The organism is Delftia sp. PX-1 (assembly GCF_055797465.1).
On sequence record NZ_CP184763.1, the window covers coordinates 3323070 to 3435964 of the forward strand.

Sequence of the window (112895 nt, forward strand, 5' to 3'; positions counted from 1 at the left end):
AGCTCACCGTGGGCGGCGGCCTGCAATGGCAAAGCCGCACCCGCGCCAGCGTCTTCGTGGCGGGCAATGACCTGGTCTTCGAGCAGAAATCCTTCGCCACCGCCAGCCTCATGGCGCGCTATGCCTTCAGCCCCAGGCTTTCGCTGCAGCTGAACCTGAACAACCTCTTCAACAAGAAGTACTACGTCAACATCGACGGCCAGGGCCAGTTCGGCACGCCGCGCCAGGCCATGGCGGTGCTGAATTACAAGTGGTGAAGCTTTCCCTGTGAGGATGGGGTGGAGTTGGCGCGGCAGCAGCCGAGGACGGCGGTGCAGGCCGCTGGCGCCCATTGCGGAGCCAGCAGCCCTTGCAGAGCCATTGCGGGGTAGGCGGCGGATGGGGGCTACACCACGCGCCGGGCCTCCACCTTCACATGGCCGGCCAGCAGGTCGGCGCTGTCGCGGATGGCGCGCAGCGCATGGGCCAGGGCCTGCTGGCTGTGGTGCTCCTGCGGTGCATGCACTGCCGCCAGGGCCAGTTGCGCCAGGGCCGAGATCTCGGTGCAGTTTTCCTGCACGCTGCTGTGGATCTCGGTGATGGCGCTGGTCAACTGGTGCAGGCTGGGGGGTTGTGTCCTGGGGGTGTCCTTGTCCATGGCCATGCCTCAGCCCTGCGGGCGCACCGGCTCATGGGTGCGGCATTCGAGCAGTTGCGCCATGGCTTTGGCGGCTGCCTCGGCCGCTTCGGCGCGGCGCATCTCGGCAGCGTCTTCGAACCCGCAGCCCATGGCCTGGGCCTCGGTGCCGGCGTAGTCGGCCAGTGTCTCGGCGCTGTCGCGGATGCTTTGCAGGGCGCGAGCCACCACGTCCATGTGGCGATGGCCCTTGGGCGTCTCCAGCCATGCCAGGGCGAGTTGGGCGATGGAGGAGATTTCTGCACAGCCTTGCTGCACGAGATGGTCCACCTGGGTGAGGGCATTGGACAGCTGCCGGGTGCTGTGGCTGTCCGTGGCGGATTTGGGCTGGGCGGGGTTCATGCCTGGGCCCTCCGTGTGGAAAGGGCGGCGCCAAAAGAGGGCGCGCAGGCGAGTGCCAGAGAAACGGCAGTCATGTTTCCGTGCTCCTTACTGAGACTGAAACCACCGACTCCGCGTTTTGAAGCACGAAACAGGTGGACGGGATGTTCAAAACACACAGCAAGATGTGCGGACGCCCTTACGGGTAGCCCCATCCCGCCCGAAATCGCAGGGGCGTGGACGAGCGTCCACAGCCCGGAATCCAGACGTGACAAGGCCTCGCTTTCGGGGAGGCAGCACCGCTTACTAAATGGGTGTTTTGAAGCACCGGCCCCGGAACAGGGGGCTGGTGCGGATGATAGCGCGTGCGGCGTGCGCAAAGTCGCTTGGCGGCCCGTTGCACCTTGCGATCGCGGCCTTTCAGGGATGGCCCAGGAACCGCTGAAAGAGCCCGGCATGCATTGCTTTTATTGAGAATGATTCTTCTTTGCGCGGTTATGATCCAGCCCCATGGATTTGTCCGCCTCCTTCACCGCACTCCGCGTGCAGGGTGAGCGCCAGCCCCATGCCGGCCTGCGGGCGGGCACAGCAACACCGGGCGTAGGCCGGCAACCACCCAGGCCGCTGTCCATTGCGGCTGGCCTTTTTTTCAATCTCGTTTGTCATGTATCAGGAGGGCCGTCACGGCCATTGCTTTCGGCATTTGCATTGCCGCTTTTCTGAACAACCCACTACATGTCCCTCTCCCATTCCGGCCAATCCTGCCAATCCGGCCATTCCGCCAAACCCACCCATCCGGGCCTGCTTGTCCTGTCCCGCCTGCTGGCCGCCGTCTTCGGCGGCTATGCGCTGGCCAGTGCGCTGGCGGCCTTCCTGGCCGCTGCGCTGCCCGGCGCGCGTGTCGATGCCGTGATCGCCGGCATGCAGTGGAGCTTTGCGCTGCACGCGCTGGCGGTGATCTGGGCGTTCTCGCCGGTTTCGGCGGGCCGGGTCTGGCTGGGGTTGCTGGTGCCTGCGGCGCTGATGGGCGGCGCCGCGCTGCTGTTGGCGCACAATGGCGCGGGAGGCTGAGATGGCAAAGGCGCAGATCAGCAAGGTCCCCGGCAGCGGCGCTGCCACGGGCGGTTTCCGTCAGGCCCAGGCCTGGCTGCATACCTGGTGCGGGCTGTGGTTTTCGTGGCTGCTGTTCGCGGTGTTCCTCACCGGTTCGCTGGCCGTGTTCCAGGAAGCCATCACGCACTGGATGACGCCCGAGCACCATGCCGAGGAGGCGGCCGAGGCGGCCGAGGCGGCAGCGCGCGCCGCCGCGCCGGCCGGGCAGGGTGCGGACCTGGGCCAGCGCCTGGCCTGGGGCGCGGCCTACATGCAAAAGCACCACCAGGGCGCGCAGATGTGGGAGATCTGGCCGTCCGACGACAAGGGCGGCGGCGACCTGCGTGTCTACTGGTTCGACGCCAACCGCCAGTACGCCGATGCCGAGCTGGACACGGCCACGGGCGAGGAAATGGGGGCCGGCCACGGCCACGGCGCCGCGCGCGCCACCATGGGCGGCAACCATTTCGTGGACTTCCACTATGAACTGCATGCCGGGCAGGTGGGGCTGTGGGTGATCGGCATTGCCGCCATGGCCATGCTGGTGGCCCTGGTCAGCGGCGTGGTCACGCACAAGCGCATCTTCAAGGACTTCTTCACCTTTCGCGCACGCAAGGGCCAGCGCAGCTGGCTGGACGCGCACAACGCCGTGGCGGTGCTCACGCTGCCCTTCCAGTTCATGATTGCCTATACCGGCATCGCCATCTCCAGCCTGAGCTTCATGCCCGTTGGCGTCTGGACGGTCTATGGCACTGACCAGGCCGCCCGCACGGCCTTCATCGCCGACATGAACGAGGCCGGGCCGCCCGCGCTGTCCGGCAAGCCCCTGGCGGTGCCCGATCTGGAGCCGTTTGCACGGCGCGGCCAGGAGCTGATGGGCCAGGCGGTGCGCGCGGTGGTCATCGACCATCCCGGCGATGCATCGGCACGCATCGGCGTCTACGGCTGGAACAGCGATGACCGTGCGCATCAGCGCCTGAGCCCCAATTCGGGCATGGCCATGTTCTCGGCCGCCACGGGCGAGGTGCTGCAGGTGCGCCTGCCCGGCGGCGCCGACGGCGGCACCCCCTCGCTGGCCCAGGCGGTCATGGGCGGGCTGCACATGGTCAAGTTCGGCGGGCTGGCCATGAAGTGGCTGTACTTCCTGTGCGGCCTGGCGGGCGCGGCCATGATGGCCACGGGCGCCATCCTCTTCATGGTCAAGCGCCGCAGCCGCCACCAGGGCGAGTTCGGCAGCGCCACGGCGCGCGTGTACCGGCTGATCGAGGGCCTGAACGTGGCGGCCATCGCCGGGCTGGGCCTGGGCTGCATCGGCTACCTGTGGGCCAACCGCCTGGTGCCCGTGGGCCTGGCGCACCGCGATGACTGGGAGCTGGCCGTGTTCTTCGGGCTGTGGGGCCTGGCGCTGGTGCATGCGCTGGCCTGCGCGCCGGCCACGGCCTGGCGCCAGCAGATGGGCCTGCTGGCCATGCTGTGCCTGCTGCTGCCTCTGCTCAACTGGATCACCGTGGGCGAGCCGCTGTCGGCCCACATGCTGGAGGGCGACTGGGAAAGCGCCGGGGTGGAGCTGTTCTGCCTGGCCACGGGGCTGGCGGCCGCCTGGGCCTGGCGCTGGCTGGCGCGGCGCGGCGCGGGTGCCGCCGCCAAGGCAAGGACGGCCAAGGGGCAGGCCGCCGTGGCCGGCCCCTCGGAGGTGCAGGCATGAGCACGTTGCACGCATCCCTGGCCGCACTGGCCCTGGCCTTTGCAGGCATGGCGGCCCTGGCCTTTGCCATGGACCGCCACTACGAACAATTGACCGGCGCGCGCGAGCTGCCGGCCCGCCGTGGCCCGCAGTTGCGCGGCCTGGGCACGGCGCTGCTGGCGCTGGCCCTTGTGCCCGTTGTCTCGGGCTGGGGCGGCACGGTGGGCACGGTGGCCTGGCTGGGCTTTGTGTCCGCCGGCGCGCTGATGGCCGTGGCCCTGATCAGCGCCCATGCGCGCTGGGCGGCGCGGCTGGCCTGGTTGGCTGGCGTGCTTGCCGTGGCGGATTTGGCGTGGATTGTTTTCAGTTTCGGCATTACGGGGTTTTTCAGATGAGTTTCCTGCTTTCGTTCCAGTTCGGGGTGTGTGTGGTCGGGAGGCAAGCATGACGCGCACGCAGCAACGCTGGAAAGCCATCGCCGTGGCGGTGGTCCTGTTGGCGGCGGCCGGGGGCGCGGCCGCCTGGTGGTCCAGCCGGCCTGCCGTGGCCTACCAGACCGAGACCGTGGCGCGCACCGATATCGAGTCCACCGTCACGGCCATCGGCACGCTGCAGCCGCGCCGCTATGTGGACGTGGGCGCCCAGGTGTCGGGCCAGGTCACCCGGCTGCGCGTGGAGCCCGGCGCCCAGGTGGAGAAGGGCGCGCTGCTGGTGGAGATCGACCCCAGCGTGCAGCGCGCCACGGTGGATGCGGGGCGTGCCTCGCTGGCGGGCCTGCGCGCACAGCTGGCCGAGCAGCAGGCGCTGCGCAAGCTGGCCGAGCAGCAGCTCACGCGCCAGCGCCAGCTGGCCCGCGACGGGGCCACGCGCGAGGAAGACCTGCAGACCGCAGAAGCCAACCTGGCCGCCGCCGGTGCCCGCATGGAGCATCTGAAGGCCCAGATCGACCAGACCCAGGCCACGCTCAAGGCCGACGAGGCGCGCCTGGGCTATACGCGCATCTACGCGCCCATGGCGGGCACCGTGGTGTCGGTGGAGGCGCGCGAGGGCCAGACGCTGAACGCCACCTACCAGACGCCCAACATCCTGCGCATTGCCGACCTGTCGGCCATGACGGTGTGGACCGAAGTGTCCGAGGCCGACGTGCGCCGCGTGCGCGACGACATGCCGGTGTACTTCACCACGCTGGGCGGCGCCGACCAGGCCAGGCCCCGGCGCTGGTCCAGCAAGGTGCGCCAGGTGCTGCCCTCGCCCTCTACCAGCCAGACGCCGGCCGGCGGCAATGCGGGCCAGGCGCCTGCGCCCGCCACCAAGGCCGTGGCCTATACCGTGCTGTTCGATGTGGACAACGAGGACGCCGAGCTGATGCCCCAGATGACGGCCCAGGTGGTCTTCGTCACCGGCCAGGCCGCGCAGGCACTCACCGTGCCGCTGATGGCCGTGGCCGACAAGGCGGGAACGACTGGCAAGGCGGAAAAGGCAGAGAAGGCAGAGACGGCCGAGAAGGCAGGCAGCACGCAGACCGTGCGCGTGCTGGACGCCAAGGGTCAGCCCGAGCAGCGCACCGTGCGCCTGGGCGTGCGCAGCCGCCACCAGGCCGAGGTGCTGGAGGGCCTGCAGGAAGGCGAGCGCGTCATCGTCGGCGAGACGCCTCTGGACCGTGGCCCGCGGTGGCTGCAATGGTGATGGCGCAGGGCATGCAGGCCGGCGCGCCGCTGGCCGCACCGCTGATCCAGCTGCGCGGCATCACCAAGCACTACGGCGGCGGCGACAGCGGCCAGCCCGCCGTCACCGTGCTGCACGGCATCGACCTGGAGATACGCGCGGGCGAGTTCGTGGCCGTGGTGGGCAGCTCGGGCTCGGGCAAGTCCACGCTGATGAACATCCTGGGCTGCCTGGACCGGCCCAGCGAGGGCAGCTACCACTTCCAGGGCCAGGACGTGGCCACGCTGGACTCGGATGCGCTGGCCTGGCTGCGGCGCGAGGCCTTCGGCTTCGTCTTCCAGGGCTACCACCTGATAGCCAGCGAAAGCGCCAGCGAGAACGTGGAAATGCCCGCCATCTACGCCGGCCTGCCCAAGGAAGAGCGCGTGCGGCGCGCCCGTGCGCTGCTGGAGCGCCTGGGCCTGGGCTCGCGCCTGGGCAACCGGCCCAACCAGCTGTCGGGCGGGCAGCAGCAGCGCGTGTCGATTGCGCGCGCGCTGATGAACGGCGGCCAGATCATCCTGGCCGACGAACCCACGGGCGCGCTGGACTCGCACAGCGGCGCCGAGGTCATGGTCCTGCTGCGCGAGCTGGCCGATGCGGGCCACACCATCATCCTCATCACCCACGACCGCGCGGTGGCCGCCCAGGCGCGCCGCGTGATCGAGATCAGCGACGGCCGCATCACCAGCGACAGCCGGCGCGACGATGCAGCCAACGCGGTGAATGCGGCAAATGCGGCGAATGCGGGCGCCGCTGCCCTGCCGCTCACGCCGCAGCGCGGCAGCGCCGGTGCGCCCTGGCTGGCCGAACTGTTCGAGGCCGCGCGCAGCGCCTGGCGCGGCATGCGAATGAACCGCGTGCGCACCAGCCTGACCTTGCTGGGCATCGTCATCGGCGTGGCCTCGGTGATTGTGATGCTGGCCATTGGCGAGGGCGCGCGGCGCAAGGTGGTCGAGCAGATGGGGACCATGGGCACGGCCATCCTCTACATGGGCAGCAAGCCGCCGGCCACGGGCGGGCCGGCCGGGCAGATGACCGAGGAAGACCTGGCCGCCGTGCGCGAACTGCCCGAGATACGGCGCGTCATGCCCGTGATCGGCGACCCCATCACCGTGCGCTACGGCAAGGCCGACAAGCAGATCTACGTGTTCGCGGCCAGCGAGGAGATGCCCCTGGTGCACCACTGGAAGGTGGCCCAGGGCCGCTACTACACCGAGGCCGAGGACCGCGACCTGGCGCCCCTGGTGGTCCTGGGCCACAAGGCGCACCAGCATTTCTTCCCCGACACGCCCAACCCGCTGGGGCGCCAGCTGATCATCGGAACATCGGCCTTCGAGGTCATCGGCGTGATGAGCGAGCGCGGCGCGGACTCGGGCGCGCAGAACTATGACGACATGGTCTTCATTCCCTACCGCTCGGGCCGGGCGCGCGTCTACCAGTCGCAGACCCAGCCCGACTATGTGGTGATCGAGGCCATGTCCTCCGACGTGGTGCACGAGGCGGAGGAGGCCATGCGCAAGCTGCTGCTGGCGCGCCACGGCGGGCGCGAGGACTTCGGCATCGGCAACGCGGCCGCGCGCATCCAGGCCGAGGCGGCCACGCGCCAGAGCATGGCGGTGATGCTGGGCCTGATTGCCGCCGTCTCCCTGGTGGTGGGCGGCATCGGCGTGATGAACGTGATGCTGATGACGGTGCGCGAGCGCACGCGCGAGATCGGCATCCGCATGGCCACGGGCGCGCGCCAGCGCGACATCCTGCGCCAGTTCCTGACCGAGGCCAGCCTGGTCACCTTCGTGGGCGGCACGGTGGGCCTGCTGGCCGGCCTGGCCGTGGGCGTGGTGCTCATCGTGGCGGGCGTGCCCGTGGTGTTTTCGGTGCGCGCCATGCTGGGCGCCTTTGCCTGCGCCGTGGTGACGGGCCTGGTGTTCGGCTACATGCCTGCCAAGACGGCGGCGCGGCTGGACCCGGTGCGTGCGCTGGCGGGAGAGTGAGATGAAAGACATGAACGACAAGACGCTGGGAAATGCGAGCCTGGGCTGCATCGCTCTCGCGCTGCTTGCCCTGGGCGGCTGCGCCGTGCAGCAGACGGTGCCGGACAGGACAGCGCCTGCGCTGGCCGCTTCGTGGAAGCAGCAGGGCGAAGCCGTCCCTGCCTCCGTCTCACCCCAGTGGTGGCAGGCCTTTGGCAGCGCGGAGCTGGGCGGCGTGGTGCAGGCTGCCCAGGACCAGAGCCTGGACATGGCTGCCGCCATGGCCCGCGTGCGCCAGGCCGAGGCGGCCACGCGCCAGGCAGGCGCGGCGCTGCTGCCGTCGCTCAGCGGCGAGCTGCGCGCCCAGCGCATGAACCATGCACAGGTGGCGGGCGGGCAGGCCAGCGTCTACGGCGCTGCGCTGACGGCCTCGTATGAGGTGGACTTCTGGGGCCGCAACCGCGCCACGCGCGATGCGGCGGCGGCGGCCTGGCAGGCCAGCCGGTTTGACCAGGACACGGTGCGCCTCACGGTCACCGCCCAGGTGGCCCATGGCTGGCTGCAGGCCGTGGCGCTGCGCGAGCGCCAGGCCATTGCGGCGCGCAACGTGGCCAATGCCGAGCGGCTGCTGGGCCTGGTGGAGTCCCGCGCGCGCGCAGGCGCCGCCACCCAGCTGGAGTTGGCCCAGCAGCGCGGCCTGGTGGCCAGCCAGCGCCAGGCCCTGGCCACGCTGCGCCGCCAGGGCGAGGATGCCAATGCCACGCTGGCCGTGCTGCTGGGCCAGGCCCGCCGCCCCGCGCTGGCCACGGATTCGCTGCAGGCCCTGCAGCTGCCCGAGATCGGCGCAGGCCTGCCCACGCAGCTGCTGCAGCGCCGGCCTGACATTGCCAGTGCTGAGGCGCAACTGACCGCCGCCAGCGCCAACCTGCAGGCCGCCCGCGCAGCGCTGTGGCCCCGGCTGACCCTTACGGGCAGTGCAGGCACCAGCGCTGGGCGCGCCAGCGACTGGCTGCGCGAGCCCGTGTATTCGCTGCTGGCCGGACTGGCCGGTCCCATCTTCGACGGCGGCCGGCTGGCGGCCGAGCGCGATGGCGCCCAGGCCCGGCGCGAAGAACTGCTGGCCGGCTATTACAAGTCCATCGTCGCGGCCTATGGCGATGTGGACCTGGCGCTCAACGCCGTCCACGGCCTGAAGGCCCAGGCCGAGGCCCAGGCCGAGGTGCTGGCCCAGGCCCGCCAGGCCGTGTCGCTGGCCGAGCTGCGCTACAAGGCCGGGGCGGAAAGCCTGCTGTCCCTGCTGCAGGCCCAGACCACGCTGTACGCGGCCCAGGACGATGCCGTGCTGCAGCGCCTGCTGCAGCTGCAGGCGCGCGTGGCGCTGTACCGCGCGCTGGGCGGGGGGTGGGAGGCGCCTGCCATGGGCGCTGAAATGCCGGAAAGGCAGGCACAAAAAAGCCAGGGGGCATTGCCACCTGGCTGAGAGGGAAGGGCCAGGGCTGCCACCCGGTCCTGCCGGGTGTGCGGCCTGAGACCTCAGGCTTGAAGCCTGCTCAGCTGCCGCGCGTGATTGGCACGCCGGCATCCTTGCCGTAGGCGCCGTACTTGCCCAGCTCCCACTTGGCGATGGCGTTGCGGTGCACTTCGTCCGGGCCGTCGGCAAAGCGCAGCGTGCGCGCGTGGGCGTAGGCGCTGGCCAGCGGGAAGTCGTCGCTCATGCCGCCGCCGCCGTGCACCTGCATGGCCCAGTCGATGACCTGGCAGGCCATGCTGGGGGCCACGACCTTGATCATGGCGATCTCGCTGCGTGCTACCTTGTTGCCGGCGATGTCCATCAGCCAGGCGGCCTTGAGCGTGAGCAGGCGCGCCATGTCGATGCGGCAGCGTGCCTCGGCGATGCGTTCCTGCGTCACGGTCTGCTGGGCCACGCTCTTGCCGAAGGCGATGCGCGAGCTGGCGCGCTTGCACATCAGCTCCAGCGCGCGCTCGGCCAGGCCGATCAGGCGCATGCAGTGGTGGATGCGGCCGGGGCCAAGGCGGCCCTGGGCGATCTCGAAGCCACGGCCCTCGCCCAGCAGGATGTTGCCCACGGGCACGCGCACGTTCTCGAAGTACATCTCCATGTGGCCGTGCGGCGCGTCGTCATAGCCCATGACGTTGAGCGGGCGCACGATGCGGATGCCGGGCGCGTCGCCGGGCACGATGATCATGCTTTGCTGCGAGTGCTTGGGCGCATCAGGGTCGGTCTTGCCCATGGTGATGAAGACCTGGCAGCGCGGATCGCCGGCACCCGAGATCCACCACTTGTGGCCGTTGATCACGTACTCGTCGCCCTGGCGCTCGATGCGGGTGCAGATGTTGGTGGCGTCGGAGGAGGCCACCTCGGGCTCGGTCATGGCGAAGGCCGAGCGGATCTTGCCGTCCAGCAGCGGCTTGAGCCAGCGCTCCTTGAGTTCGGTGCTGCCGTAGCGCGCAATGGTCTCCATGTTGCCGGTGTCGGGCGCAGAGCAGTTGAACACCTCGCTGGACCATGGCACGCGGCCCATGATCTCGGCCAGCGGCGCGTATTCCTGGTTGGTCAGGCCGCCGCCCTTGTAGCCAGCGGCCTCGGCGCTGTCCACGGGCAGGAACAGGTTCCACAGGCCTTGCTCCCGGGCCTTGACCTTGAGCTTCTCGATGGTCTGCAGCGGCGTCCAGCGCTTGCCTGCGGCGGTGTTGGCTTCCATCTCGGCGGCATAGTCCTTTTCGCCGGGATAGATGTGCTCGTCCATGAACTTCAGCAGGCGTTCCTGCAGGTCCTTGGTCTTGGGCGAATATTCAAAGTCCATGGATGCGCTCCTTCTCTTGGCTTGTCGCTTGTGGTGGAAACGGGGTGATCGGTGAGTGTTGGGGGCTGGTCTGGATGGCTCAGCTGCGCTGGGCGAAGGACCAGGCCAGCTCGGCCATGGGCCGGGCCGTGTCGCCGGAGGCCTTGGCCTGGGCGCTGGAGGCCGTGCCGGCCTCCACGCGCTTGGCAATGCCCTGCAGGATGGCCGCGATGCGGAACATGTTGTAGGCCATGTAGAAGTTCCAGTCGGCGCGCAGCGTGTCCACGTCCTTGAGGCCCGTGCGCTCGCAGTAGCGGCGGATGTATTCCTCTTCGCCCGGAATGCCCAGGGCCGCCAGGTCCTTGCCTGCGATGCCCCGGCCCAGCGTGGCGGGGATGTGCCAGCTCATGCAGTGGTAGCTGAAGTCGGCCAGCGGGTGGCCCAAGGTGGACAGCTCCCAGTCCAGCACGGCGATGACGCGCGGCTCGGTGGGGTGGAACATCAGGTTGTCCAGGCGGAAGTCGCCGTGCACGATGGACACGCGCGAGGCATCCAGCGCGCTGGCCGGCATGTGGGCGGGCAGCCACTGCATGAGCTGGTCCATCTCGGGGATGGGCTGGGTGACCGAGGCCACGTACTGCTTGCTCCAGCGGCCGATCTGGCGCTCGAAGTAGTTGCCGCTCTTGCCGTAGTCGGCCAGGCCCTGGGCAGCGAAGTCCACGGTGTGCAGGGCCGAGATCACGCGGTTCATCTCGTCGTAGATGGCGGCGCGCTGGGCCGGCTCCATGCCGGGCAGGGACTGGTCCCAGAGCACGCGGCCTTCCATGCACTCCATGATGTAGAAGGCACGGCCGATGATGGACTCGTCCTCGCACAGCGCATACATGTGGGGCACGGGCACGTCGGTGCCGGCCAGGCCCTTCATCACGCGGAACTCGCGCTCGATGGCATGGGCCGAGGGCAGCAGCTTGGCCACGGGGCCGGGCTTGGAGCGCATCACGTAGCTGCGTCCCGGGGTGATCAGCTTGTAGGTGGGGTTGGACTGGCCGCCCTTGAACATCTCCACCTGCAGCGGGCCGGCAAAGCCCTGCACATGGCCCTGCATCCAGGCGGTGAGCGCGGGCACGTCGAATGCGTGCTGGTCGGAGACGGCGCGTGTGCCTACGAAATGGTCGAAAGTGCTCATGGGGCAGTCAGTCCTGTGATCGGTTCGAGAATCGGTTCAACAAACGGGAACAGCCGCGCAGCACGGGCGCGGCAAGGCACCGGCCGGCGCGAACGTCCGGTCGGTGCAAGAAAAGGGGAGGGGGCGCGGCGCGGGCCGCGCAGGTTCAGGCGTCGGGCGCGGCGATGCGCAGCAGTGTGTCGCGGTCGCAGACCACCAGGCCGCCCGGCTCGATGCGGATGGCGTTCTCGCGTTCCATGGCCTTGAGTTCCTGGTTCACGCGCTGGCGCGAGGCGCCCAGCAACTGGGCCAGTTCCTCCTGCGCCAGGTGCAGGCCGATGCGGATCTCGCTGCCATCCGACAGGCTGGTCACGCCATAGCTGCGCACCAGGTGCAGCAGCTGCTTGGCCAGGCGCGCGCGCAGCGGCAGGGTGTTGAGGTCCTCGACCAGGCCGTAGAGCTGGCGGATGCGCCGTGCATGCAGGCGCAGCATGGCTTCCGAGAACTCCACATGCATGGACAGGATTTTCTTGAAGTCGGTCTTGGACACGCACAGCAGCGTGGTCTCGCCATGCGCATAGGCATCGTGCGTGCGCTTGTCCCCGTCCAGGATGGCCACGTCGCCGAACCAGATGCCCGGCTCCACGTAGTCCAGCGTGATCTGCTTGCCCGTGATCGAGGTCGAGCTTACGCGCACCGCACCCCGGGCGCAGGCGATCCATTCCTCGGGCGGTTCTCCGCGTGCGCAGATGAGCGTGCCATCTTTGAACCGTTTGACGTAAGCGCATCGAAGAATGTCGTGCCGAAGCGATGGAGAAAGTGATGAAAACCAGCGACCGGAATTGATCGCTTCACGTTCTTCGATGGTAAGAATCGGGTCGTCCATGGCCTGTCTTTTGCGTGACTGATGACGGTCACATTGTCGCGTGTGGGACCGCCGCGGCGCAGCATGCCGCCGGCGGGCCTGTCACTTCGGTGTCTGGGCCTGCCGAAAACGGGGCAGGGCGGCGAAAAAAAAGGCGACCCGTCGTGCATCGGGTCGCCGGCTTTGCAGGGCTTATGGCTCCTCGTGCGTGAGGCTCAGCCCCAGCGCGCCACGGCGGCGCAGCCAGGGGCTGGGGCGGTAGCGCGGATCGCCGTAGACGGTCTGCAGGTTGAACAGGATCTCCAGCATGTTGGTGGGCCCCCAGCGGTCGCCCATGGCCAGCGGGCCCATGGGATAGCCCAGGCCCAGGGTCACGGCCTTTTCCAGGTCGGCCGGGCTGCCGATGCCCTGCTGGCAGATGTCGCTGGCGATGTTGACGATGGAGCCCACCACGCGCTGCGTGACGAAGCCGCCGCTGTCGCGGATCACGCTCACGGCCTTGCCGTCGCTCGCAAAAAGCGCATGGGCGGCGTCGCACATGTCGGTGCGCGTGGCCGGCGTGGTGGCCAGCACGCGGCGGCGCGTGTCGGCGTCGGCGATCAGCATGTCGATGCCCATGGTGCGCGTGCAGTCCAGCCGCTCCACGGCAGCCACCGTGGTCACGTCCAGGCCCAGCGGCGCCACCAGGATCAAGGCCTGCTCGGTCGGTGCCTGCGCGGTTTCAATGCGCGCGCCCAGGCTCTTGAGCAACTGGTAGATCTCGTTGCGCCGGGCCGCGCGTGCCGACACCCAGACCGGTGGCAGCGTCTGCACCTGCGGCACGGCAGGCTCGGCAGGCTGCTCGGCGCGGCCTTCGGCATAGCGGTAAAAGCCCTGGCCGGTCTTGCGCCCCAGCAGGCCGGCCGCCACGCGCTGCGCGGCAATGGGGCTGGGGCGGTAGCGCGGCTCCTGGTAGTACTGGTGGTAGATGTGCTCCATCACGGCATGGGTGACATCCAGGCCGGTGAGATCCATCAGCTCGAACGGGCCGAGCTTGAATCCCACCTGCTCGCGCAGGATGCGGTCGATGGTGGCGAAGTCGGCAATGCCTTCCTGCACGATGCGCAGCGCCTCGGTCACATAGCCGCGGCCCAGGTGGTTGACCAGGAAGCCCGGCGTGTCCTGCGCACGCACGGGCGTGTGGCCGAAGCTGCGCGCGAACTGCGCCAGCGTGGCGCAGGTGGCCTCGTCCGTGGCCAGGCCGCGCACGATCTCCACCACCTTCATCAGCGGCGCCGGGTTGAAGAAGTGAAAGCCGGCAAAGCGCTGCGGGTGCTCGAGCGCCGTGGCCAGCGTGGTGATGGACAGGGCCGAGGTATTGCTGGCGATGAGGGTCCCGGGCGCAACGATGGCCTCCAGCTCGCGCAGCAGCGCCTGCTTGGCATCCATGCGCTCGACGATGGCCTCGATCACCAGGTCGCAGTTCCTGAACGCATCGAGACCGTCCGCCACCGTCACCCGGGCCTTGCAATCTGCGGCCTGCTCACTTGTTATTTTTTGTTTCTTCTCAAGCAGGTCCCACAGCGCAAACAGCTGTTGCTGCGCTTGCGCGGCAGCGCCCGGGCGAGCGTCCTGCAGCAGCACGCCGGCGCCTGCCTGGGCGGCCAGCTGGGCAATGCCTTGCCCCATGATGCCTGCGCCTATCAATCCGACGTTCCTGATAGGAGAAATGTTGTTTTGGATCATGTACATAGAGGAGGTGTCCTACAGGTGTCTATGCAAAAATGCAAGCGTTCAAAGAAAGGCTGATGTGAGAATTTGTAGCACCATTCTCGGCGTCGCCCTGTCCTCCATGGCCTGGAACGCGTCCGCATTGTCGTTGGGCAGTCCCCGGGGCAACGTGGTGCTGGGCGCTCCGTTCGACCTGGTGGTGGGCTTGCAGCCCGATAGCGGAAATGACGCCGGCAGCTCCTGCGTGCGCGCCGAGCTGCTGGCCGGTGACAGGCCCATCGAATCCTCGCGTGTGCGCGTCAGCCCGACCACATCGGGCAAGGCCGTTCGTGTGCAGGCCAGCTACACGGTGGACGAGCCCGTGGTGACGCTCAAGCTCTGGGCCGGCTGCGAAGGCGGCGGCATCAGCCGCAGCTACACGCTGCTGGCGCAGCTGCCCGAGTCGGTGGATGCCACGGGCAATCAGCCCATCAATGTGCGAGAGCTGGCGGCAGCCCAGCCGGCGCTGGCGGCCGCGGGCTCCGGTGCTGCAGGTGCAGCGGGGGCAGCGGGTGCCGGCTCCGACCCATCTTCGACTTCCTCCCGCCCGGCCGCTGGCCGCAGCGCCCGGGCCGATTCCAGGCCCGCAGCGGTGCCCGTTGCCAAGGAACCGAAACCCCAGTCCAAGCCAAAGACACAGCCAAGGCCCCAGGCCAAACCCAAGGCGGCGGCCGAGAAATCCAGGCCGCCCGTGGGCGTGACCGCCCAGGCCCAGGCCGGGCAGTTGCAGGCGGGCCTGCGCATAGAACCGCGCCTGCGCATGGAGCCGGTGGAGGAATGGCTGGGCACGGGCGGCACCCCGGGCGCCGCTGGCGCAGCCGGAACACCCGGGACACCCGAGGGCGGCGCCGCATCTGCGGCTCCCATGTTCGATGCGGGCAGCGAGCAGCTGGCCGAGGCCAACAAGCGCGTGCAGGCGCTGGAGGCCGAAATGGCGGCCTTCAAGAAGCGCGACACCGCCGACCGTGGGCAACTGGCCCAGCTACGGGCCGAACTGGAGGCCATGCGCCAGGAGTCGGGCGGCTCGTCGTGGCTGTTCAATGCGCTGCTGCTGGCGCTGATCGCCGCCGTGGCCGTGATCGCATGGATGGCCTGGAAAATGCGCTCGGGCGCCTCGCTGTTCTCGCGCGAGCCGGATGCCTGGCGGGAATCGGTGGAGCGTTCGTCGCAGGACCCCGTGCCGTCGAGCCCGCCGCATTCGCACGATGACGGGATCAACACCCTGCCGCATTCCCTGGACCCCCATCGGCCCACGCGGCCCATGGCACCCAGCCTGCGTGAACACCGGCCTGCGCCGTCGCCGGATGATCGCCGAGGCCCGGATACCCTGGCCTCGCCCTATGTGCAGCGCGGCGCGCAGATGCGCCCTGGCGTGACCTACGAGCTGCATGAGGACGTGGACCCCGGCGACTTCGGCCCGGCCACCATTCCCGTGCCTGTGTCCGTGCAGGCCGAGCTGCCCGAGCCGGAGGGCGAGAAGACCGCAGCGCGCTCGCCTGCGCCCGAGGCCATCAAGGCCCGGCGCATGGTGCAGCCCGGCGAAATGTTCGACGTGCAGCAGCAGGCGGAATTCTTCATCTCGGTGGGCGAGCACCAGCAGGCCATCGAGCTGCTGCGCTCGCACATCGCCACGCATGAGGATTCCTCGCCGCTGGCCTATCTGGAGCTGCTGCACCTGTACTACACGCTGAGCCGCCGAGACGACTTCGACCAGCTGCGCGCCCGCTTTGCCAAGCATTTCAACGCCCGCGTGCCGGCCATGCCGGGCTTCACCGACAAGGGCAGCAGCCTGCTGCAGGGCTATCCCGAGCAACTGGCACGCATCGAGGCGCTGTGGCCTGTGGACGAGGTCGAGGACTGCCTGGCGCACTACCTGTTCAAGCAGGACGGTGCACCCGACCCCGATGCGCCAGCCCCCTTCGACCTGGCCGCTTTCGATGACCTGCTGCTGCTGCTGTCCATCGCGCGCACCTCGCCCGCCGGAACGCGCGGCGAGCCCGGCCCGCGCGAGCGCACCACGCCGCGCATGGTGGCGGGCACGGCCGCAGCCGGCGCAGCCACGGCCGGCGCAGCCGTCCTCGCATCGGCCGCGGAACCCGCTCCCGCACCGGCCGCCGCTGCCGCCTTCATGGATGTGGATTGGATGGCCGAGCTGCAACCGCCTCCGGTAGAGGCCGCACCGCAGCAGGCTGCCTCTTCCCTGTCGCCGCAGGATCCGGGCCTGGAGTTCACGCCCATGGACACGCAGGCGCTGTCCGTGGTCTCCGGTACAGCCGGTGAGAAGGCTGCAGACAGCCGCGCGCCGGACTCCCTGTCCGCGCCGCTGCAGTTTGAAATGCAGCCGCTGGACTTCGACCTGGATCAGGCAGGCCAGCTGCCTGCCGGCCAGGTGCGTGCCGTTCCGCTGAGCGAGACGCCGTCCTTCATCCACGATGCGGCGGCACCGCTGCTGGACATAGACCTCACCGCGCTGGGCGAGGATGAACTGCCCACGGTGGACGTGCCTTCGCGCTTTCCGCCCGTGGTGCTGTCGGCGCCCGGCTCAGGCCCCGTGGGCTTCAGCGAGCACAATCTCAAGGCGCCGCTGAGCATGGATCTGGCGCTGGAGAACTGGGAACTGCAACCGCCCGAAACCCTTCGCGATCACCGCGGCCTGGACGAGCCCTTGAGCCGCTCGGTGGACATGCTGCTGTCGCGCGAGACCGACCCGGCCTTTCGGACCACGCCACAGGCTCCGTCGCCGCAGGGGGACGGCAAGGAGCCGTCCAAGGACTGAGCGGTGTGCATCGAAAAGAGAGCACGTCAGGCTGTGTAAATAGTCTGCCTGCTCGGGCTAGAAAGTGAATCGCCCCGGCATTCGTGGAGGTTAGTTGGTGTGATTCAGGCAGGTATGGCCTGACTGGCGCGCCACCGCAACGCGTTTGCCGTCAGACCTTGCGAGATAGCCGTAGACGTGAAAATTGCTGGTTCAGACGCGCCCGATCTGCGGTGCCAGGCTGGCATAGCGCTGCGTTCTGGTTGGCAAGAGTGCCGGATTGCGCAGACGCGCCGCACGGCGGCAGTAGCCCGAGGGGGCAATCTGCGAGGCCTTGCAGATCGGCTTGAACCCGAAGCGCTTGCACTGCTCGTCGATGAAGGTCCTCACTTTCAAGGACCATGCGCACGGGGCGCTCAACAACCTCGGTGGAGCATTTGAAGGAGCCTCCTCGATTCCTGGGGCGATTCAAGCCGGTTCACTTGCGAATGCTCCTATGCGTAGCGCTGGAAGATACCTTTTTGCGCCGCCATTGCGTAAGCGCTATCCCATCGCGCATGCTCAGGCCCAGCAAGGTGATATTCAACGCGCCAGCCGCCAGTTCTAGTGCCTGCACCGCATAGAACGCAATATCGAACTCGCCAGCCTTTGCCTTGGACGCAAGGAAAAATGCCGCCGGTATCAGTAACAGCACACCATTTGCAGCGATGAAGGGCATGCGTTTGAGTTTGGTATTGACCAACCCTTGTCGTCGCCCTTTCGATAGGAGGAAGCCGGAGCAGCCCGTGGCGGCAAGGGCTGGCACCAGCAGGATGAAGCCCCAGGGAATAGCCGTCTTGATGAAAATCATCGTGGCCTGGGAGGCGAATAATTCGGAAATGGCTGTTGAGAGCCAGAACGTTGCTATTGTGAGGATGGCGACCAGACCGGCAATCGGGTGAATAATTCTGAGCATCGTGTTTCTCTTTAGTGCTTGATAGCCAAGATTCCCAGCACCGATGCGGCCAATGCGAGGGCAATGCGGATATTGTGGAGTAGAAGCCAGGATTCGAGCATCGCGGCTACCTGATCAATCGCAACCACCTTGCTGGCGAAGGCGGTATTGATCTGCATGAAATAGGTAATTGTGAAGCCTAGGACAACGACGATGCAGGCGAGGGACGCAAGCCAAAGCCAGCGCGCAGCAGGTTTTTTCGAGTCGTACCAGAATGCGCCGACCAAGCCGATCAAGGTCGGGGCGACGACCAATGGAATTGCCCGCATGACTAGGCCGCTGTGCTGCGCAAACCAATCTAAGAACTCAGCGGGCGGCAAATTTTTCCAGTAGCCACCGAGGATGACGCCGATAGCGAGCATGACGCCCGCGAACATAGCCGGTCCAATAATCGCCAGAATTCTGAATAAGAGCTGCATTAATTTCTCCTGCCGTGATCCGGTATCGGGGGTTAAAAATGCCAGCCACGCCAGACATTCTGGAGCAGATGCGGGGTGGCGCGAAGGCGGACAATGGATAGGCCGAGAGCTTGCCGAGCTGGTGCAGGGTGTGGCCCTAGCTCCAGCGAGCTTTCCTCATCGCCTTCCGTGTTTCGGTGATGTAAATCCGTGATCGTTGCTTCCTGCCAGCATTACTTGCTCCAGGTGTAGTCATTGCGTTGTATTAACCGGTTGAGTTCACAATTGATGACGGATGCTGCCGTGAACCGGCCGACATCCAATAGTGATGGTTTCTAGTGTCGCGGCGTCAGACAATGACATAGCAAAGCGAGCCGCTCGGACAATATCCTCCGATTCAATCATTTGTTCTGGCGTCATGCCGCTGCCGGAGGCCATTTCGGTGTTCACTACGTCAGGGCAGATCACGGTCGTTCGAATGCCGTTCAATATCTCTTGTCGGGCAATTGAGCGGGTGTAGCCAACCAGTGCATGTTTACTCGCCGCATATCCGCCTACCGGTGCGAATGGCTCCATGCCTGCGATTGAGGCGACGGCGAAAATATGAGCCTTCTTTGCCTGCCGAAGATAAGGGAGACTGATTTTTGTGATATTATGGGCTGCCATTGTGTTGGTTCTGTACATGAGATCAAAATCGGCCAAGCTCAGATCTCCAGTGCCAAATCGGAAGATCCCAGCACAATGGATCAGTACGTCCAATCTCATTTCTTTTGAGAGCACCGCTTCAATCTGAGTTGCGGTGACTATATTGTCAGTTATATCGACTGTGATCGGAATGACTTTGGTTCCGTGCTCGTGCTTCAACTTTTCCGCAAGCTGCTCAAGCTTCTCCCCATCTCGCGCAACCGCGACAATATTGAAGCCATCTTCAGCAAATGCGCATGCTAGCGAATTTCCAATGCCACGGCTGGCCCCTGTTATTAGAGCTAAGGATTTCGCCATTTTCATTTCCTGTGTGGATGTGTGCTGGTTGAATGGTGGCCAAGATCCCCCGCTAAGTCGAGAATCTGGCTTCAAATTTGCAAAGCGACGGATGCAACTTGTAGCTCAGGGATCGTTCACGATGGCTGTCATATGCCTGATCGGTGAGCGCATCCTTAAACAACTTTGACGACTGCCAATGTGCCACGTTGACGAGGCCGTATTTGGCCGATGGATCACTAGATCGGAACAGCCTGGCATTTATAAAGCCCTCATGGGCAATCATGTGTTCCTTTGCTTTGTGCCACATGTCGAGCACAGCCGGGATATCTTCCTGCTGGATCTCGAATGGATTGATCAAGAAAACGTGTCCGCTGGCGGCGTCACTAAGTAATCCGATCTCGATATCGATATCGCACTCGACTCTGTCAGTCTCGAATTTCTGTTCCAACAGACGTGTCGGATGAAGCAGAAAATTTGCTCTCTGCTCGGGTGAATCGAACTTCAATATCGACAAATGGCTATAGTCCGCGTCTCGGATATCTTCGTTGAAAGAGTAAAGCTCCATAACAATGCCGGCGCTCATGGCATTAAGCTTGTTAGCTCGTGCGAGCCAGTAGTCCTTAAATTGCGCATTGCTTCGCACAATTTCAATAAGATAATTCATGCGCCGCTCTCCCCGAGAAGGTGCTTAGGTCCGATGCTCAAACGATGAGAAAAATAGAGGGCGAAATCATCTTTGAAGTCAGCGACAATTTCGCTGAATCGATTTGTGTGCGTTGCGTCGATAAGGTCGTTGGTTCGATTCCACTCTGCAATATTGATGAATTTCACTTCATCAGTGTCGGATTGATTTTGGTAGAGTGATGCCTTGACGTAGCCGGGCTGTGTCCGCATGTACGCGTTGCACTGGTTCCACATTTCTTTGTAGTTATTGACGCGCGCGTTCGTAATATAAATTACATCGAGCAATATGCATCGTTTTGTATCCGAGGAGAAAACATAGTCGTCCCCATCGATGAGTCTCATGGTATGGCCAAAGAAACTGACCTTTCCAGAGTGCAGAACCTCGATGATGGCGAGATCCTGCCGCGCTCGATCACGCGCTGCGATCCATGCGGACGCGGATGACCATTTGCAAAGGCTGGCAAACGCATACCGCGAACGTGTTTGATACTCCTGATCGACCTTGACCAGCTGAGCCCTGTCGAAACCATCACATCCCGAAAAATACGTCGCAATAAGGTTCCAGATGGCAACCGCTTCGGCAGGGTGGTCGCTTTGGATGAAGTCAAGTGCCATGATCATAAAGATTTCCCTGTTCTCACCGCATGCGGAGAATAAGTGTCGTCCTCGCCGGCATAGGTCGTGCGAGCGAAGCAAATTTGAAATTTTTCTTGATAGGGGGCGACGATGGCGTGGTAGTCTTCGCCGCCAAATATCGAGAGAAAAGCATCCTCCGATACCCATTCGGCCATGCTGATAAAGTGATACTCGCCCTGACCAGGCGCAATAGTCTGGAAGAGGGTTGCCGACATAAAGCCAAGCTTATCTTTCATCATCGTGGCCGTCTCAAGCCACATTTCGGCATTAGCGGGTGCTTCCTCGACGGAGATGCGATACGGGTTCACAATTATTATTCGCTCAGAGACGTCGCCGACAAAGCAAGGTCCGTGGCAGCGATCGACGGGCCTGAACAGATTTGCCGCTCCTAGCCCCTGGGCAACAGAATTGAATGCTATATCGTCAGGCGGTTCGTTAATAATTGCGATGCTGACTGCGGCGTACCCCGGAAGATTGACGCGTCTAAACACTTTCAGAAGGCAAGCGGCATCTATGCTTCTGGTTTTCAGAGCCTCATTGGTCTGCTCAAGCCAGCGCGAGGAGCATTCCTCGATCTGAGCTGATGTCAGTATCTCTATACGTGCAAGCGTCATTGGAGTTTTTGTTTCGAAGTCGAGGGAATTTCCGCCAACATCAATTCGCTGGTCGGACGAAAGGTAGTACTCACGATCTTGTGGAATGCAGGATTACGGAAAACGCATTGAAAGCTATTCAGGTCGGCCCAATGAGCTATGTTGACGAACCTAATCAGGTCGACGGCGTCGCATTCGCGGAAAAGGCGTGATGTGAAAAATCCTGGTTTTTCCTTAATGAATGACAAAGCGCGGTCGAACTGGTCCAGGAATTGGCTCTGATCGGCCGCTCGCATCAAGCACAAAGTCACCAGCAAGATGCTGGGCGCATCCGCCATGGGCCGCCCGCCATATCCACGCCTGATGATCTGGGTCCGAAAGTTGAGCGCTGCAGGCTGAGCAATGCTATTTCGACGGCTGCTGATCACCATCGCCTCATAGGTAGGCTGGGCGTAGCCCTGCAGCTCCAATCTCGCACTTGAGGCGATAACGATCAGTTGTCCTGCCCGATATGTGGATTCAGTCAAGCCAACCTCTGAGACGGATGCATAGAAGTCAAACGTACAAGGCACTGGTCAGAGCTCCCTTCTGCAACAGCTGTAATCGAGAAACCGCAGGGCCTAGCCAGGTTGCTGGCCAAACCTATACACCGGCAGCCTCTTGGGCTGCATCAATCAGATCGCCAACGGTGCTGATCCGGCCGTAGTCAATGTCTTTCAGCGCTTGAGCTGTTTGATTTTCGATTTCGAGGAGAATGAAAACCAACTCTGTAGAGTCAACCCCAAGGTCATCTGCCATAATACTTGCCCGCGTGATATCGACTTTCAACCCCTCGCTTTCGACAAGGGCCTTCAAGGCATTAATCACGATTGCTTCAATGGATACATGATCTTTCATGATGCGCTCCCATGCTCAATGATTAGGCTTGCGACTCCCCCACCCATGGCAGAGGCATTTATTACAATACGTTCAATCGAGACTGGTTGACCGATGAAATGCGGAGATTGCTGCTGCTTTTCAAGCATAAGGCAGCCAAACGCGATGTCGACTGCGCTTTCCGCACCGAAGGTGTGACCGATACGTTCTTTGGGGCGAGCCATAATCGACTTCGAGGCGATGTCGGCGATGGCCTCACGTTCAGCGTTCTCGACGCAATCGAGACCGCTTGCGTCCGAGATCACGATCTCCGGCTGACGGTTACCGATCACGGAACGCATCGTGCGGCGGAATGCATGAGCATCCGTGGGGTATCGGTCCGCCTTGCTCGGGCTGTTGGCCTGTGAGAAAGCGCCTATGCGGGCATAGATTCGGGCACCGCGCCGTCGCGCTGCCTCCTCCTCTTCGAGTACGAGGAATGTCGAGCCCTCAGAAATTCGAAACCCGTGTTTGCTGCCATCCACCCCGTGCGCTGATGGAACGAAGTCGAGGCCGGCATAGATAAAACCGGTGTTGGTGCTTTCAGTCCCACCAGCAATTGCCACATCAATGATACCTGAGCGGATCTTTGCTGCTGCTGCCGCTACAGATACGAGGCTACTCATTCGATCAGCCATATAGGTCTTACTGAAGCCCTTTAGACCGTGAAGGATGGTGATTTGTCCCTGAGGTGCAGTGGGAAACCAGCTGGTGGCTTGGAATGGGCTGACAGCTCGTGGACCCTGGAGATATAGTTTCCGCAACTCGCGTTCCGTGAATTGCCAGCCGCCAAAGCAGTTTCCGACAAACACGCCAGTTCTTTGCCTGTCGATTATCTCTTTATCTATCCCAGCATCTGCAATTGCTGACTGAGTTGCGATTAGAGCATAGCTTGTGAAAACGTCGATTTTTATGGCCGTTCGGCCTGAAATCTCTCCCTTGAATTCGGACGGGTCGATGCTGGCTCCGCTGATATTTTTTGAGACCTGCCTGAAAAGGCAGCTGGAATTTGATTGGGATGCCCAGAGATCTTCCTTGGTTCGTATGCCAGGTAAGATGACACCGATGCCCGTGATGACAGCACTACGCTCCATGGTTATGCAATCCTCTGCGTTAGGGGGTGATTTGCGAGATGATCAAGGCGCTATGAATTCCGGAGAAGCCACTTGCGTCCTTGAGAATATGTCCCAGCACCGCCGGCCGCCCCTTGCCGGGAACATAGTCGAGGTCACAGGCTGGGTCGGGCTGGTGCAGGTTGAGCGTCGGTGGAACCTCTTGGTGAACAATCGACTGTATAGATGCGACCAGCTCAATTGCATTGGCCGCCGCCAGAGCATGCCCTACGATCGACTTTATGGAGGTAACAGGTATGCGATATGCGTAGTCTCCGAATGTTCGCTTGATCGCATTGGTCTCGTTGATGTCATTCTGTGGCGTCGAACTTCCGTGAGCATTGACATGCGAAATCTCTGCGAAAGCAAACCCTGCATCGGCAAGACTCAAAACCATGGCCCGATGTAAATCCTCGCCATCAGGCTTGAGGTCTGTCATATGATGGGCGTTGCATGTCGACCCAAAACCAGAAATTTCCGCGAAAATATGCGCATCGCGAGCAATCGCGTGTTCCATATCTTCCAGAATGAATATTCCAGCGCCCTCGGCGAGTACAAAGCCGCTACGCGATGCATCATATGGCCGGGAGGCGGATTCGGGCTTGTCGTTCCGATCACTGGTAACGGCGCCGATGATATCGAAAGCACCGAGCGCGATAGGAGTTATCGGTGCATCTGATGCACCCGCGATGACAATGTCCGCATTGCCGGACCGGATCATATCCAACGCCTCGCCGACAGCATCAATACCGCCCGTGCAGCCCGTTGCCAATGTCGAGACCGGTCCGGATGCGCCGTAGCGACGGGCGATCTCCGTCGATGCGACGTGAAAGCCAAGGCCCGACAGCAGTACTGGTGACGCCTTTTCCGCATCGACGTCACCATGCCCGCCATCCGTGAGGTGCAGAAATTCTTCTTCCAGATACTTCGTCGCACCGATTGCGGTTGCAACGCAAACTCCGATACGATGAGGATCAAGCTTGTCGAAATCGAGCTTGGCCATATTGACTGCTTCCGAGGCAGCGGCCAGAGCGAACAGGACATAACGATCATATCCCGCTTGAGAAGCGGCAGAGACCTCGCAGTCTTCCTCGTCGAAGTACTCGACGATCCCGGCCACCTTGGCCTTGAACGGTGAAGTATCGAAAGTCGTGATGGGCCTCACACCACTTCTGCCATTGCACGTTTCGGTCCAGAAATCTTTAACATTGCATCCGTTGGGTGCAATGACACCCAGGCCCGTGACGGCCACACGCTTCTTTTTCATAAGCCCTCTTGAATTAGTAATTTCCAAGACCGCCGCAGACATTCATTGCCTGGGCCGTGATCCCGCGCGCCTGATCGGATGCCAAGTAGATAACCATACTGGCGACCTCGCCGGGTTCGATGTACCGTCCGAGCGGCACACGTTCCTCAATCTGTCGCTTGGCTTCCTCGGGGGTGATGCTCCAGAGCTTCGCGTAGTTTTGACGGACAGTCGCGGCCATCTCGGTTTCGACAAAGCCCGGGCACACTGCATTGACGGTGATGTCCGCCCTTTTGCGCGCGAGCTCCAATCCAAGTGCTTTGGTGAACCCAATAACACCATGCTTCGAAGCACTATAGGGGGCACCATGCACAACTCCTTGCTTGCCCCCTGTTGAAGCAATATTGATGATGGCACCGCCAGCGCCCATTGCCTTGGACCTGAGGATTTCTTTCGTTACGAAGAAAACAGAATTCAGATTTGTATTGATAACAGATAACCATAACTCATTATCGATATTCTCCGTCACACCGCCGCCGCTGCGACCCGCGCAGTTCACGAGAACCTTGATAGGACCAAATTTTTCGACAGCGGACGATGTCATTTGGGTAATTTCATCGGAATCTGTTACATCGCATCGTATTCCGATTACCTCCCGACCATTCCCAGAGAGCTGTTTCACGGCGGCATCGAGATTGGACTGACTACGCCCGACGATTGCAACGTTGTAGCCTGCGTTTACGAGGCTATGCGCTATCGATAAGCCAATGCCGCGGCTTCCGCCAGTCACGATTGCATTACGCATTTAATCTGCCTTCCAACCTTGCTTTGATGGCCTTCATAGTGCCGAAACTATTAAGATTGATCGCGGTTTCGATCTTTTGCTTGGCCTCGTTCCGCGATCCTTTCGCGGCCCAGAGTAAAGGATTGAGTAGTACCTCATGGTACGAGGTGACCGCTATCCCAGAGCCTTCGTTCACGGACGAAAATGTCCACGAACCACGATGTTCCAGGAGAGCCTCTGGGGGAGAGGGTTGGAAGTATGAAATCGCGTCGGCATCTTTCCTGCGAATGCTCCGAATCTCTTCAGTCCCATTGGCAACATTTAAGCTCATAACAAATTCTTGGTTCACGCTATCGGAATAAATCATTCTTATATTCGAACAGTGCGGTAGCAAGGTCGGCCATTCTTCTGCGTCCCAGATCAGGTCTAGAATGAGGTTTTTGGGGGCATGGAGAATCATGGTCTCCGAGAAACTGTGATGCCAGGCTTTCTGATCCAAGTGCTTTGCAATTGCAGATAGCTCGCGGTTGCTGTTTACCTCGATACTCCGTTCCATGAATTGCATGGCTTGTTCTTTGGTCTCGACTTCAGGAACGAATCCTTTCACCTGATCTGCGATTTCGAATTCATGCATCAGGCTAATCTTGCAGCCTTTGGGGAGCGGATCGAAGGTCCAGGAGCCCACCATCGACTTGACCAATGGTGAAGGTTTATTTTGGCGGAATTTGATTAAGCGACGCTTGCGATCAATCTGCCGGATCGACTGCCAGGATAGGATTTGACCGTTGGCCCGAGCTGTTAGTGTGATAGCCTGCTCCGTCTCCGTTTCCGAAAGGACGTCGGCTTCCAGACAGGGAGGGAAAATTTCGGGCCATTTAGCAACGTTGAGGCCTACCTGAAACGCTTCCTCAGGCGAATGGCAGATGGAAATACTATGTTCCGTTTTCATTAAACTTGACCTCTCCCTACAGGTAGTATGTGGTTTGGAGTTGCTTGTTACTCCGACGCTTCTGAAGAATCGATAACCCGCTGACGGCGATTACGAAAGAAGGAGGCGCCGTCTTTGGCGCCCAAAATGATGAGGGGCAGATTTGTTGCGCCGGTAAGAATCTATATTCTCGGGATGATAGTGAGCGTCGGACCGAAATCCTCAATCCCCGGGGATTTGCAACTGAGATTATTTTTTTCCACATGCCTATCACTTGGCAAGTCCTTTTTGGAAAATCAGAGTTATCCTAGGAATTGTAGGTATACGCTCAGATGCCGTCTTTCAGGATTATTGGGCATCGTCCTGATTTGGCGAATGCGAGGTAGCTCGCACGCTAAAGAAGGTCTGCACGAATCCATGCGAGACGTGCTTGCGTTGAGCGACGACGACCATACTCACCCCCATGAAGAAAATCAGCCTGACCCAGCCGCAGTCCAACAAACGCACACACAAGCGTGAGTGCTTGGAATCGATGGATCAAGTGGTGCCATGAGCAGGCCTGGTCGCTCTCATCGAGCCGTACTCCAAGGAGGCAGGCCGCTGCGGCGCCCTCCAGTTTGGTTGTTGATCGTGCGCTTGGCCGGCACATAACACCGTATGCCCTGGGCTTGCAGTGCGGTGATCTGTGCTCCATTGGCATAGCCCGCATCAGAGGTGCAGGGTGCTAGCAGTACATCGCTTGCGGCTTGGGCCATTGGCTGGATCTGCCTCTGATCGTTGGCATCGGCACAGCCCTCGTGGGCCACTATCAGGTAGCTCTCGGCCTCCACAGCGGTCGGCAGGATGTAGCCCGGCGCACTGTTGAGGCTTTGCATGACCCGGGCATCGGACTCGATGGTGATGTACATGGTCTTGCCACTGGCGGCCAGGGCCTTTGCCTAGCCTGCAGTTGCCTCGCTGTTGGCCTGCAGTTGTGCCAAAGCCTTGCACACACGAATGCCCAGGCGTTGACGTCTCCTGCCGGTCCGATTCTTCGAGTAAGGCGAGGTATCTGTCCATCTGCTGGGCATTGCACTGGGCTTTTTGTGCCAGGCCCGGCGCGGGCCGACGATGGCTTTGCTTGAGGCGACGGCCTGTACCTTGCAGCCGTCGATGGCCACAGTCGTCGGGGCGATCAAGCACTGCGTGCGGGCGAGCTGCACGAAGGCAGCACTGGTGGAAACCAATGCCTGCAGATTGCCTCGGCGGAATTCGGCGAGGGTCTTGTAGTCTGGAGCCAGGCGAGCGAGCGGCCACATGCACTGGGCGTTGTGGTGGCACTCGCGCTTCAAAGAGCGAAAGGGACGTGTCGCGTTGAGATAGCCCTGGAGATAGAGCCGCAGCAGATCGGCAGGGTCGTATGGGGCGCGCCCATGCGCTGGGGGATGGACTTTGCAAAGCCCAGATAAGCCATAGGTAAAGCGGCAATCCAGCCGTCGATGACGCGGACAAGGGCATCTGGCGCGACAAACTCATCGAGCTTTACTGGTAACAGGGCGGCTTGTAGCGGCTCTCTCCACTGCGGCGGCGGTAGAGCTGCTCCACAAACAACGATGCCCTCCAGGCTAACTCCTGGAGGGCATCGCGACTAGGACAGCTGAAGACTTTTTACACAGCCTGACATGCTCCCTTTTTGCCTTGGCACTTGGCCAGTACCTCAGTCCGCAGCCTGCATGCTTGCGAGCAACTGCTGCGCCGCCGCTTCCGGGTCCTCGGCATTGACCAGTGCCCGCACCACGGCCACCGAGCCCACGCCAGTGGCGCGTACGGCCGGGAACTGGTCGGCCGAGATGCCGCCGATGGCCACCAGCGGATAGCGCTGCATCAGGCGCACATAGGCGCCCAGGCGCGCCAGGCCCTGCGGAGCCGTGGCCATTTTCTTGAGCGTGGTGGGAAAGACGGCGCCCAGCGCGATGTAGCTGGGCTGCACGGCATGGGCGCGCACCATTTCGGCGTAGCCATGCGTGCTCACGCCCAGGCGCAGGCCCGAGGCGTGGATGGCCTGCAGGTCGGCGCCGGCCAGCGCGTCCAGGTCCTCCTGGCCCACATGCACGCCATAGGCGCCGGCATCGATGGCCTCGCGCCAGTGGTCGTTGATGAAGAGCAGGGCGCCCGTGCCTTCCACGGCGGCCACGGCGGCGCGCACTTCGCGCGCGATGGCGTCGCGGTCCTCGGACTTGAAGCGCAGCTGCACGGTGGGCACACCGGCGCGGGCCATGCGGCCCACCCATTGCGCATCGGGCAGCACGCCGTAAAGGCCCAGGGACCTTGGGCACCCCGGGAAGGCCAGTGCGGGATCGGCGCCCTCCAGGCCGAAGTCGCGCGGATCGTCGGGCCATAGCGTGGCCTCGAAGCGGCCCCTGCGCAGCGTCTGCGCTTGCCAGGCGCAGGCCAGCGTCTCGGCGTCGATGGCGATGAAACCCAGGGCGCTGCAGGCCTGCAGCGCCGCAAGATAGGCCGGCTCCTGGCGCTGTGCCTGCGGCACGGGCTGCGAGGGCAGGGCGGAGCCTTCAGGGGCAAAGGTGGCGCCGTGCAGGCGCACGATGGCATCTGCCCAGGATTGGATGGAGTCGTTGCTCATGGCCGGTCTCCTCAGCCGTGGTGCCAGAACGGCGTGCCCAGCACGGGCGTGCTGGGCTGGGCGGCCGATTGCTCGGCCATGGCGCCGGCGCGGTGGGCGGCGTGGCCGGCGTTCACGGCGTCGGCAAAGGCGCCGGCCATGGCGACGGGATCTTCGGACAAGGCCACGGCCGTGTTCAGCAGCACGGCGTCATAGCCCCACTCCATGACCTGGCAGGCGTGCGAGGGGCGGCCCAGGCCCGCATCCACGATCAGAGGCACCTTCAGGCGCTCGCGCAGTGTCTGCATGGCATAGGGGTTGACGGGGCCGCGGCCCGTGCCGATGGGCGCCGCCCAGGGCATGACGGCCTGGCAGCCCACATCCACCAGGCGCTGGCACAGCACCAGGTCCTCGGTGGTGTAGGGCAGGACCTGGAAGCCGTCCTTGATGAGGATGGAGGCGGCCTCGACCAGGTTCAGCGTGTCGGGCTGCAGGGTGTAGTCGTCGCCGATCAGCTCCAGCTTGATCCAGGGGGTCTCGAAGACTTCGCGTGCCATCTGGGCCGTGGTCACGGCTTCCTGCACGGTCATGCAGCCGGCCGTGTTGGGCAGCACGGGCACGGCCAGCTTCTTGAGCAATTCCCAGAAGCTGGCACCGGTCTCGGCGGCATTGCTGCCCTGGCGGCGCAGCGAGGCCGTGACCATGGCGGGGCGGGCACGCTGCACGGCAGCTTCCAGCACGGCGGGCGAGGGGTAGCGGGAGGTGCCCAGCAGCAGGCGGCTGTCAAAGCGCTGGCCGTACAGGACCAGGCTGTCGTCGGAGGAAGGGGCGGAAGTCGTCATGGCGTGAGGCAATGGGAGAGTCGGATGGGGCATCAGCCGCCGGTCACCGGCGAGATCACTTCGAGGCGGTCGCCGTCGTTCAGCGCCTGTTCGGCATAGCGGGCCTTGGGCACGAAGACGGTGTTGATGGCCACGGCAAAGGGCGGGCGCGGCGCAAGCTGGGCCAGCGCGTCGGCCACGGTGGCTCCGTCGCTTAGTTCGGTCGCTTGCTGGTTGATGGTGATGTTCATGGCGGCTGAGGGGAAACGAAAGGCGGGTACGGGGGCTTGTTCGATCTTAGGCAGGGCCGGTCTTGTCGGCTCTGCATGCATGTCCGGTCTGTTGTGCGTGAAAGTGCCGTGCGTGCCGTTCAGGCGGCTGCCTTGTGCTGCGATGGCGCATGCTCGACGGCAACATCGAAGCGGCGGGCCAGTTCGGAATCACCGCTGTCGAGCAGCTCCAGCACCACGTCAAGCATGGCCGGCGCGATCATGAAGCCATGACGGTACAGGCCGTTGACCTCCATCACGCGCGGCGCGCTCCAGCGCACGGCCGGCAGATTGTCGGGCAGGGTGGGGCGGCACTGGGTGGCGATCTCGACGATGCGGCCCTCGGCAAAACCCGGATGCACGGTGTAGGCGGCACTCAGCAGCTCCAGCGTGGAGCGCACGCTGGCCGGCGACATGTCGTCGGACTCGATCTCGGTGGCGCCGATGACGAAGAGGTGGTCCTCCTTGGGCGCAATGTAGATCGGGTAGCGCGGATGGATCAGGCGCGTGGGCCGCTGCAGCGTGACCTCGGGCGCATGGATGCGAACCACCTCGCCGCGCACGCCGCGCAGCGCAGGCCACTGGCCGCGTGCGCCCAGGCCCCGGCAGTCCAGCACCCAGTCGGGCTGGCCCGGCGTGCCGGGACGGAAGTCGGCCAGCTCGCGCGGCTGGTTCCAGTGCTGCTCCACGCCCAGGCGGGTCAGCGTGGCGTGGAGCGCGGCCAGCAGCTGGCGGTTGTCCAGCTGGCCTTCGCCCTGCAGGTACATGGCCTGGGCGAAGCGCCGCTCAAGCGCGGGCTCGCAGTCGTGCAGGGCCTGGTCGGCCAGCGGCTGCAGCGCGGGAAGGCTGGGGTTGATGCGGCGGTTTTTCTCCAGCAGGCCGAAAAAGCGCTGGGCATCGCCCGCGTCCTGGCGGTGCCAGAGGATGAGGGTGCCGTTTTGCTGGAAGAACACGGGCGCATCGAGCTGGGCCAGCAGTTCGGGCCAGCGCGTCAGGCCGTGCTGGCCCATGCGCACCACGCCGGGCTCGGTGATGGCCGATTCGGCCAGGGGCGCGAGCATGGCGGCGGCCACGCGGGCCGCTGCGCCATCGCCTTCGGGGCCGTGGGCGTCGTATACGGCAATGCCGTGGCCGCGACGGGCCAGCGCCAATGCCAGCAGCCGGCCCATGAGGCCGCCGCCCAGAATGGCGATGCGGGAAGAAGCTTGTAGAACGGACATGTGCATCTGGTGGTCAAGTGCGCCCATGCCCGTGGGACTGCCGGCCGGCTGTCCGCGCACAGGGCATGTGCTGGACAAAACGCGGCGTACCACCCCGATTGATTGAAACTCCCCACGCCAGCATGACCTGGATCGGGTGCAGGGGCGCTGCGCGGCAAGGTGCCTGTGGTGCAGGCTTGTGCGGCAGGGGGCTGGTCGCCCCGGGGCCCCAGGGTGTTTCTCAGTCACGCATCGGTGAGGCGGGCCAGGCCCTGTTTCACCGACGGGACACCCCTGTTTCGTCCGTCAGCAGGCATTACAGCACATCCCGCAGCTGCCGGTATTGACCATGCGCATGGGTGATAATTTTCGCCCATGACTGCCGACCACTCCCCTTCGACCGCCGCATCCACCGAACCGGCTCCCGCCGCGCGCAAGCGCTATGCACGCGTGCTCATCATCGCGGGCTCCGACAGCGGCGGCGGCGCCGGCATACAGGCCGACCTCAAGACCTGCAGCGCCCTGGGCTGCTACGGCATGACGGCCATCACGGCCATCACCGTGCAGAACACGCTGGGCGTCAGCGGCATCCACGGCATTCCCGTGGACATACTGCGCGGCCAGATCGATGCGGTGGTCGAGGACATCGGCGCCGACGCCGTCAAGATCGGCATGCTGGCCACGCCCGAGGTGGTGCAGGTGGTGGCCGATGCCATCCGCCGCCACCAGCTGCGCAACGTGGTGCTGGACCCCGTGATGGTGGCCACCAGCGGCGACCGGCTGATCGCGCCGGAAACCGCCTCCGTGCTGGTGCGCGAACTGTTCCCCCTGGCCACCGTGGTCACGCCCAATCTGGACGAGGCGGCGCTGCTGCTGGGCCACTCCATTGATGGCATAGACGCACTGGACGGCGCCGTGCAGGAACTCCTGGCGCTGGGCGCGCCGGCCGCATTGCTCAAGGGCGGGCATCTGTCCGGCGATCTGGTGGTAGACCTGCTGGGCCATGGCAACGGCCAGCGGCTGCGCCTGCAGTCGCAGCGCATTGCCACGCACAACGGCCATGGCACGGGCTGCACGCTGTCTTCGGCGATTGCCTCGCACCTGGCGCTGGGCCTGCCGCTGGAGGCGGCCGTGGCCCAGGCGCGCGAGTACATCCTGGGCGCGATTGCGGCCGGTGCCGATGTGTTCACGGGCGCCGGCCACGGTCCGCTGAACCACGGCTATGCGCCGCGCACGCAGGTCGTGGTCAACGGCTGAACGTCCAGCCAGACGTCCAGGTAATCAGCCCAGGTCACCAGCCCCAGGTCAGGCTGCGCGCCACCCAGCCCTTTTGGCCGTTGTCGCGCTGGACATGGGCCCAGGAGCCCTGCTTCTTGAGCGTGCGCACCACCTCCAGCTCAGCCAGCTTGCCCACCACGCGGTGTTTCTGGCCCGGGCCTGCGCGCAGATTGGCGGTGCGCCCGGTCACCACCATGTGCGGGGTCTTGCCGGTCAGCGGCGCATGCACCCAGCCCAGCGTGCTCTCGTTGTCCCTGACGCGCAGCCACTGGCCCTTGCGCTGCACCACCTGCAGCGGATAGCCCTTGCCCAGTTCCCACAGCGTGGCCGAGCGCGTGGTGGGCTGCTGCCGCACATTGACGCTGGCGCCCTTGACGCTGACGAACTCGCGCGCATGGGTGGCGGCCGGGGCCAGGGTGGTGGTGAGGACGGCGAGGGCGGTGGCGGCTGCGGCCATCCAGCGGGCGGCACGGCTTTTGTTGCAAGACACGGGAACAGGTCTCCTTTCGTTTGAGAAAGGCTGGCGCGCGAAGACTTTCCGGCGCAAGCCCGGGGAAAGCGCGTGGGATCAGGCGATGTAGCTATAGTTCCTGAATGAAACTGACGTGCGACGCCCCGGCTTCATGCGCAACCGGGCAAGCTTGCCTTACGCTTGCCGCACAACCGTGTTTTCCAGGAGGGCTTGTATGCACCATGCTGTTTCCCGATCCGGCGCCCATGTCCGGCACGCTGCAATCCTGACGGCCTGTCTTGCCGCGGGACTGGCGGATGCGCAGGGACAAGAGACGCAGGCGCAGGAGGCGCAGGCTGTGGCCACAGCCGCCGAGGGCCGCGATGCGGCCAGGGCGCAGGGTGCGGTGAATCGCCCGGAATTCGGTCCCGCGCTGCTGGCGGCCGCCCAGGCCGGCGAAGCGCTGCAGGTACGCGACTGGCTCAAGCGCGGCGCACCTGTCGATGTGCGTGACCGGCAGGGCAATACGCCGCTGCTGCTGGCCGTGCGCGGCAACCATGTCGAGGTCGCGCGCTCGCTGCTGGTCCATGGGGCCAACCCCAATCTCAAGAATGACCTGCAGGACAGTGCCTATCTGCTGGCCGGTGCCCTGGGCCGCCTGGAGATACTGCGCATGACGCTGTCGTACGGCGCCGATCTGCAAAGCACCAACCGCTACGGCGGCACGGCGCTGATCCCGGCCTGCGAGCGCGGCCATGTCGATACCGTGCAGGCCCTGCTGGCCGCCGGTGTACGGGCCGACCATGTGAACCGGCTGGGCTGGACCTGCCTGCTCGAAGCCGTTTTGCTGGGCGACGGAGGCCCGCGCTACCAGGACATCGTCCGCCAGCTGATCGCGGCCAGGGCCGATCTCAATCTGCCCGACAAGGATGGCGTGACCGCCGTCGTCCACGCCCGCCAGCGCAGCCAGCATGAGGTGGAGCGTCTGCTGCAGGAGGCGGGAGCGCGCTGATCGGCGCAAGTGAAAACAAGTGAAAACAAGTGAAAACGCCTGAAACCAGGGGTGATGCGCCAGATTCAGACGGGTCTGATTGCTTTGGAAAGGCTGCGTTGCAAATGATTCCCATTTTCAACGTGGATCTTTGCCATGCGCACAGCACATTTGCTATCTCGACCCTTCGTCTCCGGCCCCCAGTCGTGCCTTTTTTCGGTGTTCGCTGCGGCGCTGGTCACGCCCGCTTATGCGCAGGACGCCACTGCCGATGAGCGTCAGGTGCAGTTGGCGCCCTTGACCGTCTCCGGGCAGCGCTCCACCGGCTCGCGCACCGAGGCATCCGAATCGGCCAAATACGCCAAGCCGCTGCTGGATGTGCCGCAGACCATCACCGTGGTGCCCGGGCAGGTGCTGCAGGAGCAAAACGCCCTGAGCCTGCAGCAGGCGCTGTCCAATGTATCCGGCATCACCTTCAATGCGGGCGAGGGCGGTGCAGGCTCGGGCGACAGCATCAACATCCGCGGCTTCAGCGCCAACGCCAACCTGCAGATCGACGGGCTGCGCGACAGCGGGCAGAAGAGCCGAAGCGATCTCTTCAACACGCAATCCGTCGAGGTCATCAAGGGACCCAACTCGGTCTTCGGCGGCGCGGGCACCTCGGGCGGCAGCATCAACATGATCAGCAAGCAGCCCAAGGCCCATGACTTCACCGAGGCCGACGCTGGCCTGGGCACGGCCAGCTACCGGCGCCTCACGCTCGACACCAACAGGGTGCTGGCTGGCGGCAAGGCTGCCATGCGCCTGAACCTCATGGGCCATGACAGCGACGTGGCCGGGCGCGACACCATCTTCAAGCGGCGCTGGGGCGTGGCGCCCTCGCTGGCCCTGGGGCTGAATTCGCCCACGCGCCTGACCCTCGGCTTCTTCCATCAGAGCGATGACAATCTTCCCGACTATGGCGTGCCGGCCTTTCGCGGCAAGATGCTCGAAGGCGTCTCGCGCAATGCCTATTTCGGCTGGCGCAACCTTGACCGCGAAAAGATCGGCCAGGATGCCCTGACCGCGAAGATCGAGCATGACTTCGCCTCGGGCGCCAAGCTGCAGAACCTCTCGCGCTACTCGCGGCTGAGCCGCGATACCGTGATCTCGGCCTCGCATGTCGATCTCCGGGGCATGCAGCCTGGCTACTACCGGCCCGCAGGGCCCCAGGCCTATGGCCGCGATGCGGCCACCACCCTGTGGATCAACCAGACCAACCTGACCCAGCGCTTCGACACAGGCGTGCTGGGGCATACGCTGGTCACGGGCTTCGAGATCGCACGCGAGACCTATGACCGCACCACCTCTTCCTACAGCATCAACCGGCAGTTCCCGGCCGGCGGCTATCCGCTGGCCCGTCCGCCCGGATACTGGACGGGCACCACGGATCTGCAAAACAGCGGAAGGAACGAAACCCGCCTGGACACCCGCGCGCTGTATGCCACCGACTCCATTGCGCTGGGGCCGCGCTGGGATCTGAACCTGGGCCTGCGCTATGACTGGATCGACGGGCGCTCCAACGCCACAACGGCCGCTGGCGTGCGCACCGCGGTGGACAGCTCCGACGGCCGGCTCAGCGGCCGCACGGCCCTGAGCTTCAAGCCCGCCGACAACGGCCGCATCTACCTGGCCTACGGCACGGCCTTCAACCCTTCCGCCGAATTCCTGGTCTCCACGGGCTCGGGCCTGGATGCGGCCACGGCCTCGCTGGCACCCGAGAAGAACACCAGCCTGGAGCTGGGAACCAAGTGGGATGTGCGGGACCGCCAGCTGGCGCTGACAGCCGCGCTGTTCCAGGTGGACAAGACCAATGCCCGAGAGCAGATGGCCGATGGCAGCTATCTGCTGGCTGGTGAGCAGCGCGTGCGGGGGCTGGAACTCGGGGCTGCAGGCAAGGTGACTCCGCAATGGGACCTCTTCGCCAACTACACCTTCATGGCCAGCAAGACCCTCAAGTCATTGAACGAGCCTGCGCGTGTGGGCCAGGCGCTGGGCAATACGCCGCGCCATTCGCTGAACCTGTGGACCACCTATGCATTGCCGCAGGGCTGGACGGTGGGCTATGGCGCGCGCTTCGTGGGCACGCGCAATGTCACCTCGGCCGGCGACGGCAAGCTGTCCGCTTACTGGGTGCACAGCGCCATGGTCGGCTATGAACTCAACCGGCAATGGAAGCTCCGGCTCAATCTCGACAACATCGGCAACAAGGCCTATGTGGCCGGCGTGCGCCAGCGCCTGGGCGAGCAGTCGCGTTCCTCGGCCGTGGAGTACGGAGAGGGTCGCACGGTCAGATTGACCGCGCTCTACCAGTTCTGAGAAGCACGATGGCCTGGTCTCCGGTGCCGTGGGCGCCGGGACAGGATGAATCAGGCTTGAATCGGGCTGCTCCCAGGGGCAGCTCTTTTCTTTGGCGGCCACCTTGCCTGGGGCAAAAAAAGAGCCCGCACAAGGCGGGCTGGTGATGGTCAGGCCGACGGCAAAAACCGCCGACACGCAAGCATCTTACTGGATCTTGGCCTTTTCGCGCAGCGATTCCTGGAATTGCGCCAGCTTTTGCTGTTGCAGCTGCTGCACGATCTGGGGCTTGACTTCCTCGAACTTGGGCAGTTCTGCCTGGCGCACGTCGTCCTGGCGGATGATGTGGTAGCCGAACTGGCTCTTGACCGGCTCCTGGGTCATGCCGCCCTTTTCGAGCTTGATCAGGGCTTCGGAGAACTCGGGCACGTAGTTGCCGGGGTTGGCCCAGTCGAGGTCACCGCCACGGGCGCCGGATCCGGGGTCCTTGGACTCCTTCTTGGCGATGTCTTCGAACTTCTTGCCGGCCTTGATCTCGGCAATGATGGCCTTGGCGCGGTCTTCCGACTCGACCAGGATGTGGCTGGCCTTGTATTCCTTGCCGCTGTTGGCAGCGACGGCCTTGTCGTACTCGGCCTTGGCTTCGGCGTCGGTCACGGGGTTCTTCTTCTGGAAGTCTTCGAACAGCGAGCGGATCAGGATGGTCTGGCGGGCCAGTTCCATCTGCTGCTTGTAGGCTTCGCTGTTGGCCAGGCCGCGCTTGTTGGCTTCCTGCATGAAGATCTCGCGGGCGATGACTTCTTCCTTGATCTGCCCTTCCATCTCGGGCGTGACGGGGCGGCCGCTTTGCTCGATCTGCTGCTTGAGCACTTCGGCGCGTGCCTTGGGCACAGCCTTGCCGTTGACGACGGCGATGTTCTGGGCCGAGGCGGACAGGGCTGCGGTGCTCAGCACGGCGGCAGTCACCAGGCTGGTCAGAAGCTGTTTTTTCATGCGAATTCCAGAGATGAAGGAAAAATTGATTCTATAGCGTGGATACGCAACAGGCTCCGAATCTTCGGAGCCTGTAAAAGTTCAAAGAACCTCGATGGCGATGGCGTGAGCGCCCTGGTCAATGAATTCTTGCAGCGCATCATACACAAGGCGGTGGCGTGCCACGCGCGGCTTGCCTTGAAACAAAGGTGACGCAATGCGCACGCGGAAATGCGTGCCGAAGCCGGTGCCGTTGGCTCCCACATGGCCGGCGTGCTGGTGGCTTTCGTCGATCACTTCCAGGTGATCGGGGGCGAGGCGCTCGCGCAGCACGGCCTGCATGGCTTCGGCGGTGATGGGCAGCGGATGGGCGGGTGCGCTCATGGCTGCTTGTCCTGTTGCACGCCGGACGGGGGCAGGGCGTCGGGCGTGGCGGCGGCTGCCTCGCCCTTGTCTTCCTGCATGAAGCGGCTCATGTAGATGGCCTGTCCGATCACGAAGACCAGCATCAGCCCCATGCCGCCGAACAGCTTGAAGTTGACCCAGGTGTCGGTGTCGAAGCGGTAGGCGATGACCAGGTTGAGCGCGCCCATCACCGCGAAGAAGGCTGCCCAGCTCCAGTTCATGGTGCGCCAGGCGTTGTCCGGCAGTTGCAGTTGCGCGCCCATGACGGAGCGCAGCAGGTTCTTGCGAAATACCAGCTGGCCAATCGCCAGGGCGCCGCCCATGAGCCAGTACAGCACCGTGGGCTTCCACTTGATGAAGGTGTCGTTGTGGGCGAGCAAGGTGGCGCCGCCGAACAGCACGATCACGCCCAGGCTGACCCATTGCATGGGCTCGACCTTGCCATGGCGCACGCGCAGGTAGGCGATCTGCGCGATGGTGGCGACGATGGCCACGGCCGTGGCCGTGTAGATGCCCCAGACCTTGAAGGCGACGAAGAACAGGATGATGGGGAAAAAGTCGATCAGTAACTTCATTGGAAGATTTCGATGGGCTTGGAGTCAGGCATGGTGCCTGAGCGCTTGGCAGGCGCATTGTGGCGCAGCCGGCGCGGCCCGGCATCGGTGCAGGGCCGCGCCGGCTGGGGTTTTTGCGGGCCTGGGGCCTAGGCCTTGGGCGGCTCGAATTCCAGCGACGCGGAATTCATGCAGTAGCGCAGCCCTGTGTCGGAGGGACCATCGGGGAACACATGGCCGAGGTGGGCGCCGCACTGGCTGCAGACAGTCTCGGTGCGCACCATGCCATGGCTGCGGTCCACGATTTCGGTGATGGCGCCTGGGATGGCGCGGTCGAAGCTGGGCCAGCCACAGCCGGCGTCGAACTTGGTATCGGAGTCGAACAGCTTGGCGCCGCAGCAGATGCAGTGGTAGCTGCCATCGGCCCAGAACTGCTCATAGCGGCCTGTGAAGGGGCGCTCGGTGGCCGCGTGGCGCGTCACCTGGAAGGCGGCGGGCTCGGCGCCCTTGGCCTGCAGCTCGGCCTGCCATTCCTGCTCGGTCTTGTGGATGGGAAAGCTCATGATGAACAGCTGATCTCGATGGAGGAAGCCCAGTCGGGCGGGAAGCCTGCCCATTCGGCATGCTCGGCGTGGGGTGCGAACGGGGTCTGCAGCACGGCCAGCAGCTGGCGCACCGCGGTGAAGTCGCCCGCCTTGGCTGCGCGGATGGTGATTTCTCCCAGGTGGTTGCGCAGCACGAAGCGCGGATTCGATTCTTGCATCAGCGCGGCCGCTGCCGTGCCATCCACGGTCGCAAGCTGCCGTACGTAGCCTGCCGCCCAGGCGTCGAAGGCGGGCCGGTCCAGCACCAGGTCGCGCACGGGCTCCAGGTCGGGCTCGGTGCCGCCGGCTGTGGCCACGGCATCGGTCAGGCGGCTGAAGAAGATGGTGTAGTCCACGGCGTTGTCGGCCATGAGCTGCAGCAGCGGGTTCACCAGGGCGGCAAAGCGCGCCTCGGCAGGCGGCGTGCCGGGAGCATCTTCGGGCAGGCCCAGCTTGCGCAGCATGAGAGAGCCATAGGCCTGCGGAAACACCTGCTTGTACGACTCCAGCGCCGCAATGGTCAGCTCCTCTTCGCCGATCAGCGGCAGCAGGGCCTGGCCCAGGCAGTACAGGTTCCAGTACGCGACCTGGGGCTGGCGGTTGAAGGCGTAGCGGCCCTGGGTGTCGCTGTGGTTGCAGATATGGCCGGGGTCGAAGGCATCGAGGAACTGGAAGGGACCGTAGTCGATGGTCAGGCCCAGGATGCTCATGTTGTCCGTGTTCATCACGCCATGGCAAAAGCCCACCGCCTGCCAGTGCGCCAGCAGCCGCGCCGTGCGCTCGCTCACGGCCTGCAGGAAGTTGGCGTAGGCGTTGCCGGCCAGTGCCTCGGCCGTGCGGCATTCGGGGTAGTAGCGGTCGATCACGTAGTCGGCCAGCTGGCGCAGCGGCGCCATCTGGTCGCGCGCCGCAAAGTGCTCGAAGTGGCCAAAGCGTATGAAGCTGGGCGCCACGCGCGCCACCACGGCGGCGGTCTCGATCTCTTCGCGGCGAATGGGGGCGGGCGATCCGGTCACGCTCAGCGCGCGCGTGGTGGGAATGCCCAGGGCGTGCATGGCCTCGCTGCACAGGAACTCGCGGATGGAAGAGCGCAGCACGGCGCGCCCGTCGCCCATGCGCGAGTAGGGCGTGCGGCCCGCGCCCTTGAGCTGGATTTCCTGGCCCGAGGCGGTCTCGCCCAGCAAGATGGCACGGCCGTCGCCGAGCTGGCCGGCCCAGACACCGAACTGGTGGCCGCTGTAGACGCTGGCCAGCGGATGGCTGCCGGGCAGCACGGCATTGCCGGTGAGCGCCTGCAGGGCCTCATCGCAGGCCAGCCATTGCGGGTCCAGGCCCAGCAGCTCGGCGGTGCCGGTGCTGGTGGCGATCCAGTGCGGCTCGGGCAGCGGCGTGGGGCGCAGATGGGTGAAGAAGTCGGGGCCCAGGGCGGCAAAGCCATCCTGCCAGGAGATGGGAAGGCGCGGGGAGGTCGCCGGAGCCCGGCCTTCGGCGGCAGCGTGCAGGTTCATGCGGGAATTGTCCCCCAGCGCCTATGCCCCGTGGGACGCAAGGTTCATGCGCGCATTCACCGCATGCATTCACGCACGCAGTTGCTGCCGGTACTGGCCCGGCGGCATGCCGAACCATCGGCGGCAGGCGCGAAAGAGGTTGCTCTGGTCCACGAAGCCCAGCAGGTCGGCCACCTCGGCCAGGCTGTGGCGCGGCTCGCCCAGGTACTGCCGGGCCAGCTCGCGGCGGGTGTCATCCAGCAATTGCTGGTAGCTGGTGCTCTCGGCCTGCAGGCGGCGCTGCAAGGTACGGTCGGTCAGGCCCAGCACTGCGGCCACTTCCTCGCGGCGCGGCTCGCCCTGGGGCAGCAGGCGCGCAATCTCATGGCGCACGCGGGCGCCCACGCCGGCCTGGCCCAGCTGGTCCAGCTCGGACTCGACCAGTTTTTCGTGCAGGGCCAGCAGTTCGGGGTTGTGCGTCGGGATGGGCGCGAGCAGGTCGTCTTGCGACAGCAGGAAGCGGTTGGCGCGCTCGCCAAAGCGCGGCAGCAGGCCGAAGGCCTGTCGGTAGCGGGCCTCGTGCAGGGGCAAGGGCGCCTGGGCCATGAATTCCACGGCCAGCGGCTGGACATCGCGCCGCGTCAGCCAGCTGCACAGCACCAGCAGCGTGAGCACGGCGAACTCCACGCGCTGGCGTGGCACGGCGCGCGTGGCGCCGATGTGGTGTATGGACAGCCAGTGGCCGCGCGCATCGCGCTCCAGCGTGAAGGCGGTGGCGTCCGAGATCACGGCCATGTGGCGCTCCAGGTCACGAAAGCCCGCCAGCAGGTGCGGGCTCGAAGCCAGCGAGTAGCCCACCAGGTCGATGTTGCCGTGGCGCGCGGCCAGCTGCCGGTCCAGGCCCAGCGTGGGATTGGCCGACTGCGCCACTGCCAGCTCCCACAGCCGGCTCACGCGGTCCACATCGATGCGGGTCTGCGAATGCTGCAGTGCGGCAAGGTCGATGTTGGCCTCCTCACTCAGCCTTTCCACGGCCAGCCCCTCGGCGGCCATCATGTCCAGGATGCCCCGCACCCATGCGGCGGAGCTGCTGCGCTGCGTTGTCATGGCCGGGTTTTCCTGGGCCGTCCGGGGCGCCTTTTGCGTTCTGAAGTCACTTTTTTGGCTTGGTTGCGATAGCGGCGTGCGGGCGCGCTGTTCCTAGAATTTTTGCAGCGCGGCGAACGACTGCGCAGTGTGGCCCAAGGGCCGGGCACGGCCCATACGGGAAACCCCAAAATCATAGGAGACAAGCATGCGCACAGGACAGCGGTGGATGGCTGGCGGCATACGCCTGGCCGTGGCTTCAATGGCCTTGTGGCTCGCGGCCTGCGGCGGCTCGGGCGGCGGCGGCCCCGAGCTGCGCGAGACGGCCTACGGCCCCTTGCGCGGCGTGGACGACGGCGCCGCCACGGGCACCTATTACTGGAAGGGCGTGCCCTTTGCCCAGGCGCCCGTGGGCGCGCTGCGCTGGCAGCCGCCGGCCGAGCCCAAGGCCTGGGAGGGCGTGCGCGAGGCGCGCCAGTTCGGCAATGCCTGCCTGCAGATCGGGCGCATGTACGGCCCGGGCGCCAACAACCGCTTCGATGACACCATCGCCTCCACCCTGGGCCAGCCCGTGGGCAGCGAGGACTGCCTGACGCTCAACATCTGGCGCCCGGCCAGCGGCGCCGAGAAGCTGCCGGTGCTGGTGTTCATCCATGGCGGCAGCGCCATCTCGGGCTATACGGCCGATCCGCTGTATGACGGCGCGGCCCTGGCGCGCGCCGCCAATGCCGTGGTGGTCACGGCCAACTACCGGCTGGACATCCTGGGCTACATGCACATGCCGCAGATGCAGGCTGGCGCGCCGGCCACGGGCAACTTCGCGCTGCTGGACAACCTGCAGGCGCTGCGCTTTGTGCAGCGCAATATCGCGGGCTTTGGCGGCGATCCGGGCAATGTCACGCTCATGGGCCAGTCGGCGGGGGCCACCAATGTGCTGGCGCTGCTGGCGGCCGAGTCGGCGCGCGGCCTGTTCCACAGGCTGGTGCCCATCAGCGGCGGGCTGTCGCTGCCGTCCAACCTGCCGGCCGGCGTGCTGGCCACGCTCAAGCCGGCTTCGGCCTACGCCACCCAGTCCGCGCTGCTGCTGGCCCATCTGATGGTGGCCGATGGGCTGGCTGCCGATGTGGCGGCTGCGGCCACGGTGGCTGCCGGCTGGACACCGGCGCAGATTGCGGCCTACCTGCGCGGCAAGGATGCGCGCGTGCTGCTGCAGACCCTGGTGGCCAAGGGCCTGACGGGCGCGGGACCGATTCCCGACGGCCTGCTGCTGCCCACCGACCCCATGGCCGCGCTGGCTGCGGGCCAATACAACCGCATGCCTGTGATGGCCGGCTACACGGCCGAGGAGGGCAAGCTGTTCGCACCCCTGCTGGCTGCGCTGGGCGGCAAGCCGGGCTTCAGGATCGACGATGCGGCGCGCTTTCGCATGATGCAGTCCTTCGATGCGCAGTCGCCCAACGCGCCGGGCCTGGCCGACATCATCGATGCTGCCTACCTGCCCGTCGACACGCCGGTCACCGGCTACAACGCCCGCATGGCGCAATTGACCCATCTGTTCGCCGATCCCAGCCGCGACCAGTTGCTCAATACGCTGCGCACCCGGCAGGCCGAGGTCTGGAGCTACCGCTTCGACTGGGCGCGCCAGCCCGCGCCCTGGAACACGGTCTACGGTGCGGCCCATGCGTTCGATCTGCCGTTTCTCTTCGGCAACTTCGGGCCATCCGTGTTCTCCCGCGTGACCAACAGCACGGCCAATGCACCGGGGCGGCTGGCGCTGTCGAACGCCATGATGGCCAGCCTCAAGGCCTTCATGCAGAAGGGCGACCCGCAGAACGCGGCCCTGGGCCAGACATGGAAGCCCTGGCCGTCCAGCCTGGTCTTCGACGCCGAGCTGGGCGCGACCAGCATCCGGCTGCAGTGAGCGAGCAGATGAGCGAGTAGATGAGCGAGCAGGGGCTTGCCGCGGCAAGCCCCGAGAGATAGCCAACAACAACGAAGGAGACAGGTACCCATGACAGCCAAGACCGTTTTCACACAGGCCTGGCGCTGGCCGCTGGCGGGGGCCATTGCCGCCGCCGCCGTGGGCCTTGCCGCCTGCGGAGGGGGATCGTCCGGCATGCCCGCGCCCATGGGGCCGGGCCAGCAATCGGGCTACATCACCCTGCCGGACGGCAGCAGGATGCGCTACTCGCTGCTGCTGCCCGAGGGACAGGGTCCGTTCCCGCTGCTGGTCGAGTACGACGGCTATATCTCGGGCTCGTACCCCAACATCAGCAGTCCCTGGACCAAGGAAGGCTATGCGGTCATGGGGCTGAACGTGCCGGGCACGGGCTGCTCCACGGGGGAAGACCGGGTGTTTGACGCCAGCGTAGGTGCGGCCGGGGCCTTCGCCATCGAGTGGGCCGGGCGGCAGGCCTGGTCCAACGGCCGCATCGGCATGATCGGCTACTCGTACTCGGGCTACAACCAGCTGTGGGTGGCGGCGCACCGGCCCAAGGGGCTGATGGCCATCACGCCCAGCAAGAATGTGGGCGATCCCTACCGCGACGTGGGCTATCCGGGCGGCATTGCCAACATCGGCTTTCCGGCGCAGTGGTGGAACGGCTTCCCGCGCATCTGGCGCACGGCCGCCGACCTGGCCGTGAAGAACGGCGGCGACACGGAATGCGCCAAGACGGTGGCCGACAACATCGAGAAGATCAAGCGGCCCGAGCTGGATCTGATCAAGTGGCTGGACAACCCCTATGCCGATGGCCTGTACCTGGAGCGCAGCGCCATGCTGCAAAGCGGCAAGATCAATATCCCCACGCTGGGCACGCAGTCCTGGCAGGACGAGCAGATCGGCCCGCGCTCGGGCTACTACGAGGACACCATTGCGCCTGACAGGATGTGGCTGGTCAGCTCCAACGGCGACCACCACACGAACATCACCTCGGACCATATCGACCAGACGCTGAAGCGCTTCCTGGCGCGCTTCGTCAAGGGCGAGGACAACGGCTTCGACAAGGAGCCGCGCGTGCGCCTGCTGCAGGAGATGCAGACCACGGACGCCAAGGCCCCCAATGGCGGCGCCAAGCTCATGCCCACGGGCGAGGCACGGTTTGACCGGCTGCCTGTCCAGGTCAAGCCCCTGCGCCTGTGGATGCAGCCCGGCCAGGCGCTGGGCGACAGCGCACCCGCCTCAGGCACGGCTTCGTCCAGCTACCGCTATCCGGCCCTGAGTCCGCAGGTGAACAACCCGGCGGCCGAAGGCTGGCCCGCCGTGCCCGCGTCGGAAAAGGATGGCCAACTGGTCTTCACCACGGCAGCCCTGCCGCAGGACCTGAGCTTCTATGGCGAAGGCTCGGCCGACCTGTGGCTCAGCGCCACGGCCGCCAACACCGACATCCAGGTCACCGTGTCCGAGGTGAGGCCGGACGGGCAGGAGATGTTCGTGCAGCGTGGCTGGCTGCGTGCGTCCAAGCGTGCTCTGGACACGGCGCGCTCCACGACGCTGAGGCCGTGGGGCGCGTTCACGCGGGACAAGGACGTGCCCATGGTGTCGGGCAAGCCCGAACTGCTGCGCGTAGAGATCCAGAAATTCGCGCATGTGTTCCGCGCCGGTTCAAGCATTCGCGTGACAGTGGATTCGCCATCGCAGACCGGATACTGGATCTTCGGCAACGACAAGACGCCGTCCACGAACACGCTGTGGCATGACGCAGCGCATGCCTCCAGCATCGTCCTAGGGTATATCCCATACGAGCATGCGAAGACGCTGCCGAGTTGCGACAAGACAATGCGTCAACCATGCCGGAAAAACGATGCGCCTGTCCCTGCGGGGATCGGACCCAGGGCGCCGGCCTGAGCCACCCTCCATGCGGGCAGCGGCATCGCGCACCAGGGCCTTGGCCTTGCGCGAATCCGCGGTCCGCAGTTCACGACGTTCACGAAGTTCAATCACCTTAGGAGCCTATAGATGCTGGGTCTGATGCAAAGCCAACCACTGTTGATCTCGTCGCTGATCGATTTCGCCGACCGCCACCATGGCGATGCGCAGATCGTCTCGCGCAGGGTGGAGGGCGATATCCATCGCTATACGTACCGCGACCTGGCACGGCGCTCGCGCCAGCTGGCGAACACGCTGGACGGCCTGGGCCTGCAGCCTGGCGACCGCGTGGCGTCGCTGGCCTGGAACGGCTACCGCCACATGGAGATGTACTTCGGCGTCAGCGGCTCGGGCCGCGTGCTGCACACGGTCAATCCTCGCCTGCACCCCGACCAGGTGGCGTGGATCATCAATCACGCGGAAGACCGCGTCATGTGCTTTGACCTGACCTTCCTGCCCATCATCCAGGCCGTGCATGCCAAGTGCCCCACGGTGCGCCAGTGGGTGGCGCTGTGCGATGCGGACCGCCTGCCTGCCGACAGCGGCGTTCCGGGCCTGGTCAGCTACGAGGCCTGGATTGCCGGCCAGTCCGACCAGTACCAGTGGCCCGAATTCGACGAGAACACGGCCTCCAGCATGTGCTACACCAGCGGCACCACGGGCAACCCGAAGGCGGTGCTCTACAGCCACCGTTCCACCACGCTGCACGCCTACGCGGCCGCGCTGCCCGATGTGATGTGCATATCGGCGCGTGACTCGGTGCTGCCCGTAGTGCCCATGTTCCACGTCAACGCCTGGGGCATTCCCTACTCGGCCGCGCTCACGGGCTGCAAGCTGGTGTTCCCCGGCCCGGCGCTGGACGGCAAGTCGCTGTACGAGCTGATCGAGGCCGAGGGCGTCACCTACGCGGCCGGCGTGCCCACGGTCTGGCAGATGCTGTTGGGCCACATCAGGCCGGGCGGCCTGCGGTTTTCCACGCTCAAGCGCACGGTCATCGGCGGCTCCGCCTGCCCGCCGGCCATGATCACGGCCTTCCAGGACGAATTCGGCGTGGAGGTGCTGCATGCCTGGGGCATGACCGAGATGAGCCCGCTGGGCACGCTGTGCACGCTCAAGAACAAGCAGCTGCAGCTGCCCAAGGACGAGCAGATGAAGATCCTGCAAAAGCAGGGCCGCGCCATCTACGGCGTGGACATGCGCATCGTGGGCAGCGATGGAACGGACCAGCCCTGGGACGGCAAGAGCTACGGCGACCTGCTGGTGCGCGGCCCCTGGATCGTGGACAGCTACTTCAAGGGCGAAAGCCCGCTCATCAAGGACGCGCAGGGCCGCGGCTGGTTCCCCACGGGCGACGTGGCCACCATCGACCCGGACGGCTTCATGCAGATCACCGACCGCAGCAAGGACGTGATCAAGTCCGGCGGCGAATGGATCAGCTCCATCGACATCGAGAACATCGCCATGGCCCATCCGGCCGTGGCCATGGCCGCCTGCATCGGCATGCCGCATCCCAAGTGGGACGAGCGCCCCATCGTCGCCGTGGCGAAGAGGCCCGGTGCCGAGGTCACGCGCGAGGAACTGCTCAAGTTCTACGAGGGCAAGACCGCCAAGTGGCAGATCCCCGACGACGTGGTCTTCGTCGATGCCATTCCGCTGGGCGCCACCGGAAAAATGCTCAAGACCCGGTTGCGCGAGCAACTGGCCGGCTACCGGCTGCCGGGGCTGTGAGCCGCTGCGGGCCAGCCGCCGTGCCAGGGCATGCGGGGGCATGTGCTGATAGGGGCGGCCGGTCCGAGTCTCGTCGGCGATAGCCGCTAGGGGCAATCACCGATCGGTGCGGGGCAAGGGGACCATTACCCTGAGCCTCGCCCAGAAACCACCACAAGAGGAGACGCTTCATGAAGTTTGCGATCAAGGCATTGACGGCATCCCTGGCCCTGGCTTGCGCCACGGGCGCCATGGCCCAGAAGGGCGAGACGGTGAAGGTTGCGTGGATCGACCCGCTGTCCGGCCTCATGGCCGCGCTGGGTTCCAACCAGCTCAAGAGCCTGCAGTACATCGCCGAGGAGCTCAACAAGGGCACGGCCTCGGGCGTGAAGTTCGAGATCATCGGCATCGACAACAAGCTCAGCCCGCAGGAAACCACGGCGGCCCTGCGCTCGGCCATGGACCAGGGCGTGCGCTACGTCTTCCAGGGCAATGGCTCGGGCCCGGCCCTGGCCATCATGGATGCGCTGGAAAAGCACAACGCGCGCAACAAGGGCAAGGAAGTCGTCTACCTGAACTATGCGGCGGTGGACCCGGACCTGACCAACAGCAAGTGCAGCTACTGGCACTTCCGCCTGGATGCCGACACCTCCATGAAGATGGAGGCCCTGACCACGTACATGAAGGACGTGCCGGAGGTCAAGAAGGTCTACCTGATCAACCAGAACTACTCGCATGGCCAGCAGGTCTCCAAATACGCCAAGGAGATGCTCAAGCGCAAGCGCCCCGATGTGGAGATCGTGGGCGACGACTTCTCGCCTCTGGCCCAGGTGCGCGACTTCGCCCCCTACATCGCCAAGATCAAGCAATCGGGCGCCGACTCGGTGATCACGGGCAACTGGGGCTCGGACCTGGCGCTGCTGATCAAGGCCGCCAGCGACGCGGGCCTGAACAACGTCAAGTTCTATACCTACTACGCCATTGCCACGGGCGCGCCCACGGCCATGGGCGCGGCCGCCGCCGACAAGGTCTACATGGTGGGCTACGGCCACCTGAACCTGCCCGGCCCGCTGGACCGCATCACCAAGGGCTACAAGGCCAAGTTCAACGACGACATGTACACCGGCTCGCTGTACTCGGGCCTGACCATGCTGGACCAGGCCTTCCTGCGCGCCAAGACCACGGACCCGGCCAAGGTGGCGGCCACCATGGAGGGCATGAAGTTCAACAGCCTCAACGGCGAAGTGGAGATGCGCAAGACCGACCACCAGCTGCAGCAGGGCCTGTTCATCTCGCGCTGGGAAAAGGCCGGCGGCAAGTACCCGATGGACTCGGAGAACACCGGCTACACCTTTGTGCCCGTGAAATATTACGAGCCCTATGTGGCCAGTACCCCCACCTCATGCCAGATGAAGCGTCCTTCATGACGCCCAGGCAGGCAGGCTGACTTCGCAAGGGGCGCGAGGCGCCCCTTTCTTTTGCCTGAAATCGGTCAAAACACGGGTTCATGGGCTGATCGATGACGATCTGTCGCCAATGTGTCCCGGACTGCGGCGAAGTCGCATGCGCGATAGTTTCTAAGGCATTCCCCGAAGGGAAATTGTCATTCAGGCGTTAGTCTGGCGCCAATACAGATATCCGAATCAACCGGAAAAAGGAGACAGAAAAATGAAGTGGATCGTGCATTCGGTGGCCGCCTCGGCCATGCTGGCCTGTGCCTCGGGCGCCTGGGCGCAAAAGGGCGAGACGGTGAAGATCGGCTGGATCGACCCGCTGTCGGGCCTGATGGCCGCCGTGGGCACGAACCAGCTCAAGACCTTCCAGCTGATGGCCGAGGAGTTCAACAAGAAAAATGCCTCGGGCGTGAAGTTCGAGATCATCCCGCTGGACAACAAGCTCAGCCCGCAGGAGACCACGGCCGTACTGCGCTCGGCCATGGACCAGGGCGCACGCTACGTGGCGCAGGGCAACGGCTCGGGCCCGGCCCTGGCCATCATGGATGCGCTGGAAAAGCACAACGCGCGCAACAAGGGCAAGGAAGTCGTCTACCTCAACTACGCGGCCGTGGACCCGGACCTGACCAACAGCAAGTGCAGCTACTGGCACTTCCGCCTGGATGCGGACACCTCCATGAAGATGGAAGCGCTGACGACCTATATGAAGGACGTGCCCGAGGTCAAGAAGGTCTACCTGATCAACCAGAACTACTCGCACGGCCAGCAGGTCTCCAAGTACGCCAAGGAAATGCTCAAGGCCAAGCGGCCCGACGTGCAGGTGGTGGGCGATGACTTCGCGCCGCTGGCCCAGGTGCGCGACTTCGCGCCCTACATCGCCAAGATCAAGCAATCGGGCGCCGATACGGTGATCACGGGCAACTGGGGCTCTGACCTGTCGCTGCTGCTCAAGGCGGCCAATGACGCGGGCCTGAACAACGTCAAGTTCTACACCTACTACGCCTTCGGCTCGGGCTCGCCCACGGCCATGGGCGCGGCGTCCGACGGCAAGGTCTACACCGTGGGCTACGGCCACTACAACATGGGGGGGGCCATCCAGCCGCTGATGGCCGAGTTCAAGAAGAAGATGAACGACGACCTCACGCAAAGCTCGATCTACCACGTGTTCGCGCTGCTGGATGCGGCCTTTGCCAAGACCGGCGGCACCGACCCCGTCAAGGTGGCGGCCGCGCTGGAGGGCATGAAGCTCAAGAGCTTCAACGGCGAAGTGGAGATGCGCAAGACCGACCACCAGCTGCAGCAGGGCCTGTACATCACGCGCTGGGAAAAGGCCGGCGGCAAGAACCCGTATGACGCAGAGAACACGGGCTACACCTTCGCCCCGGTGAAGTACTACGAGCCCTACGTGGCCAGCACGCCCACGTCCTGCCAGATGAAGCGCCCGTCCTGAGACCGGCACGCACCGCCTCCTGTCCCCAACGCACCGAAACCAAGGCCTTTCGATGACGCTTGAGTTCTTCACCATATCGCTGCTCAACGGCGTGAGCTATGGACTGCTGCTGTTCATGCTCAGCTCGGGGCTGACGCTGATCTTCAGCATGATGGGCGTGCTCAACTTCGCCCACACCAGCTTCTACATGCTGGGCGCGTACTTCGGATACACGCTCAGCGGCATCATCGGCTTCTGGGGCGCGCTGTTCGTCGCGCCCCTGCTGGTGGGCGTGCTGGGCGCCATGTTCGAGCGCTACAGCCTGCGCCGCGTGCACAAGTACGGCCATGTGCCAGAACTGCTCGTGACCTTCGGCCTGTCCTACCTCATCCTCGAGGTGGTGCAGCTGGTCTGGGGCCGGGGCACCGTGCCCTACGGCCTGCCGCCCGCGCTGCAGGGCCCGCTGTTCACGCTGTACGGCACGCAGTTCCCGCGCTCGCGCTCCTTCGTGATGCTGGTGGCAATGCTGATGCTGGTGGCCGTCTGGCTGCTGCTGACGCGCACGCGCATCGGCCTGGTCATCCAGGCCGCGCTCAAGAACCCCGAGATGGTGGAGGCGCTGGGCCACAACGTGCCGCGCGTGTTCATGATGGTGTTCGGCGGCGGCTGCGCGCTGGCGGGGCTGGCCGGCGTCATCGGCGGCAACACGTATGTGACCGAGCCGGCCATGGCCATGTCGGTCGGCTCCATCATCTTCGTGGTGGTGGTGGTCGGCGGCATGGGCTCGCTGGCGGGGGCCTTCGTGGCCTCGCTGCTGATCGGCGTCGTGCAGACCTTTGCCGTGGCCATCGACTGGTCGCTGGCCAGCCTGCTGACCTCGCTGGGCAGCCCGGTCGGCGAGCAGACCTTCGGCTGGCCGCTGCTCAAGCTCACCATTTCCCAGGTCGCGCCCATCCTGCCCTACCTGTTCCTGGTGCTGATCCTCATCTTCCGGCCCAAGGGCCTCCTGGGCACGCGGGGAGATTGACACCATGTCCTCGATCACCAAAACGACCATGACATCCACTGCCGCAAAAGGCGCTTCGGGCGCTTCAGGGGCTGCGGGCGCGGGGCGCCACTACAGCTTCCAGCCGCTCAACATCGGCCGCATCCTGATCTGGGGCGCCTTCGCCCTGGCGCTGATCGTCGCGCCGCTGGTGTTCACCAGCAGCCTGGCGCTGACCATGCTCAGCCAGATCGGCTATCTCATCATCATCTGCCTGTCCTACAACATCCTGCTGGGGCAGGGCGGCATGCTGAGCTTCGGCCATGCGGTCTACACGGGGCTGGGCTCGTTCATCGCCATCCATGCGATGAACCGGGCCAGCTCCGGCGACTGGGGCATTCCGCTGGTGCTGATTCCCGTCATCGGCGGCCTGGGCGGCATGTTCTTCGCGGCCCTGCTGGGCTATGTGACCACCAAGAAGTCGGGCACCACCTTCGCCATGATCACCATGGGCATCGGCGAGCTGGTGGCGTCCATGGCGCTGATGTTCCCCGAGTTCTTCGGGGGCGAGGGCGGCATCACCACCGACCGCGTCTACGGCAAGCCCTTCTTCGGGCTGACCTTCGGCTCGGGCATGGAGGTGTACTACCTGATCGCCGCCTACTGCTTCGTCTGCACGGCCGCCATGTTCGCCTTCACGGGCACGCCGCTGGGCCGCATGCTCAACGCCGTGCGCGACAACCCCGAGCGCGTGGAGTTCGTGGGCTACAACACGCAGCGCGTGCGCTACTTCGCCTTCATCATCGCGGGCTTCTTCGCGGGCGTGGGCGGAGGGCTTGCGGCCATCAACTTCGAGATCATCACGGCCATGGACAGCGTGAGCGTCATGCGCTCGGGCTCGTACCTGCTGTTCACCTTCCTGGGCGGCGCCACCTTCTTCTTCGGACCCATCATCGGCGCCGTGCTGCTGGTGCTGGCCTCGGTGCTGCTGTCGGAGCTGACCAAGGCCTGGCTGCTGTACCTGGGTCTGGTGTTCCTGCTGATGGTGATGTATGCGCCCGGTGGCGTTGCCAGCCTGATCATGATGAACCTGCGCGTGGCGCGCTTCGGCAAGTGGCGCCGGCTGGCCCAGCCCTACCTGGCCATCGCCGCCAGCGCCCTGGTCATGATCGTGGGCGGCGCCGCCATCGTCGAGATGATCTACCACCTGCAGCTCAACGCGGCCCTGGGTTCCCAGGTCTCGTTCATGGGCGTGCAGCTCGATACCAGCTCGGCCTCCACCTGGACTCTGGCCGTTGCCGTCTTCGTCGTGGGCCTGGGTCTGCTGGAAGTGGCCCGGCGCTGGTGCCTGCGGCGCTGGGAGCGTATCCAGGAAGAGATCGAAGAAGCCATCAAGCGCGGGGAGGGCTGAACCATGTCCAGCATTGCAATCGAACGACCAGGCACTGCCGCCGCTGCCGCGACCGGCGAGGCCACCTACGCGCTGGAGCTGCGCGACCTGTACAAGCGCTTCGGCAAGGCCGAGATCATCCGCGGCGCCCAACTGGCCGTGAAGCCCGGCGAGCGCGTGGCCATCATCGGCCCCAACGGCGCGGGCAAGAGCACGCTGTTCAACCTGATCAGCGGCCGCTTCGAGCCCACCAGCGGCCAGGTGCTGCTCAACGGCCAGCGCATCGACGGCAAGAAACCCTATGAAATCAACCGCATGGGGCTGTCGCGCAGTTTCCAGATCACCAACATCTTTCCCAAGCTCAGCGTGTTCGAGAACCTGCGCTGCAGCGTGCTGTGGAGCCTGGGCTACCGCTACAGCTGCTGGCGCTTCCTGTCCAAGCTGCGCGATGCCAACGCCCGCGCCGATGAGCTGATGGAGATGATCGGCCTGCACAGAAAGCGCGACACGCTGGCGGTGAACCTGACCTATGCCGAACAGCGCGCGCTGGAGATCGGCATCACCATCGGCGGCGGCGCCGGCGTCATCCTGCTGGACGAACCCACGGCCGGCATGAGCAACAGCGAAACGGCCCACTTCATCCAGCTGATCAAGAAGGTCACCGAAGGCAAGACGCTGCTGACCGTGGAGCACGACATGGGCGTGGTCTTCGGCCTGGCCGACAAGATCGCCGTCGTGGTCTACGGCGAAGTCATCGCCTACGACACGCCCGAGGCCGTGCGTGCCAATCCACGCGTGCAGGAGGCCTATCTGGGCTCGTCCGTGGCGGATCAACAAGCTGGTGCACATTGAGGGAGCGCGGATGCTGAACATCAACAACCTGCATGCCTACTACGGCAAAAGCCATGTGCTGCATGGCGTGGAATTTTCCGTACAGCCCGGCGAGATCGTCGCGCTGCTGGGGCGCAATGGCTCGGGCCGCTCCACCACGGCCAAGGCCATCATGGGACTGGTGCACTGGGAGGGCGCGCTGGAGTGGAAGGGCCAGAGCCTGACTGGCAGAAAGGCCTACGAGATCGCTCACCTGGGCCTGGGCTACGTGCCCGAGAGCCGCGACGTGTTCCCCAATCTCACCGTGCACCAGAACCTGCTGCTGGGACAGAAGGGAAAGGGCCGGGACAGCCGCTGGGGCTTCGACGACATGTACGCCATGTTCCCGCGCCTGAAGGAGCGCCAGCACACCGAGGCCGGCGTGATGTCGGGCGGCGAGCAGCAGATGCTGACCCTGTGCCGCACGCTGATGGGCGACCCCGACCTGATCATCATCGACGAGCCCACCGAGGGCCTGGCTCCCAAGATCGTCGAGCTGGTGGGCGAGTACCTGCAAAAGATCAAGCAGCGCGGCGTGTCCGTGCTGCTGATCGAGCAAAAGCTCACCATTGCCATGAGCATCTCGGACCGGGCCCTGGTCATGGGTCATGGGCGCATCGTCTTCGACGGCACGCCCGACGGGCTGCGCGCCGATCAGAAGGTGCGCAAGGAGTGGCTGGAGGTCTGATGCCGTACAAGGCTGGGCCTGCTGCCCGGCAGGCGGCCCGGGCCACGGCGCTTGTCCCGCTTGGGACAAACCGCAGTGGCGCCGGCCCGCGTTTTTTTTACAATCAAAATCGCACGATCGTTCTTTTTCTATCGCATAGGGGACAACAGCATGACTGCTGAATACAAAGTGGACGGTGCCATCGCCGTCATCACCTTGAACAATCCGCCGGTCAACGGCCTGGGACTATCCACGCGGCGGGGCATCGTCGAGGGGCTGGACAAGGCCTATTCCGACCCGGCCGTCAAGGCCATCGTCATCACGGGTGCCGGCAAGGCTTTTTCGGGCGGTGCCGATATCAACGAGTTCGGCAAGGAAGAGGCGTATCGCGAGCCGCACCTGGTCTCGCTGATCAACTCCCTGGACCAGGGCAGCAAGCCCGTGGTGGCCGCCATCCATACCGTCTGCATGGGCGGCGGGCTGGAGCTGGCGCTGGGCTGCAACTACCGCGTGGCCGCTCCCGGCACCCTGGTGGCCCTGCCTGAAGTCAAGCTGGGCCTGCTGCCCGGTGCAGGCGGCACGCAGCGCCTGCCGCGCGTGCTGGGCGTGGAGACCGCGCTGAACATGATCGTCAGCGGCGAGCCGGTCAAGAGCGAGCTGCTGGCCTCCATCCCCGGCCAGAAGCTGTTCGACAAGATGGCCGCCTCGCCCGAGTCCCTGCTGGACGAGGCCAAGGCCTTTGCGCTGGAAGTGGCCGACAAGCACGTGGCGGGTGGTCCGCTGCCGCGCGTGCGCGACCTGCCTTGCAAGCATCCTCAGGGCGACGCCTACTTCCAGTTCGCACGCAACATGGTCAAGGGCATGGCCAAGAACTACCCGGCCCCGGCCCGCTGCGTGGACACGGTGGAGAACGCCGCGCGCAAGAAGTTCGACGAGGGCATGGCCCTGGAGCGCGAAGCCTTCATGCAACTGATGTGGTCGCCCGAGTCGCGCGCACTGCGCCACCTGTTCATGGCCGAGCGCGCGGCCTCCAAGATCGCCGACGTGCCCTCGGACACGCCAGTGCGCGAGATCAAGACCGTGGGCGTCATCGGTGCGGGCACCATGGGCGGCGGCATCTCCATGAACTTCCTGAACGCGGGCATCCCCGTGACCATCCTGGAGACCAAGCAGGAAGCGCTGGACCGTGGCGTGGCCACCATCCGCAAGAACTACGAAGCCCAGGTCAAGAAGGGCAAGCTCACCCAGGAAAAGTACGACCAGCGCATGGCCCTGCTGAGCACCACGCTGTCGTATGACGCGCTCAAGAACGCTGACCTCATCATCGAGGCGGTGTTCGAGGAACTGGGCGTCAAGGAAACCGTGTTCAAGCAACTGGACGAGGTGGCCAAGCCTGGTGCCATCCTGGCCTCCAACACCTCCACGCTGGACGTGGACAAGATCGCCGCCTTCACCAAGCGCCCGCAGGACGTGGTGGGCATGCACTTCTTCAGCCCCGCCAACGTGATGAAACTGCTGGAAGTGGTGCGCGGCAAGCACACCGCCAAGGACGTGCTGGCCACCGTGATGAAGCTGGCCAAGAAGATCAAGAAGACCGCCGTGGTCTCGGGCGTGTGCGACGGCTTCATCGGCAACCGCATGATCGAGCAGTACTCGCGCCAGGCCGGCTTCCTGCTGGACGAAGGCGCCACGCCCGCCCAGGTGGACAAGGCCATCGAGAAGTTCGGCTTCGCCATGGGCCCGTTCCGCATGGGCGATCTGGCCGGCAACGACATCGGCTGGGCCATCCGCAAGCGCCGCGCTGTCGAGCGCGCCGACATGAAGTACAGCCGCACGGCCGACAAGCTGTGCGAGCTGGGCCGCTTCGGCCAGAAGACCGGTGCGGGCTGGTACGACTACCAGGCGGGCAAGCGCGACGCCATCCCGTCCGAGCTGGTCAACCAGATGATCGAGTCGCATCGCAAGGAGCTGGGCATCACCCCGCGCAAGATCTCCGATGAGGAAATCGTCCAGCGCCTGGTCTTCGCCCTGGTCAACGAAGGCGCCCACATCCTGGAAGACGGCATCGCCGGCAAGTCGGGCGATATCGACATGGTCTACCTGACCGGCTATGGCTTCCCCATCTGGCGCGGCGGCCCCATGCACTACGCGGGCGAGGTCGGGCTGTTCAACGTGGTCCAGGCCATGAACCGCTTTGCCAAGAACCCCAACGACGACGCCGATTTCTGGCAGCCGGCCCCGCTGCTGGCGAAGCTGGCGGCCGAAGGCAAGCAATTCAGCTGAGACGTGCGGCGCACGAACTCCTTGCGAACCACCGCAAACCCGCCATACAAGGAATATCCATGACATCCGCCGTGATCGTTTCCACCGCCCGCACCCCCCTGGCCAAGAGCTGGAAGGGGGCCTTCAACATGACCCATGGCGCCACGCTGGGCGGCCATGCCGTGCAGCACGCCGTGCAGCGCGCAGGCGTTGACCCCGCCGCCGTCGATGACGTGATCATGGGCTGCGCCAACCCCGAAGGCGCCACCGGCATGAACATCGCGCGCCAGATCGCGCTCAAGGCCGGCCTGCCCATCACCGCATCGGGCATGACCATCAACCGCTTCTGCTCCTCGGGCCTGCAGACCATTGCCACCGCATCGCAGCGCATCATCGCGGGCGAGGGCGATGTTTACGTGGCCGGCGGCGTGGAGTCCATCTCCTGCGTGCAGCAGGAAATGAACCTGCACATGATCCAGGACCTGGCCCTGGCCAAGCAAAAGCCCGAGATCTACTGGAGCATGCTGCAGACCGCCGAACAGGTCGCCAAGCGCTACGGCATCGGCCGTGACGCCATGGACGAATACGGCGCCGCCAGCCAGCAAAAGGCCTGCGCGGCCCAGGCCGCCGGCCTGCTGGATGCCGAGATCGCCCCCATCACCGTGACCATGGGCGTGGCCGACAAGGTGCGCGGCCTGATCACCAAGGAAGTGACCTGCAGCAAGGACGAGGGCGTGCGCGAGGGCACGACCAAGGAAGGCATCTCGGGCATCCGCCCCGCGCTGCCCGGCGGTGTGATCTCGGCCGGCAATGCCAGCCAGTTCTCCGACGGCGCAGGCGCCTGCGTGGTGGTGAGCGAGGACTATGCATCGCGCAACAATCTCAAGCCCATCGGCCGCTTCCTGGGCTTTGCCGTCGCCGGCTGCGAGCCTGACGAAATGGGCATCGGCCCCGTCTTCGCCGTGCCCAAGGTGCTCAAGAAGCTGGGCCTGACGGTGCAGGACATCGACCTGTGGGAGCTCAATGAAGCCTTTGCCGTGCAGGTGCTGTACTGCCGGGACAAGCTGGGCATCCCCAACGATCGCCTCAATGTCAACGGCGGCGCCATTGCCCTGGGCCATCCCTATGGCGTGTCGGGCCAGCGCCTGACGGGCCATGCCCTGATCGAAGGCAAGCGCCGCGGTGCCAAGCGTGTCTGCGTGACCATGTGCATCGGCGGCGGCATGGGTGCCGCCGGCGTGTTCGAAGTGCTGTAAGTGCAGGTGGCGGCTGCGGCCGCCACCGCCTGTTCCCGTTACTCCTGTTGGCCGCACGCGCTCCCTCTGGCGGCGCCTGCGGCTTCTTTTTTGATTCCGGACCCCACCATGCGCCTGCGTTCCACCATCGATTTCCTGCTCTATGAATGGCTGCGCGCCGATGCGCTGGGCGAGCGCGAGCGCTTTGCCGACCATTCGCGCGACACCTTCGATGCCGTGCTCGACACCTGCGAGCGCATCGCCCGCGAGAAATACGCCCCCTTCAACCGCACCGTGGACACGCAGGAGCCGCAGTTCGACGGCGAGAAAGTCATCCTGCCCCGGTGCACCCACGATGCGCGCCAGGCCTATGCCGACTCGGGCATGCTCAGCGCCGCCCAGGACTACGACATCGGCGGCATGCAGCTGCCCTACACCGTGGAGGCGGCGGCCAACAGCTTCTTCGCGGCGGCCTCCATCAGCATCGGCTCCAACATGCTGACCTCGGGCAATGCCAACGCCATCATGGCCCACGGCACGGACATGCAAAAACAGGTCTTCGCCGCCAACGAATTCAACGGCCGCTGGGCCGGCACCATGTGCCTGTCCGAGCCCCAGGCCGGTTCCTCGCTGAGCGATATCGCCACCCGCGCCGAGCCCGATGGCGCCGACTTCGAGAGCGATGCGCTGGGCCCGCGCTACCGCCTCAAGGGCAACAAGATGTGGATCAGCGCGGGCGACCATGAGCTGACCGAGAACATCGTTCACCTCGTGCTGGCCAAGATCCCGGGGCCGGACGGCAAGCCCGTGCCCGGCGTCAAGGGCATCTCGCTGTTCATCGTGCCCAAGAAGCTCGTGGACACCGAAGGCCAACTCACCGGCGAGCGCAACGACGTGGCCCTGGCCGGCCTCAACCACAAGCTGGGTTGGCGCGGCACCACCAACACGCTGCTGAACTTCGGGGAAGGGCGCTTTCCCGTGCGCGGCGGCGCCGGGGCCGTGGGCTACCTGGTCGGCAAGCCCGGCGAGGGCCTCAAATGCATGTTCCACATGATGAACGAGGCCCGCATCTCCATCGGCATGGCCGCCACCATGCTGGGCATGGCGGGCTACCACGCCAGCCTGGACTACGCGCAGAACCGCCCGCAGGGCCGGCCGATCAAGGGGGCGCCGGGTGCAGCCGGCAAGGATGCCACGCGGCCCCAGTCGCGCATCATCGAGCACGCCGACGTCAAGCGCATGCTGCTGGCGCAGAAGTCCTATTGCGAAGGCGCGCTGGCGCTGAACCTGTTCTGCGCGCGCCTGGTCGATGAGCAGCACACCGGCACGCCCGAATCCGTGGCCGAGGCCCGGCTGCTGCTGGAAGTGCTGACCCCCATCTCCAAGAGCTGGCCCAGCGAGTTCTGCCTGGAGGCCAACTCCCTGGCCATCCAGATCCACGGCGGCTACGGCTATACGCGCGACTTCCCCGTGGAGCAATACTGGCGCGACAACCGCCTGAACATGATCCACGAAGGCACGCACGGCATCCAGGCCATGGACCTGCTGGGCCGCAAGGTGCTCATGGAAGGCGGCAAGGGCCTGCAGCTGCTGGCCACGCGCATCAACGACACCATCCAGCGCGCCATGGCCCGGCCCGAACTGGCCGGCCATGCCAATGAACTGGCCAAGGCGCTGCAGGAAGTCGGCGCCACCACCAAGGCCGCATGGGCCACCGACGACCCGCAACAGGCCCTGGCCAATGCCGTGCCCTACATGCAGGCCTTCGGCCACACGGTACTGGCCTGGACCTGGCTGGACGTGTCCCTGGCCGTGCTGGACAAAGACCCGGGCCTGACCGCCCCCGCCAACGCTGGCCGCATGGCCGCCATGCGCTACTTCTTCGGCTACGAGCTGCCGAAGATCGGCGCCTGGCTCAAGGTCGTGCGTGAGCGCGACATGACTTGCGCGCAGATGAGTGAAGAGGCGTTCTGAGGGAGTTGGCAGCACGGCTGCCGGAGGATGCAAAAAAAGCGCGGACCATGTGGTCTGCGCTTTTTTATTTCAGGGATTTTCAAGGTTGCGGGAGAGCCTGGCCTGCTCCTTGACCCATTCCCTGGTTTTTCCGCGAACGCACCATTCGGGGTTTTTGACCCAGTCCGTGAAATATATGGTGGGGTGCCCTTCCAGGATATTACAGCGTGTATAGCCAAGTTTGGGCATTGCATAGTATTGCAAGGGAGCTATGAGGGCAAGGCAAGAAGCCATGATTATTAATCCTGCCAGCATGGTTGCGTTAAAGCTGCGTTCAGTTACCTTTAAAATTGATGTTTTGCATGGTATTGCCTTGGATAATGAAGAAATTAGACCAACTGCCAATATTACGGGAAAATATGCTACGACTGGTGCTCCGGGTGTTATTCTTATTGATGCTGATAGTTCAATGAGATCTTTGATATCATTAAATATTGCATGCTTAATGTACCAAATGCAGAGAATAAAAATGAAAACATTTAATGGAATGCCCCATATCAAGGTTTTCCTTATTTTTTTTGCGTCCAACATTTTCTTAATTAGTTTTTACGATTTGTGCGGCACATAAATTCATTTTTGAAAATTTCTGTGGAACAGTTGTTAAATTTATACTCTATCTGCTGATAAGTTTTCTGATTATCAAAATTGAGTTTGTCGATATTTATCCGATATATGCCTTGAGGTATGCTGCTGGTGGAAATGCGCAGCATATGGATCACACGTTGTTTGATTTTTAAATCATCGTCTATTTGATTCAAGATGATTCCTGTGACAAGTACGGCCACTGCCACAGCAGCCAAAGGAAGAATTGCAAGGGACGTTGCCGTTGCAAGCTTTATTCCCAAGCCAAGGCCCACCATCGTCGCCAATCCCGCCTTGACCGCCTCCACTCCAATTCCCCCCACCAGATCATGCATGGTCTTCTCATCATTGAAGATGAAGTCCAGTGTCTCTATGCCGGTGCCCACCACCAGGCTCAGGAGAAACCCGCCCTTGGCCACATTCTGCAGACCGCGAATACCCAGGCCCATCTGGACCATGCGTGGATTGGCGGCAAGGAATCGCGTACCTTGCAGCAACTGGCGGCGAAGTCCCGCGTAGCCCGTGATGATGATATAGGTGCCTGTGGCGGTTGTCTTGATATAGGAGCGGGCACCGGCCAGGCCCAATGCAATCAGCGTTTTGGTGATCAGGTACGCGTCGCTGACCATCAGGGAGGCGGGAGCGACCCAGGGTTTGCCTGCATTCGGGCTGGCGGTGTGTGTCCAGTATCGCCCAAGCGCACTGTGGGCCAGCATGGCATGCAGCGTGGCCGCCAGGCGAGGATTGTTACGCGCCTTGTCGCTCAGTATGTCTGCGTATTCCTGTGGCGTGAGCACAATGGCATCGATCTGTTTTTGCTCCATTTGGCGAGCAAGCATGTCGGCATAGCCGATCTGATAGAAGGTGGCGGCAATGGAGGCTGGCATGGTGTATGGAGACGCTGGCTCAGAAGCGGAATCGAGGTTTCCAGCCAATGCGCCTTGATCAATAAAGGCAATTTGACGGAAATGAGTGGTTGCAAGCATGAGAATAATCCGCTGTCAGTGCCCAAGCGGGTTTCTGATGTTTGCTGTGCGAAGAGTCCTCATTTGATTTCATGGCCTGCACGAGGTCAATCAAAGAAGTCGCCCGCAGATCATTTTCAGAATTATCCTTAGGACAATTCCTAAAATCAGGTTTGAAATTCCAGGTGAATAGAGATGCTGCCAATAAGCGTTGGGTCCCAGGCAGCGCCATTCGCCATGGGTGGTATTCACGGGGCACAAGCGCAGGCTGCCCGGCTCGGCCACGGGCATTTGCGGATGAAGGATGCGGGGAGAGGTGGTCCGTACCGCCGCTGCGCTTGCGGGCAGGCTGTTGGACCGGGGTATGGGCTACGGTCTCACCGTGCTGAATGCTTGCAGACGAGGACTCAGGGACCGGGTGTCAGCGCATCGGAAGCCGTGCAGGCGCTGAAGGCCGCCTGCCGGAGGGTGCATGCCTCAAAGATCCAGTCCGAGATAACGCGTGCCCGGCACGGGATTGAAGCTCACCGGTTCCGCATCCACAAAACCCAGGTTTTCATACAGCCGCTGCGCAGCCTGGAACTCGGGCAGCACGTCCAGGCAGATGCGGCTGTAGCCTGCGTGGCGCGCAGCGTCCAGGATGCCTTCCACCAGTCGCCGCCCCAGGTTCTCGCCGCGTACCGTGGGGCGCACGTAGACACGCTTCATTTCGCCTGTCTGCGCATCCACCTGGCGCAGGGCGGCGCAGCCCACGGGCTGGCCGTCTTTCCAGGCCAGCAGTACGCAGCCTTCGGGTGCGGCGTACTTGCCGGGCAGGGCGGCGAACTCGGTCTCGAAGTCCTGGAAGTCCAGGCTCACGGTGGGGCTGGCCACGTATTCCCGGAAGATGCGGACCACGGCGTCGAGGTCTTCGGGAAAGTGGGCGGGGCGGATATCGGTCATGGGGGCAAGGGGTCAAGCCCTGTTCAAGGGCGCTGCTCAGTTGGAATGAAAGCGCACAAGGATAGGGCAAGACGCCCGGGCCGCCGCCGATCCGCTACAGCATGGGCACCACGCCCAAGCACAGGGCATCGTCGTGCGCCAGGCTGGCAACGGTATAGCCCGCAAGTCACTCCTTCAGGGGCGCCTGTTCAGTGCTTTCGCACCTGCCGGTTTGCCTGGAGATCTGTGCTCCAGCTTTCAGGCATTTGTCTTTCTCCACATGGTTCAGGATCAGCGGCGCCAGCCACGCTGCCAGCAAGGCAAGCGCCGAGGGCAGCACGCCAAGCACCCACAGCATCCACTTCGCCTCACGCCGGAAATGCCCGGAGACTCCTGCGTTGGGCGATGCGGGATCTTTCATGGCGATGGCTCCGCTCAACTGCACAAGCGCAGATTGGTGCGCGCAGCCTTGAGCATGGGCAGCACCACATCGGCATCGGTGGGCGGATAGACCTCGCGCAGTTCCTGATCCGTCTTGCCGGCTTCCTCGGCCAGCGGGGCCAGGGTCTGGCGGCAGGCGGCTGCGTCGCCCGAGCGAAGCTGCGCCAGCGCCAGGTCGTTGCGCAGCCAGCCCTTGGTAACGCCGGTCAGCACCTCATCGCAGTCCTGCAGCACCGGCGCCAGCGTGGTCAGCGCCAGGCGGTAGTCCTTGGCGTCGTACGCGCGCTTGAAGTTTCTGCGCGATGCGGCAATGGCCTTGTCCGTGCAGCCGGGTGTGGGCCGAAGGTAATCGCCGCCAAACCAGGCCCGCATGCCGCAGAAGTCCCGGCATGCATCGCCGGTGGCCGTGTCGACCCCGACGCGCTGGCCTGCAGGCGTGAAGTCCACGGCGCAGGCCGAATTCGCCATCCTGGCCCGGCCGTTGGTGATGGTGCCTTCCAGCTCACAGGTATGGCCGTTGGCTCCCACGGTCTGGATGTGGAACTTGCCGCCAGCCTGCACCACCAGATCGCCGCCCCCGCCTTTGCGGACATAGGTGCCCGGTGATGGTGTGGTTTGCTGTGCACTGGCTACGCCGATGTGGCAGGCAAGAACCAAGGACGGCAGGCGTAGCAGGTGGACAGCGAGTTTCATGGGCAGGGGCTTGGGAGTTGCGGTGTAGATGGCCAGCGCCGGAATTGCAGCGAGTGTATCGATGAAGACCATTGGTCTTGGCAACGCCGTTTGTCTGGTGTCCGTGTGGTGCGGCGCACAGTTACATTGCTCCTCCATAAAGCCTTGGTCATTCATGGAAACCACAAAGCACATCAATCCAGACCACTATTTGGAAACCGAACAAGGTCGCCTGTTCACCCCGGAACGCAGTGCTGCCGCATGGGAGTTGGCGTACCGGGACTTGGACAAAGCACTGTCTGCCGGCTCGCCCGCGACCAAGCTCTATGTGGTGGTGGGGGTGCAAGCTGCAGGCAAGAGCAGCTGGATTCAACAGAACGCCGCAGCGTTGGGTGGTGATGCGGTGTTCTTTGATGCCGCCCTTCCGAAGACGGTGCATCGTGAGCGTGCCATTCAGATCGCCAGATCACATGGCGTGCCCGTAGTCTGTATTTGGCTCAAAGCCGATTTGCAGACGTCCTTGCAGAGAAACGCGCAGCGGCGGGCCGATCACCAAGTGCCGGAGCAGGCCATTCGCAGCGTGTTTGCCATGTTCGAGCCGCCGAGTGAGCAGGAAGGGTTCGCGGTAGTCCATATCGACGACACCGAGCCGGCCCCCGGGAGCTCCATCCAGCCCATGGGGCAGCGCCAGTTCCCGTCCCTTCAGGATCTCGACCAGCAGATGATTGTGGGCTGGCGAGCTTGCGAGATGGCGTTGGCCGAAGGCGGCCGCTGGGATATGGATGAATCAGGTCGGCAGCGCTGGGTACCTGGCGAAGCAGTCTGGAGCCATCCGCAGGTGCCCTATCTCCAGTTCATCGAGATTTGGATTCAACTGGTGGACGGACGTGTCTGGTCAATGCTTTCCCGTATCGACGATGGCAGCGGGTTTCACGGCCTGTACCTTGTGACTCCAGAGGCGTCTGAGTCGGGTCCCGGCGTGCCTGCATCCATTGGTTACCGTGACCGACTGCTGGCTGAGTTGCCCTTGGGCCTTGTGCGGATAAAAGACATGCGCCGGGATGCAGATGGCTTTGTCGTGGAGATGTGCATGCACATCGGCCAGAAAGTGGTTCGGTTCCTGTCAGGGGAGGTCTATGAGCGGGGTCAGGGCCTGTTTGAAGTCATAGAGCTTGATGAATCGATACTCGTCCAGATAGAAAGCTAGATGCAGCGAGGCATTGGGCAGCAATCGCTGATGTGCCTTTTGCCGTCGGTATGTCCTGATGTGGAAAGCGCGCAGAGACAGGCTCCTCACAACGCCAGATGCAAAGCCTCCCCCGTCCCCTGCGCAGGCACGGCGCAGCAGATCAGGGCCTCGCCTGCTGGCACGGCGAAGGAGGGTGGCGAGGCATAGGTCACCCCGCCCTGCAGCACACGCGTGCGGCAGTCGCCGCAGCTGCCGCCCCGGCAGCCGAAGGCGGGCTCCAGCCCCCGGGCCTCGGCCACTTCGAGCAGGCTGCCGTCGCCGGGCTTCCAGCGCGCTTCCTTGGCCGAGTCGGCAAAGATGATGCGGACAGGCTGTGTGGCGGGTGCCGGCAGTTCGGCGGCGGGGGGTGCACCGGCCATGGAGCGCTTCAGGGCCGAGGGACCGAAGGCTTCTGCGTGGATGCGCTCGTCGGGCACGTTGCGTTCGCGCAGGCCGTCATAGGTGGCCTGCATGAAGGCGTCCGGGCCGCAGAGGTAGAAGTCGTAGTCGTCCCAGGGCAGGGTGGCTTTCAGCAGGGCCATGTCGATGTGGCCCTCATGGTCGTAGTCGCGGCCGGCCTTTGCCGTGCCGGGCTGGCTGAGCGTTCGCACCCAGTGCACCTCGGCATTGCCGGCCTTCACCAGTTCGGCAATCTCCGTGTCAAAGGCCCGTTCGCTGCGCGTGCGAGCCGCCTGGAACAGCCAGGTGGGCCGCAGGCTGCGGGTGCGCCGGCCTTCGTGGACGATGTGGCGCAGCATGGCCAGCAAGGGCGTGATGCCTATGCCCGCGGCCAGCAGCACGGCGGGGCGGCGCAGGGCCGCATCGGCGGTGAAGCTTCCAGCGGGCGGGCGGGCCTCGACCAGATCACCGGGCTTCAGGCCATGCAGATGGCTGGATGCGCGGCCTTGCCTCTTGACGCTGATGCGCAAGCGCCCGTCCGAAGGCGCCAGCGACAGCGTATAGGTGCGCTGCAGATGGCTGCCGTCCGCCAGCGTGAGGCGCAGCGGCAGGTGCTGGCCCACCGTGGCCATGCCATCGGCCGGCTCCAGGTAGAGCGAGCGGATGGTGGAACTCTCATCCACGGCCTGCGCCACCCGGAACGGTCGCCACTGCCGCCCCAGCCGCGCGGCGGCCAGGCGCTGGCTGGCATCGGCCCAGCTTCCGGTCATCTGCAGGTGGGGCGACCAGCCGTCGGCCGCCATGCTCCAGCGCAGCGGCAGGGCGTCGGGCCGGCGCACGATGCGGCGGGGCTTGAAGGTCCACAGGCGCTCGGCGCCCTCGAAGGCGGCGATTTCCGGGGAGTCAAGGATGACGCTGGCCTCGCCCGTCATCTGCAGCATTTCCCCGGTTTCGGAGTCGATGAACAGCAGGCCCGCCTTGGGATTGACCAGGAAGTTGCCCAGGGTCATGAAGAACAGGTTGCCCGAGAAGTCGGGGATGGTCAGCGTTCCATCGGCGTCGATCCGCACAAAGCCCGGCTTGCCGCCACGGTGGGAGACATCGACCTGGCGCAGGCCATCCTCCCCATCAACGTAGGACGCCACGTAGAACGTATCCGCCTGCGTAATCAGGGCCTGTGCGCGCGGGTCCAGCGATGCCAGTTCGACCGCCGGCACCTGCGTAGGCTCCCCGGCAGGCCGGACAAACCGGACGCTGCGGTTCTGGATATAGCGCGGGCAGTTGCCGAAACTCTGGACCACGCTGATGTCGAAGACGCCCGCCCCATCAACGCCTGTCTTGCGCCGCACGGTGCCGTTGAGCCGGTTGCGCCGGCGCGTCATGGGGTCCATGCCCAGCAGGCCCACGGCATGGCCATCGGCCAGGCCCGGCTCGGCCGGGTCGGCCGCATCACGGCCCGCCGCCACATGCAGGGTCGATGGATCGGGAGAGTGCAGGAAGCCCGGCTCGCCGGCCCGTACCGTGGCCCAGGCGTCGCCTTGCGCATCCACGCTGCCCAGCACCACGAAATGCAGCAGCGGGTAGAACTCGCGGTGCTGGTCCAGCAGGAAGGGGCGCAGGAACTTGCGGCCCGGCATGTCCATGCGGCCCACGACGCCAACGCTTTGCTGGATCGCCAGTTCGCCCGCATGCCAGGGCGAGGCGGGGTTTTGCAGGGGTTGCGGGTGCATGGTGCGCTCCTTTGCCGCGGTTTCAGGGGAGGTGTGGCTCAGGCACTCAGGCCCTCAGGCCGGCCGGTGTCTGGGCGAATGCCACGAAGCCCGGCAGCGCCTCGATGCGGCCCAGCCAGGCGCGCACCTCGCGGTAGGGTTGCAGGTCCACATTGCCCTCGGGCGCGCTGGCGATGTAGCTGTACAGGGCCACGTCGGCAATCGTGGGCGCGCTGCCGGTGAGAAAGGGGCGAGTGGTCAATTGCGCCTCGATCTTGCCGAGGATGGCGTGGGCGCGGGCTATCACTTCCTCGGCCTGGAAGGAGGCCTTGAACACCGTGACCAGCCGGGCCGCCGCCGGGCCGAAGGCAATGGGGCCGGCGGCGATGCTCAGCCATTTCTGGATCTCGGCCTCGGCCCGGGCGCCCAGGGGCATCCAGTCCTGGCGGTCCAGCTTGCGCGCCAGGTAGACCAGGATGGCGTTGGAGTCGGCAATCACCGTACCGTTGTCATCCAGCACCGGCACCTGGCCCAGCGGGTTCAGCGCCAGGAACTCGGGCTTCTTCTGCGCGCCGTTGGCCAGATCCACGTGGACCAACTCATGCTCCACGCCCAGCAGGCCGAGGAAGAGGCGGGCGCGATGGGCGTGGCCGGACAGGGGAAAGTGGTAGAGCTTCATTGCGGTTCCTTGGGGGTGGTGAAGGCGCCGGTTGTCGGCGCCACGGGACGTATCCTCCTTCTCCGTCCGCATCTTTAGAATCCCCGGCGACGGCAAGTCACTCTTGCGGGAACGCGAACAAAGCGCCGGCACAAACCTGGGCAGTCCTGCGCGGGCCGCTCGCAGCCGGGCAGACATACGACACAGACAAGGCAGGCACAGATGGATCGCTTCCAGTCCATGACGGCATTTCTCGCGGTGGTGGACACGGGCGGCTTCGCCTCGGCCGCACGTCGGCTCAAGGTCTCGCCCTCGGTGGTGACGCGCGCGGTTTCCGACCTGGAGGAGCGCCTGGGCGTGCGCTTGCTCACGCGCACCACGCGCTTCGTGCGCGTGACCGAGGCCGGCACCGCCTACGCCGACAGCTGCCGCCGCATCCTGGCCGAGCTGGAGGAGGCCGACGAGCATGTCGCCAGCGCCCACGCCGCACCGCGCGGCCGGCTCACGCTCACGGCGCCGGTCAACTTCGGGCGCATGCACGTGCTGCCCGTGGTGCACGACTACCTGGGCCGGTTTCCCGAGGTGGACGTCAACTGCTGGTTTGTGGACCGCGTGGTCAGCCTGGTGGACGAGGGCGTGGACGTGGCCGTGCGCATCGGCGATCTGCCCGATTCCTCGCTGCAGGCCATCCGCGTGGGCAGCGTGCGACAGGTGCTATGCGCCTCGCCCGCATACCTGGCCAGCCACGGCGTGCCCCAGCGGCCCGAGGAGCTTGCGCAGCACACCACCATCACCGCATCCGGCCTCACCTCCACGCCCGAATGGCGGTTTCTCGAAGGCGACAAGGCCCTGGCCGTGCGCCTGCAGCCGCGCCTCATGTCCATGACCAACGAGGCTGCGGCAGACTGCGCCCTGGCCGGGCAAGGCATCACGCGCCTGCCGCTCTACCAGATCGCCAAACCCGTGCAGGACGGCGCACTGCGCCTGGTGCTGGAGCCCTTCGAGCGGCCGCCGCTACCGATTCATGTAGTGCACAGGGAAGGACGGCACGCCGCACACCGCGTGCGGGCGTTCATCGATATGGCGGTGGATGCGCTGCGGGTGGCGGCGTTGAAGTGGTAGCGGGGCCGAGACTTCGCTACCGCACGGCCGTGGCCTCGACCCAGATCGTCTGCCCCGGATGGTGCTCCTCAATGGTGGACACGGCATCGTCGATCAAAACGCGGTCCTCCAGCGAGTAGGCAAAGCGGCTGAGGTTGGGCCATTGTCGGGCGGCGTAGTCGGCCTCGGAAATCGCATCGCTGCCGCACCAGACGGAGTCATTTTCGGTGGCGGCGAGAAGTGCCTGTGCCAAGCCGGTAGATGTGATCGCCAGGAAGATCATGGGCATGTGGTCCGGATGTTGATGGGTGGACAGTTTGCCTTCGATGGCCAGTCCGCCGGGCCTGCCTGGATCAAACAAAACTAGAATGATAGTCATTCTCGTTATCGATTCATCACCTCCCCCCGGCCATGCCCACCCCTTCCGCTTCCTGGACCGCTGCGCGCTGGCACCAGCTTTTCTGTGCCTGCCAGCAGCAATTGGTGTCCTATCTGGCCGGCAAGACCGGCAGCCGTGATGAGGCGCAGGAGCTGGCCCAGGAAACCTGGCTGCGCCTGGCCGATGCGCCGCCGCAGCTGCCCGATGGCAGCTCGCCCACGCTCGAAGCCGCGCGGGCCTACCTGTTTGCCACGGCCAAGCATCTGGCGATAGACAGGCTGCGCCAGCGCGGTGCGCAGCAGCGCTGCATGGACGACTGGGCGCAATTGCAGCCCGAGGCCGAAGGCGATGTGGCCGACCGAGCCATGTACCGGCAGGCACTGGCTGTGGTGGAGCGCACGATTGCAGACCTGCCCGAGCGCATGCAGGCCGCCTTGCTGGCCCACCGCCTGCATGGCGAGCGGCAGGCCGACATCGCCCGGCGCCTGCAGGTCTCCCTGAACACCGTGGAGCGTGACCTGATGCAGGCCGATGCCTGCCTGGAAGCCGCCTTGCTGCGCTGGCGCGGCGGGGTGGATGCGGGCTTGCAGGCCTCTTCCAGAAAGCGGCGGCGGCGTGCCCTTGGCGCACTGCTGGGCGTGGCCGGCATGGCCTGCGCGGCCTGGCCCGCCTGGCAGATGTGGAGCCGCCGCGTGCTGTGGCAAGGTGAACTGGCCAGCGCCACGGGCGTGCAGCGCAGCCTGGAGCTGCCCGATGGCAGCGTGCTGCGCGTGGATGCCGCCAGCCGCGTGGCGCTGACCTACCGTGCCGACCTGCGACAGGCACAGCTGCTGGAAGGCGCTGCCTTCTTTGCCGTGGCCCGCGATGCGGCACGGCCCTTTGTGGTGGAGGCCGGCCCCCTGCGCGTGACCGTGCTGGGCACGCGCTTTGGTGTGGAACTGGAGCCCGATGCGGTGCGCGTGCAGGTGGAGTCGGGCCAGGTGCGGGTGGAGCATGCGGCCACCGGGCGCAGCCAGTTGCTGCAGGACAGCCAGTCGCTGCGCATTCCCCTGGACGGCGGTGCGGGAGATGCCGATGGCGCTGCCTGGCAGCCGCAGCTCCAGCAACGGCCCGCGGCCTGGCGCGAGGGCGAGCTGGTCTTCGAGCAGGAACCGCTGGGCCGCGTCGTGCACCGTCTGGGCCGCTACACGCGGCGCCGCCTGGTGGTGGAGGAGGGCGCGGCGCAACTGGCCATCAGCGGCCATGTGCGCATTGCCCAGACCGAGCGCTGGCTGCGCGGGCTGCCGCAGTTCGCGCCGGTGCAGGTCAGCGTGCTGGACGACGGCGGGCTGCGGATTGCGCGGCGCGGCGGGCGCGCGGAGCCGTGAAGTTTTTTTCAGGGTTTTTGGGAGTGACTCGTATTTGCATATGAAAGGCCGGGCGTCCTGCCTGTGCCGGCGATTCGCAATGAGCCTGTCTTCCAGAAAGTCCTTATGTCCGCTCCCAAGTCCTCCCGATTCCGATTCCGCCTCCGCCTCCGCCTCCGCCGCACAGCGGTTTTTCATGCATGTGCAGGCCTGGTGCTGGGCCTGCAACTGCAGTTGGCCGCCGCGCAATCGGTGTCCTTCGACGTGCCGGCCCAGCCGCTGGCCCAGGCGCTGAGCCAGTTTGCGCGCCAGGCGGGGCTGCAGCTCACCTACTCCTCCGAACTGGTGCAGGGCCGGCAGGCCCCGGCGCTCAACGGCAGCCACGATGTGCGCCAGGGCCTGGCGGCATTGCTGCAGGGCAGCGGCCTGCAGGGCCGCATCGAGGGCGGCACGCTGACGCTGCTTCCCGCTGCGGCCAACGCGCCTGAGAATGCGCACCGCCTGTCCGAGATCACCGTGACGGCCGGTGACCAGTATGTGAGCCTGCTGCCCGCACCCTACGCCGGCGGGCAGGTGGCCAAGGGCGTGCGCCTGGGCGTGCTGGGCAATACCGGCAACATGCAGGCGCCGTTCAGCACCACCAGCTACACGTCCGAGGCCGTGCGCAACCAGCAGGCCGGCACCATTGCCGAGGCGGTGAACCGCGACCCTTCCGTGCGCTACACCGTGCTGCCGGGCGGCAACGTGGACAACCTCTATATCCGGGGCTTTCCGATCTGGGAGGGCAACTCGGGCGAGATCGCCTTTGACGGCATCTACGGCATTGCCCCCAACTACCGCGTGCGCACCGAATACGTGGACCGCATCGAGGTGGTCAAGGGGCCGGGCGCGCTGCTGTTCGGCATGTCGCCCAACGGCTCGGTGGGCGGCGTGATCAACATCGCTCCCAAGCGCGCCAATGAAGATGTGGCGCGGCTGGCCACGGGCTGGACTTCGGACAGCCTATGGCGTGCCCATGCCGACGTGGGCCGGCGCTTTGGCGACGAGGCCCAGTACGGCATCCGTGTGAACGCCAGCAAGTACGGCGGCGATACGTCCATGGACCATCAAAGCACCGACGGCCATGTGCTGGCCGTGGCGCTGGACTACGAGGTGGAGCGCTTCCGCGCCACGTTGGACCTGCTCTCGCAGGACGAGCGCATCGACGGCGTGGGCCGGCCCATCATGCCCACGGGGCTCTCCTCCATGCCTGCTGCGCCCGACGGCACACTCAACGTGACCCAGCCCTGGGAATGGTCCAGGAATCGCGAGCGCGCCGTGCTGCTGCGCACCGAGCTGGACCTCACGCAGCAGCTCACGCTGTTCGCCAACATCGGCCAGTCGCGCGCCAATGTGGACCGCATCTATGACTCCGCCCCGCGCCTGACCAGTGCGGCGGGTGCCACCAGCATCACGCCCACCTATGCGGTGTTCGACGTGGACCGCAGCACCATCGACGCGGGCCTGCGCTCGCGCTTTGCGCTGGCCGGTGTCAAGCATTCGGTCACGCTGCAGCTGGCCAGCTACCGCGAGGATTTCCACCGTGCGCTGCAGGCGGGCTCGGCGGTGGCGTCCAACATCTATGCGCCTGTTGCCCATGCGCCGCAAAGCATTGCGCGGCCTTCGGCCATTCCGCGCATTCATGACAACCGCAACACCAGCCTGGCCCTGGTGGACACGCTCTCGCTGCTGCAGGACAGGCTGCAACTGTCGCTGGGCCTGCGCCACCAGGCCATCAAGTCCACCAACTACAACGTGCTCACAGGCGGCACCGCCAATGTCTACGACGAGAGCGTGACCACGCCCGCCGTGGGCGTGGTCTGGCGCCAGGCGCCCAACTGGAGCCTCTACGCCAACTACATCGAAGGCCTGAGCAAGGGCGACATCGCCCCGCCCGCCGCCAGCAACTACGGCGAGGTGCTGCGCCCCTACAAGAGCCGCCAGTACGAAGTGGGCAGCAAGTACGACTTCGGCAGCTTCATGGCCACGGCCGCCCTGTTCAGCATTGAAAAACCCAGCGGTGGCCTGGACCAGGGCGTCTACAAGACCAACGGCGAGCAGCGCAACCTGGGCATGGAGCTGTATGCCTACGGCGAGGCCGCACGCGGCCTGCGCCTGCTCGGTGGCGTGACGTGGCTCAAGCCCGAGATCACGCGCTCGGCCACGCCTGCGCTGGTGGGCAACCGGCCCATCGGCACTTCGCGCCTGCTGGCCAACCTGGGCGTGGAATGGGATGTGCCCGCCGCGGAAGGCTTGACCCTGGTCGGCGACCTGGCCTACACCGGCGCCCAGTTCGTGGACCAGGCCAACCGCCTGCGCATCCCGGGTTGGACACGCACCGACCTGGGCCTGCGCTATGCCACCCGCATCGCGGGCCGCAAGACCACGCTGCGCGCCACAGTGCAGAACGTGGCCGACCGCAAGGCCTGGGCCGGCGTCACGTCCTGGGGCGCCGTCTCGCCGATGATTCCGCGCACCTTCGTGGTGTCGGCATCGATGGATTTCTGAGGTCGGCGCGGTGGCTGGGCGGGCCGCGCTCTATGCTTGAGGCATGAACGCAAGCAAGACCCTGCTGATCGTCTACCACTCCATGACCGGCGGCACCCGCCAGATGGCCGAGGCCGCGCGCGACGGCGCAGCGGCCGAAGGCCAGGGCGTGCAGGTGTGCCTGCTGCACGCCTGCGAGGCCGGCCCGGACGATGTGCTGTCCGCCGACGGCTACTTCTTCGCCACCCCGGAAAACCTGGCCGCCATCAGCGGCCAGCTCAAGGACTTCTTCGACCGCAGCTACTACGCGGCGCTGGACCGCATCAATGGCCGGCCCTATGCCAGCCTCATCTGCGCCGGCAGCGACGGCCAGAATGCGGCCCGCCAGATCGCCCGCATCGCCACCGGCTGGCGCCTCAAGCCCGTGGCCGAGCCCCTGATCATCTGCACCCACGCCCAGACCACCGAAGCCATCCTGGCGCCCAAGCAGATTGCCGCAGCTGAGCTGGAGCAGTGCCGGGCGTTGGGGGAGGCGATGGGGGCCGGGCTGGCGCTGGGGGTCTTTTGAGGGTTGCCAGCATCTTGGGTGCCCTACATTTCTTGGTGGCCCGGTCGCCCGGTGTGGCTCAGCCGAACAGGCGCGACCAGAATCTGCCTTTTCCACCCACCTGCTGCCGGGCTCCCTGCATGTGGGCGCGTATGCCGAGCAATTGGGCATCGTCCGGATCGTGGCGCAGGGCGATCTCGACCAGTTCAGGCTGAAGGTGCGAGGCCTTGAGCTGGCCCAGGGCCCTGAGGGCGGTGACCTTGTGCGCATGAACGAAGCTCATGCTGCGAACTTCCCATGGCGCTTGCTGTTGCTGCGGCGAAAGCTGCGCATAGCGGCGCTCGGCTTCGGCCACGATGTCGAGGACGTCCTGGTGGTGGCTGGTCTCGTTGAGATAGGCGCATGCGGTCTGCGCGCAGTCCAGATACAGGCCGGTATCAAGCGCGTAGTCCTCCATCAGCAGCAGGGACAGGTCGGTGGCTTGCTTGCGGTTCCCCAGTTGCCGATAGGCATGGCGCAGGTTTTCCAGCAGGGCCCGGAAACAGGTCTGCTGCAGCCCGGCTTCGAGGACGGCGGCCGCCTGCTCGTACTGTTCCTGCGCGTTGTACAGCACGCCCAGGTTGTTGCAGCACATGGCATAGGTGTGGATGTCCAGCGCGGCGGGCGCGGCCTCCTGGCCGTTTGCCGGCGTGCCGGCGCTGGCGAAGCGCTCCAGACAGCGTTCGTAGAGTGTGGTCTGCAGGCGCTCGATTTCCTGCAGGGCTGCTGCATCCGTGTCGGGGCGCTTCCACTTGCCCACGGTCACGCCGGCCGTGTAGTAGTCGGGTGCCGCCGGGCTATCAGCCAACTCGGGATAGGAAAAGATGCTGCGCCAGGGCACGGCATGCTCCATCTCGAAAATGCGGGCTTGCAAGTCCGCCTGGGGCTGCAAGGCATGAGACTTGCGGTAGGCGGCCAGCGCGGGCTCGGGTTCGTCCAGCCAATAGTGGGCACTGCCCAAATAGCGGTGTCCATAGGCATTGCCTGGTGACATTGCCAGTGCGCGCTGCGCCCATTCGCCGACCTGGCGCAATGCCGCACTGCGGTCCTCGGTGAATTGGTCACTGGAATCGAGATACACCAGGCACAGCATCAGCCATGACCATTCGCTACCCTGGCCTGATTCGGCAGTGGCCCGAATGCTGGCCAAGAGGCTGGCAATCGCTTCATTGTCCAGATGGCTGAAAACCGTGGTGCCAGACCATAGCGCATGCATTCGCGCGTGGTCGCCCTGGCTGAGGGCATGCATTCCTTGGGAAATCAGTCGTTCCATGGTCTGTTGGGAATATTGTGGGAGGCGCCATCGTATCCGCTGTGTTTGACAGGAGGATGGGGCACCACTCAATGGGAGCGATAAGACGCCCGTGCAGACAATGTCTGAACAACAGGTCAAAGCCCCGTCAACTGCGGCAATGCCTTCTCGCAGGCCTTGCGGCACAGGTAGCGCAGGTCCTGTTCACCATCTTCACTGCGCAGGTAGCCGGCGCCGGCGGCGTTGATGTTCCATTCATAGACCTTGCCCGAGCGCAGCAGCCGTCCGCTGAAACTGCAGGGCAGGATGATGGATTCCTCGTGGAAGCTGCCAGCCGAGACTTGCTTTGCCGTCGCGAAATAGCGGGCCACGTCGGTGGCGTCCAGGCTGACTTTCTCGCAGCCCATGGTCTCGCCCGTGCCTACGGAACGGGTGACCGGGCCGATGACGGAAATGGGCGCCGCCTTGGCCGCGTGTTTGTGCGTGGGCGTGGATGTGGATGTAGATGAGGCCTGCAGCGGCGCATGCAGGCACAGCATCACGGCAGCCCAGGCGGCAATGCGCAGGCTGCGAGAGGGATTGTTGAAAAGCTGGCTGGATGGCATGGCTCAGGCTCCCGTGAAGATGTAGCGCAGCAATTGGGCGCCTTCGGTCGCTTCCTTGCGGGCAATGGCGCCGTGGGAGTAGACATCGGACAGCAGCTTGAGCTTGTAGTGGTCCACCAATTGCTGGGTCAGCCATTTGGTCTGGAACAGCTGCGATTGGGTGGGCGCCTCGTAATCCTTGGTCGATGGCAGGAAGCGGCCCACCACCTCGATGCCCACGGAGTCGCTGTTGGCCGGATAACGCAACGGATAGGCCTTTGTGTTCTCGTGCGATGACACATTCTTGGCCCGCTTGCTGAAGCTCAGGCCCTTTTGGTGCAGCAGGGCATTGATGTTCTTGAGTTCCGTGGGATCGCAGGTGCTCTCGTTGACGCAGCGCGGCTGAAGAATTCCCACATGCCAGCAGATCTTTTCCAGACTGGCGGTTTGGTAGATCTTCCCGTCCTTCTCGATCAGGAAGTGCGCCCCTGTCTTCTGGCCGCTCTTGTAGGCATTGAGCACGCTGGCTGCCGTGGACGAGTCTGTGCGGTGCAGCACGATGGAGGTGACGGACAGCAAGGCGCCGTGCTCTATGGACGGATAGGTCTTGACTTCGACGCTTTTGTCTACCATCAATCCTTTTTCGATAGTGGCCAATTATTTCTCCCTCTTTATTCCGACTGGTTGGTTGCGGCTGGCTGGAAAACCGGCACAGCATACAGGTTTATTAGATAGAAATAATTCGAAATGTACGACAGACTTTGTTGATTGAAATATGTTGAAACAATTGACTTGGGTTCATGAAGGATTGATGAATCGCAGAAATGTCCTGCATTCCGTCACGCCCAGCGGCAGCGAAGTGCACCGGCCTGCGCGGTGACCCATGAAAGCGCCGCAATTGGATGCGCCGGCAGCAGACCAATGGCAAGGTCGAGAAGTTCATTCAGTGGATGCTTCGCGAATGAGACTATGGCTGGGCGTACCTGAACTCAGCCGAGTGGACTAATGCCTTTTCTATCTGGCAGCACCTACAACAGGCAGAGATTGCACAGCGACATCGGAGGCGTCGTCCTGATGTCCAGGCTCAAATCTGCAAACAACCTATTGTCGGTTCACGTCTAGTTGTATTAGATAAATTTCGCCTTGCAAGCCGCAGGTGCAGTCCTGGATATGGTGCCGGTACCTGATATCCAGTCTGTCAAGGACGCTTTCGCAGGCCGGGAAGTTGCATCCGGGCCTGAGCTTTTGCAGTCGTCTTGCTAACAGGTTTGAAGAAGACCCATCAGCCAGCGCGCAGAACGTCCGGACAGCAGCCATTGGGCGCCATTAAAGCAGCGATCCTGGGCAGAAGGGGCAGCTTGTCCAGCATCATGGCGGCGAGCAAGAGGCAAGGGCGGCGGCGCCGCGCAGCACGCGGCCTCAGACGGGGGATTTCGCTTCAGGCAGAACATGGACGGGCCTTTATAAGTATTGGCTTTTGCCTGGAACCCGGTGGTCACCAAGAAGGTTCAGAGATTTCAACGGTTTCTATGGCTGGCTCAGATTGTCCTGGTGTTCCCGCAACGCAGTCTTGGGGTGTCGGCTTTCAGTTATTTCCACCAGCCGGCCGCCAGCACTGCTGCCATGGTGCTGGCCATGCCGGCCCATTGCGTGGCCCATGGCCCGACGGTGAAGCGGGTCAGGTCTACCAGCAATATCATGGCCGGATAGATAAAGGAAAGTGCGGCAGGCTGGATCGGGCACGCACCGGATCCGGCACGCGAAGTATCCGTGCCGCCCCTCTGCGTAGAGATCGTGCGTAGAGCCACATTCAGCGGGAGAGCAAGATGAAGAGATGCACGTGGGAGGGCATGGTGAAATGTGCATACGGTACAAGGCGCTTGCCATAACCTCGTCGCCCCGGGAAATCAGTTGTCCTATTGTTGTGCCCGGCGAACTGAGGCAGTGCACCACCATATTTGCGGCAGATGCCCATGTCATTGGCTGGCCTGAAAGTGAGATGTTGTATCTCTTCGTCGATCGCACCGATCGTATTCATAGAGAATCTCTTTCGTCAACATGACCTCAACATGACCATCTCCATGAGGGACGTGAGATGCATGGTCGTGCCATTCGCCCTCGATACCCCCACTTCGCCTTTGGTAAGGAAACGATGAGTGAATGGGGCTTGCATTGCATTCGTGCTTGTGGCACCCACAGTCAAGGCTATAGATTGTATTGTGGTGAGTGAGTGCTTATTTTGCATGTTGGATAATTATTGGCTTGCTAACTGTTTGTCCAGGGAAAAAATGGGGGTTTGCAAAAATCTTCATACCGAGTTAGGCTTGTCGCCTCGACGCAGTTGAGAAAAATACGACAGAGCAATGATGCTTGTTCGGTGTCTTAAGTGAGTGTGCCAAATAATTTTTGAAACTCAGTGGGAATGGTATATGGGAAAATATACTGAGCGCATGAAATGAAAGGAGTTGAAAAAATAAAATTAAGTCGGTGTGGTTTTAAAATTATTGTACTTGAGGAGATTTCCGTAATGAAGATTGCATATGTTGGTTGTGCGGTAGTTTTTGCTTCTTTCTTGTCGTCGAATGCATTGGCGGAAGGGTGGATCGGTTCCACGTCCAATACCTATACCGATGGCGCTCACATAGAAGGATGGGCGTGTAATCCGGCAACGCCTGGCGTTTCCGGATGGGTTCACTTCTGGAGCGGTAGTGCAGATAATAAATTCCTAGGTGCTTTGCATGCAAATATCCCACGCGAGCAGGCGGTAGGAAATATATGCGGAGACTCCGGTGTGCACGGTTTCAGTGGAACTCTGGATGTGCCATATGCCGAACGTGATGGGAAAAGGCATAAAATCGTAGCCTACTTCATCAACGAAAATGGACAGCCACCGTTGTTGCTGCAAAACCATGCCTATATGTGGCTGGATGGCGGATATACGTTGCAGACAAGAACTGAGTGTAATGGAGCCAATCCTGCGCCGGGGCATTGGGTCAAGAAAGCTGTTGGCGGAAAGTGCACACTGCACAGTAGTGTAGGCGGTATCACGTGGGCTCTGAACACGACACATGCCTTCATCAGCAATGCGCCCTCGGGTTACCAGCTTGAGGCCTGTGAGCCAGGTCCTGCCGGATGGACGACTCTGAGCACAAACCCCTCATCCTCCAATTGCATGAGGATTGATCCTTATGCGAACATTGTTACCAGCCCCAGCTACATCATCAAGAAAAATTGATGATTGACAGTTTCCGGTTGATCTGGTTTCCTTAAAATCCGTGGTAACTTCAGGGTCTTGGGGTAAAGACCTTTGTCTCTGATCCTGCAGTTACTCTATTGCACGAATTTCGCAGGGTGCATGCTATTCCGCACGGTAAATTTGAACTCTCTCGTCTATTTTGAGAATCCGCTATTGGGGTAGTGGATTTCTCTTGACGAGGATGATGGTTTTGGGGTTTTGATGTCGATCATGTTTTTCCGATCAGGCCGAAAACGATTCTGATCCTGCTCCGGAAAACCTGGGCGTTCGCACCAGATTACGTTCGGCTTGTTTGCGCTGGACCGTTAGGACTGGCCCGTGAGCCGGTGCCCCAGCACCGCCACCACAATGCAGCCCATCCCGACCCACTGCGCCGCCGACGGCACGGCGCCAAACCAGACCAGATCCACCAGCAAGGCCATGGCGGGGTAGACGAAGGACAGTGCCGCAATGGCCGGCGCCGGCAGCCGCTGGAATGCGGCATACATCACCGTGTACATGAAGGCCGTATGGACCAGTCCCAGGGTCAGCACCATGGAGGCGGCGCGCGCTGACAGCAATTGAGGGCTGGTTGCGGCGATATGGGTGAGCAGCGGCAGGGCCCACAGGCTCAGCACCAGTCCGCCCGCCAGCATCTGCAGCATGGCGATCTGGGCCGAGGGCATGTGGCCCAGGCGGCGCGTGGCGACCGTGGTGCCTGCGTAGAGAGCGGCGGCCAGCAGGGCCAGGGCGACGCCTATCCAGGCGCCTGTTCCAGCATGCGATGCATCCATGCCATCCAGCCCGACCAGGCCGCTGCTCAGCGCCACCCCCAGCAGGGCCAGCAGCAGCCAGGGCAGCTTGCGGCGTTCAACGGGCTCGCCCTGCAGCGCCGAAAGAGCCAGCAACATGAAGGGCTGCACGTGGTAGACCACGGTGGCCACGGCGATGGAGCTGTAGTGGTAGGCGCTGAAGAGGGCGACCCAGTTGAGCACCAGGGCGATGCCGCCGCCAGCCAGCCACAGCCATTCACGGCCTTGAGGGGCGACCCATTCGCGCCGCCAGGCCAGCCACAGGCCCAGGCCCAGTGCGCCCAGCACGCACCGGGCGAATACGACCAGCAGCGGCGGCAGCGCGCTTTCCACGACCAGCAGGCCGATGGTGCCCGACAGCGCCATGGCCAGCAGCATGCGCCAGGTGCCGCCCTGGCTGGCTCGGGGCCGTGTGGTTGAGGTTGCAGAGGTGAGGCTGGGGTTGTGGGACATGGTGTCGATTCCTGGGCGCGCTTCGGTATGGAGCGCATGGCCGTATCTTGCGGACCTTGCAATCAATCAACAATCCATCAGTCATTCAAATTAATATTGCCTACCATGCAACAAAGACCGGAGTAGCGCCTTGCCCGATACCGCCATGCCCCTGGATGAAATGCTGGTCTTCGCCCGTGTGGTGGAGCACCAGAGCTTTGCGGGCGCGGCCCGGCAGTTGGGGCTGACGACCTCGGCCGTGAGCCGCAGCGTGGGGCGGCTGGAGGCGCATTTCGGGCTGCGGCTGCTGCAGCGCACCACGCGCTCGCTGTCGCTGACCGAGGTGGGGGCCGAGATCCATCAGGCCTGCCTGCGGCTGGTGGAGGATGCCCAGGCCGTGCAGGCGCTGGCCGGCCAGTTGCGCCAGCAGCCGCGCGGGCTGCTGAAGATCAGCGCGCCGGCCGTGCTGGGCGATCTCTGGCTGTCGCCACTGCTGCCGGGTTTTTGCGCGCGCTGGCCCGAGGTACAGGTGCAGGTGGACATGACGGACCGCATGGTGGACCTGGTGGCCGAGGGGCTGGACCTGGGCCTGCGCATCAGCATGCCGGGCCAGATCGCGCCGGGGCTGGTTGCGCGGCCGCTCAAGACCATCCGCTATGTGCTGGTGGCCACGCCCGGCTATCTGGCGCAGCATGCGCAGATCACGGAGCCCGGGCAACTGCTGGCGCATCCCTTCATCAGCCTGGGCTACGGCCAGTTCCAGAACGAGGTCGAATTGCGTCCGCAGCGCGCTGGGCATCAGCCGACCGCGCCCGCTACGCGTCTGCTGGTGAATACGCCCATCACCATTGCCAGCAGCCTGGGCATCATCCAGGCGCTGCAGCAGGGGCAGGGCATCGGCGTGGTAGCGGACTTTGCGGCGCAGGCGGCGCTGCAGGCCGGGCAGCTGGCGCCCGTGCTGCCGGGCTGGGCGCTGTGCGGCAAGTACGCGCCGCGCGTGGTGCATGCGGTCTATGCGCCCACGCGCCATGTGCCGCTGAAGCTGCGGGCGCTGATCGACTACCTGGTCGAGGTGGAGGGTGACGGCGCCGCGGCCCCCACCACCTAACCCATGCGCCTTCGCAGCGCCGCGCTGGCCCAGTCCACGGCCACGGACAGCGCCAGCATGGCGATGATGACGGTGCTGGCCTGGGCATAGTGGAACAGCGACAGCTCGAAGTACAGCAGCTGCCCCAGCCCGCCCGCGCCCACGAAGCCCAGGATGGCGGCCATGCGGATGTTCATCTCCCAGCGGTACAGCGTATAGGCCAGCAACTGCGGCGCGGCGCCGGGCAGCGTCGCGTAGAGGAAGGCCATGGCGCGGCCGCTGCCGGACAGGCGCAGCGCTTGGGTGGGGGCGGCGGGCTGGTTCTGCAGGGCCTCGGCATACAGGCGCCCCAGCACGCCGGCCGTGTGCAGCGCCAGCGCCAGCGCGCCTGCGAACGGGCCCAGGCCCACGGCCAGGGCGGTGATGGTGGCCCAGACCAGCTCGGGCACGGAGCGCAGCACGTTGAGCACCAGGCTCCAGGGGGCGCGCCAGCGCGGCAGCGCCAGCAGCAGGCCCAGCACGGCCGCCAGCAGGGTGCCGACCACGGAAATGGCCAGCGTCTCCCACACGCCCACGGCCACCTTGCGCAGCCATTCGGCGCTGGTGTCGGGCGGGAAGAAGCTGATGACGAATTCCAGCATCGACCGGCCCGCCGCGCCGGTGAACAGCGAGGGCAGGTCCATCTCCAGCATGGCAAAGCTGGCGGCCACGCCCAGCGCCAGGGCGGCGCAGGCGAGGGCGCTGCGCCAGCCCCAGGCGCTGGCACGCGCGGCGGGTGGCGTGTCCAGCGCGCGGCGCAGGCCGCGCGAGAGCAGGTCGGCGCCCCAGACCAGCAGCATGAAGGTCAGCAAGATGGTGGAGGCCTCGCCGCCGTTGAGCATCTTCATGGCCTGGTCCATGAGCTGGCCCAGGCCGCCCGCGCCCACAAAGCCCATGACCACCGAGGCGCGTATGGCGCACTCCCAGCGGTAGACGGTGTACGAGGTCAGCTCGCGCGCGGCCTGGGGCAGCAGGCCGTACAGCATGGCCAGCGGCCGGCGCGCGCCGGCCTGCGCCAGGGCACGCGCGGGTGCGGGGTCGGCCGATTCCAGGATTTCCGCATAGACCTTGGCCAGCATGCCGCCATAGGTCAGGCCCAGGGCCAGCACGCCAGCGGCCGGCCCCAGGCCGAAGACGCGCACGAAGACCAGGGCCCAGACCAGTTCGGGCACGCCGCGCAGGATGGTGAGCAGGCCGCGCGTGACGGGATTGAGCGCCCGCCGCTCGCGCGCGGCGCCCGTGACCAGGTAGGCCAGCGGCACGGCCAGCACAAAGGCCAGGGCCATGCCGGCCGTGGCAATGGCCAGGGTCTCCAGCGTGGCGCGGCCCAGGTAGCCCAGGAAGTCGCGCCCGGTTTCGGGTGGAAGAAACGTGGCCAGAAAGCGGCCGATGACCTGCAGGTTGCCGGGATCGAACAGCGCGCCCAGGCTGAAGCCCGCGCCCTGGAACAGCGGCCACAGCACGACGGCGGCCAGCACCAGGGCGCCGAGGCGGCGGGGCGCGGCGGGATCACGCAGCGCGTGCAGATCGGAACTCAACGGCATGCGGATGCGGACAGCGGTGCGGCAAAGGCGGCGGGCGCGGGTGTCCACGCGGGGCGGGAGGGATCATCACCAGCATGCTCGGACCCATACAGCGCACGCAGGTGCTCCTGCGTGACTTCAGCCGCCGGCAGGTCGAAGGCGATGGCGCCATCGCGGATGCCCACGATGCGCGCAAAGCAGGCCAGCGCCAGGTCCACGGCATGCAGGCTGGCGACCAGGGTGGCGCCGCGCGCGGCGGCTTCGTGCACCAGCAGTTGCACGGTTGACAGGGCCAGGGCCGGGTCCAGCGCGGCCACGGGCTCGTCGGCCAGGATCAGCTCGGCCTGCTGGTAGAGCACGCGGGCAATGCCCACGCGCTGCAGCTGCCCCCCAGAGAGCTGGTCGCAGCGCGCGAACAGCTTGTCTGCCAGCTGCACGCGGGCCAGGGCCTCGTGCGCGCCAGCGGTGTCCTGTGGGTACAGCAGCGAGGCCAGCGCCTTCCAGGCCGGCCACCGGCCCAGCCGCCCGGCCAGCACGGCCGTGACCACGCGCTGGCGCGGCGGTATGGGCGGCGCCTGGTGCACCGTGCCGATGCGCGCGCGCAGCAGCCGGGGTGCGCCCGCGCTGGACGCAGGCACCTCGTTGCCCAGCACGCTGCGCCGGCCCTGGCTGGGCGCCAGCGCCGTGCCAATGACGGACAGCAACGTGGTCTTGCCCGCGCCTGAGGGGCCGATCAGCGCAATGGCTTCGCCCTGGCGTGCGGCCAGCGTCACGCCGCGCAGCGCAATGCCGCCGCCGGCGTGGGTCAGGCCCACGCCTTGCAGTTCAAAGCTCATGGATTACGCCTGCCGCGGCTTACTTGAGCAGGCCGGCCGACTTGGCGGCGGCCTCGATGCCTTCGTAGTTCGAGGCCTGGGTGGGAATGAAGCGCGCGGCACGCTGCAGCTCCAGGATGGCCTTGTGCTCTGGCTTGGCCGGGTCCAGCGCCAGGAAGGCGTCGGTCAGCTTCTTGACCAGGGCCGGGTCCAGGTCGCCGCGCACGGTCCAGTTGTAGTCGAAGTAGGGCGGCGTGGTGGCGAACACGCGCACCTTGCTGGTATCGACCTTCTTGGTCTCCACCAGCTTGTCCCAGACCGATGCGTTGAGCACGCCGGCCTCGGCCTTGCCTGCGGCCACGAAGGCCACGGTGGCGTCATGCGCGCCGGAGAAGGCCACGGTCTTGAAGTCCTTCTCGGGGTTGATGCCGTCCTGCTGCAGGAAAAAGCGCGGCATCAGGCTGCCCGAGGTGGACGAGGGCGCGCCAAAGGCAAAGCTCTTGCCCTTGAGGTCGGCCAGGGTCTTGATGGCGGGGTTGGCCGTGATGAACTTGGAGGTGAACCTGGCGTCTTCCTCGCGCTGCACGATGGGGATGGCCGTGCCGTTGGTGCGGATCTTGGCCTGCACGAAGGTAAATCCGCCCAGCCAGGCCAGGTCCAGCTTGCGCGTGGCCAGCGACTCGACCACGGCGGCGTAGTCGGTCACCGGCGTGAACACCACCTTCATGCCGGTCTGGGCCGAGAGGTACTTGCCCAGCGGCTCGAACTTGCGCTGCAGCTCGGTGGGAGCTTCATCCGGGATGGCCGAGACGCGCAGCACGGCGGGTTCGGCGGCCAGCGCAGGCAGGCTGGACAGGGTGGAGGCGGCCAGCACGCAGGCAGCCGCCTGGCGCAGCGCCGAGCGGCGCGCAGGAATGTGGTTCATGGATGGGCTCCGTTCAATCAGCCACCGCCGTCCGGATACACGGCGGTTTAATAAGGCGCCCGGGGTTGACCCGGGCGCCGAAGGTACAAGGGCGGTACACCGACCGCTGAGGCTGCATTGTAGGGAGCGGGCTTTTCCGTTGGGGAGCGTCAGGCTTGAGCGGCGGACCTGCCGGCACAGCGCGGCCGCCGATCTTTTTCCCGCGTGCGCTGCGTTTGTGCACCGCCTGGGACCTTGCTTGGCCGGGGACTTGAACATGCGTTGCACCAAAATATCCATTATTGGTATGACCAATAAATATCCTGGTGCGTTATCTGCGCTATTTTAGGTGTTTACCCTGTTCATCTGCCCACTTGAAAGCTCTGAGAATCGCACCACTTCGCGCAATGGTCTGAATTTTGGCTTGATTGGTTGGACCAATTTGCCAATGGCCCACAAGGCGCCAGCGCGGGGAACACTCCCGGTCACCGTTGCAGCCAGCCAGCAGACATCCAGTGCGGATCGCACCGCATGCCAACGCTGCAACGAGAGGGAGTGGCCGACAAGGGGCGCTTACCGCGCCCTCCCCATCATCTAGAGACACGGTCATGCAAACCATCTGGCAGCAGAACTACGATCCCGCCGGGAACATCTGGATCTCGGCGCTGATCGCGCTGATTCCCATCATCTTTTTCTTCCTGGCGCTGACCAGGTTCCGTCTCAAGGGCTACCAGGCTGGCACCGTCACCGTGGCGCTGGCGCTGGGCGTGGCGCTGCTGTTCTACAAGATGCCCGTGAGCGCGGCACTGGCCTCGGCCGTGTACGGCTTTTTCTACGGCCTGTGGCCCATCGCCTGGATCATCGTGGCGGCCGTGTTCCTCTACAAGATTTCGGTCAAGACGGGGCAGTTCGACGTGATCCGCTCGTCCATCCTGTCGGTCACTCCCGACCAGCGGCTGCAGCTCATCCTGGTGGGCTTTTGCTTCGGCGCCTTCCTGGAGGGCGCGGCCGGCTTCGGCGCGCCCGTGGCCATCACGGCCGCGCTGCTGGTGGGCCTGGGCTTCAAGCCGCTGTATGCGGCGGGCCTGTGCCTGATCGCCAACACGGCGCCCGTGGCCTTCGGCGCCATGGGCATTCCCATCATCGTGGCGGGGCAGGTCTCGGGCGTGGATGCATTCGCCATCGGCCAGATGGCCGGACGCCAACTGCCCTTCATGACGGTGCTGGTGCTGTTCTGGCTGATGGCCATCATGGACGGCTGGCGCGGCGTCAAGGAAACCTGGCCGGCCGTGCTGGTGGGCGGCGGCTCCTTCGCCGTGGTGCAGTTCCTCACGGCCAACTACATCGGCCCCGAGCTGCCGGACATCACCTCGGCCATCGTCTCGCTGGTGGCGCTGACGCTGTTCCTCAAGGTCTGGCAGCCCAAGCGCATCTTCCGTTTCGACACGGAAGGCGAGGGCGGCAAGGCTGCTGCCATTGCGAAGACAGCCAAGGCGGTCAAGGCTCCCGCCGCCGCTTCCGGTGCACCGCTGACGGCCGGTGCCGTCATCAAGGCCTGGTCGCCCTTCATCATCCTCACGGCCATGGTGACGGTCTGGAGCATCAAGCCCTTCAAGGCGCTGTTCGCCGCAGGCGGCCCGCTGGCCTCCACCGTCATCAACATCCCCGTGCCCTTCCTGCACAACCTGGTGGAGAAGACGCCCCCCGTCGTGGCCGCCGCTGCGCCCTACGGCGCGGTCTACACCTTCAACTGGCTGCTGGCCACCGGCACGGCCATCCTGATCGCGGCGCTGATCACCATCACCTTCACGCGCCTGTCTCCCGCCAAGGCCGTGGCCACGCTGGGCGAGACCTTCAGGGAACTGGCTGTGCCGATCTACTCCATCGGCATGGTGCTGGCCTTCGCCTTCGTGGCCAACTACTCGGGCCTGTCGGCCACGCTGGCCCTGGCGCTGGCACACACGGGCCAGGCGTTCACGTTCTTCTCGCCCTTCCTGGGCTGGATCGGCGTGTTCCTCACGGGCTCGGACACTTCGGCCAACGCGCTGTTCGCCGCGCTGCAGGCCACCACGGCGCAGCAGCTGGGCCTGCCCCAGGTGCTCACGGTGGCGGCCAACACCACGGGCGGCGTGACGGGCAAGATGATCTCGCCCCAGTCCATCGCCATTGCCTGCGCGGCCGTGGGCCTGGCAGGGCGCGAGTCGGACCTGTTCCGCTTCACGGTCAAGCACAGCCTGATGTTCGCCGTGATCATCGGGGTGATCACGACGCTGCAAGCCTATGTGTTTACGTGGATGATTCCGGGTCATTGAAAACACCCGAGAGTTCCCCCATGCGCGTTGCCGATCAAGTTGTCGAGAAATTGCTTGCCCTGGTGCAGGCCAGCGGAGTGCAGCCCGGACAGCGGCTGCCCGCGGAGCGGCAACTGGCGGCCGAGCTGGGCGTCTCGCGCACCTCGGTGCGCGAGGCCATACAGAAACTCACCAGCCAGGGCGTGCTGGTGGCGCGGCGCGGCGATGGCACCTACCTGCAGGAGCCGGCGCCGGCTGCCGAGCCTGCGGACTGGCTCAAGGACGCCATGCGGCCGCTGGCCGGCCTGATGGAGTCCGATTCCCACTACCGCTACGACGTGCTGGAAACCCGCCACGCGCTGGAGACCAGCACGGCCTGGCTGGCCGCCCAGCGCGCCACGCCGCAGGACAAGGACCATATCCAGCGCTGCTTCGAGGTGATGATCCAGCACCAGCAAAGCGGCCACGCCGAGCTGGCGGCGCGCGCCGACGCGCAGTTCCACCTGGCCATTGCCGAGGCTTCGCACAACCTGGTGCTGGTGCAGGTCATGCACAGCCTGTTCACCGTGGTGCTGTCCACGGTGGAACGCAACCGCCACGACATGTTCCGCCTGAGCGCGCCCCAGACCCTGCAGGAGCTGACCGTGCAGCACCAGAGCCTCATGCAGGCCATCCTGGACGGCGACCCGCAGCGCGCCCGCGAATGCATCGGCGAGCACCTGGAGCATGTGCGCACCACCATCCAGCGCCTGGACGAGGACCGCGCGCGGCGCGAGCGCTCCATGCGGCTGCCTCTGGACGCCGCGCCTGCGCTGCTGCCCACTTCAGACCTGATACGAAAGACATGAGACACCCATCATGATCATCTCCTCCACCTCCGACTACCGTGCGGCGGCGCAAAAGCGCCTGCCGCCTTTCCTGTTCCATTACATCGACGGCGGCGCCTATGCCGAGCAGACGCTGCGCCGCAATGTCGAGGACATGGCCGCCGTGGCGCTGCGCCAGCGCGTGCTCAAGGACATGAGCCGGCTGGACACCAGCATCGAGCTGTTCGGCGAGAAACTGTCCATCCCCGTGGCGCTGTCGCCCGTGGGCCTGACGGGCATGTACCGCCGCCGCGGCGAAGTGCAGGCCGCGCGCGCGGCCGACGCCCATGGCATTCCGTTCACCATGTCCACGGTCTCGGTCTGCCCCATCGAAGAGGTGGCGCCCAAGATCAAGCGCCCCATGTGGTTCCAGCTCTATGTGCTCAAGGACCGGGGCTTCATGCAGAACGCGCTGGAGCGTGCCCAGGCGGCCGGCTGCTCCACCCTGGTCTTCACCGTGGACATGCCCGTGCCCGGCGCGCGCTACCGCGATGCGCATTCGGGCATGAGCGGCCCGAATGCCGCCATGCGCCGCTACTGGCAGTCGGTCACGCATCCGGCCTGGTCCATGGACGTGGGCCTGCTGGGCCGCCCGCATGACCTGGGCAACATCTCGGCCTACCGGGGCAGCCCCACGGGCCTGGCCGACTACATCGGCTGGCTGGGCGCCAACTTCGATCCCTCCATTTCCTGGAAGGACCTCGAATGGATACGCGCCTTCTGGAAGGGGCCCATGGTCATCAAGGGCATCCTGGACCCCGAGGACGCCAAGGACGCGGTGCGCTTTGGCGCCGACGGCATCATCGTCTCCAACCATGGCGGCCGCCAGCTCGACGGCGTGCTGTCCTCGGCCCGCGCGCTGCCGGCCATTGCCGATGCGGTCAAGGGCCAGATCAAGATCCTGGCCGACTCCGGCATCCGCAACGGCCTGGACGTGGTGCGCGCCATCGCCCTGGGCGCCGACTGCGCCATGATCGGCCGCGCTTTCATCTACGCGCTGGCCGCTGCCGGCGAGGCCGGCGTCAAGCACCTGCTGGAGCTGCTGGAAAAGGAGATGCGCGTGGCCATGACGCTGACCAGCGTCAGCAAGGTGGCAGACATCACCGGTGACCTGCTGGTGCGCGAAGCATGAGCGCGCCGGCCATCTCCGCCATGCCCCAGGTGTCCCGCGAAACCCTGCTGCAGCAGCTGCGCCAGGCCGTGGGCGCGGCCCATGTGCTCACCGACGACCAGGCCACGCGCCGCTTCCGCAAAGGCCACCGCACGGGCGAGGGCCCGGTGCTGGCCGTGGTGCGGCCCGCGACGCTGCTGGAGCAGTGGAAGGTGGTGCAGGCCGCCGTGGCGACCGGGCGTATCGTCATCATGCAGGCCGCCAACACGGGCCTGACGGGCGGCTCCACGCCCGACGGCGCGGACTACGACCGCGAGATCGTGCTCATCAACACCTTGCGCATCACCGGCGTGCAGGTCATTGGCGGCGGCGCCCAGGTGGTCTGCCTGCCCGGCGCCACGCTGGACCGGCTGGAGCAGGCGCTGGCGCCGCTGGGGCGCGAGCCGCATTCGGTGATCGGCTCGTCGTGCATCGGCGCCTCGGTGCTGGGCGGCATCTGCAACAACTCGGGCGGCGCCCTGGTGCGGCGCGGCCCGGCCTATACCGAACTGGCGCTGTACGCGCGCGTCTGCGGCGACGGCTCGCTGGAACTCGTCAACCACCTGGGCATCGCCCTGGGCCGCACGCCCGAGGAAATCCTCACGCGGCTGCAAAACGGCGACTACACCGAGTCCGACATCGCCCACGATGCGCAGCGCGCCGCCTCCGACCCGCGCTATGCCGATGCCGTGCGCGCCGTGGACGAGGACACGCCCGCGCGCTTCAATGCCGACCCCTCGCGCCTGTTCGAGGCCTCGGGCTCGGCCGGCAAGCTGTGCCTGTTCGCCGTGCGGCTGGACACCTTCCCCAAGGAGCCCAGCACCGTCTTCTATATAGGCAGCAATTCGCCCGACGACCTCACGGCCGTGCGCCGCGAGCTGCTGACCGCGCTGCCGCGCCTGCCGATCGCCGGCGAGTACATCCACCGCACGGCCTACGACATCGGCGAGAAATACGGCAAGGACACCTTCCTGCTGATCGACCGCTTCGGCACGGCCAGGGTGCCGGCCGCCTTCGCCCTCAAGAGCCGCATGGACGGCTTCTTCGAACGCTTCGGCCTGCGCGGCGTCACCGACCGCGTGATCCAGGCGCTGACCAACCTGCTGCCCAGCCACCTGCCCGCGCGCATGCGCCAGTGGCGCGACCGCTATGAGCACCACCTGCTGGTGCGCGTGTCCAACGACACGGCCGAGGCCACGCGTGAATTCCTCACGCGGCACTTCAGCGGCAGCACCACGGGCGGCTGGTTCGAGTGCGATGCCGACGAGGGGCGCAAGGCCTTCCTGCACCGCTTCGCCATCGCGGGCGCGGCCATCCGCTACCGCGAGGTGCACCGCGCCCAGGTGGAGGACATCGTGGCCCTGGACGTGGCCCTGCGCCGCAACGACCGCGAATGGGTGGAGCAACTGCCCGCCCAGGTCGAGCGCGACATGGTCCACAAGCTCTACTACGGCCACTTCTTCTGCCATGTCTTCCACCAGGACTACATCGTCAAGAAGGGCGTGGACCCGCTGGCCATGGAGCACCGCATGTGGGAACTGCTGGACGCGCGCCGCGCCGAGTACCCGGCCGAGCACAACGTGGGCCACTTGTACGTGGCCAAGCCCGCGCTGGCAGGCTTCTACCGCGAACTGGACCCCACCAACACCTTCAACCCCGGCATAGGCCACACCTCGCGCAAGCTGGGCTGGGAGGAGTGTTGTGACCGGCCGGGGGGATGGCCCAAGGGGTATTCGGAGGCCTCCTGAAGCCAGGTGCAGGCGGGCCAGGGAGCGGCCCGCCGTATCCGACTCACAGATTGATGAACACTGACTTGGTCTCCAGATAGGCATCCAGCGCCGTGCGGCCCATGTCGCGGCCCATGCCGGACTGCTTGTAGCCGCCGAAGGGCATGCCCGGGTCCAGGGTGCTGTGGCAGTTGACCCAGACCGTGCCGGACTGGATCTTGGGGATCAGCCGGTGGACCTTGGACAGGTTGTTGGACCAGATGCTGGCGCCCAGGCCGTAGGGCGTGTCGTTGGCCCAGGCGGCGACTTCGTCGAGGTCGTCATAGGGCATGGCCACGAGCACGGGGCCGAAGATTTCCTCGCGGGCCACGCGGTGGTCGTGCTGCACGCCGGTCATCACCGTGGGCTGCACGAAGTAGCCGCGCTGGCCTGCGCGGGCGCCGCCCGTCACCACCTCGGCGCCCTGGCTGCGGCCTATGTCGATGTAGCTGCAGACGCGCTCCATCTGCTCCTGCGAGACCAGCGGGCCCATCTGCGCGCGGGGGTCCAGGCCATGGCCCAGGGTGAGCCGGGCGGCCTGGTCGGCCACGTCGGCCACCACGCGGTCGAACATGCTCTTGTGCACGTACAGGCGCGAGCCCGCGCAGCAGACCTGGCCGTGGTTGAAGAAGATGGCATTGGCCGCACCCGCCGCAGCCGTGGCGGGGGCGCAGTCGTCGAGCACGATGACGGGGGACTTGCCGCCCAGCTCCAGCGTGATGCGCGTCATGTTGTCCATGCAGGCATGGCCGATGAGCTTGCCCACCTCGGTCGAGCCCGTGAAGCTGACCTTGTTGACCAGCGGGTGCGAGACCAGGGGCGCACCCGTGCCGGGGCCGTCGCCCGTGACCACGTTGAACACGCCGGGCGGAAAGCCCGCTTCCTGGATCAGCTCGGCCAGCATCAGCGCGGTCAGCGGCGTCTGCTCGGCGGGCTTGAGCACCAGGGTGCAGCCTGCGGCCAGCGCGGGCGCCAGCTTCCAGCTGGCCATGAGCAGGGGGAAGTTCCAGGGCACGACGGCGGCGACCACGCCCACGGGCTCGCGCCGGGTGTAGGTGAACATCTGCGCCTCGGGCGCGAAGGGCACGGAGTGCTCGTGCGTCATGCCCTCGATCTTGGTGGCCCAGCCGGCCATGTAGCGGATGGAGTCTATGGCCATGGCGATGTCCACGGCGCGCGCAATGGCGGCGGACTTGCCGTTGTCCAGCGATTCGACCTCGGCCAGGGCCTGGGCATGGGTCTCCATGAGGTCGGCCAGGCGCAGCATCAGGCGCTCGCGCTCCACGGGGCGCATGCGGCCCCAGGGGCCCAGGTGCAGCGCGCGGTGGGCGGCGCGCACGGCCAGGTCCACGTCCGCCGGGCCGGCGCTGGCGACTTCGGCGAGCACGGCCTCGGTGGCCGGGTTGACGGTGGACAGGCGCTGGCCGGTCCGGGCCGCCACCCATTGGCCGTCGATGAAGAGGTCATGCGTGCCCCGGTTGAGGAAGGCGCTGGCGCGCTCGGTGATCTGGTGCTGGATGTCGCTGAGGTTCATGGTGTGCTCCTTGGGGGTGAACGGGAGAAAGGGGGGTGTGGGATCAGAAAACCTGCAGCAGGCGCAGGTTGATGCGGGCGTTCTCCTTGAAGCCCTGGCGCACATGCAGGTCGCGGCCCACGGTGGCCAGCAACTGCGTCTTCGGCGCGACAAAGACCGCGCCGCCGAAAGAGACCTTGGTGGTGGACTGGCGGTCGCCTTGCGACACGCCGTTGACCTGGGTCTCGCCGCCCGTCAGGTGCGACAGGCCCAGGCGCAGGTCCGAGGTCTCCGACAGGTGGTAGCGCAGCAGGCCCTGGAACTGGAACTGCGCCTTTTGCTTGAGCGTGGCGCTTTGGGCGCCGAAGTCGTCGTTCTTGCCGAAGACGGTGACATCGGCCGCCAGGTCCATGGTCACGCGCTTGCCCAGCGGCTTGATCCAGCCGGCCTGCAGGGCGGCCTTCCAGCGGTTCTCGCCCAGGCTCAGCGGATCGTTGCGGCTGTACTGGCCCGTGGGCAGCCAGACAAAGGGGGTGATGCCGAAGTGCTCCTTGTCGCCGGGCTTGGTCAGCCACAGGGTGGCGGCCAGCATCAGGTCGCCCACGCCGGTGTTGCTGCCCATGGCCGCGATATCGCGCGATGCCGACAGGCGCCCGAAGGGCAGCAGGAACTGCGGGTCGATCACGTAGTCGCCCAGCTTCATGAAGTGCACGCCGCGCGCTATGCCGATGTCCGAGGTCAGCCTCGGCCGTATCGGCGCCTGCTCGCCATTGGCATAGAGGCGGTCGCGCGTGGCGTGCTGGTAATAGACCATGCCCAGCGTGGTGCCGGGCGGCAAGGCGGTGTAGTCGCCCGCGTCGATATCGACGGCGTGGGCGTTGAAGCTGGCGCATGCGGCCATGGCTGCCAGGGCCAGGGATGCGCGGGTGAAGGGCTTGGATGGCATGGCGAAGAGTCCGGTCCGGTGTTTTCAGGCAAAGCCCTGCCCAGGCCTGCTGCAGGACAGCAGGGCCGGGGAGGGGAATGGGAGGTTGGGGGAGGGGAGGAGGGCGGCTCGCGTTGGCTACTTGGGCCGCACCGCGTCAGCCGTGCCCTGGATGAAGGCCTTGATCTTTTCCACGTCTTCCATGCTCAGCTTGCCCGTGAAGTCCGGCATGCCGCGCGACATGGCCGGGCCCTTGAAGATGAACTTGTCCAGGTGCTCGATATAGGCCGGGTCCAGGTAGCCCAGGTTGGGCAGGTTGCCGCCGCGATCCACGCCGGGCACGCCGTGGCAGAAGGCGCAGTTGCTGACATACAGGGCCGTGCCTTCGGCCACCAGGCTCTTGTCGTAGGGCACGCCCTGCAGCAGCTTGCCCTGCTGGTAGGCGACGAAGGCAGGCGCCTCGGCCTTGCCGTCCAGCGCGAAGGTGTAGACCGTGCCCGGGCCCTTGCGCTCGGTGTGGCGCGCGGCCAGGCCGTAGACGCCACCCCAGCCCACGGCGATGGAGACGTACTGCCGGCCATCGACCTCATAGGTGATGGGTGCGGCCACCACGCCCGTGCCCGTGGGCTTCTCCCAGAGCTTCTTGCCGTTGCGCGCGTCATAGGCCACGAAGCGGCCGTCGGCCGTGCCCTGGAACACCAGGTTGCCCGCCGTGGCCAGCGTGCCGCCGTTCCAGGGCGAGGCATGCTCCACGCGCCAGCGCTCCTTCTGTGCCACCGGGTCCCAGGCGATCAGGCGGCCGAAGGGCGTGCTCTTGGGCGGCTCCATGTTGACCAGCGTGGCCGTATTCCAGCCGATATTGCTGTGCGGCTCGGGCAGGGAGCCGCCGTTGAACTTCCAGTTCTTGTTGTCCTGCAGGGTCAGCGGCACATGCTGGGCCGGCAGGTAGGCCAGGCCCGTGTCGGGGCTGTAGGACATGGAATGCCAGTTGTGCGCGCCGAAGGGGCTGGGGATCACGTCGCGCGCGCGGTCGCCGCTGCGCGCAATCGGCGTCTCGATGGGCCGGCCCTTGGCGTCGTAGCCGCTGGCCCAGTTCACATCGACGAAGTTCTTGGCCGAGATGAACTGGCCGTTGGTGCGGTCGATCACGAAGAAGAAGCCGTTCTTGGGCGCATGCAGGATGACCTTGCGCGGCTTGCCGCCCACCTTGATGTCGGCCAGCACCATGGGCTGGGTGGAGGTGAAGTCCCAGCTGTCGCCCGGCGTCTCCTGGTAATGCCAGACGTACTCGCCCGTATCGGGGTTCAGCGCCACGATGCTGGCCAGGTACAGGTTGTCGCCACCGGCCGGGCTGCGCTTGGCTTGCGCCCAGGGCGAGCCGTTGCCCGTGCCGATGTACATGAGGTTGAGCTCGGGGTCATAGGCCATGGTGTCCCAGGCCGTGCCGCCGCCACCGGCCTCCCACCACTTGCCGGCCGGGTCCCAGGTCTTGGCGGCGCGGGCCATGGCCTCGTTCTCGAAGGGCTTGGACGGGTCGCCTGGCACGGTGAACCAGCGCCACTGCTGGGCACCGGTCTCGGCGTCATAGGCCGTGACATAGCCGCGCACGCCGTACTCGGCGCCGCCGTTGCCGATCAGCACCTTGCCCTTGATGACGCGCGGTGCGCCCGTGATGGTGTACGAGAAGGCGCGGTCGATGATGGTGTCCTGCTCCCAGACCTTCTGGCCCGTGGCCGCGTCCAGCGCCACCAGGCGGCCATCGAAGGCGCCCACATACACCTTGCCCTTGTAGACCGCCACGCCCCGGTTGACCACGTCGCAGCAGCCCTTGAAGCCGTTGGCACGGTCCACGCCGGGGTCGTAGCTCCACAGGCGCTTGCCGGTGCGCACGTCCACCGCATGCACCACGCTCCAGCTGGCCGTGACGTACATGATTCCATCGACCACCACGGGCGTGGACTCCACGCCGCGCGTGGATTCCAGGTCATACGACCAGACCAGGCCCAGCCGCTTCACATTGGCCGTGTCCAGCTGCCTGAGTTTGGAAAAGCGCGTCTCGCTGTAGTCCATGCCGTAGCTGGGCCAGTCCTTGGAGCTGCGCGCGTTGTCGCGGATGCTCTGCGAGTCGATGCGCGAGGTGACGGCGCGTATGTGCTCGGGCGAGCCTTTGCTTGGCAGGCCGGCCTGTGCCAGCGTGGCGCCGGGAAGGGCCAGTGCCAGGCCGGCGGCCAGCAGCGTGGAGGAAAGCACGTGGGTCTTCATGTTGTCTCGTCTCCTGTGTGGTTTGTTTTTGCGTGCATGGCGCTGGGGGCAAGGGCACCATGGGGGAGACGATAAAAAAAGCGGCCTTCGGTCACAACATTCGGACTTTCCCGGGGGCGGATGTGTACCGCCGTGGAACAGCTCAGAACGTCCGGCTGACCGTCACCCCGGCCGATAGCCCGCGTCCGGCACCCGGCTCGAAGTACCGCTGGTTGCCCTCGTTGACGATGACCGACCCTGCAAAGCGCCGGTCGAACAGGTTGTCCAGCCGCACAAAGGTCTGGGCGCTCCACTGCTGCCATTGCCGTGACCAGCGCAGGCTGGAGCCCCAGACGGTGTAGCCGGCCGCGCGGTCGGTGTTGCGGTCGTTCACGGCCACGGGGCCGCTGTGCAGCATGTCCACGGTCCAGGTCCATTGCGGCGACAGCTGCCAGGCCAGCTCGCTCCACAGGCGGCGCGGCGCGGTGCCGGCCAGGCGCGCGCCGGCATCCACCGGGGCGGTGGGCGTGGTGCAGGGCGTGGCCTCGCAGGTCAGGAAGCTGTCGCGGTAGCGGGCCTGCAGCAGGGTCAGGGCGGTGCTGGCCGTGAGCGGCTCCCATTGGGCATTGCCCGAGAATTCCAGCCCCCGGCGCAGCGTGCGGCCTGCGTTCTGGTAGGTGGCGCGCCCGCCCGTGTTGGACAGCACGGTGAGTTCGCGCTGGGTATGGGTCTCGAACAGCGTGAGGTTCCAGCCCGCGTTGCCGTGGCGTCCGCGCAGGCCGACCTCGACGGTGTTGTGGGCGCTGGCGGCCAGGCCGGTGTTCAGGCCGCTGTTCATGCCATTTTGGCCGCCGGGCCGGTAGGCCACTTCGTTGAGCGTGGGCGTTTCCATGCCCCGACCCACCGATGCGTGCGCCACCAGCTCCGGCAGCAGGTTCACGCGCAGGCCCAGCGAGGGCAGCCAGCCGCGCCAGGCCATGCTGCCGCTGTCGTCGCCATTGCCGGCTGTGATGTAGTGGTCCTCGGAGCGGTAGCGCACGCGCGCCTGGCGCAGGCCGGCGCTCAGGGCCAGGCTCTGCGTGCTCCATTCAGCCTGCAGATAGGGGTCGGCGGAGCGCGCCTGGTTGCGTTCGTCGCGGCGCAGCCGGCCCTGCACGCCGAGCTGGCTGCCGATGAAGTTCTCGTAGCCGCGCCGGGTCTCGCCCTGCCAGTCGTAGGCCAGGCCCGCCGACCAGTCCAGCCGGCCGCCGGCCACGTCCTCATGGGTGCTGCGCCAGCGCAGGTTCATGCCCGCGTAGTCGCGGTCCAGGTCGATCACGCCGCCTGAATGCGAGGGCGGTGCCTGCGTGGCCACGGGAATGGACTGGTACTGCAGCACGGAACGCGTACCCGCATAGGCCATGAGTTCCAGGCGCTGGCCCGCGCCGAACTGGTGCTGCCAGGCGGCGCCCAGCTGGCGCTGGCGCACGCTTTTGCGCGTATTGAAGCGCAGCGCGCTGGCCGTGGTCTGGCCGGGGTCGGCCTCGAACTCGGCGCGCGTCAGGCCCAGCGGGTCCTGGGCGCTGGCGCGCTGCTCCTGGTACTGCAGCAGCCATTGGTCATCTCCTTGCTGGCGCGACAGTTTCATGTGGGCCGTACTGCGGTCTGCGGCCGATTGGGGGCGCATGCCGTCAGTGGCGAAGCGCTCGATGTGGATGGTATAGCGCCATGGGGCGGAGCCGCCATCCGCCTGGTCCGGCTTTCCGCCCCCGATCGTGCCGCGCAGCTGGGTGGACAGGCGCCACAGCCCGTCCGGCCCCACGGCCATGCCGCTGCGCCACAGGCCCGGTTCCTCGCCGTCTTCGGTGTACAGCAGCAGTGCGCCGCCTGCGCTGTTGCCATAGAGCACGGCGGCCGGGCCGCGCACCACGTCCAGGCGCGCGGCGTTGCCCAGCGTGAAGTTGGCGGCCTGGCCCTGGCCGTCGGGCGCGCCTGCCGGAATGCCGTCCACGTAAAGGCGCAGGCCGCGCACGCCAAAGGTGGAGCGCGCACCGAAGCCGCGCACCGAGATCTGCAGGTCCTGTGCGAAGTTCTGGCGGTTCAGCACCACCAGGCCCGGCACGCGCGCCAGGCTTTCGGACAGGTTGACCTGCATCTGCCCCTCGCGCAGCACCGTGCCGTCCACGCTATCGATGGCGGCCGTTGCGCGCCACAGGTCGGGGCCGGCGCCGGGCTGGCTGGCCGTGATGACCACGGGGGCGAGCAGGGCCTCGCTGGAGTCCTGCGCTGCGTCCGCCGCGTGGGCGGGTAGCGCGTGCAGGGCGTGCAGCGTGCAGGCCAGTGCGGCGCCCAGGGTGGGCAGGGCGGGCCGGGGGTGTCTTGTGCTGTGTGGGGAGCGTGTCATTGCGGGCGGGCCTGTGGCGATGCCCGAGGTTACCGAGCCCGGCAAGCCGTTCCAACACGGGTGATTTCCCTAGTGCTGTCCTGTGCCGTGGCGGAACAACAATCGCGGCAGTTTTGATGTCCGTCATGCAACAGCCGCCTCCCGCCCCACTGCCCTCCAATCCCTTCTATGCCTCGCGCCAGGACCGGGTGGCCCTGGCGCGCGAGCGCTATTTCGAGCGTGGCGAGCGCCCCTCGGGCCTGGTGTCCGAGCCCGTGCTGCAGTCCTGGACGCGCTGCCTGGGCGCCAGCCGCAGCCCCGACGAGAAGATCAGCTTCGACCCGGTCAGCAAGATCCGCACGGCCACCTTGCTGACCCACAACCGCGCGCTGATCGAGGCGGCGCGCGACCCCATCGCCGAACTCGAAACCGTGATCGCGGGCAGCCAGGCGCGCGCCATGCTCACCTGCAGCGAGGGCGTGGTGCTGATCGCCTCGCGCCCCACGCCGGGCGACGGCCCGCTGCTGCTGACGGCCGCGCGCGTGGGCGTGAACATTGCCGAGGATGCCGTGGGCACGGGCGCACCCGGCGTGGCCGTGCGCACGGGCGAGGTCTGCCATGTGCGTGGCGGCGAGCATTTCTTTCGCTGCCTGGCCTCGCTGCACTGCGCGGCCGCGCCCGTGCGCGACGCCAGCGGGCGCACCGTGGCCATGCTGGACCTGAGCAGCGAGGCGGGCCCCTTTCGCTTCGATGCGGGCGCCATGGCCCACATGTACGCCACCTGCATCGAGAACCGGCTGCTGGTGGGCGCCGCCCGCATGCACCTGCTGCTGCGCTTCCAGTCCAGCCGCAGCATGTTCGGCACGCCGCTGGAAGGGCTGGCCGCCGTGGATGGCGGCGGCATGGTGCGCTGGTTCAACGGCGTGGGCGCCCAACTGTTCGACTGCCCGCGCAGGCCCGCCGAAGGGGTTGCGGCCGAAGAGGTCTTCGGCCTGGGCCTGAACCAGTTGCTGGAGCTGGCCCACCACGGCCAGGCGCGCCCGCAGATGCTGCCCACGGGGCTGACGCTGTGGATGGAGGCGAGGCTGGATGAGGCATCTTCCCAGGTCGAGGAGATGCTGCCGGCCATCGAGGCCCTGCCGCCGCCCGCCGAGGCGCCGTCCGAGGCACCGTCCTCCCTGGGCGAGGCCAGCCGCGAGCTGATCGAGCAGGCCCTGGCCCGCTGCCAGGGCAATATCTCGCAGGCCGCCCGCATGCTGGGCGTCTCGCGCGGGCTGCTGTACCGGCGCCTGCGCGAATGGGGCAGGGCCTAGGCCGTCTGGCCTATGCCGGAACGGCGGCCAGCGCGCCGCGCATCCATTCGATGAAGACCCCCGCCTGGGCCGGCAGCGCACGCCCTGCAGCGGGCACGGCGCGCAGGCCGCCCTCGAAGGGCACGAAGCCATGGGGCGCCACCAGCAGCCCCTCCTGGAGCTCGCGTGCGATCAGCCGCTGCTCCACGAGGGCAACGCCCAGGCCCGACAGTGCTGCCTCTATGCACAGGTGGGTGTGGGGGAACGCCAGCGTCTCGCCCAGGGCCACGGGCTGGCCCGTCAGGGCTTCCCACTGGTTCCATGCGCTGGCCGTGTACTCATGTGCAATGCGCGCGCGATTGGCGGGCCGGCGCCGGGCATAGGCCGGCGTGCAGACGGCGCCGAAGTGCACGGGCGCCAGTTCGATGGCGCGGCGGCGGTCGGCCTCGGCGTAGGTGGACAGGTCCCAGGCAATGATCAGGTCGGCGCCCTCGTGGCGCATCTCGCGCGCCGAGGTCATGGACAGGCGGATGCGGATATGCGGGTGGCTGCGGTAGAACACCGCCAGCTGCGGCACCAGCCAGCGCATGGCAAAGGTGGCGCTGCAGGCCACATGCAGCCCCGGCGCCTGGGCGTCGCGCGCCAGCTGGGCATAGGCGGCCTCCAGCTGGTCGAAGGCCGTGCGCACCGAGGCATGGAAGGCGGCGCCGGCCTCGGTCAGGCGCAGGCCCGTGCCTTCTTTCTCGAACAGCGCCGCGCCCGCGTGCTCCTGCAGCAGGCGCAGGTGGCGGCTGATGGCGCCGTGGCTGCGGCACAGTTCCTCGGCCGCGCGGGTCACCGAGCCGGTGCGGGCAATGGCCTCGAAGGCGCGCAGGGCGGCCAGCGGCGGCAGTTGTCTCATGGCAATCAATTCGTCAGAAAAGCTGACGCATGGGCAGAAAAACTGCATTGTCCCGTATCGTCGTGATTTCTAGCATGGGTGCCTGTGCATTGGAGTTTTGCAGGCTTGCCAGCTCCTTTGCACAGTTCAATTTCTTGACGAAAAGGAGTTTCCATGCAGATCACCGATATCGCGGCCCATGAGGCGCTGGACAGCCGGGGCCATCCCACCGTGGAGGTCGAGGTCGAGCTGGAGGACGGCGCACGCGGCCTGGCCCTGGTGCCCTCGGGCGCCTCCACGGGGCGGCATGAGGCGCTGGAGCGGCGCGACGGCGATGCCTCGCGCCACCTGGGCAAGGGCGTGCTGGGGGCGGTGCAGGCCGTCAACACCGAGCTGCGCGATCTGCTGCGCGGCATGCAGGCCGACGCCCAGGGCCGTATCGACACGGCCATGATGGCGCTGGACGGCACGCCCGGCAAAAGCCGGCTGGGCGCCAACGCGCTGCTGGGCGTGTCGCTGGCCGTGGCCCGCGCGGCGGCGGCCAGCCAGCGCATGCCGCTGTGGCGGCACATGGGCGGTGCCCAGGCGCGCGTGCTGCCCGTGCCCATGATCAATGTCATCAACGGTGGCGCCCATGCCGACAATCCGCTGGACTTCCAGGAGTTCATGCTGCTGCCGGTGGGGGCGGACAGCTTCGGTGAGGCGCTGCGCATGGGCGCCGAGGTCTTCCACACGCTGCGCCATGCCCTCAAGGCCGCAGGCCACAGCGTCAACGTGGGCGACGAGGGCGGCTTTGCGCCCGCCCTGCGCAGCGCGCCCGAGGCGCTGGACCACCTGATGGCCGCCATCGAGCGCGCCGGCCTGCGCCCCGGCAGGGACATCGCCCTGGCCCTGGACCCTGCGGCCAGTGAATTCCATGGCGAGGACGGCTACCGCTACGCGGGCGAGGGCCTGGTGCGCAGCCGCCAGCAGCAGGTGGACTACCTGGCGCAACTGGTGGAGCACTACCCCATCGTCTCCATCGAGGACGGCATGGCCGAGGACGATATCGAGGGCTGGCAGGCCCTGGGCCGGCGCCTGGGCGGACGCTGCCAGCTGGTGGGCGACGATGTGTTCTGCACGAACCCCGGCCTGTTCGAGGGCGGCATTGGCCGGGGCGTGGGCAACGCCATCCTGGTCAAGATCAACCAGATCGGCACGCTGACCGAAACCTGGGACGTGCTGCGCCTGGCGCATGGCGCGGGCTATGGCGTGGTGATGTCGCACCGCTCGGGCGAGACCGAGGACACCAGCATTGCCGACCTGGCCGTGGCCGCCCAGTGCGCCATGATCAAGACCGGCTCGCTGTCGCGCGCCGACCGCACGGCCAAGTACAACCGGCTGCTGCGCATCGAGCGCGAACTGGGCCCGGCCGCCGTCTATGCGGGGCGCCGTGCGCTCAAGGGCCGGGCGGGTCAGGAAGCCGTGTCGGCCGCTGCGGGTGTTGCGGGGGTTGCGGGCGCCCTGTAGACCAGCACCTTGAGGCTGCGCTCGGCGTCGATGTCGGCGAAGGTGGCCGGATTGGCCAGGCGCTCGACGAACTCCAGCTCGGGGGCCACTTCCTGCATCTGCGATGTCAGGAACTGCGTGCCCATCTCGGGCGCGTTCAGGCACAGCAGCACATGGCCGCCGGGGCGCAGCAGGTCGGGCAGGCGGCGCATCAGGCGGGCATAGTCCTTGGTGGCGACGAAGCTGCCCTTCTGGTAGCTGGGCGGGTCCACCACGATCAGGTGGTACGGCCCGCCGCGCGTGATCTTGCCCCAGCTGCTGAAGATGTCGTGGGCCAGGAAGCTGGCGCCCGACAGATCGTTGAGCCGGTGGTTCTGCTGGCCCGTGGCCAGCGCGCCCTGGGCCATGTCCATGTTCATCACATGGCGCGCGCCGGCCTGCAGGGCCACCACCGAAAAGGCGCAGGTGTAGGCGAACAGGTTGAGCACCTTGATGCCATGGCGGTGCTCGGGATGGTTGGCCACATGCGCGTGCACCCAGCGCCGGCCTTCGGCCATGTCCAGGAACAGGCCGTGGTTCTGGCCGCGCAGCACCTGCACGCGGTAGCGCGTGCCGGCCTCGGTGACGATGTGCGGGTCTGGCACTTCGCCGGCCATGAGCCGGGTTTCGGCGGGCGCGGCGGGCTGGCGCAGCTGGTAGACCCAGTTCAGGGGCTGGCCCGGTGCCAGTTCGCTCCAGCGCAGTGACAGCGCCGTGCCGATGGCGGCCAGGGCGTCTTCGTCCAGCGGCTGGAAGCTGGTGAGCACCAGCACGGGCGGAAAGGCATCGAGCACCAGATGCTCGCAGCCCGGGTACAGGCCGCCACGGCCGTGGAAGATGCGTTGGGCGTCGGAGGGCAGGGCCATCCGGGCGATGGCGTCGAGCAGGGCTTGCATGGGAAGGGCTGTGTCTGGCAGGGGTGCCGGGCATGCCCGGTGGAACCGCTTGGAACCAGGCAGGGGCCGACGAAAAGGTCTGCCAGTGTATGCAGTTTGGGGCCCAGCCCAGGCAAACCCGGGCTCAGGCCCCATTCAGCGGTGCCGCGGGCAGGTTCAATGCCGCCAGCCGCGGCGCACCTCGAAGAAGCTGCACTCGCCATCGCCCAGGCCCTGCATGCCGGCCTCGGTGGCGGCGCGGGCGGCTTTCATCCAGCGGGTGAAGGCGAGCTTGGCGTCTTCGCTGATTTCCTCTGGAGGCATGTCCTCCAGCCCCTGTACAAGCGACAGGGTTTCGCTGACCTGCTCGGCACTGCCGAGCTGGCGTTCGAGCACGCGGGCATAGCGTGCCTCGGCCTTGTTGCGTTCCTGCTCGGGCAGGTTGGGGTAGTCACACAAGGTGACGGTGAAGGCGGCTTCTTGCATGTCCATGGTTCATGAGATGAGGATGATGACTGGCGAAATATACAGTAATAACTGGCTGCACATCCAGTATTTATCCAGTGTTTTTTTACAGTGTCGTGCCGGTGGGGTCGCTGCGGGCAGCGGTGGCAGCCATGCGGCCACAATCGCCTGCAAGGAGAAAACCACCGCCATGACGAACGAATCGACCACGGGCAGCCCGGCCTGGGACCCCGAAGCCACGGGCCATGCGCTGTTTGCCACGCGCTTGGGGCCCTGCGGCGTGGCCTGGGGCGACTGCGGCCTTGCGGCCTTTCAGTTGCCCGAGGTGGACGGCCCGGCTGCCACGCGCACGCGCATGCTGCGCGGCGTGCAATCGCGCAGGCCCGGCAGCTATGCGGCAGCGGTGCGCGCCGAGGACCTGCCGGCCAGCGTGGCACAGGCCATCGCCGGCGTGCAGGTGCTCATGGCGGGCCATGGCGAATGGACCGTGGAGCCTTCCGCGCCCAGCGCGCAGCAGTTGCGTGACGGCCCGGTGCTGCCCGACCTGCGGGCACGGCGCATGCTGCCCGCAGGCCAGGCATTGCCGGATCTGGCCGAGCTGGCGCTGGACTGGCACGGCGTGTCGGAATTTCACCGCCGCGTCTACGAGCTGACGCGTGCCATCGCTCCCGGCCATACGCGCACCTATGGCGAGATCGCGCGCGAGCTGGGCGAGGTGGGCCTGTCGCGCGCCGTGGGACAGGCGCTGGGCCTCAACCCCTTCGCGCCCGTGATTCCCTGCCACCGCGTGCTGGCCGCCGGCGCCCAGCCGGGCGGTTTTTCGGGCGGCGCAGGTGCGCTGACCAAGCTGCGCATGCTGGAGATCGAGGGTGCGGCCTGGGGCGGCACGCGCTCGCTGTTCGGGGATTGACGGGCCGGACACGCATGTGACATGCGGCACGGCGGGGCGGCTTGCACAATCGCCGCTGCAGGCCGTCCCGGCAAGGGAGGGCCGCCCTCCATTCCACCCATGACCGGCACACAAGACCCGGACCAGGAGACAGACGAATGACTCGCAATGTGCAGCAACTTTTCGACCTCACCGGCAAGACCGCTCTGGTGACCGGCGGCTCGCGCGGCCTGGGCCTGCAGATGGCCCATGCGTTGGGCGAGGCGGGCGCCAGGATCATGCTGAGTTCGCGCAAGGCCGCCGACCTGGAGGAAGCCGCCGCCGAGCTGCAGGCCGCCGGCATCGACGCCCGCTGGATTGCCGCCGACTGCGCCAACGAGGCCGATATCGAGCGCCTGGCCGCCGAGACGCTGGAGCGCCTGGGCCAGGTGGACATCCTCATCAACAACGCGGGCGCCAGCTGGGGCGCGCCGGCCGAGGAGCACCCCGTGGCCGCCTGGGACAAGGTGATGAACCTCAACGTGCGCGGCTACTTCCTGCTGAGCCAGCAGATCGCGCGGCGCAGCATGATCCCGCGCAAGACCGGGCGCATCATCAACCTGGCCTCCATCGCAGGCCTGGGCGGCAACCCTCTGGGCATGAAGACCATTGCCTACAACACCTCCAAGGGAGCCGTCATCAACTTCACGCGCGCGCTGGCCGGCGAGTGGGGCGTGCATGGCATCACCGTCAACGCCATCTGCCCGGGCTTTTTCAAGACCAAGATGGCCAGCGTGCTGATCGAGACCCTGGGCGAGGACGAGATGAAATCCCATGCCCCGCTGCGCCGCCTGGGCGACGACGAGGACCTCAAGGGCCTGACCCTGCTGTACGCCAGCGACGCGGGCAAGCACATCACCGGCCAGTGGATGGCCGTGGACGGCGGCGTCAGCGCCCTGGTGGGTGGCTGAACGCGGTGGCGCTGCTGCCGAGGTGACAGTTTTTCCCGCAGATCGTGCCGCCGCGCGCCATGGTGCCTTCGGGCGCCCTTATGCTCGCCTGCATTGCGATCTGAACTGGAGAATTTCGTGCTGGATTTTGGCCACCCCATCCCCTTCGTCGACCACCTGGGTTTCACCCTGCACCGCATGGAGGACGGGGAGTCCGAACTGCGCTTCGAGGCGCGTCCCGAGCACCTGAACACCTTTGACGTGACCCACGGCGGCGCCACCATGACCCTGCTGGACGTGACCATGGCCGTGGCCGCACGCAGCCTGCAGCGCGACATGGGCTGCGTGACCATAGAGATGAAGACCAGCTTCATGCAGCCGGCGCGCGGCCCCCTGGTGGCCAAGGGCGTGGTGCTGCACCGCACGCGTTCCATGGCCTATACCGAGGCGCGCGTGTTCGATGCCTCGGGCCGGCTGTGCAGCCATGCGACCGGAACGTTCAAGTACATGCCGCGCGTGGCCAAGCCGGCCGCCGCCGAGACAACCCTCGCCACGGACTGATCCGCACGGCGAATTTGCCAGATACCCAATGCCACACGCCAGCCCCGGCAGCACCGGGAACTGGTTCCATTGTTTGTGATGCCACCGGAGGTTTTCCCATGCCCGTGAACCAGCAGATCCTGCTCGACAACCGCCCCGAGGGCGAAGCCGTGGAAAGCAATTTCCGCCTTGTCAGTACCGAGACCCCGGCGCTGGCCGAAGGCCAGGTGCTGGTGCGCCACCACTACCTGAGCCTGGACCCCTACATGCGCGGCCGCATGAATGACAGCAAGAGCTATGCCCAGCCCCAGCCGCTGGGCGAGGTCATGATCGGCGGCACCGTGGGCGAGGTGGTGGAAAGCCGCCATCCCAAGTTTGCCGTTGGCGACAAGGTCGTGGGCATGGGCGGCTGGCAGGAATACAGCGTGGTCGATGGCGATGCGCCCGGCATGCTGCGCAAGGTGGACACCACCCATGTGCCGCTGTCGCACTACCTGGGCGCCGTGGGCATGCCCGGCGTGACGGCCTGGTACGGCCTGGTCAAGATCATCGCCCCCAAGGCCGGCGAGACCGTTGTGGTCAGCGCCGCCACGGGCGCCGTGGGCAGCGCGTTCGCGGCCCTGGCCAAGGCACGCGGCTGCCGCGTGGTGGGCATTGCGGGCGGCCCCGAGAAGTGCCGCTACGCCACCGAGGAGCTGGGCTTCGACGCCTGCATCGACTACCGCGAGCACCCCGACACCAAGACCATGGCCAAGGCGCTCAAGGACGCCTGCCCGCAGGGCATCGACGGCTACTTCGAGAACGTGGGCGGCTACATCCTCGACGCCGTGCTGCTGCGCACCAACGCCTTTGCGCGGATCGCGCTGTGCGGAATGATCGCGGGCTACGACGGCAAGCCGCTGCCCATGACCAATCCCGCGCTCATCCTCGTCAACCGCATCCGCATCGAAGGCTTCATCGTCAGCGAGCACATGGAAGTCTGGCCCGAGGCGCTGCAGGAACTGGGCCGCCTGGTGGGCACCGGCAAGCTGCGCCCGCGCGAGAGCATTGCCGAAGGCATTGCCTCCGCACCCTCGGCCTTCCTGGGCTTGCTCAAGGGCAAGAACTTCGGAAAGCAGCTTGTGAAGCTCACCCCCTGAGTCGCTTCGCGCCTTCCCCCTCTCTACTCGCTTCGCGAGGGAGGGGGACGACACCCTCGGTGCGGGGCGGCCCTTCCTCGGTGTCCCTGAGGCGGGCTCTGCCAGTGCCAGGAGGGAGGGCTGTGTACGGGCCAGGGTTAATTGCCAAATCCTTCCACAAGAACATCAGGACAAGACAAGGAGACAAGGGAATGATCAAGAACTTCAAGGGCAAGACGGCCGTGCTGACGGGCGCGGGCTCGGGTTTCGGCCTGGAGTGCGCGCGCATTGGCGCGAAGCTGGGCATGAACCTGGTGCTGGTCGATGTGCAGCAGGAGGCGCTGGACAAGGCTGCCGCCGAGTTCGAAGGGCAGGGCGTGCGTGTGCTGGCACGCCGCGTGGATGTGTCCGACGCAGCCCAGATGCAGGCCCTGGCCGACGAGGTGCGCCAGCAGTTCGGCGCGCCGCACTTCGTGTTCAACAACGCAGGCGTGGGCGCGGGCGGGCTGGTCTGGGAGAACACGCTGGAAGATTGGCAGTGGGTGCTGGGCGTCAACCTCTGGGGCGTGATCCACGGCGTGCGGCTGTTCACGCCCATGATGCTGGAGGCCGCCAAGGCCGATCCGTCCTTCGAGGGCCACATCGTCAACACGGCCAGCATGGCCGGGCTGCTGGCGCCTCCCAACATGGGCATCTACAACGTCAGCAAGCATGCCGTGGTCAGCCTGACCGAGACGCTGTACCAGGACCTGGCCCTGGTCTCCGACCAGATCAGCGCCAGCGTGCTGTGCCCCTTCTTCGTGCCTACGGGCATCAGCCACAGCGAGCGCAACCGGCCCAGCCATCTGGCCGCCCAGCCGCTGACGGCCAGCCAGAAGATCGGCCAGGCCATGAGCGAGAAGGCCGTGGGCTCGGGCAAGGTCACGGCCACCGATGTGGCGCAGAAGGTCTTCGACGCCATTGCGGCCAACCATTTCTACATCTACAGCCATCCGCAGGCCCTGGGTTCGGTCCAGACCCGCATGGAGGATGTGGTGCAGGGCCGCAACCCCACCGACCCGTTCGCGCACAAGCCCGAACTGGGCGCCAGCCTCAAGGCCTCGCTGCGCGCGGCCTGAGCGTCAGTCCTCTTCGTCCGGGTCCGGCCTGTGGGGGGCTGGCCTGGCGGGAGCCTCGGCCTTTTCATCGGGCGGCGCGGAGGGCAGGGGCCGCACCAGCCGGACCATGAGCTGGTTGCCGCGCCCCATGTCGGGCCGCGTCTCCAGGCTGTCGAGGTCAATCGCCCAGGCCTGCTGGGCAGACAGCTGCGTACCGGCGCTGCCCGAGATGTTGCTGTAGTTGTAGGGATTGACGGGCCGTGCGTTCACCGCTGCCGTGCCCGTCCAGTGCCAGCCGCGCGGCGCGCCCGGGAACAGCTCGGGCGACAGGCCTTGCGGCCGTATATCGCGCGAGATCAGCCGGCGCATCTCGTTGACGCGCGGCAGGCGCCAGCGCACGCCGTCCTGCTTGGCCCGCTCGGCGGCCAGGGCCTGCGCCTGCTTGTGCGTGAACAGCTCCGGCAGGCCCGCGCAGGTCTTGCCATTCCAGTGCATGCCTTCCACGCAGCGCGGCCACAGCAGGCGGGCGCGGCGGTCGATCACGTCGCGGCCGTCTTCGGACACTTCCAGCATGGCAGTGGCGCCGGCCTTGGCGTCACCGCGGGCCTGCGGCGGCGCCGCATGGGCCGGGCCCTGCATGCACGCGCCCAGCAGCAGGGCGGCAAGCAGGGGCCTTGGCAATGCGTTGAGGGTCGGCAGGAAGAGGGGCGTGGATGAGTGCATGGGGTGTCTATGCTGCTGTGTTGGCAATCTCGTATCCGAGCGTAACAGGGTTGCGGCCCCGCAAACTTGTGCCACGGCAAGCCGGCAGCGCCGCACGCGCCGGCCTGCCTGCCCAGGAAATGTGAGCACCGCCCTGCAGCCCGCAGCGCTTGCCGCCACAATGGCGCGTCTATGTCTGCGTCTATGCCTTCTCCCTCTTCGTCTCCCGCTTCCCCTGATTCCCACACGCTGCGCCTGGTGCTGATCCTGGGCCTGCTCTCGGCCATCGGCCCGTTTGCCATCGACATGTACCTGCCCGCGCTGCCCCAGATCGGCAGCAGCCTGGGTGCCCAGGTGGGCGCGGTGCAGGCCAGCCTGACGGCCTTCTTTCTTTCGCTGGGCGTGGGCCAGCTGCTGTACGGGCCGGTCTCGGACATGGTGGGGCGCAAGCCGCCGCTGTACTTCGGCCTGACCGTGTTCGCGCTGGCCAGCGTGGGCTGCGCCATGGCCACCAGCATCGAGACGCTGGTGGTGCTGCGCTTCATCCAGGGCCTGGGCGCGGCCGCCGGCATGGCCGTGCCGCGCGCCGTGGTGCGCGACCTGCACACCGGCCATGCGGCGGCCCGCATGATGTCGCTGCTGATGCTGGTGTTCAGCGTCTCTCCCATCCTGGCGCCGCTGGCCGGCAGCGGCGTGATCGCCGTGAGCAGCTGGCGCGGCGTGTTCTGGGCCGTGGCCGTGGCGGCCGTGATCGGCCTGGCGGCCGTGTTCATGGGCCTGAAGGAAACGCGCGGGGCCGCCGCACGGCTGGACAGCAGCGTGGCCGGCGCACTGCGCGCCTACGGCGTGCTGCTGCGCGACTGGCATTACCTGGGCCTGGTCTTCATCGGCGGCTGCGCCATGGCGGGCTTTTTCGTCTACCTGGCTGGCTCGCCCTTTGTGCTGATCAACTACTACGGGCTCAGCTCCACCCAGTACAGCCTGGCCTTCGGGCTCAACGCCATCGCCTTCATCGGCGCGGCGCAGTTCACGGGCTGGCTGGGCCAGCGTTTCGGCCTGGTGCGCGTGGTCAAGGTGGCGGCCACCGGCTCGGGCCTGGTGATGCTGTCGCTGCTGTCGTACTACCTGCTGGGCGGTGAGCGGCTGGCCGTGCTGATCGGCCTGTACTTCGTGGCCAGTGCGCTGATGGGGCTGGTGATTCCGACGACCTCGGTGCTGGCGCTGGAGGAGCATGGCGCCATCGCCGGCACGGCCTCGGCGCTGCTGGGCACGCTGCAGATGCTGTCGGGTGCGGCGGCCATGCAGATCGTGGGCCTGTTCTCCACGGGCAAGCCCCTGCCCATGGTGGTGGGCATGGCCACGGGCGCGCTGATCGGCGTGGCGCTGGCCTGGATCACGCTGGGCGGCGCACGTGCCCACCGCGTGGGTGCAAAGGGCCATTCATGAGCGTGGCTCCCGCAGCAGAGGCTGGTGGGCCTGTACCCGACGGACTTGCGTCCGGCCCCCGTGGCCAGGCCATGCTGGTCATCATCCTGGGGCTGACGCTGTCGGTGCTGGACAGCACCCTCGTCAATCTGGCACTGCCAGCCATGGCGCGCGAGCTGCAGGCCAGCTCGGCCCATACGCTGTGGGTGGTCAATTCCTACCAGCTTGCCAGCCTGGTGCTGCTGCTGCCGCTGGCGGCCCTGGGCGAACGCCTGGGCTACCGCCGCGTGTATCTGGTGGGCATGCTGGTGTTCTCCCTGGCCTCGCTGGCAGCCATGCTGGCCACATCGCTGCCCACGCTGGTGGCTGCGCGGGCGCTGCAGGGCCTGGGCGCTGCGGGCGTGATGAGCGTCAATGCCGCCCTGGTGCGGCTGATCTATCCGCGTGCCTTGCTGGGCCGGGGCATGGCCGTCAATTCGCTGGTGGTGGCCACGGCATCCATGGCCGGGCCTTCGGTGGCGGCGGCCATTTTGTCGGTGGCCAGCTGGCCCTGGCTGTTTGCGGCCAACCTGCCGCTGGGCCTGTTCACGCTGTGGCTGGGACGCCGGGCGCTGCCGGCCAATGCGGTGCCGGCACACGCGGGCGCGCGGCTGTCGCCGCTGGATGTGCTGCTCAACATCCTCATGTTCAGCCTGATCTTCCTGGGCGGCGAGCAGCTGGGCATGCGCGCCGGCGATGCCCAGTCGTCCCTGCCTTCGGGCTGGTGGCTGCTGGGCGCGGGCCTGCTGGTGGGGCTGTGGTATGTGCGCCGCCAGTGGCGCCTGCCTGCGCCGCTGCTGCCGGTGGACCTGCTGCGCATTCCGGTGTTCGCGCTGTCCATGTGCGGATCGGTCAGCGCCTTTTGCGCGCAGATGCTGGCCTACCTGGCCCTGCCTTTCCTGCTGCTGGAGTCGCACGGCATGTCGCCCATCGAGGCCGGGCTGCTGATCACGGCCTGGCCGCTGGCCACGGTGATGACGGCTCCCATTGCGGGCCGGCTCATCGGCCGCTATGCGGACGGGCTGCTGGGCGGCATCGGCATGGCCATGTTCGCCTGCGGCCTGTGGGCGCTGGCGGCCATGCCCGATGCGCCCTCGACCCTGGACATGGTCTGGCGCATGCTGCTGGCGGGCAGCGGCTTTGCGCTGTACCAGTCGCCCAACAACCACACCATCGTGACCTCGGCGCCGCTGGCACGCAGCGGCGCGGCCGGCGGCATGCTGAGCTCGGCGCGGCTCACGGGGCAGACGCTGGGGGCCGTGGTGCTGGCCACCATCTTCACCGTCTCGGGCGGGCATGGCGGCCATGCCGAAATCGTGGCCCTGGCCGTGGCGGGCTGCTTTGCGGCCATGGCGGGCGTGTTCAGCATGCTGCGCGTGCGCACGGCGCCCGCCGCCAGGCACTGAACAGACCGGCAAATGGCATTGAACTTGCATGTGTCGGCGCGCTCCGACACCTGCATCATCCTGGATGGTCTTGCCACGAGACTGCGGTGGCATGCCATCCACTTTACAAACAAGAAATATGGGCACTGCACAATCGTGCGATGCCCCCAACGACTTCGCTGTTCCTATGAATTTTGACGTGCCTCTTTCGCCGAGTACGCGCCTTGCGGCGCCTTCCGATTCCCAGCCCGGCGCAGGGCACGCACAACCTTCTGCCTCGCTTGCACGCAGCAAGCGCCCCGGTGCTGCCGTGCTGTGCGCGCTGGCACTGGCCGCCAGCCTGGCCGCCTGCTCCAGGCAGGATGCAGCGCCCGCCGCCGCAGCCAAGGCTGCGCCCGAGGTGGGCGTGGTCACGCTGCAAAAGCAGAGCCAGCAGCTGGAGGCCACGCTGCCGGGCCGCACACGCGCCTCGCTGACCGCTGAGGTGAGGCCCCAGGTCTCGGGCATCGTGCAAAAGCGCCTGTTCACCGAAGGCGCCCTGGTGCGCCAGGGCCAGCAGCTCTACCAGATCGACGCGGCCTCGCTGCGCGCCACCGAGGCCAGCGCCCAGGCGGCCCTGGCCAAGGCCGAGGCCAGCGCCCGCACGCTGGAGGCCACGGCGCGGCGCAACGCCGAACTGGTCAAGATCGATGCCATCAGCCAGCAGGCGTTTGAAGAAAGCCAGGCCGCCGCAGCCCAGTCGCGCTCGGACGTGGCCGTGGCCAAGGCCAATCTGGAGACCGCGCGCATCAACCTCAAGTACAGCCGCATCGAGGCGCCCATCAGCGGGCGCATCAGCCTGTCCACGGTGACGCCGGGCGCGCTGGTGACGGCCAACCAGACGGAGGCGCTGACCTCCATCGTGCAGCTGGACCCCATGTATGTGGACTTCACCCAGTCCACCAGCGAGCTGCTGCAGCTCAAGCGCGACTGGGATGCCGGGCGCTTCCAGAAGGTGGAGGGCGACAAGGTCGCCGTGCGTATCCGCCTGGACGATGGCACGGAATACGGCCACCAGGGCAAGCTGCAGTTTGCCGGCGTGATCGTCAATGCCACCACGGGCAGCGTCACGCTGCGCGCCGTGGTGCCCAATCCGCAGGGCCTGCTCATGCCCGGCATGTATGTGCAGGCGCTGCTGCCCACGGGCCTGGCGCCCGAGGCGTTGCTGGTGCCCCAGCAGTCGGTGACGCGCGACCTGACCGGCAAGGCCAGCGTGCTGGTGGCCAAGGCCGACGACGTGATCGAGCGCAGGCCCGTGAACATCGACCGCGCCGTGGGCAATATGTGGCTGCTGCAGGACGGCCTGTCGGCCGGCGAGCGCGTGGTGGTCGATGGCTTCCAGCGCATCAAGCCCGGCGACAAGGTGCGTGCCGTGGAGGTGGACCTGCGCGCCAAGGCCCAGGCCCGCAAGGGCAAGCCCGCTGATGGCCCGGCAGCGGCGGCCGCGCCTGGCGCTGCCGACAAGGCTTCCGCGGCCGCTGAACCTGCTCCTGCACCCGCAGCGGCTCCGGCCCCTGCGGCCCGGTAAGCCGCAGGAACCCGTCACATGGCTCAGTTCTTCATCAACCGGCCCATCTTCGCGTGGGTCATCGCCATCGTCATCATGCTGGGCGGCGCGCTGTCCATCTTCACGCTGCCGCTGGAGCAATACCCCGACATCGCGCCGCCGCGCGTGACCATCGGCGCGCAGTACACGGGCGCCTCGGCCGAGACGGTCGAGAACTCGGTGACCCAGATCATCGAGCAGCAGCTCAAGGGCATCGACAACATGCTCTACATGAGCTCCACGTCCGACGCCTCGGGCCGCGCGCGCACCACGCTGACCTTTGCGCCGGGCACCAACATCGACGTGGCCCAGGTGCAGGTGCAAAACAAGCTGCAGTCCGCCGTGAACCGCCTGCCCGACGCCGTCAAGAGCCGGGGCGTGTTCGTGAACAAGGGCGGCCAGGACTTCCTGGTCACCTACAGCTTCTTCTCCAAGGACCCGGCCATGACCGCGGTCGATATCGGCGACTACCTGACCAGCAACCTGGTCGACGTGATCGGCCGGCTGGACGGCGTGGGCGATGTCAACGTCTTCGGCACCAACTATGCGATGCGCATCTGGATGGACCCGGCCAAGATGGAGAAGTACGCGCTGATGCCGTCGGACCTGGTCAATGCGCTGAACTCGCAGAACGCCCAGGTCTCGGCCGGCCAGCTGGGCGCGCTGCCTGCCGTGGCGGACCAGCAGCTGAACGCCACCATCACGGCGCGCACCAAGCTCAAGACGGTGGAGCAGTTCGAGGACATCGTCCTGAAGTCGTCCGTGGACGGCTCGGTGGTGCTCATGAAGGACGTGGCCCGTGTGGAGCTGGGCGCCGACAACCTGACCATCAAGGCCAAGCTCAACGGCCTGCCGGGCGCGGGCATGGGCATCGTGCTGGCCGATGGCGCCAACGCCATGAACGTGGCCGACACCATCGCTGCCAAGCTGGCCGAGCTCAAGCCCTTCTTTCCCAACGAGATCGACTACTTCGTCAGCTCGGACTCCACGCCCTTCGTGCGCGCCTCCATCAAGGAAGTGGTCAGCGCGCTGGGCGAGGCCATGATCCTCGTGGTCATCGTGATGTTCATCTTCCTGCAGAACTTCCGCGCCACGATGATCCCCGCCATCGCCGTGCCCGTGGTGCTGCTGGGCACCTTCGGCGTGCTGTCGCTGGCCGGGTACTCGATCAATACGCTGACCATGTTCGCCATGGTGCTGGCCATCGGCCTGCTGGTGGACGATGCCATCGTCGTGGTGGAGAACGTCGAGCGCGTGATGCACGAGACGGGCATGTCGCCCAAGCAGGCCACGCGCCAGTCCATGCGCGAGATCACGCCGGCCCTGGTGGGCATCGGCGTGACGCTGTCGGCCGTGTTCGTGCCCATGGCCTTCTTCGGCGGCTCCACGGGCGTGATCTACCGGCAGTTCTCCATCACCATCGTCGCGGCCATGGCGCTGTCGGTGTTCGTGGCGCTGACGCTCACGCCGGCGCTGTGCGCCACGCTGCTCAAGCCGCCCGCAGCGGGCGGGGCAGGGCATGACCGCCCGATCCGCAGCGGCATCCTGGGGGTGAACGACCGGTTCTTCCGCTGGTTCAACCACCATTTCGACGCCACGGCCGCGCGCTACCAGGGCACGGTGGCGTACTCGCTGCGCCGCGCCAAGCGCATGATGCTGATCTTCCTGGCCGTCTGCGGCGTGGTCTGGCTGCTGATGGCGCGCCTGCCCACGTCCTTCCTGCCCGACGAGGACCAGGGCTTTGTCTTCGTCAACATCAACCTGCCCTCGGGCGCGGCCGACACGCGGCTGCAGGGCGTGCTCGACGAGGTGCGCGACTACTTTGCCAAGCAGCCCGACGTGCTGAGCTTCTACCAGGTCTC

General features: G+C 65.8%; 101 protein-coding genes (2 of these 101 cut by a window edge). 45 read left to right on the top strand and 56 right to left on the bottom strand.

Translation table 11 applies throughout. The features are described from left to right. Nucleotides 1–257 carry the 3' portion of a TonB-dependent receptor gene (locus tag ACN20X_RS15310; RefSeq protein ID WP_473209550.1) on the top strand. The gene continues 2278 nt to the left of window position 1, outside the view, so 257 of the gene's 2535 nt are visible here — the last part of the coding sequence; the start codon falls outside the window, past its left edge; its stop codon occupies nt 255–257. Between the two features lie 128 nt (nt 258–385). On the opposite strand, the gene ACN20X_RS15315 is transcribed toward ACN20X_RS15310, so the two are convergent. Both ACN20X_RS15315 and ACN20X_RS15320 read right to left on the bottom strand, forming a co-directional pair. Then, a complete protein-coding gene (locus ACN20X_RS15315) occupies nt 386–643 on the bottom strand; it encodes a hypothetical protein (protein WP_012205115.1) in 258 nt (85 codons plus the stop codon). Nucleotides 644–646: 3 nt separating this feature from the next. Next, nucleotides 647–1018, bottom strand: a complete 372-nt coding sequence (locus tag ACN20X_RS15320) for a hypothetical protein (protein WP_046241589.1) — start codon at nt 1016–1018, stop codon at nt 647–649. A 714-nt stretch (nt 1019–1732) separates the two neighbouring features. Here ACN20X_RS15320 and ACN20X_RS15325 point away from each other — a divergent pair. The 6 genes from ACN20X_RS15325 to ACN20X_RS15350 are packed head-to-tail and all read left to right on the top strand — an operon-like array spanning nt 1733 to nt 8930. Then, nucleotides 1733–2068 (top strand): DUF3649 domain-containing protein, encoded by a 336-nt coding sequence (locus tag ACN20X_RS15325; RefSeq protein ID WP_473209551.1) that lies wholly within the window; start codon nt 1733–1735, stop codon nt 2066–2068. Nucleotide 2069: 1 nt separating this feature from the next. Beyond that, the gene (locus ACN20X_RS15330; protein ID WP_473209552.1) at nt 2070–3794 is read left to right on the top strand and encodes a PepSY-associated TM helix domain-containing protein; all 1725 of its coding nucleotides are present in this window, start codon (nt 2070–2072) and stop codon (nt 3792–3794) included. Continuing rightward, nucleotides 3791–4168, top strand: a complete 378-nt coding sequence (locus ACN20X_RS15335; protein WP_016450743.1) for a DUF3325 domain-containing protein — start codon at nt 3791–3793, stop codon at nt 4166–4168. Before ACN20X_RS15330 ends, ACN20X_RS15335 begins: the two co-directional genes overlap by 4 nt. Nucleotides 4169–4217: 49 nt before the next feature. Continuing rightward, nucleotides 4218–5459, top strand: a complete 1242-nt coding sequence (locus ACN20X_RS15340; protein WP_312839917.1) for an efflux RND transporter periplasmic adaptor subunit — start codon at nt 4218–4220, stop codon at nt 5457–5459. Next, the gene (locus tag ACN20X_RS15345; RefSeq protein WP_052013993.1) at nt 5459–7471 is read left to right on the top strand and encodes an ABC transporter permease; all 2013 of its coding nucleotides are present in this window, start codon (nt 5459–5461) and stop codon (nt 7469–7471) included. Before ACN20X_RS15340 ends, ACN20X_RS15345 begins: the two co-directional genes overlap by 1 nt. Nucleotide 7472: 1 nt before the next feature. Next, nucleotides 7473–8930: an efflux transporter outer membrane subunit gene (locus ACN20X_RS15350; protein ID WP_016452929.1), complete on the top strand. Its 1458-nt coding sequence runs from the start codon at nt 7473–7475 to the stop codon at nt 8928–8930. Between the two features lie 70 nt (nt 8931–9000). Here ACN20X_RS15350 and ACN20X_RS15355 read toward each other — a convergent pair whose 3' ends face one another. From ACN20X_RS15355 to ACN20X_RS15370, 4 genes are all read right to left on the bottom strand, one after another. Continuing rightward, nucleotides 9001–10275, bottom strand: coding sequence for an acyl-CoA dehydrogenase family protein (locus tag ACN20X_RS15355; RefSeq protein ID WP_016446718.1), 1275 nt, complete (start codon nt 10273–10275; stop codon nt 9001–9003). 79 nt (nt 10276–10354) lie between these two features. Continuing rightward, nucleotides 10355–11440 (bottom strand): phosphotransferase, encoded by a 1086-nt coding sequence (locus tag ACN20X_RS15360; RefSeq protein ID WP_016446719.1) that lies wholly within the window; start codon nt 11438–11440, stop codon nt 10355–10357. Between the two features lie 145 nt (nt 11441–11585). Further along, complete coding sequence (locus tag ACN20X_RS15365; protein ID WP_012205125.1) at nt 11586–12305, bottom strand: Crp/Fnr family transcriptional regulator; 720 nt, start codon at nt 12303–12305, stop codon at nt 11586–11588. A gap of 171 nt (nt 12306–12476) precedes the next feature. Then, nucleotides 12477–14015 (bottom strand): 3-hydroxyacyl-CoA dehydrogenase, encoded by a 1539-nt coding sequence (locus ACN20X_RS15370; RefSeq protein WP_016452927.1) that lies wholly within the window; start codon nt 14013–14015, stop codon nt 12477–12479. 121 nt (nt 14016–14136) lie between these two features. Between ACN20X_RS15370 and ACN20X_RS15375 the strand changes: the two genes are divergently transcribed. Beyond that, on the top strand, nt 14137–16809 hold the full coding sequence (locus ACN20X_RS15375; RefSeq protein WP_227469638.1) for a type IV pilus assembly protein FimV: 2673 nt from the start codon (nt 14137–14139) through the stop codon (nt 16807–16809). A 192-nt stretch (nt 16810–17001) separates the two neighbouring features. Here ACN20X_RS15375 and ACN20X_RS15380 read toward each other — a convergent pair whose 3' ends face one another. From ACN20X_RS15380 to ACN20X_RS15470, 19 genes are all read right to left on the bottom strand, one after another. Beyond that, nucleotides 17002–17184: a hypothetical protein gene (locus tag ACN20X_RS15380; protein WP_126312211.1), complete on the bottom strand. Its 183-nt coding sequence runs from the start codon at nt 17182–17184 to the stop codon at nt 17002–17004. Nucleotides 17185–17266: 82 nt separating this feature from the next. Further along, nucleotides 17267–17743: a hypothetical protein gene (locus tag ACN20X_RS15385; RefSeq protein ID WP_016452925.1), complete on the bottom strand. Its 477-nt coding sequence runs from the start codon at nt 17741–17743 to the stop codon at nt 17267–17269. An 11-nt stretch (nt 17744–17754) separates the two neighbouring features. Beyond that, nucleotides 17755–18201: an anthrone oxygenase family protein gene (locus tag ACN20X_RS15390; protein ID WP_016446723.1), complete on the bottom strand. Its 447-nt coding sequence runs from the start codon at nt 18199–18201 to the stop codon at nt 17755–17757. Nucleotides 18202–18459: 258 nt separating this feature from the next. Then, nucleotides 18460–19182, bottom strand: a complete 723-nt coding sequence (locus ACN20X_RS15395; RefSeq protein ID WP_016446724.1) for an SDR family oxidoreductase — start codon at nt 19180–19182, stop codon at nt 18460–18462. Between the two features lie 52 nt (nt 19183–19234). Next, on the bottom strand, nt 19235–19828 hold the full coding sequence (locus tag ACN20X_RS15400; RefSeq protein WP_016446725.1) for an antibiotic biosynthesis monooxygenase family protein: 594 nt from the start codon (nt 19826–19828) through the stop codon (nt 19235–19237). Then, complete coding sequence (locus ACN20X_RS15405; protein ID WP_016452924.1) at nt 19825–20469, bottom strand: hypothetical protein; 645 nt, start codon at nt 20467–20469, stop codon at nt 19825–19827. Before ACN20X_RS15405 ends, ACN20X_RS15400 begins: the two co-directional genes overlap by 4 nt. Then, the gene (locus tag ACN20X_RS15410; RefSeq protein WP_016446727.1) at nt 20466–21098 is read right to left on the bottom strand and encodes an antibiotic biosynthesis monooxygenase family protein; all 633 of its coding nucleotides are present in this window, start codon (nt 21096–21098) and stop codon (nt 20466–20468) included. The genes ACN20X_RS15405 and ACN20X_RS15410 overlap by 4 nt, the downstream gene beginning before the upstream one ends. Next, a complete protein-coding gene (locus ACN20X_RS15415) occupies nt 21095–21604 on the bottom strand; it encodes an antibiotic biosynthesis monooxygenase family protein (RefSeq protein ID WP_126312208.1) in 510 nt (169 codons plus the stop codon). The genes ACN20X_RS15410 and ACN20X_RS15415 overlap by 4 nt, the downstream gene beginning before the upstream one ends. A gap of 115 nt (nt 21605–21719) precedes the next feature. Continuing rightward, nucleotides 21720–21974, bottom strand: a complete 255-nt coding sequence (locus tag ACN20X_RS15420) for an acyl carrier protein (protein WP_016446728.1) — start codon at nt 21972–21974, stop codon at nt 21720–21722. Next, nucleotides 21971–23086 carry a beta-ketoacyl synthase N-terminal-like domain-containing protein gene (locus ACN20X_RS15425; protein WP_016446729.1) on the bottom strand — a complete coding sequence of 372 codons (1116 nt, stop codon included), beginning with the start codon at nt 23084–23086 and terminating at the stop codon, nt 21971–21973. The genes ACN20X_RS15420 and ACN20X_RS15425 overlap by 4 nt, the downstream gene beginning before the upstream one ends. 19 nt (nt 23087–23105) lie before the next feature. Beyond that, a complete protein-coding gene (locus ACN20X_RS15430; protein WP_016452923.1) occupies nt 23106–24371 on the bottom strand; it encodes a beta-ketoacyl-[acyl-carrier-protein] synthase family protein in 1266 nt (421 codons plus the stop codon). Between the two features lie 13 nt (nt 24372–24384). Next, nucleotides 24385–25155: an SDR family NAD(P)-dependent oxidoreductase gene (locus tag ACN20X_RS15435; RefSeq protein ID WP_016452922.1), complete on the bottom strand. Its 771-nt coding sequence runs from the start codon at nt 25153–25155 to the stop codon at nt 24385–24387. Further along, nucleotides 25148–26083, bottom strand: coding sequence for an aromatase/cyclase (locus ACN20X_RS15440; protein ID WP_473209553.1), 936 nt, complete (start codon nt 26081–26083; stop codon nt 25148–25150). The genes ACN20X_RS15435 and ACN20X_RS15440 overlap by 8 nt, the downstream gene beginning before the upstream one ends. A gap of 548 nt (nt 26084–26631) precedes the next feature. Continuing rightward, nucleotides 26632–26970 carry a hypothetical protein gene (locus ACN20X_RS15445; protein WP_016446733.1) on the bottom strand — a complete coding sequence of 113 codons (339 nt, stop codon included), beginning with the start codon at nt 26968–26970 and terminating at the stop codon, nt 26632–26634. Nucleotides 26971–27000: 30 nt separating this feature from the next. Next, on the bottom strand, nt 27001–27534 hold the full coding sequence (locus ACN20X_RS15450; RefSeq protein WP_080649910.1) for a transposase: 534 nt from the start codon (nt 27532–27534) through the stop codon (nt 27001–27003). A gap of 224 nt (nt 27535–27758) precedes the next feature. Next, nucleotides 27759–28682, bottom strand: a complete 924-nt coding sequence (gene thiE, locus ACN20X_RS15455; RefSeq protein WP_016452921.1) for a thiamine phosphate synthase — start codon at nt 28680–28682, stop codon at nt 27759–27761. A gap of 11 nt (nt 28683–28693) precedes the next feature. Beyond that, nucleotides 28694–29503 (bottom strand): thiazole synthase, encoded by an 810-nt coding sequence (locus tag ACN20X_RS15460; protein WP_016452920.1) that lies wholly within the window; start codon nt 29501–29503, stop codon nt 28694–28696. 32 nt (nt 29504–29535) lie between these two features. After that, nucleotides 29536–29733, bottom strand: coding sequence for a sulfur carrier protein ThiS (gene thiS / locus ACN20X_RS15465; protein WP_012205130.1), 198 nt, complete (start codon nt 29731–29733; stop codon nt 29536–29538). A gap of 119 nt (nt 29734–29852) precedes the next feature. Next, nucleotides 29853–30971, bottom strand: coding sequence for an FAD-dependent oxidoreductase (locus tag ACN20X_RS15470; protein ID WP_074922885.1), 1119 nt, complete (start codon nt 30969–30971; stop codon nt 29853–29855). 354 nt (nt 30972–31325) lie between these two features. On the opposite strand from ACN20X_RS15470, the gene thiD reads away from it, so the two are divergent. After that, entirely contained in the window at nt 31326–32207 is an 882-nt protein-coding gene (gene thiD, locus ACN20X_RS15475) for a bifunctional hydroxymethylpyrimidine kinase/phosphomethylpyrimidine kinase (protein ID WP_016452917.1), read from the top strand. Between the two features lie 34 nt (nt 32208–32241). On the opposite strand, the gene ACN20X_RS15480 is transcribed toward thiD, so the two are convergent. Beyond that, on the bottom strand, nt 32242–32718 hold the full coding sequence (locus ACN20X_RS15480; RefSeq protein ID WP_016452916.1) for an SH3 domain-containing protein: 477 nt from the start codon (nt 32716–32718) through the stop codon (nt 32242–32244). A 196-nt stretch (nt 32719–32914) separates the two neighbouring features. Between ACN20X_RS15480 and ACN20X_RS15485 the strand changes: the two genes are divergently transcribed. Further along, nucleotides 32915–33691 carry an ankyrin repeat domain-containing protein gene (locus tag ACN20X_RS15485; protein ID WP_016452915.1) on the top strand — a complete coding sequence of 259 codons (777 nt, stop codon included), beginning with the start codon at nt 32915–32917 and terminating at the stop codon, nt 33689–33691. 135 nt (nt 33692–33826) lie between these two features. Continuing rightward, nucleotides 33827–36028: a TonB-dependent receptor gene (locus ACN20X_RS15490; protein ID WP_016452914.1), complete on the top strand. Its 2202-nt coding sequence runs from the start codon at nt 33827–33829 to the stop codon at nt 36026–36028. Between the two features lie 186 nt (nt 36029–36214). On the opposite strand, the gene ACN20X_RS15495 is transcribed toward ACN20X_RS15490, so the two are convergent. The 6 genes from ACN20X_RS15495 to ACN20X_RS15520 all read right to left on the bottom strand — a co-directional run bounded on the left by ACN20X_RS15495 (nt 36215) and on the right by ACN20X_RS15520 (nt 41116). Next, the gene (locus ACN20X_RS15495; RefSeq protein ID WP_016446742.1) at nt 36215–37000 is read right to left on the bottom strand and encodes a foldase protein PrsA; all 786 of its coding nucleotides are present in this window, start codon (nt 36998–37000) and stop codon (nt 36215–36217) included. 81 nt (nt 37001–37081) lie between these two features. Next, complete coding sequence (locus ACN20X_RS15500; RefSeq protein ID WP_013802780.1) at nt 37082–37363, bottom strand: BolA family protein; 282 nt, start codon at nt 37361–37363, stop codon at nt 37082–37084. After that, nucleotides 37360–37959: a septation protein A gene (locus ACN20X_RS15505; protein ID WP_016452913.1), complete on the bottom strand. Its 600-nt coding sequence runs from the start codon at nt 37957–37959 to the stop codon at nt 37360–37362. Before ACN20X_RS15505 ends, ACN20X_RS15500 begins: the two co-directional genes overlap by 4 nt. Before the next feature lie 128 nt (nt 37960–38087). After that, the gene (gene msrB / locus ACN20X_RS15510; RefSeq protein WP_016446744.1) at nt 38088–38501 is read right to left on the bottom strand and encodes a peptide-methionine (R)-S-oxide reductase MsrB; all 414 of its coding nucleotides are present in this window, start codon (nt 38499–38501) and stop codon (nt 38088–38090) included. Continuing rightward, nucleotides 38498–40030, bottom strand: a complete 1533-nt coding sequence (locus ACN20X_RS15515) for a protein adenylyltransferase SelO (protein WP_016446745.1) — start codon at nt 40028–40030, stop codon at nt 38498–38500. The genes msrB and ACN20X_RS15515 overlap by 4 nt, the downstream gene beginning before the upstream one ends. Before the next feature lie 69 nt (nt 40031–40099). Further along, nucleotides 40100–41116 carry an AraC family transcriptional regulator gene (locus ACN20X_RS15520; RefSeq protein WP_016446746.1) on the bottom strand — a complete coding sequence of 339 codons (1017 nt, stop codon included), beginning with the start codon at nt 41114–41116 and terminating at the stop codon, nt 40100–40102. A gap of 187 nt (nt 41117–41303) precedes the next feature. On the opposite strand from ACN20X_RS15520, the gene ACN20X_RS15525 reads away from it, so the two are divergent. From ACN20X_RS15525 to ACN20X_RS15580, 12 genes are all read left to right on the top strand, one after another. Next, nucleotides 41304–43016 carry a carboxylesterase/lipase family protein gene (locus ACN20X_RS15525; protein WP_016452912.1) on the top strand — a complete coding sequence of 571 codons (1713 nt, stop codon included), beginning with the start codon at nt 41304–41306 and terminating at the stop codon, nt 43014–43016. Nucleotides 43017–43106: 90 nt separating this feature from the next. Next, nucleotides 43107–44942: a CocE/NonD family hydrolase gene (locus tag ACN20X_RS15530; protein WP_016452911.1), complete on the top strand. Its 1836-nt coding sequence runs from the start codon at nt 43107–43109 to the stop codon at nt 44940–44942. 111 nt (nt 44943–45053) lie between these two features. Next, the gene (locus ACN20X_RS15535) at nt 45054–46691 is read left to right on the top strand and encodes a 3-(methylthio)propionyl-CoA ligase (protein WP_016446749.1); all 1638 of its coding nucleotides are present in this window, start codon (nt 45054–45056) and stop codon (nt 46689–46691) included. A gap of 170 nt (nt 46692–46861) precedes the next feature. Then, nucleotides 46862–48097 (top strand): branched-chain amino acid ABC transporter substrate-binding protein, encoded by a 1236-nt coding sequence (locus ACN20X_RS15540; RefSeq protein WP_016452910.1) that lies wholly within the window; start codon nt 46862–46864, stop codon nt 48095–48097. Nucleotides 48098–48338: 241 nt separating this feature from the next. After that, nucleotides 48339–49574: a branched-chain amino acid ABC transporter substrate-binding protein gene (locus tag ACN20X_RS15545; RefSeq protein ID WP_016452909.1), complete on the top strand. Its 1236-nt coding sequence runs from the start codon at nt 48339–48341 to the stop codon at nt 49572–49574. A 52-nt stretch (nt 49575–49626) separates the two neighbouring features. Beyond that, entirely contained in the window at nt 49627–50580 is a 954-nt protein-coding gene (locus ACN20X_RS15550) for a branched-chain amino acid ABC transporter permease (protein ID WP_016452908.1), read from the top strand. Between the two features lie 4 nt (nt 50581–50584). Next, nucleotides 50585–51949 (top strand): branched-chain amino acid ABC transporter permease, encoded by a 1365-nt coding sequence (locus ACN20X_RS15555; RefSeq protein WP_016446752.1) that lies wholly within the window; start codon nt 50585–50587, stop codon nt 51947–51949. 3 nt (nt 51950–51952) lie between these two features. Beyond that, the gene (locus ACN20X_RS15560; protein WP_013802770.1) at nt 51953–52780 is read left to right on the top strand and encodes an ABC transporter ATP-binding protein; all 828 of its coding nucleotides are present in this window, start codon (nt 51953–51955) and stop codon (nt 52778–52780) included. A gap of 10 nt (nt 52781–52790) precedes the next feature. Then, complete coding sequence (locus tag ACN20X_RS15565; RefSeq protein WP_016446753.1) at nt 52791–53486, top strand: ABC transporter ATP-binding protein; 696 nt, start codon at nt 52791–52793, stop codon at nt 53484–53486. 150 nt (nt 53487–53636) lie between these two features. Continuing rightward, the gene (locus ACN20X_RS15570) at nt 53637–55748 is read left to right on the top strand and encodes a 3-hydroxyacyl-CoA dehydrogenase NAD-binding domain-containing protein (RefSeq protein WP_473209554.1); all 2112 of its coding nucleotides are present in this window, start codon (nt 53637–53639) and stop codon (nt 55746–55748) included. 59 nt (nt 55749–55807) lie between these two features. Then, nucleotides 55808–56983: an acetyl-CoA C-acyltransferase gene (locus ACN20X_RS15575; RefSeq protein WP_016446755.1), complete on the top strand. Its 1176-nt coding sequence runs from the start codon at nt 55808–55810 to the stop codon at nt 56981–56983. A gap of 108 nt (nt 56984–57091) precedes the next feature. Then, entirely contained in the window at nt 57092–58936 is a 1845-nt protein-coding gene (locus ACN20X_RS15580) for an acyl-CoA dehydrogenase (protein WP_133073016.1), read from the top strand. A 69-nt stretch (nt 58937–59005) separates the two neighbouring features. Here the strand turns inward: ACN20X_RS15580 and ACN20X_RS15585 are convergent, their stop codons facing one another. The 5 genes from ACN20X_RS15585 to ACN20X_RS15605 all read right to left on the bottom strand — a co-directional run bounded on the left by ACN20X_RS15585 (nt 59006) and on the right by ACN20X_RS15605 (nt 62577). After that, nucleotides 59006–59506: a hypothetical protein gene (locus tag ACN20X_RS15585; RefSeq protein ID WP_473209555.1), complete on the bottom strand. Its 501-nt coding sequence runs from the start codon at nt 59504–59506 to the stop codon at nt 59006–59008. 8 nt (nt 59507–59514) lie between these two features. After that, the gene (locus tag ACN20X_RS15590; protein ID WP_016452904.1) at nt 59515–60444 is read right to left on the bottom strand and encodes a hypothetical protein; all 930 of its coding nucleotides are present in this window, start codon (nt 60442–60444) and stop codon (nt 59515–59517) included. A 555-nt stretch (nt 60445–60999) separates the two neighbouring features. Next, nucleotides 61000–61464, bottom strand: a complete 465-nt coding sequence (locus ACN20X_RS15595) for a GNAT family N-acetyltransferase (protein ID WP_013802764.1) — start codon at nt 61462–61464, stop codon at nt 61000–61002. A 166-nt stretch (nt 61465–61630) separates the two neighbouring features. After that, on the bottom strand, nt 61631–61864 hold the full coding sequence (locus tag ACN20X_RS15600) for a hypothetical protein (RefSeq protein WP_016452903.1): 234 nt from the start codon (nt 61862–61864) through the stop codon (nt 61631–61633). Between the two features lie 14 nt (nt 61865–61878). Then, nucleotides 61879–62577, bottom strand: a complete 699-nt coding sequence (locus ACN20X_RS15605; RefSeq protein ID WP_034349093.1) for a hypothetical protein — start codon at nt 62575–62577, stop codon at nt 61879–61881. 154 nt (nt 62578–62731) lie between these two features. Between ACN20X_RS15605 and ACN20X_RS15610 the strand changes: the two genes are divergently transcribed. Further along, nucleotides 62732–63763, top strand: coding sequence for a P-loop nucleotide/nucleoside kinase family protein (locus ACN20X_RS15610; RefSeq protein ID WP_016452901.1), 1032 nt, complete (start codon nt 62732–62734; stop codon nt 63761–63763). An 86-nt stretch (nt 63764–63849) separates the two neighbouring features. On the opposite strand, the gene ACN20X_RS15615 is transcribed toward ACN20X_RS15610, so the two are convergent. Both ACN20X_RS15615 and ACN20X_RS15620 read right to left on the bottom strand, forming a co-directional pair. Beyond that, nucleotides 63850–65913, bottom strand: coding sequence for a 2Fe-2S iron-sulfur cluster-binding protein (locus tag ACN20X_RS15615; RefSeq protein ID WP_473209556.1), 2064 nt, complete (start codon nt 65911–65913; stop codon nt 63850–63852). A 46-nt stretch (nt 65914–65959) separates the two neighbouring features. Further along, nucleotides 65960–66571: a glutathione S-transferase family protein gene (locus tag ACN20X_RS15620; protein ID WP_016452899.1), complete on the bottom strand. Its 612-nt coding sequence runs from the start codon at nt 66569–66571 to the stop codon at nt 65960–65962. 201 nt (nt 66572–66772) lie between these two features. Here ACN20X_RS15620 and ACN20X_RS15625 point away from each other — a divergent pair, with 201 nt between their 5' ends. Continuing rightward, nucleotides 66773–67672: a LysR family transcriptional regulator gene (locus tag ACN20X_RS15625; RefSeq protein WP_016452898.1), complete on the top strand. Its 900-nt coding sequence runs from the start codon at nt 66773–66775 to the stop codon at nt 67670–67672. A gap of 16 nt (nt 67673–67688) precedes the next feature. Here the strand turns inward: ACN20X_RS15625 and ACN20X_RS15630 are convergent, their stop codons facing one another. Further along, nucleotides 67689–68030, bottom strand: coding sequence for a hypothetical protein (locus ACN20X_RS15630; protein ID WP_250438517.1), 342 nt, complete (start codon nt 68028–68030; stop codon nt 67689–67691). Between the two features lie 32 nt (nt 68031–68062). On the opposite strand from ACN20X_RS15630, the gene ACN20X_RS15635 reads away from it, so the two are divergent. The 3 genes from ACN20X_RS15635 to ACN20X_RS15645 all read left to right on the top strand — a co-directional run bounded on the left by ACN20X_RS15635 (nt 68063) and on the right by ACN20X_RS15645 (nt 72470). Further along, a complete protein-coding gene (locus tag ACN20X_RS15635) occupies nt 68063–69397 on the top strand; it encodes a sigma-70 family RNA polymerase sigma factor (RefSeq protein WP_016452896.1) in 1335 nt (444 codons plus the stop codon). 192 nt (nt 69398–69589) lie between these two features. Then, nucleotides 69590–71923 (top strand): TonB-dependent receptor, encoded by a 2334-nt coding sequence (locus ACN20X_RS15640; protein WP_227469635.1) that lies wholly within the window; start codon nt 69590–69592, stop codon nt 71921–71923. A gap of 43 nt (nt 71924–71966) precedes the next feature. Further along, nucleotides 71967–72470, top strand: coding sequence for a flavodoxin family protein (locus tag ACN20X_RS15645; protein ID WP_016452894.1), 504 nt, complete (start codon nt 71967–71969; stop codon nt 72468–72470). Between the two features lie 58 nt (nt 72471–72528). On the opposite strand, the gene ACN20X_RS15650 is transcribed toward ACN20X_RS15645, so the two are convergent. The 4 genes from ACN20X_RS15650 to ACN20X_RS15665 form a co-directional block, all read right to left on the bottom strand. Further along, nucleotides 72529–73581: a tetratricopeptide repeat protein gene (locus ACN20X_RS15650; RefSeq protein WP_473209557.1), complete on the bottom strand. Its 1053-nt coding sequence runs from the start codon at nt 73579–73581 to the stop codon at nt 72529–72531. Between the two features lie 296 nt (nt 73582–73877). After that, nucleotides 73878–74345 carry a hypothetical protein gene (locus ACN20X_RS15655; protein WP_016452892.1) on the bottom strand — a complete coding sequence of 156 codons (468 nt, stop codon included), beginning with the start codon at nt 74343–74345 and terminating at the stop codon, nt 73878–73880. A 3-nt stretch (nt 74346–74348) separates the two neighbouring features. After that, nucleotides 74349–74957 (bottom strand): peptidoglycan recognition protein family protein, encoded by a 609-nt coding sequence (locus tag ACN20X_RS15660; RefSeq protein ID WP_013802750.1) that lies wholly within the window; start codon nt 74955–74957, stop codon nt 74349–74351. A 1177-nt stretch (nt 74958–76134) separates the two neighbouring features. After that, nucleotides 76135–76362 (bottom strand): hypothetical protein, encoded by a 228-nt coding sequence (locus tag ACN20X_RS15665; RefSeq protein WP_151019911.1) that lies wholly within the window; start codon nt 76360–76362, stop codon nt 76135–76137. Between the two features lie 417 nt (nt 76363–76779). Between ACN20X_RS15665 and ACN20X_RS15670 the strand changes: the two genes are divergently transcribed. Continuing rightward, nucleotides 76780–77559 (top strand): hypothetical protein, encoded by a 780-nt coding sequence (locus ACN20X_RS15670; protein WP_227468592.1) that lies wholly within the window; start codon nt 76780–76782, stop codon nt 77557–77559. A 326-nt stretch (nt 77560–77885) separates the two neighbouring features. Here the strand turns inward: ACN20X_RS15670 and ACN20X_RS15675 are convergent, their stop codons facing one another. Continuing rightward, on the bottom strand, nt 77886–78824 hold the full coding sequence (locus tag ACN20X_RS15675; protein WP_016452891.1) for a DMT family transporter: 939 nt from the start codon (nt 78822–78824) through the stop codon (nt 77886–77888). 145 nt (nt 78825–78969) lie between these two features. Between ACN20X_RS15675 and ACN20X_RS15680 the strand changes: the two genes are divergently transcribed. Beyond that, a complete protein-coding gene (locus tag ACN20X_RS15680; protein ID WP_016452890.1) occupies nt 78970–79911 on the top strand; it encodes a LysR family transcriptional regulator in 942 nt (313 codons plus the stop codon). On the opposite strand, the gene ACN20X_RS15685 is transcribed toward ACN20X_RS15680, so the two are convergent. Genes ACN20X_RS15685 through ACN20X_RS15695 form a run of 3 tightly spaced genes read right to left on the bottom strand, consistent with a single transcriptional unit; the run spans nt 79908 to nt 83192 of the window. Then, on the bottom strand, nt 79908–81473 hold the full coding sequence (locus ACN20X_RS15685) for a PhnE/PtxC family ABC transporter permease (protein ID WP_016452889.1): 1566 nt from the start codon (nt 81471–81473) through the stop codon (nt 79908–79910). The genes ACN20X_RS15680 and ACN20X_RS15685 overlap by 4 nt on opposite strands. Then, nucleotides 81464–82288 carry a phosphonate ABC transporter ATP-binding protein gene (locus ACN20X_RS15690; RefSeq protein ID WP_016452888.1) on the bottom strand — a complete coding sequence of 275 codons (825 nt, stop codon included), beginning with the start codon at nt 82286–82288 and terminating at the stop codon, nt 81464–81466. Before ACN20X_RS15690 ends, ACN20X_RS15685 begins: the two co-directional genes overlap by 10 nt. A 19-nt stretch (nt 82289–82307) precedes the next feature. Then, nucleotides 82308–83192, bottom strand: coding sequence for a putative selenate ABC transporter substrate-binding protein (locus ACN20X_RS15695; RefSeq protein ID WP_016452887.1), 885 nt, complete (start codon nt 83190–83192; stop codon nt 82308–82310). A 587-nt stretch (nt 83193–83779) separates the two neighbouring features. Between ACN20X_RS15695 and lldP the strand changes: the two genes are divergently transcribed. Genes lldP through dld form a run of 4 tightly spaced genes read left to right on the top strand, consistent with a single transcriptional unit; the run spans nt 83780 to nt 89226 of the window. Beyond that, a complete protein-coding gene (gene lldP, locus ACN20X_RS15700; protein WP_133073004.1) occupies nt 83780–85483 on the top strand; it encodes an L-lactate permease in 1704 nt (567 codons plus the stop codon). A gap of 20 nt (nt 85484–85503) precedes the next feature. Then, nucleotides 85504–86310 carry a transcriptional regulator LldR gene (gene lldR, locus ACN20X_RS15705; protein WP_016446781.1) on the top strand — a complete coding sequence of 269 codons (807 nt, stop codon included), beginning with the start codon at nt 85504–85506 and terminating at the stop codon, nt 86308–86310. A gap of 10 nt (nt 86311–86320) precedes the next feature. After that, nucleotides 86321–87460 (top strand): FMN-dependent L-lactate dehydrogenase LldD, encoded by a 1140-nt coding sequence (lldD, locus tag ACN20X_RS15710; protein WP_016452885.1) that lies wholly within the window; start codon nt 86321–86323, stop codon nt 87458–87460. Then, the gene (gene dld / locus ACN20X_RS15715; protein ID WP_016452884.1) at nt 87457–89226 is read left to right on the top strand and encodes a D-lactate dehydrogenase; all 1770 of its coding nucleotides are present in this window, start codon (nt 87457–87459) and stop codon (nt 89224–89226) included. Before lldD ends, dld begins: the two co-directional genes overlap by 4 nt. Before the next feature lie 43 nt (nt 89227–89269). On the opposite strand, the gene ACN20X_RS15720 is transcribed toward dld, so the two are convergent. The 4 genes from ACN20X_RS15720 to ACN20X_RS15735 form a co-directional block, all read right to left on the bottom strand. Continuing rightward, nucleotides 89270–90778, bottom strand: a complete 1509-nt coding sequence (locus ACN20X_RS15720; protein WP_473209558.1) for an aldehyde dehydrogenase family protein — start codon at nt 90776–90778, stop codon at nt 89270–89272. A gap of 43 nt (nt 90779–90821) precedes the next feature. After that, entirely contained in the window at nt 90822–91703 is an 882-nt protein-coding gene (locus ACN20X_RS15725; protein WP_016452883.1) for a transporter, read from the bottom strand. A gap of 117 nt (nt 91704–91820) precedes the next feature. Beyond that, nucleotides 91821–93944, bottom strand: a complete 2124-nt coding sequence (locus tag ACN20X_RS15730) for a PQQ-dependent dehydrogenase, methanol/ethanol family (RefSeq protein WP_133074245.1) — start codon at nt 93942–93944, stop codon at nt 91821–91823. Between the two features lie 142 nt (nt 93945–94086). Continuing rightward, nucleotides 94087–96306: a TonB-dependent receptor domain-containing protein gene (locus ACN20X_RS15735; protein ID WP_473209559.1), complete on the bottom strand. Its 2220-nt coding sequence runs from the start codon at nt 96304–96306 to the stop codon at nt 94087–94089. A gap of 125 nt (nt 96307–96431) precedes the next feature. Here ACN20X_RS15735 and ACN20X_RS15740 point away from each other — a divergent pair, with 125 nt between their 5' ends. Beyond that, nucleotides 96432–97598: a helix-turn-helix domain-containing protein gene (locus ACN20X_RS15740; RefSeq protein WP_223275274.1), complete on the top strand. Its 1167-nt coding sequence runs from the start codon at nt 96432–96434 to the stop codon at nt 97596–97598. A 10-nt stretch (nt 97599–97608) separates the two neighbouring features. Here the strand turns inward: ACN20X_RS15740 and ACN20X_RS15745 are convergent, their stop codons facing one another. Next, nucleotides 97609–98526, bottom strand: coding sequence for a LysR substrate-binding domain-containing protein (locus ACN20X_RS15745; RefSeq protein WP_016452879.1), 918 nt, complete (start codon nt 98524–98526; stop codon nt 97609–97611). A gap of 105 nt (nt 98527–98631) precedes the next feature. Here ACN20X_RS15745 and eno point away from each other — a divergent pair, with 105 nt between their 5' ends. Further along, nucleotides 98632–99966, top strand: coding sequence for a phosphopyruvate hydratase (eno, locus tag ACN20X_RS15750; RefSeq protein ID WP_016452878.1), 1335 nt, complete (start codon nt 98632–98634; stop codon nt 99964–99966). On the opposite strand, the gene ACN20X_RS15755 is transcribed toward eno, so the two are convergent. Further along, nucleotides 99912–100880: a class I SAM-dependent methyltransferase gene (locus ACN20X_RS15755; RefSeq protein ID WP_016446791.1), complete on the bottom strand. Its 969-nt coding sequence runs from the start codon at nt 100878–100880 to the stop codon at nt 99912–99914. The two genes, eno and ACN20X_RS15755, sit on opposite strands and share 55 nt — an antisense overlap. A 156-nt stretch (nt 100881–101036) precedes the next feature. After that, nucleotides 101037–101351, bottom strand: coding sequence for a hypothetical protein (locus ACN20X_RS15760; protein WP_016446792.1), 315 nt, complete (start codon nt 101349–101351; stop codon nt 101037–101039). Nucleotides 101352–101514: 163 nt separating this feature from the next. Here ACN20X_RS15760 and ACN20X_RS15765 point away from each other — a divergent pair, with 163 nt between their 5' ends. From ACN20X_RS15765 to ACN20X_RS15785, 5 genes are all read left to right on the top strand, one after another. Beyond that, nucleotides 101515–102234, top strand: coding sequence for a methylated-DNA--[protein]-cysteine S-methyltransferase (locus tag ACN20X_RS15765; protein WP_016452877.1), 720 nt, complete (start codon nt 101515–101517; stop codon nt 102232–102234). A 137-nt stretch (nt 102235–102371) separates the two neighbouring features. Beyond that, nucleotides 102372–103163, top strand: a complete 792-nt coding sequence (locus tag ACN20X_RS15770; RefSeq protein ID WP_016452876.1) for an SDR family oxidoreductase — start codon at nt 102372–102374, stop codon at nt 103161–103163. A 117-nt stretch (nt 103164–103280) separates the two neighbouring features. Further along, nucleotides 103281–103703: a PaaI family thioesterase gene (locus ACN20X_RS15775; protein ID WP_016446794.1), complete on the top strand. Its 423-nt coding sequence runs from the start codon at nt 103281–103283 to the stop codon at nt 103701–103703. 98 nt (nt 103704–103801) lie between these two features. Further along, nucleotides 103802–104821: an NADP-dependent oxidoreductase gene (locus ACN20X_RS15780; protein WP_016452875.1), complete on the top strand. Its 1020-nt coding sequence runs from the start codon at nt 103802–103804 to the stop codon at nt 104819–104821. A 191-nt stretch (nt 104822–105012) separates the two neighbouring features. Beyond that, entirely contained in the window at nt 105013–105918 is a 906-nt protein-coding gene (locus ACN20X_RS15785; protein WP_047218264.1) for an SDR family oxidoreductase, read from the top strand. A gap of 3 nt (nt 105919–105921) precedes the next feature. Here ACN20X_RS15785 and ACN20X_RS15790 read toward each other — a convergent pair whose 3' ends face one another. Next, complete coding sequence (locus tag ACN20X_RS15790) at nt 105922–106620, bottom strand: Lcl C-terminal domain-containing protein (protein WP_160853375.1); 699 nt, start codon at nt 106618–106620, stop codon at nt 105922–105924. A gap of 183 nt (nt 106621–106803) precedes the next feature. Here ACN20X_RS15790 and ACN20X_RS15795 point away from each other — a divergent pair, with 183 nt between their 5' ends. The 4 genes from ACN20X_RS15795 to ACN20X_RS15810 all read left to right on the top strand — a co-directional run. Next, entirely contained in the window at nt 106804–108045 is a 1242-nt protein-coding gene (locus tag ACN20X_RS15795) for a multidrug effflux MFS transporter (RefSeq protein WP_016446797.1), read from the top strand. Next, a complete protein-coding gene (locus ACN20X_RS15800) occupies nt 108042–109469 on the top strand; it encodes an MFS transporter (protein ID WP_280047922.1) in 1428 nt (475 codons plus the stop codon). Before ACN20X_RS15795 ends, ACN20X_RS15800 begins: the two co-directional genes overlap by 4 nt. Before the next feature lie 166 nt (nt 109470–109635). Beyond that, nucleotides 109636–111015: an efflux RND transporter periplasmic adaptor subunit gene (locus ACN20X_RS15805; protein ID WP_473209560.1), complete on the top strand. Its 1380-nt coding sequence runs from the start codon at nt 109636–109638 to the stop codon at nt 111013–111015. A gap of 18 nt (nt 111016–111033) precedes the next feature. Then, nucleotides 111034–112895 carry the 5' portion of an efflux RND transporter permease subunit gene (locus ACN20X_RS15810; protein WP_046984741.1) on the top strand. 1327 nt of this gene lie beyond the right edge of the window, so 1862 of the gene's 3189 nt are visible here — the first part of the coding sequence; the start codon lies at nt 111034–111036; its stop codon lies beyond the right edge, outside the window.

What these genes read in the sequence shown, in the direction of transcription:
- ACN20X_RS15605 (WP_034349093.1), bottom strand. Translation starts at nt 62,577, where the DNA reads ATGAAACTCGCTGTCCACCTGCTACGCCTGCCGTCCTTGGTTCTTGCC.
- thiE (WP_016452921.1), bottom strand. Translation starts at nt 28,682, where the DNA reads ATGAGCAACGACTCCATCCAATCCTGGGCAGATGCCATCGTGCGCCTG.
- ACN20X_RS15755 (WP_016446791.1), bottom strand. Translation starts at nt 100,880, where the DNA reads ATGCAAGCCCTGCTCGACGCCATCGCCCGGATGGCCCTGCCCTCCGAC.
- thiD (WP_016452917.1), top strand. Translation starts at nt 31,326, where the DNA reads ATGACTGCCGACCACTCCCCTTCGACCGCCGCATCCACCGAACCGGCT.
- ACN20X_RS15645 (WP_016452894.1), top strand. Translation starts at nt 71,967, where the DNA reads ATGAACGCAAGCAAGACCCTGCTGATCGTCTACCACTCCATGACCGGC.
- ACN20X_RS15525 (WP_016452912.1), top strand. Translation starts at nt 41,304, where the DNA reads ATGCGCACAGGACAGCGGTGGATGGCTGGCGGCATACGCCTGGCCGTG.
- ACN20X_RS15500 (WP_013802780.1), bottom strand. Translation starts at nt 37,363, where the DNA reads ATGAGCGCACCCGCCCATCCGCTGCCCATCACCGCCGAAGCCATGCAG.
- ACN20X_RS15720 (WP_473209558.1), bottom strand. Translation starts at nt 90,778, where the DNA reads ATGAACCTCAGCGACATCCAGCACCAGATCACCGAGCGCGCCAGCGCC.
- ACN20X_RS15385 (WP_016452925.1), bottom strand. Translation starts at nt 17,743, where the DNA reads ATGCTCAGAATTATTCACCCGATTGCCGGTCTGGTCGCCATCCTCACA.
- ACN20X_RS15365 (WP_012205125.1), bottom strand. Translation starts at nt 12,305, where the DNA reads ATGGACGACCCGATTCTTACCATCGAAGAACGTGAAGCGATCAATTCC.
- ACN20X_RS15540 (WP_016452910.1), top strand. Translation starts at nt 46,862, where the DNA reads ATGAAGTTTGCGATCAAGGCATTGACGGCATCCCTGGCCCTGGCTTGC.
- ACN20X_RS15495 (WP_016446742.1), bottom strand. Translation starts at nt 37,000, where the DNA reads ATGAAAAAACAGCTTCTGACCAGCCTGGTGACTGCCGCCGTGCTGAGC.
- ACN20X_RS15680 (WP_016452890.1), top strand. Translation starts at nt 78,970, where the DNA reads ATGCCCCTGGATGAAATGCTGGTCTTCGCCCGTGTGGTGGAGCACCAG.
- ACN20X_RS15335 (WP_016450743.1), top strand. Translation starts at nt 3,791, where the DNA reads ATGAGCACGTTGCACGCATCCCTGGCCGCACTGGCCCTGGCCTTTGCA.
- ACN20X_RS15670 (WP_227468592.1), top strand. Translation starts at nt 76,780, where the DNA reads ATGAAAGGAGTTGAAAAAATAAAATTAAGTCGGTGTGGTTTTAAAATT.
- ACN20X_RS15615 (WP_473209556.1), bottom strand. Translation starts at nt 65,913, where the DNA reads ATGCACCCGCAACCCCTGCAAAACCCCGCCTCGCCCTGGCATGCGGGC.
- ACN20X_RS15725 (WP_016452883.1), bottom strand. Translation starts at nt 91,703, where the DNA reads ATGCCATCCAAGCCCTTCACCCGCGCATCCCTGGCCCTGGCAGCCATG.
- ACN20X_RS15620 (WP_016452899.1), bottom strand. Translation starts at nt 66,571, where the DNA reads ATGAAGCTCTACCACTTTCCCCTGTCCGGCCACGCCCATCGCGCCCGC.
- ACN20X_RS15555 (WP_016446752.1), top strand. Translation starts at nt 50,585, where the DNA reads ATGTCCTCGATCACCAAAACGACCATGACATCCACTGCCGCAAAAGGC.
- ACN20X_RS15780 (WP_016452875.1), top strand. Translation starts at nt 103,802, where the DNA reads ATGCCCGTGAACCAGCAGATCCTGCTCGACAACCGCCCCGAGGGCGAA.
- ACN20X_RS15330 (WP_473209552.1), top strand. Translation starts at nt 2,070, where the DNA reads ATGGCAAAGGCGCAGATCAGCAAGGTCCCCGGCAGCGGCGCTGCCACG.
- msrB (WP_016446744.1), bottom strand. Translation starts at nt 38,501, where the DNA reads ATGAGCTTTCCCATCCACAAGACCGAGCAGGAATGGCAGGCCGAGCTG.
- ACN20X_RS15340 (WP_312839917.1), top strand. Translation starts at nt 4,218, where the DNA reads ATGACGCGCACGCAGCAACGCTGGAAAGCCATCGCCGTGGCGGTGGTC.
- ACN20X_RS15690 (WP_016452888.1), bottom strand. Translation starts at nt 82,288, where the DNA reads ATGAGCTTTGAACTGCAAGGCGTGGGCCTGACCCACGCCGGCGGCGGC.
- ACN20X_RS15595 (WP_013802764.1), bottom strand. Translation starts at nt 61,464, where the DNA reads ATGACCGATATCCGCCCCGCCCACTTTCCCGAAGACCTCGACGCCGTG.
- ACN20X_RS15585 (WP_473209555.1), bottom strand. Translation starts at nt 59,506, where the DNA reads ATGTTGGACGCAAAAAAAATAAGGAAAACCTTGATATGGGGCATTCCA.
- ACN20X_RS15505 (WP_016452913.1), bottom strand. Translation starts at nt 37,959, where the DNA reads ATGAAGTTACTGATCGACTTTTTCCCCATCATCCTGTTCTTCGTCGCC.
- ACN20X_RS15655 (WP_016452892.1), bottom strand. Translation starts at nt 74,345, where the DNA reads ATGCCATCCAGCCAGCTTTTCAACAATCCCTCTCGCAGCCTGCGCATT.
- ACN20X_RS15550 (WP_016452908.1), top strand. Translation starts at nt 49,627, where the DNA reads ATGACGCTTGAGTTCTTCACCATATCGCTGCTCAACGGCGTGAGCTAT.
- ACN20X_RS15460 (WP_016452920.1), bottom strand. Translation starts at nt 29,503, where the DNA reads ATGACGACTTCCGCCCCTTCCTCCGACGACAGCCTGGTCCTGTACGGC.
- ACN20X_RS15435 (WP_016452922.1), bottom strand. Translation starts at nt 25,155, where the DNA reads ATGCGTAATGCAATCGTGACTGGCGGAAGCCGCGGCATTGGCTTATCG.
- ACN20X_RS15625 (WP_016452898.1), top strand. Translation starts at nt 66,773, where the DNA reads ATGGATCGCTTCCAGTCCATGACGGCATTTCTCGCGGTGGTGGACACG.
- ACN20X_RS15730 (WP_133074245.1), bottom strand. Translation starts at nt 93,944, where the DNA reads ATGAAGACCCACGTGCTTTCCTCCACGCTGCTGGCCGCCGGCCTGGCA.
- ACN20X_RS15650 (WP_473209557.1), bottom strand. Translation starts at nt 73,581, where the DNA reads ATGCTGTGCCTGGTGTATCTCGATTCCAGTGACCAATTCACCGAGGAC.
- lldD (WP_016452885.1), top strand. Translation starts at nt 86,321, where the DNA reads ATGATCATCTCCTCCACCTCCGACTACCGTGCGGCGGCGCAAAAGCGC.
- ACN20X_RS15770 (WP_016452876.1), top strand. Translation starts at nt 102,372, where the DNA reads ATGACTCGCAATGTGCAGCAACTTTTCGACCTCACCGGCAAGACCGCT.
- ACN20X_RS15785 (WP_047218264.1), top strand. Translation starts at nt 105,013, where the DNA reads ATGATCAAGAACTTCAAGGGCAAGACGGCCGTGCTGACGGGCGCGGGC.
- ACN20X_RS15765 (WP_016452877.1), top strand. Translation starts at nt 101,515, where the DNA reads ATGACGAACGAATCGACCACGGGCAGCCCGGCCTGGGACCCCGAAGCC.
- ACN20X_RS15660 (WP_013802750.1), bottom strand. Translation starts at nt 74,957, where the DNA reads ATGGTAGACAAAAGCGTCGAAGTCAAGACCTATCCGTCCATAGAGCAC.
- ACN20X_RS15740 (WP_223275274.1), top strand. Translation starts at nt 96,432, where the DNA reads ATGCAACAGCCGCCTCCCGCCCCACTGCCCTCCAATCCCTTCTATGCC.
- ACN20X_RS15795 (WP_016446797.1), top strand. Translation starts at nt 106,804, where the DNA reads ATGCCTTCTCCCTCTTCGTCTCCCGCTTCCCCTGATTCCCACACGCTG.
- ACN20X_RS15360 (WP_016446719.1), bottom strand. Translation starts at nt 11,440, where the DNA reads ATGAGCACTTTCGACCATTTCGTAGGCACACGCGCCGTCTCCGACCAG.
- ACN20X_RS15485 (WP_016452915.1), top strand. Translation starts at nt 32,915, where the DNA reads ATGCACCATGCTGTTTCCCGATCCGGCGCCCATGTCCGGCACGCTGCA.
- lldR (WP_016446781.1), top strand. Translation starts at nt 85,504, where the DNA reads ATGCGCGTTGCCGATCAAGTTGTCGAGAAATTGCTTGCCCTGGTGCAG.
- ACN20X_RS15345 (WP_052013993.1), top strand. Translation starts at nt 5,459, where the DNA reads ATGGCGCAGGGCATGCAGGCCGGCGCGCCGCTGGCCGCACCGCTGATC.
- ACN20X_RS15675 (WP_016452891.1), bottom strand. Translation starts at nt 78,824, where the DNA reads ATGTCCCACAACCCCAGCCTCACCTCTGCAACCTCAACCACACGGCCC.
- ACN20X_RS15590 (WP_016452904.1), bottom strand. Translation starts at nt 60,444, where the DNA reads ATGCCAGCCTCCATTGCCGCCACCTTCTATCAGATCGGCTATGCCGAC.
- ACN20X_RS15320 (WP_046241589.1), bottom strand. Translation starts at nt 1,018, where the DNA reads ATGAACCCCGCCCAGCCCAAATCCGCCACGGACAGCCACAGCACCCGG.
- ACN20X_RS15515 (WP_016446745.1), bottom strand. Translation starts at nt 40,030, where the DNA reads ATGAACCTGCACGCTGCCGCCGAAGGCCGGGCTCCGGCGACCTCCCCG.
- ACN20X_RS15600 (WP_016452903.1), bottom strand. Translation starts at nt 61,864, where the DNA reads ATGAAAGATCCCGCATCGCCCAACGCAGGAGTCTCCGGGCATTTCCGG.
- eno (WP_016452878.1), top strand. Translation starts at nt 98,632, where the DNA reads ATGCAGATCACCGATATCGCGGCCCATGAGGCGCTGGACAGCCGGGGC.
- ACN20X_RS15685 (WP_016452889.1), bottom strand. Translation starts at nt 81,473, where the DNA reads ATGCCGTTGAGTTCCGATCTGCACGCGCTGCGTGATCCCGCCGCGCCC.
- ACN20X_RS15800 (WP_280047922.1), top strand. Translation starts at nt 108,042, where the DNA reads ATGAGCGTGGCTCCCGCAGCAGAGGCTGGTGGGCCTGTACCCGACGGA.
- ACN20X_RS15405 (WP_016452924.1), bottom strand. Translation starts at nt 20,469, where the DNA reads ATGATCATGGCACTTGACTTCATCCAAAGCGACCACCCTGCCGAAGCG.
- ACN20X_RS15445 (WP_016446733.1), bottom strand. Translation starts at nt 26,970, where the DNA reads ATGTACATCACCATCGAGTCCGATGCCCGGGTCATGCAAAGCCTCAAC.
- ACN20X_RS15635 (WP_016452896.1), top strand. Translation starts at nt 68,063, where the DNA reads ATGCCCACCCCTTCCGCTTCCTGGACCGCTGCGCGCTGGCACCAGCTT.
- ACN20X_RS15805 (WP_473209560.1), top strand. Translation starts at nt 109,636, where the DNA reads ATGAATTTTGACGTGCCTCTTTCGCCGAGTACGCGCCTTGCGGCGCCT.
- ACN20X_RS15610 (WP_016452901.1), top strand. Translation starts at nt 62,732, where the DNA reads ATGGAAACCACAAAGCACATCAATCCAGACCACTATTTGGAAACCGAA.
- ACN20X_RS15545 (WP_016452909.1), top strand. Translation starts at nt 48,339, where the DNA reads ATGAAGTGGATCGTGCATTCGGTGGCCGCCTCGGCCATGCTGGCCTGT.
- ACN20X_RS15535 (WP_016446749.1), top strand. Translation starts at nt 45,054, where the DNA reads ATGCTGGGTCTGATGCAAAGCCAACCACTGTTGATCTCGTCGCTGATC.
- ACN20X_RS15580 (WP_133073016.1), top strand. Translation starts at nt 57,092, where the DNA reads ATGCGCCTGCGTTCCACCATCGATTTCCTGCTCTATGAATGGCTGCGC.
- ACN20X_RS15440 (WP_473209553.1), bottom strand. Translation starts at nt 26,083, where the DNA reads ATGAAAACGGAACATAGTATTTCCATCTGCCATTCGCCTGAGGAAGCG.
- ACN20X_RS15630 (WP_250438517.1), bottom strand. Translation starts at nt 68,030, where the DNA reads ATGACTATCATTCTAGTTTTGTTTGATCCAGGCAGGCCCGGCGGACTG.
- ACN20X_RS15420 (WP_016446728.1), bottom strand. Translation starts at nt 21,974, where the DNA reads ATGAAAGATCATGTATCCATTGAAGCAATCGTGATTAATGCCTTGAAG.
- ACN20X_RS15470 (WP_074922885.1), bottom strand. Translation starts at nt 30,971, where the DNA reads ATGTCCGTTCTACAAGCTTCTTCCCGCATCGCCATTCTGGGCGGCGGC.
- ACN20X_RS15575 (WP_016446755.1), top strand. Translation starts at nt 55,808, where the DNA reads ATGACATCCGCCGTGATCGTTTCCACCGCCCGCACCCCCCTGGCCAAG.
- ACN20X_RS15410 (WP_016446727.1), bottom strand. Translation starts at nt 21,098, where the DNA reads ATGACGCTTGCACGTATAGAGATACTGACATCAGCTCAGATCGAGGAA.
- ACN20X_RS15315 (WP_012205115.1), bottom strand. Translation starts at nt 643, where the DNA reads ATGGCCATGGACAAGGACACCCCCAGGACACAACCCCCCAGCCTGCAC.
- ACN20X_RS15735 (WP_473209559.1), bottom strand. Translation starts at nt 96,306, where the DNA reads ATGACACGCTCCCCACACAGCACAAGACACCCCCGGCCCGCCCTGCCC.
- ACN20X_RS15400 (WP_016446725.1), bottom strand. Translation starts at nt 19,828, where the DNA reads ATGAATTATCTTATTGAAATTGTGCGAAGCAATGCGCAATTTAAGGAC.
- ACN20X_RS15570 (WP_473209554.1), top strand. Translation starts at nt 53,637, where the DNA reads ATGACTGCTGAATACAAAGTGGACGGTGCCATCGCCGTCATCACCTTG.
- dld (WP_016452884.1), top strand. Translation starts at nt 87,457, where the DNA reads ATGAGCGCGCCGGCCATCTCCGCCATGCCCCAGGTGTCCCGCGAAACC.
- ACN20X_RS15560 (WP_013802770.1), top strand. Translation starts at nt 51,953, where the DNA reads ATGTCCAGCATTGCAATCGAACGACCAGGCACTGCCGCCGCTGCCGCG.
- ACN20X_RS15370 (WP_016452927.1), bottom strand. Translation starts at nt 14,015, where the DNA reads ATGTACATGATCCAAAACAACATTTCTCCTATCAGGAACGTCGGATTG.
- ACN20X_RS15665 (WP_151019911.1), bottom strand. Translation starts at nt 76,362, where the DNA reads ATGAATACGATCGGTGCGATCGACGAAGAGATACAACATCTCACTTTC.
- ACN20X_RS15430 (WP_016452923.1), bottom strand. Translation starts at nt 24,371, where the DNA reads ATGAAAAAGAAGCGTGTGGCCGTCACGGGCCTGGGTGTCATTGCACCC.
- ACN20X_RS15395 (WP_016446724.1), bottom strand. Translation starts at nt 19,182, where the DNA reads ATGGCGAAATCCTTAGCTCTAATAACAGGGGCCAGCCGTGGCATTGGA.
- ACN20X_RS15490 (WP_016452914.1), top strand. Translation starts at nt 33,827, where the DNA reads ATGCGCACAGCACATTTGCTATCTCGACCCTTCGTCTCCGGCCCCCAG.
- ACN20X_RS15520 (WP_016446746.1), bottom strand. Translation starts at nt 41,116, where the DNA reads ATGACAACGCAGCGCAGCAGCTCCGCCGCATGGGTGCGGGGCATCCTG.
- ACN20X_RS15355 (WP_016446718.1), bottom strand. Translation starts at nt 10,275, where the DNA reads ATGGACTTTGAATATTCGCCCAAGACCAAGGACCTGCAGGAACGCCTG.
- ACN20X_RS15325 (WP_473209551.1), top strand. Translation starts at nt 1,733, where the DNA reads ATGTCCCTCTCCCATTCCGGCCAATCCTGCCAATCCGGCCATTCCGCC.
- ACN20X_RS15350 (WP_016452929.1), top strand. Translation starts at nt 7,473, where the DNA reads ATGAAAGACATGAACGACAAGACGCTGGGAAATGCGAGCCTGGGCTGC.
- ACN20X_RS15530 (WP_016452911.1), top strand. Translation starts at nt 43,107, where the DNA reads ATGACAGCCAAGACCGTTTTCACACAGGCCTGGCGCTGGCCGCTGGCG.
- ACN20X_RS15790 (WP_160853375.1), bottom strand. Translation starts at nt 106,620, where the DNA reads ATGCACTCATCCACGCCCCTCTTCCTGCCGACCCTCAACGCATTGCCA.
- ACN20X_RS15695 (WP_016452887.1), bottom strand. Translation starts at nt 83,192, where the DNA reads ATGAACCACATTCCTGCGCGCCGCTCGGCGCTGCGCCAGGCGGCTGCC.
- ACN20X_RS15390 (WP_016446723.1), bottom strand. Translation starts at nt 18,201, where the DNA reads ATGCAGCTCTTATTCAGAATTCTGGCGATTATTGGACCGGCTATGTTC.
- ACN20X_RS15745 (WP_016452879.1), bottom strand. Translation starts at nt 98,526, where the DNA reads ATGCAGTTTTTCTGCCCATGCGTCAGCTTTTCTGACGAATTGATTGCC.
- ACN20X_RS15760 (WP_016446792.1), bottom strand. Translation starts at nt 101,351, where the DNA reads ATGGACATGCAAGAAGCCGCCTTCACCGTCACCTTGTGTGACTACCCC.
- ACN20X_RS15565 (WP_016446753.1), top strand. Translation starts at nt 52,791, where the DNA reads ATGCTGAACATCAACAACCTGCATGCCTACTACGGCAAAAGCCATGTG.
- thiS (WP_012205130.1), bottom strand. Translation starts at nt 29,733, where the DNA reads ATGAACATCACCATCAACCAGCAAGCGACCGAACTAAGCGACGGAGCC.
- ACN20X_RS15425 (WP_016446729.1), bottom strand. Translation starts at nt 23,086, where the DNA reads ATGGAGCGTAGTGCTGTCATCACGGGCATCGGTGTCATCTTACCTGGC.
- lldP (WP_133073004.1), top strand. Translation starts at nt 83,780, where the DNA reads ATGCAAACCATCTGGCAGCAGAACTACGATCCCGCCGGGAACATCTGG.